The 115,343-nt window shown below is 44.7% G+C and carries 104 protein-coding genes, 1 tRNA gene, 1 other RNA gene, 1 pseudogene and 5 riboswitches (2 of these 112 running past the window's edge); of the genes and pseudogenes, 10 read left to right on the forward strand and 97 right to left on the reverse strand.

What is annotated here, in order from left to right; all coding sequences use genetic code 11:
* Window positions 1-692: the 3' portion of an RNA polymerase sigma factor SigJ gene (sigJ, locus tag V6B33_RS04320; RefSeq protein ID WP_334216521.1), read on the forward strand. Its footprint begins 178 nt before the window's first position; 692 of the gene's 870 nt are visible here — the last part of the coding sequence; its start codon lies off the left edge, out of view; the stop codon is at window positions 690-692.
* 368 nt (window positions 693-1,060) lie between these two features.
* Here the strand turns inward: sigJ and V6B33_RS04325 are convergent, their stop codons facing one another.
* The 8 genes from V6B33_RS04325 to V6B33_RS04360 all read right to left on the reverse strand — a co-directional run bounded on the left by V6B33_RS04325 (window position 1,061) and on the right by V6B33_RS04360 (window position 8,580).
* Window positions 1,061-1,933, reverse strand: coding sequence for an ABC transporter permease subunit (locus V6B33_RS04325; protein WP_334216522.1), 873 nt, complete (start codon window positions 1,931-1,933; stop codon window positions 1,061-1,063).
* Window positions 1,917-2,855, reverse strand: coding sequence for an ABC transporter ATP-binding protein (locus V6B33_RS04330; protein WP_334216523.1), 939 nt, complete (start codon window positions 2,853-2,855; stop codon window positions 1,917-1,919). Before V6B33_RS04330 ends, V6B33_RS04325 begins: the two co-directional genes overlap by 17 nt.
* A gap of 57 nt (window positions 2,856-2,912) precedes the next feature.
* Complete coding sequence (locus V6B33_RS04335) at window positions 2,913-4,046, reverse strand: anti-sigma factor family protein (RefSeq protein ID WP_334216524.1); 1,134 nt, start codon at window positions 4,044-4,046, stop codon at window positions 2,913-2,915.
* Window positions 4,033-4,587, reverse strand: coding sequence for an RNA polymerase sigma factor SigX (locus tag V6B33_RS04340; RefSeq protein ID WP_334216525.1), 555 nt, complete (start codon window positions 4,585-4,587; stop codon window positions 4,033-4,035). The genes V6B33_RS04335 and V6B33_RS04340 overlap by 14 nt, the downstream gene beginning before the upstream one ends.
* Before the next feature lie 606 nt (window positions 4,588-5,193).
* Window positions 5,194-5,955: an isoprenyl transferase gene (locus tag V6B33_RS04345; RefSeq protein WP_334216526.1), complete on the reverse strand. Its 762-nt coding sequence runs from the start codon at window positions 5,953-5,955 to the stop codon at window positions 5,194-5,196.
* An 89-nt stretch (window positions 5,956-6,044) separates the two neighbouring features.
* Entirely contained in the window at window positions 6,045-6,266 is a 222-nt protein-coding gene (locus V6B33_RS04350; protein WP_334216527.1) for a helix-turn-helix domain-containing protein, read from the reverse strand.
* Window positions 6,267-6,276: 10 nt separating this feature from the next.
* Entirely contained in the window at window positions 6,277-6,768 is a 492-nt protein-coding gene (locus V6B33_RS04355) for a DUF2975 domain-containing protein (RefSeq protein WP_334216528.1), read from the reverse strand.
* Window positions 6,769-6,990: 222 nt separating this feature from the next.
* Window positions 6,991-8,580, reverse strand: coding sequence for an FMN-binding glutamate synthase family protein (locus V6B33_RS04360; RefSeq protein WP_334216529.1), 1,590 nt, complete (start codon window positions 8,578-8,580; stop codon window positions 6,991-6,993).
* 337 nt (window positions 8,581-8,917) lie between these two features.
* Between V6B33_RS04360 and V6B33_RS04365 the strand changes: the two genes are divergently transcribed.
* Both V6B33_RS04365 and V6B33_RS04370 read left to right on the forward strand, forming a co-directional pair.
* A complete protein-coding gene (locus tag V6B33_RS04365) occupies window positions 8,918-10,549 on the forward strand; it encodes an acetolactate synthase large subunit (protein WP_334216530.1) in 1,632 nt (543 codons plus the stop codon).
* 13 nt (window positions 10,550-10,562) lie between these two features.
* Entirely contained in the window at window positions 10,563-11,996 is a 1,434-nt protein-coding gene (locus V6B33_RS04370) for an aldehyde dehydrogenase family protein (RefSeq protein WP_334216531.1), read from the forward strand.
* Window positions 11,997-12,087: 91 nt separating this feature from the next.
* Here the strand turns inward: V6B33_RS04370 and V6B33_RS04375 are convergent, their stop codons facing one another.
* A complete protein-coding gene (locus tag V6B33_RS04375) occupies window positions 12,088-12,600 on the reverse strand; it encodes an acyl-CoA thioesterase (protein WP_334216532.1) in 513 nt (170 codons plus the stop codon).
* A 1,113-nt stretch (window positions 12,601-13,713) separates the two neighbouring features.
* On the opposite strand from V6B33_RS04375, the gene V6B33_RS04380 reads away from it, so the two are divergent.
* The 3 genes from V6B33_RS04380 (at window position 13,714) to V6B33_RS04390 (ending at window position 17,840) form a co-directional block, all read left to right on the forward strand.
* Window positions 13,714-14,631, forward strand: a complete 918-nt coding sequence (locus V6B33_RS04380) for a proline dehydrogenase (protein WP_334216533.1) — start codon at window positions 13,714-13,716, stop codon at window positions 14,629-14,631.
* 57 nt (window positions 14,632-14,688) lie between these two features.
* Window positions 14,689-16,320, forward strand: a complete 1,632-nt coding sequence (pruA, locus tag V6B33_RS04385) for an L-glutamate gamma-semialdehyde dehydrogenase (protein ID WP_334216534.1) — start codon at window positions 14,689-14,691, stop codon at window positions 16,318-16,320.
* A 248-nt stretch (window positions 16,321-16,568) separates the two neighbouring features.
* On the forward strand, window positions 16,569-17,840 hold the full coding sequence (locus V6B33_RS04390) for a PucR family transcriptional regulator (RefSeq protein ID WP_334216535.1): 1,272 nt from the start codon (window positions 16,569-16,571) through the stop codon (window positions 17,838-17,840).
* A 1,063-nt stretch (window positions 17,841-18,903) separates the two neighbouring features.
* Here the strand turns inward: V6B33_RS04390 and V6B33_RS04395 are convergent.
* From V6B33_RS04395 to V6B33_RS04490, 20 genes are all read right to left on the reverse strand, one after another.
* Window positions 18,904-19,587, reverse strand: a complete 684-nt coding sequence (locus V6B33_RS04395) for a DUF421 domain-containing protein (protein WP_238020476.1) — start codon at window positions 19,585-19,587, stop codon at window positions 18,904-18,906.
* A gap of 23 nt (window positions 19,588-19,610) precedes the next feature.
* Entirely contained in the window at window positions 19,611-20,189 is a 579-nt protein-coding gene (locus tag V6B33_RS04400) for a CBO0543 family protein (protein WP_334216536.1), read from the reverse strand.
* 176 nt (window positions 20,190-20,365) lie between these two features.
* A complete protein-coding gene (locus tag V6B33_RS04405; protein WP_334216537.1) occupies window positions 20,366-21,859 on the reverse strand; it encodes a phospholipase D-like domain-containing protein in 1,494 nt (497 codons plus the stop codon).
* A gap of 321 nt (window positions 21,860-22,180) precedes the next feature.
* Window positions 22,181-22,528 carry a hypothetical protein gene (locus tag V6B33_RS04410; RefSeq protein WP_334216538.1) on the reverse strand — a complete coding sequence of 116 codons (348 nt, stop codon included), beginning with the start codon at window positions 22,526-22,528 and terminating at the stop codon, window positions 22,181-22,183.
* 593 nt (window positions 22,529-23,121) lie between these two features.
* Window positions 23,122-23,485, reverse strand: a transfer-messenger RNA (tmRNA) gene (gene ssrA / locus V6B33_RS04415).
* Between the two features lie 145 nt (window positions 23,486-23,630).
* A complete protein-coding gene (gene smpB / locus V6B33_RS04420) occupies window positions 23,631-24,101 on the reverse strand; it encodes an SsrA-binding protein SmpB (RefSeq protein WP_334216539.1) in 471 nt (156 codons plus the stop codon).
* A gap of 429 nt (window positions 24,102-24,530) precedes the next feature.
* On the reverse strand, window positions 24,531-26,858 hold the full coding sequence (gene rnr / locus V6B33_RS04425; RefSeq protein ID WP_334216540.1) for a ribonuclease R: 2,328 nt from the start codon (window positions 26,856-26,858) through the stop codon (window positions 24,531-24,533).
* A 27-nt stretch (window positions 26,859-26,885) separates the two neighbouring features.
* Window positions 26,886-27,632: an alpha/beta hydrolase gene (locus tag V6B33_RS04430; RefSeq protein WP_334216541.1), complete on the reverse strand. Its 747-nt coding sequence runs from the start codon at window positions 27,630-27,632 to the stop codon at window positions 26,886-26,888.
* A gap of 337 nt (window positions 27,633-27,969) precedes the next feature.
* Window positions 27,970-28,197 carry a preprotein translocase subunit SecG gene (secG, locus tag V6B33_RS04435; protein ID WP_334216542.1) on the reverse strand — a complete coding sequence of 76 codons (228 nt, stop codon included), beginning with the start codon at window positions 28,195-28,197 and terminating at the stop codon, window positions 27,970-27,972.
* An 867-nt stretch (window positions 28,198-29,064) separates the two neighbouring features.
* Window positions 29,065-30,357, reverse strand: a complete 1,293-nt coding sequence (eno, locus tag V6B33_RS04440; protein ID WP_334216543.1) for a phosphopyruvate hydratase — start codon at window positions 30,355-30,357, stop codon at window positions 29,065-29,067.
* 51 nt (window positions 30,358-30,408) lie between these two features.
* The gene (gene gpmI, locus V6B33_RS04445; RefSeq protein WP_334216544.1) at window positions 30,409-31,941 is read right to left on the reverse strand and encodes a 2,3-bisphosphoglycerate-independent phosphoglycerate mutase; all 1,533 of its coding nucleotides are present in this window, start codon (window positions 31,939-31,941) and stop codon (window positions 30,409-30,411) included.
* Complete coding sequence (gene tpiA, locus V6B33_RS04450) at window positions 31,934-32,695, reverse strand: triose-phosphate isomerase (RefSeq protein ID WP_334216545.1); 762 nt, start codon at window positions 32,693-32,695, stop codon at window positions 31,934-31,936. Before tpiA ends, gpmI begins: the two co-directional genes overlap by 8 nt.
* A 40-nt stretch (window positions 32,696-32,735) precedes the next feature.
* On the reverse strand, window positions 32,736-33,920 hold the full coding sequence (locus V6B33_RS04455) for a phosphoglycerate kinase (RefSeq protein ID WP_334216546.1): 1,185 nt from the start codon (window positions 33,918-33,920) through the stop codon (window positions 32,736-32,738).
* A gap of 174 nt (window positions 33,921-34,094) precedes the next feature.
* Complete coding sequence (gap, locus tag V6B33_RS04460; RefSeq protein ID WP_334216547.1) at window positions 34,095-35,102, reverse strand: type I glyceraldehyde-3-phosphate dehydrogenase; 1,008 nt, start codon at window positions 35,100-35,102, stop codon at window positions 34,095-34,097.
* A gap of 57 nt (window positions 35,103-35,159) precedes the next feature.
* Window positions 35,160-36,182 (reverse strand): sugar-binding transcriptional regulator, encoded by a 1,023-nt coding sequence (locus tag V6B33_RS04465; protein WP_334216548.1) that lies wholly within the window; start codon window positions 36,180-36,182, stop codon window positions 35,160-35,162.
* A gap of 217 nt (window positions 36,183-36,399) precedes the next feature.
* Entirely contained in the window at window positions 36,400-36,645 is a 246-nt protein-coding gene (locus tag V6B33_RS04470; RefSeq protein WP_334216549.1) for a glutaredoxin family protein, read from the reverse strand.
* A 242-nt stretch (window positions 36,646-36,887) separates the two neighbouring features.
* Window positions 36,888-38,210 carry an RNA polymerase factor sigma-54 gene (gene rpoN, locus V6B33_RS04475; protein WP_334216550.1) on the reverse strand — a complete coding sequence of 441 codons (1,323 nt, stop codon included), beginning with the start codon at window positions 38,208-38,210 and terminating at the stop codon, window positions 36,888-36,890.
* Between the two features lie 589 nt (window positions 38,211-38,799).
* On the reverse strand, window positions 38,800-39,879 hold the full coding sequence (locus tag V6B33_RS04480) for a M42 family metallopeptidase (RefSeq protein WP_334216551.1): 1,080 nt from the start codon (window positions 39,877-39,879) through the stop codon (window positions 38,800-38,802).
* Between the two features lie 26 nt (window positions 39,880-39,905).
* A complete protein-coding gene (locus tag V6B33_RS04485) occupies window positions 39,906-41,546 on the reverse strand; it encodes an ABC transporter substrate-binding protein (RefSeq protein ID WP_442915471.1) in 1,641 nt (546 codons plus the stop codon).
* 228 nt (window positions 41,547-41,774) lie between these two features.
* Window positions 41,775-41,846 (reverse strand) — tRNA-Arg (locus tag V6B33_RS04490).
* A 173-nt stretch (window positions 41,847-42,019) separates the two neighbouring features.
* Between V6B33_RS04490 and clpP the strand changes: the two genes are divergently transcribed.
* On the forward strand, window positions 42,020-42,682 hold the full coding sequence (clpP, locus tag V6B33_RS04495) for an ATP-dependent Clp endopeptidase proteolytic subunit ClpP (RefSeq protein WP_334216552.1): 663 nt from the start codon (window positions 42,020-42,022) through the stop codon (window positions 42,680-42,682).
* Window positions 42,683-43,129: 447 nt separating this feature from the next.
* Here the strand turns inward: clpP and V6B33_RS04500 are convergent, their stop codons facing one another.
* The 7 genes from V6B33_RS04500 to V6B33_RS04530 all read right to left on the reverse strand — a co-directional run bounded on the left by V6B33_RS04500 (window position 43,130) and on the right by V6B33_RS04530 (window position 48,547).
* On the reverse strand, window positions 43,130-43,387 hold the full coding sequence (locus V6B33_RS04500; RefSeq protein WP_334216553.1) for an HPr family phosphocarrier protein: 258 nt from the start codon (window positions 43,385-43,387) through the stop codon (window positions 43,130-43,132).
* Between the two features lie 27 nt (window positions 43,388-43,414).
* Window positions 43,415-44,362 carry a DNA-binding protein WhiA gene (whiA, locus tag V6B33_RS04505; protein ID WP_334216554.1) on the reverse strand — a complete coding sequence of 316 codons (948 nt, stop codon included), beginning with the start codon at window positions 44,360-44,362 and terminating at the stop codon, window positions 43,415-43,417.
* A 56-nt stretch (window positions 44,363-44,418) separates the two neighbouring features.
* Window positions 44,419-45,381, reverse strand: a complete 963-nt coding sequence (locus tag V6B33_RS04510) for a gluconeogenesis factor YvcK family protein (RefSeq protein ID WP_334216555.1) — start codon at window positions 45,379-45,381, stop codon at window positions 44,419-44,421.
* A complete protein-coding gene (gene rapZ, locus V6B33_RS04515) occupies window positions 45,378-46,274 on the reverse strand; it encodes an RNase adapter RapZ (protein ID WP_334216556.1) in 897 nt (298 codons plus the stop codon). The genes V6B33_RS04510 and rapZ overlap by 4 nt, the downstream gene beginning before the upstream one ends.
* Before the next feature lie 46 nt (window positions 46,275-46,320).
* Window positions 46,321-46,779 (reverse strand): 8-oxo-dGTP diphosphatase, encoded by a 459-nt coding sequence (locus V6B33_RS04520; protein WP_032086634.1) that lies wholly within the window; start codon window positions 46,777-46,779, stop codon window positions 46,321-46,323.
* Between the two features lie 505 nt (window positions 46,780-47,284).
* On the reverse strand, window positions 47,285-48,001 hold the full coding sequence (locus V6B33_RS04525; RefSeq protein ID WP_334216557.1) for a GDSL-type esterase/lipase family protein: 717 nt from the start codon (window positions 47,999-48,001) through the stop codon (window positions 47,285-47,287).
* Between the two features lie 231 nt (window positions 48,002-48,232).
* Window positions 48,233-48,547 carry a MerR family transcriptional regulator gene (locus V6B33_RS04530; RefSeq protein WP_334216558.1) on the reverse strand — a complete coding sequence of 105 codons (315 nt, stop codon included), beginning with the start codon at window positions 48,545-48,547 and terminating at the stop codon, window positions 48,233-48,235.
* Window positions 48,548-48,718: 171 nt separating this feature from the next.
* Here V6B33_RS04530 and fbpA point away from each other — a divergent pair, with 171 nt between their 5' ends.
* The gene (gene fbpA, locus V6B33_RS04535) at window positions 48,719-48,865 is read left to right on the forward strand and encodes a Fur-regulated basic protein FbpA (protein ID WP_172255006.1); all 147 of its coding nucleotides are present in this window, start codon (window positions 48,719-48,721) and stop codon (window positions 48,863-48,865) included.
* Between the two features lie 41 nt (window positions 48,866-48,906).
* On the opposite strand, the gene trxB is transcribed toward fbpA, so the two are convergent.
* The 35 genes from trxB to V6B33_RS04710 form a co-directional block, all read right to left on the reverse strand.
* Complete coding sequence (gene trxB / locus V6B33_RS04540; RefSeq protein ID WP_334216559.1) at window positions 48,907-49,854, reverse strand: thioredoxin-disulfide reductase; 948 nt, start codon at window positions 49,852-49,854, stop codon at window positions 48,907-48,909.
* Window positions 49,855-49,970: 116 nt separating this feature from the next.
* Complete coding sequence (locus V6B33_RS04545; protein WP_334216560.1) at window positions 49,971-51,479, reverse strand: tetratricopeptide repeat protein; 1,509 nt, start codon at window positions 51,477-51,479, stop codon at window positions 49,971-49,973.
* A gap of 583 nt (window positions 51,480-52,062) precedes the next feature.
* Entirely contained in the window at window positions 52,063-52,695 is a 633-nt protein-coding gene (gene hisIE, locus V6B33_RS04550) for a bifunctional phosphoribosyl-AMP cyclohydrolase/phosphoribosyl-ATP diphosphatase HisIE (RefSeq protein ID WP_334216561.1), read from the reverse strand.
* Window positions 52,692-53,450, reverse strand: a complete 759-nt coding sequence (gene hisF, locus V6B33_RS04555; protein ID WP_334216562.1) for an imidazole glycerol phosphate synthase subunit HisF — start codon at window positions 53,448-53,450, stop codon at window positions 52,692-52,694. The genes hisIE and hisF overlap by 4 nt, the downstream gene beginning before the upstream one ends.
* Window positions 53,444-54,184, reverse strand: coding sequence for a 1-(5-phosphoribosyl)-5-[(5-phosphoribosylamino)methylideneamino]imidazole-4-carboxamide isomerase (gene hisA, locus V6B33_RS04560; protein ID WP_334216563.1), 741 nt, complete (start codon window positions 54,182-54,184; stop codon window positions 53,444-53,446). The genes hisF and hisA overlap by 7 nt, the downstream gene beginning before the upstream one ends.
* Window positions 54,181-54,819: an imidazole glycerol phosphate synthase subunit HisH gene (hisH, locus tag V6B33_RS04565; protein WP_334216564.1), complete on the reverse strand. Its 639-nt coding sequence runs from the start codon at window positions 54,817-54,819 to the stop codon at window positions 54,181-54,183. Before hisH ends, hisA begins: the two co-directional genes overlap by 4 nt.
* 3 nt (window positions 54,820-54,822) lie before the next feature.
* Window positions 54,823-55,410 carry an imidazoleglycerol-phosphate dehydratase HisB gene (hisB, locus tag V6B33_RS04570; protein WP_334216565.1) on the reverse strand — a complete coding sequence of 196 codons (588 nt, stop codon included), beginning with the start codon at window positions 55,408-55,410 and terminating at the stop codon, window positions 54,823-54,825.
* Between the two features lie 42 nt (window positions 55,411-55,452).
* Complete coding sequence (gene hisD / locus V6B33_RS04575) at window positions 55,453-56,727, reverse strand: histidinol dehydrogenase (RefSeq protein WP_334216566.1); 1,275 nt, start codon at window positions 56,725-56,727, stop codon at window positions 55,453-55,455.
* A gap of 50 nt (window positions 56,728-56,777) precedes the next feature.
* Window positions 56,778-57,404, reverse strand: a complete 627-nt coding sequence (gene hisG, locus V6B33_RS04580; protein WP_334216567.1) for an ATP phosphoribosyltransferase — start codon at window positions 57,402-57,404, stop codon at window positions 56,778-56,780.
* The gene (locus V6B33_RS04585; protein WP_334216568.1) at window positions 57,401-58,594 is read right to left on the reverse strand and encodes an ATP phosphoribosyltransferase regulatory subunit; all 1,194 of its coding nucleotides are present in this window, start codon (window positions 58,592-58,594) and stop codon (window positions 57,401-57,403) included. Before V6B33_RS04585 ends, hisG begins: the two co-directional genes overlap by 4 nt.
* Before the next feature lie 660 nt (window positions 58,595-59,254).
* On the reverse strand, window positions 59,255-60,421 hold the full coding sequence (locus V6B33_RS04590) for a MalY/PatB family protein (protein ID WP_334216569.1): 1,167 nt from the start codon (window positions 60,419-60,421) through the stop codon (window positions 59,255-59,257).
* Window positions 60,422-60,547: 126 nt separating this feature from the next.
* Complete coding sequence (locus tag V6B33_RS04595; protein ID WP_334216570.1) at window positions 60,548-61,087, reverse strand: acyltransferase; 540 nt, start codon at window positions 61,085-61,087, stop codon at window positions 60,548-60,550.
* A complete protein-coding gene (ppaX, locus tag V6B33_RS04600) occupies window positions 61,084-61,734 on the reverse strand; it encodes a pyrophosphatase PpaX (RefSeq protein WP_334216571.1) in 651 nt (216 codons plus the stop codon). Before ppaX ends, V6B33_RS04595 begins: the two co-directional genes overlap by 4 nt.
* Complete coding sequence (locus V6B33_RS04605) at window positions 61,706-62,671, reverse strand: nucleoside recognition domain-containing protein (protein WP_334216572.1); 966 nt, start codon at window positions 62,669-62,671, stop codon at window positions 61,706-61,708. The genes ppaX and V6B33_RS04605 overlap by 29 nt, the downstream gene beginning before the upstream one ends.
* A 93-nt stretch (window positions 62,672-62,764) precedes the next feature.
* Window positions 62,765-63,601 (reverse strand): prolipoprotein diacylglyceryl transferase, encoded by an 837-nt coding sequence (gene lgt, locus V6B33_RS04610; protein ID WP_334216573.1) that lies wholly within the window; start codon window positions 63,599-63,601, stop codon window positions 62,765-62,767.
* Window positions 63,602-63,636: 35 nt separating this feature from the next.
* Window positions 63,637-64,572: an HPr(Ser) kinase/phosphatase gene (gene hprK / locus V6B33_RS04615; RefSeq protein WP_334216574.1), complete on the reverse strand. Its 936-nt coding sequence runs from the start codon at window positions 64,570-64,572 to the stop codon at window positions 63,637-63,639.
* Window positions 64,573-65,253: 681 nt separating this feature from the next.
* Window positions 65,254-65,907: an alpha/beta hydrolase gene (locus tag V6B33_RS04620; protein ID WP_334216575.1), complete on the reverse strand. Its 654-nt coding sequence runs from the start codon at window positions 65,905-65,907 to the stop codon at window positions 65,254-65,256.
* Window positions 65,908-65,997: 90 nt separating this feature from the next.
* A complete protein-coding gene (locus V6B33_RS04625; protein ID WP_334216576.1) occupies window positions 65,998-66,354 on the reverse strand; it encodes a phage holin family protein in 357 nt (118 codons plus the stop codon).
* Complete coding sequence (locus V6B33_RS04630) at window positions 66,354-66,557, reverse strand: PspC domain-containing protein (RefSeq protein ID WP_334216577.1); 204 nt, start codon at window positions 66,555-66,557, stop codon at window positions 66,354-66,356. Before V6B33_RS04630 ends, V6B33_RS04625 begins: the two co-directional genes overlap by 1 nt.
* Before the next feature lie 232 nt (window positions 66,558-66,789).
* Window positions 66,790-67,911: a DUF4097 domain-containing protein gene (locus tag V6B33_RS04635; RefSeq protein WP_334216578.1), complete on the reverse strand. Its 1,122-nt coding sequence runs from the start codon at window positions 67,909-67,911 to the stop codon at window positions 66,790-66,792.
* Between the two features lie 29 nt (window positions 67,912-67,940).
* Window positions 67,941-68,255, reverse strand: coding sequence for a DUF4870 domain-containing protein (locus V6B33_RS04640; protein WP_334216579.1), 315 nt, complete (start codon window positions 68,253-68,255; stop codon window positions 67,941-67,943).
* Between the two features lie 217 nt (window positions 68,256-68,472).
* On the reverse strand, window positions 68,473-68,913 hold the full coding sequence (locus V6B33_RS04645) for a hypothetical protein (RefSeq protein ID WP_334216580.1): 441 nt from the start codon (window positions 68,911-68,913) through the stop codon (window positions 68,473-68,475).
* 193 nt (window positions 68,914-69,106) lie between these two features.
* Window positions 69,107-70,309 carry a M20 family metallopeptidase gene (locus V6B33_RS04650; protein ID WP_334216581.1) on the reverse strand — a complete coding sequence of 401 codons (1,203 nt, stop codon included), beginning with the start codon at window positions 70,307-70,309 and terminating at the stop codon, window positions 69,107-69,109.
* A 12-nt stretch (window positions 70,310-70,321) separates the two neighbouring features.
* Window positions 70,322-71,158 carry a MetQ/NlpA family ABC transporter substrate-binding protein gene (locus V6B33_RS04655; protein WP_334216582.1) on the reverse strand — a complete coding sequence of 279 codons (837 nt, stop codon included), beginning with the start codon at window positions 71,156-71,158 and terminating at the stop codon, window positions 70,322-70,324.
* An 11-nt stretch (window positions 71,159-71,169) separates the two neighbouring features.
* Window positions 71,170-71,832, reverse strand: coding sequence for a methionine ABC transporter permease (locus tag V6B33_RS04660; RefSeq protein ID WP_334216583.1), 663 nt, complete (start codon window positions 71,830-71,832; stop codon window positions 71,170-71,172).
* Complete coding sequence (locus V6B33_RS04665; protein ID WP_334216584.1) at window positions 71,822-72,847, reverse strand: methionine ABC transporter ATP-binding protein; 1,026 nt, start codon at window positions 72,845-72,847, stop codon at window positions 71,822-71,824. The genes V6B33_RS04660 and V6B33_RS04665 overlap by 11 nt, the downstream gene beginning before the upstream one ends.
* A gap of 118 nt (window positions 72,848-72,965) precedes the next feature.
* Window positions 72,966-73,071, reverse strand: a riboswitch (SAM riboswitch).
* A 217-nt stretch (window positions 73,072-73,288) separates the two neighbouring features.
* Window positions 73,289-76,162, reverse strand: a complete 2,874-nt coding sequence (uvrA, locus tag V6B33_RS04670) for an excinuclease ABC subunit UvrA (protein WP_334216585.1) — start codon at window positions 76,160-76,162, stop codon at window positions 73,289-73,291.
* Between the two features lie 7 nt (window positions 76,163-76,169).
* Window positions 76,170-78,152, reverse strand: a complete 1,983-nt coding sequence (gene uvrB, locus V6B33_RS04675) for an excinuclease ABC subunit UvrB (protein ID WP_334216586.1) — start codon at window positions 78,150-78,152, stop codon at window positions 76,170-76,172.
* Between the two features lie 759 nt (window positions 78,153-78,911).
* Entirely contained in the window at window positions 78,912-79,145 is a 234-nt protein-coding gene (locus V6B33_RS04680; RefSeq protein WP_334217059.1) for a CsbA family protein, read from the reverse strand.
* A 70-nt stretch (window positions 79,146-79,215) separates the two neighbouring features.
* Window positions 79,216-79,857, reverse strand: coding sequence for an HD domain-containing protein (locus V6B33_RS04685; protein ID WP_334216587.1), 642 nt, complete (start codon window positions 79,855-79,857; stop codon window positions 79,216-79,218).
* 66 nt (window positions 79,858-79,923) lie between these two features.
* On the reverse strand, window positions 79,924-80,679 hold the full coding sequence (locus tag V6B33_RS04690) for an alpha/beta fold hydrolase (protein ID WP_334216588.1): 756 nt from the start codon (window positions 80,677-80,679) through the stop codon (window positions 79,924-79,926).
* Window positions 80,680-80,756: 77 nt separating this feature from the next.
* The gene (locus V6B33_RS04695; RefSeq protein WP_334216589.1) at window positions 80,757-81,929 is read right to left on the reverse strand and encodes a phosphoglycerate dehydrogenase; all 1,173 of its coding nucleotides are present in this window, start codon (window positions 81,927-81,929) and stop codon (window positions 80,757-80,759) included.
* Window positions 81,916-83,013, reverse strand: coding sequence for a 3-phosphoserine/phosphohydroxythreonine transaminase (gene serC / locus V6B33_RS04700; protein ID WP_334216590.1), 1,098 nt, complete (start codon window positions 83,011-83,013; stop codon window positions 81,916-81,918). The genes V6B33_RS04695 and serC overlap by 14 nt, the downstream gene beginning before the upstream one ends.
* Window positions 83,014-83,264: 251 nt before the next feature.
* Window positions 83,265-84,587 (reverse strand): TrkH family potassium uptake protein, encoded by a 1,323-nt coding sequence (locus tag V6B33_RS04705; protein WP_334216591.1) that lies wholly within the window; start codon window positions 84,585-84,587, stop codon window positions 83,265-83,267.
* Window positions 84,588-84,590: 3 nt separating this feature from the next.
* On the reverse strand, window positions 84,591-85,247 hold the full coding sequence (locus V6B33_RS04710) for a potassium channel family protein (protein ID WP_334216592.1): 657 nt from the start codon (window positions 85,245-85,247) through the stop codon (window positions 84,591-84,593).
* 187 nt (window positions 85,248-85,434) lie between these two features.
* A riboswitch (cyclic di-AMP (ydaO/yuaA leader) is annotated at window positions 85,435-85,563 on the reverse strand.
* A gap of 214 nt (window positions 85,564-85,777) precedes the next feature.
* Here V6B33_RS04710 and V6B33_RS04715 point away from each other — a divergent pair.
* Window positions 85,778-86,635 carry a DUF1206 domain-containing protein gene (locus V6B33_RS04715; RefSeq protein WP_334216593.1) on the forward strand — a complete coding sequence of 286 codons (858 nt, stop codon included), beginning with the start codon at window positions 85,778-85,780 and terminating at the stop codon, window positions 86,633-86,635.
* A 132-nt stretch (window positions 86,636-86,767) separates the two neighbouring features.
* Here the strand turns inward: V6B33_RS04715 and V6B33_RS04720 are convergent, their stop codons facing one another.
* The 15 genes from V6B33_RS04720 to V6B33_RS04790 all read right to left on the reverse strand — a co-directional run bounded on the left by V6B33_RS04720 (window position 86,768) and on the right by V6B33_RS04790 (window position 102,096).
* Complete coding sequence (locus V6B33_RS04720; protein WP_334216594.1) at window positions 86,768-87,034, reverse strand: hypothetical protein; 267 nt, start codon at window positions 87,032-87,034, stop codon at window positions 86,768-86,770.
* Complete coding sequence (locus tag V6B33_RS04725) at window positions 87,015-88,049, reverse strand: ABC transporter permease (RefSeq protein ID WP_334216595.1); 1,035 nt, start codon at window positions 88,047-88,049, stop codon at window positions 87,015-87,017. Before V6B33_RS04725 ends, V6B33_RS04720 begins: the two co-directional genes overlap by 20 nt.
* Complete coding sequence (locus V6B33_RS04730) at window positions 88,046-88,918, reverse strand: ABC transporter permease subunit (protein WP_334216596.1); 873 nt, start codon at window positions 88,916-88,918, stop codon at window positions 88,046-88,048. The genes V6B33_RS04725 and V6B33_RS04730 overlap by 4 nt, the downstream gene beginning before the upstream one ends.
* Before the next feature lie 131 nt (window positions 88,919-89,049).
* A complete protein-coding gene (locus V6B33_RS04735; protein WP_334216597.1) occupies window positions 89,050-89,649 on the reverse strand; it encodes a DUF1062 domain-containing protein in 600 nt (199 codons plus the stop codon).
* A gap of 500 nt (window positions 89,650-90,149) precedes the next feature.
* The gene (locus V6B33_RS04740) at window positions 90,150-91,346 is read right to left on the reverse strand and encodes a PDZ domain-containing protein (RefSeq protein WP_334216598.1); all 1,197 of its coding nucleotides are present in this window, start codon (window positions 91,344-91,346) and stop codon (window positions 90,150-90,152) included.
* A gap of 389 nt (window positions 91,347-91,735) precedes the next feature.
* On the reverse strand, window positions 91,736-92,764 hold the full coding sequence (locus V6B33_RS04745; RefSeq protein WP_334216599.1) for an alpha/beta fold hydrolase: 1,029 nt from the start codon (window positions 92,762-92,764) through the stop codon (window positions 91,736-91,738).
* A gap of 13 nt (window positions 92,765-92,777) precedes the next feature.
* A complete protein-coding gene (locus V6B33_RS04750) occupies window positions 92,778-92,990 on the reverse strand; it encodes a hypothetical protein (RefSeq protein ID WP_334216600.1) in 213 nt (70 codons plus the stop codon).
* A 16-nt stretch (window positions 92,991-93,006) separates the two neighbouring features.
* Window positions 93,007-93,768: an SDR family oxidoreductase gene (locus V6B33_RS04755; RefSeq protein ID WP_334216601.1), complete on the reverse strand. Its 762-nt coding sequence runs from the start codon at window positions 93,766-93,768 to the stop codon at window positions 93,007-93,009.
* Between the two features lie 398 nt (window positions 93,769-94,166).
* The gene (locus V6B33_RS04760; RefSeq protein ID WP_334216602.1) at window positions 94,167-95,633 is read right to left on the reverse strand and encodes a S41 family peptidase; all 1,467 of its coding nucleotides are present in this window, start codon (window positions 95,631-95,633) and stop codon (window positions 94,167-94,169) included.
* 260 nt (window positions 95,634-95,893) lie between these two features.
* Window positions 95,894-96,976, reverse strand: a complete 1,083-nt coding sequence (gene metX / locus V6B33_RS04765) for a homoserine O-acetyltransferase MetX (RefSeq protein ID WP_334216603.1) — start codon at window positions 96,974-96,976, stop codon at window positions 95,894-95,896.
* 115 nt (window positions 96,977-97,091) lie between these two features.
* The gene (locus V6B33_RS04770; protein WP_334216604.1) at window positions 97,092-98,387 is read right to left on the reverse strand and encodes an O-acetylhomoserine aminocarboxypropyltransferase/cysteine synthase family protein; all 1,296 of its coding nucleotides are present in this window, start codon (window positions 98,385-98,387) and stop codon (window positions 97,092-97,094) included.
* A 240-nt stretch (window positions 98,388-98,627) separates the two neighbouring features.
* Window positions 98,628-98,751, reverse strand: a riboswitch (SAM riboswitch).
* 86 nt (window positions 98,752-98,837) lie between these two features.
* Window positions 98,838-99,974 carry a trans-sulfuration enzyme family protein gene (locus V6B33_RS04775; protein WP_334216605.1) on the reverse strand — a complete coding sequence of 379 codons (1,137 nt, stop codon included), beginning with the start codon at window positions 99,972-99,974 and terminating at the stop codon, window positions 98,838-98,840.
* Between the two features lie 415 nt (window positions 99,975-100,389).
* Complete coding sequence (locus tag V6B33_RS04780) at window positions 100,390-100,770, reverse strand: DUF302 domain-containing protein (RefSeq protein WP_334216606.1); 381 nt, start codon at window positions 100,768-100,770, stop codon at window positions 100,390-100,392.
* A 122-nt stretch (window positions 100,771-100,892) separates the two neighbouring features.
* A complete protein-coding gene (locus tag V6B33_RS04785; RefSeq protein ID WP_334216607.1) occupies window positions 100,893-101,474 on the reverse strand; it encodes a peroxiredoxin family protein in 582 nt (193 codons plus the stop codon).
* Window positions 101,467-102,096: a hypothetical protein gene (locus V6B33_RS04790; RefSeq protein ID WP_334216608.1), complete on the reverse strand. Its 630-nt coding sequence runs from the start codon at window positions 102,094-102,096 to the stop codon at window positions 101,467-101,469. Before V6B33_RS04790 ends, V6B33_RS04785 begins: the two co-directional genes overlap by 8 nt.
* A gap of 223 nt (window positions 102,097-102,319) precedes the next feature.
* A riboswitch (cyclic di-GMP riboswitch) is annotated at window positions 102,320-102,413 on the forward strand.
* Here V6B33_RS04790 and V6B33_RS04795 point away from each other — a divergent pair.
* Entirely contained in the window at window positions 102,386-102,754 is a 369-nt protein-coding gene (locus V6B33_RS04795) for a hypothetical protein (RefSeq protein WP_334216609.1), read from the forward strand. (Overlaps the previous riboswitch by 28 nt.)
* Before the next feature lie 63 nt (window positions 102,755-102,817).
* Here V6B33_RS04795 and V6B33_RS04800 read toward each other — a convergent pair whose 3' ends face one another.
* From V6B33_RS04800 to V6B33_RS04845, 11 genes and pseudogenes are all read right to left on the reverse strand, one after another.
* A complete protein-coding gene (locus V6B33_RS04800; RefSeq protein ID WP_334216610.1) occupies window positions 102,818-103,090 on the reverse strand; it encodes a hypothetical protein in 273 nt (90 codons plus the stop codon).
* A 141-nt stretch (window positions 103,091-103,231) separates the two neighbouring features.
* Window positions 103,232-103,323, reverse strand: a riboswitch (cyclic di-GMP riboswitch).
* A gap of 291 nt (window positions 103,324-103,614) precedes the next feature.
* A complete protein-coding gene (locus tag V6B33_RS04805; protein ID WP_334216611.1) occupies window positions 103,615-104,946 on the reverse strand; it encodes a murein hydrolase activator EnvC family protein in 1,332 nt (443 codons plus the stop codon).
* A 40-nt stretch (window positions 104,947-104,986) separates the two neighbouring features.
* On the reverse strand, window positions 104,987-105,871 hold the full coding sequence (ftsX, locus tag V6B33_RS04810; RefSeq protein ID WP_334216612.1) for a permease-like cell division protein FtsX: 885 nt from the start codon (window positions 105,869-105,871) through the stop codon (window positions 104,987-104,989).
* The gene (gene ftsE, locus V6B33_RS04815; RefSeq protein WP_334216613.1) at window positions 105,861-106,547 is read right to left on the reverse strand and encodes a cell division ATP-binding protein FtsE; all 687 of its coding nucleotides are present in this window, start codon (window positions 106,545-106,547) and stop codon (window positions 105,861-105,863) included. Before ftsE ends, ftsX begins: the two co-directional genes overlap by 11 nt.
* 533 nt (window positions 106,548-107,080) lie before the next feature.
* Window positions 107,081-107,398 (reverse strand): cytochrome c551, encoded by a 318-nt coding sequence (cccB, locus tag V6B33_RS04820; RefSeq protein ID WP_334216614.1) that lies wholly within the window; start codon window positions 107,396-107,398, stop codon window positions 107,081-107,083.
* Window positions 107,399-107,478: 80 nt separating this feature from the next.
* Complete coding sequence (locus V6B33_RS04825; protein WP_334216615.1) at window positions 107,479-108,351, reverse strand: YitT family protein; 873 nt, start codon at window positions 108,349-108,351, stop codon at window positions 107,479-107,481.
* Window positions 108,352-108,843: 492 nt separating this feature from the next.
* Window positions 108,844-109,945 (reverse strand): peptide chain release factor 2 gene (prfB, locus tag V6B33_RS04830; RefSeq protein ID WP_334216616.1). Its coding sequence is split into 2 segments (ribosomal slippage): window positions 108,844-109,872 and window positions 109,874-109,945, totalling 1,101 coding nucleotides; the frame shifts between segments, so codons are not numbered across the junction.
* Between the two features lie 330 nt (window positions 109,946-110,275).
* Window positions 110,276-112,786: a preprotein translocase subunit SecA gene (gene secA / locus V6B33_RS04835; protein WP_334216617.1), complete on the reverse strand. Its 2,511-nt coding sequence runs from the start codon at window positions 112,784-112,786 to the stop codon at window positions 110,276-110,278.
* A 315-nt stretch (window positions 112,787-113,101) separates the two neighbouring features.
* On the reverse strand, window positions 113,102-114,229 hold the full coding sequence (locus tag V6B33_RS04840) for a YecA family protein (RefSeq protein WP_334216618.1): 1,128 nt from the start codon (window positions 114,227-114,229) through the stop codon (window positions 113,102-113,104).
* A gap of 46 nt (window positions 114,230-114,275) precedes the next feature.
* Window positions 114,276-114,502, reverse strand: a pseudogene (locus tag V6B33_RS22040) (hypothetical protein).
* Window positions 114,503-114,590: 88 nt separating this feature from the next.
* Window positions 114,591-115,343, reverse strand: partial view of a DUF1028 domain-containing protein gene (locus V6B33_RS04845; protein ID WP_334216619.1) — the 3' portion only. It continues 84 nt past the right edge of the window; only the last 753 of its 837 coding nucleotides appear in the window; the start codon falls outside the window, past its right edge; its stop codon occupies window positions 114,591-114,593.

Raw genomic sequence — 115,343 nt, forward strand, 5'->3', positions numbered from 1 at the left:
GTCGTGATTTACAAAAAACAGCTAGCAAGAAGCGAGAACAATATTTTGGAGAATGGCTTCCAGAACCCTTTTCTGATTCTGGAGAAGATACAATTGACTCGGTCATCCGTGACGATGAATTGTCTTATGGGATACTTGTGCTACTTGAAAAGCTAACACCAACGGAACGTGTCGTTTTTGTGCTTCGTGAAGCACTTAGCTTTGAATATTATGAAATAGCAGAACTCATAGAAAAAAGCGCAGCGAATTGCCGCAAATTATTCAGCCGTGCAAATGCAAAGATGGAGATTAATTCTGAAGAGGAGGTTCATTCTGAAGCTGCTTCTCAAGATTTAGTTCATGATTTTATAACAGCACTCAAACAGGGGAATGTGAGTCAGGTCATATCAATGCTTGATCAAAACGTTGTACTTGTCGCAGATGGAGGAGGCAAGGTGTTGGCTGCCGTAAAACCAATTTTAGCACGGGATCGAGTTGTTAAGTTTCTTTTTGGTGGAGTACGTAAAGTGTCCATGATTGATGGAATTTCACATATCGAAATCGGTGAAATTAACGGGCAACCCGCTCTTATTCTTCGTTCAAACGAAGGGATTCACACAGTCGGTATGATTCATGTTGAAAATAACTTGATTCGCAACATATATATTATCCGAAACCCAGACAAGCTGAAACATGTAGGAATATTAGGCTAATCCAATTTCAATATACTTTCAATCCCCCCATGGATAGTAAAAAGCATTTCCAATCTCCAGCCTGGAAATAGAAGAAAAACTTTTAAAAATAATAGAAAACCCCGCCTTCGTGTTATGCAAAGGAGGGGATTGTGTACGGTCTTAGATAGCTTATAGGCTATCTATAAGTCTATAAGCTTTCCATACATCAGAGTGTTGTGATTTAGTTATGTCCCAACCTCGTCTTCTATCCCTACTCTGGCCGTCACGCGGCATTAAAGGTTTTATAAAAAATGAAAGCCAGTACCCTAGCAGACAGACTTCTCCGGCAATAATATCGTTTTACTTGCCAAATAAGACACGTAATAGACAAAAGGGACATTGATTCTTTACACATCTCGTTTCCTAAAGATATAAATGGACACCAGGACGGTAACCACCCCATACAGCAATGCATACCAGACCATCACATTACTGGGACTGGACACACTGGTAAACATCCCGCCTTGCGCTATGGACAAGGGATTGTCCTCTGTTTCAAATAAAAATACGGTCATTTTACGGTACATTGCATCAATTGGAAACACCAGGCTCATGATTATTCCAATGTTGACCAGATTCGACTTCTCAATTATTGATCCAAATTGTTCGATAAAGCCCCCGATAAATGCCGCTCCATATAAGACAATTGAAACAATCCCTGCATTCAAAGTGGTCATTCGCGTACTTAATAATATACCGAATGCTATTAAAACAAACGGCTGAATCGCAAACACGCTTACGGCTTTGATCATCTGTATCGGTTCGATATCGAGCGCCATCCAATCTCCACCAATCCCTTGATGAAGAAAGACGATACTAAAAAACACGCATACCGCATAAGCAATTATAAGAAGAGCCAATCCCACAAACTTTCCAAGTACAAATTGGGCTCTGGATATCGGGCGCATCAGCCATGTATCAATCTGGTGGCTTGACACTTCGCCTGATATTGCACTGACACTGGACAATATCGCAAGCAGAGCTGTAATGAAAGAAGAAAAATAAAGGCCAACTCCCAAGAGCTGTGAAGCGACGAATTGCTGCATGAGAAAAGCTTCTGTTCCTTGAAGAGAATCAGGCCCGACATTTGCTGATTCCTTTGCAGCAAAATGAATAGCAGTACCATAAAGCGCCAAAAAGACGAAAGTCATAATGATCGTAATCAAAAAGATCCGCTTCGATATCATTTCTCTAAAGGTTAATTTACTGATTGTCCACATAAGCGTTCTCCTTCTTCTGATTCACCCAATGCATGAAGACATCCTCCAAGTGCGGTGTGATCGGCTTAACTTCATAGATATCAACCTGATTGGCAGAAAAATAATGGATTATTTCTGATGTATCGCTTTCGCTCTCAAGTTGGAAAAGCCATCTTGTACGTCCTTCTTTCTCTTTCACTTTTTGATGATTCTTCAAAAATGAAGGCAGCGGTACATCTATAGACTGATCTGTTACGACTTCAACTTGTGCATCGGACATCATTAAATCCCGCCATGGTCCTTGTACAACCATCTCTCCTTGATGAACGATCGACACATGATCACATACCGACTCGACTTCATAGAGCAGATGACTGTTTAAAAAAACGGTTTTTCCTTGATCACGAAGGTATAGCATTAGATTTCTTACATCTTTGCGTCCTATCGGGTCAAGTGCTGAAGTGGGCTCATCCAGAAAAACTACTTTGGGATCATTTAGAATCGCACATGCAAGACCAATCCGCTGTGACATTCCCTTTGAAAATCCACTGATCCTTCCGTTTTCCCTTCCCGTCATCCCCACCAATTCCACTACTTCCTCAATTCGTTTTTTTCTTTTGCGAACAGGCAGCCTGCATAGTTCAGCGTGACTTTCTAACAATTGCTTTCCGGTCAGCCAATCGGGGTAGCGGAATAATTCAGGTAAATAGCCGACTTGTTCACGTGACTTTGTTGTTCCGATCGGTTCACCGAGGATATATCCATCTCCGCTTGTCGGGTGCAATAACCCAAGAAGAGTACGGACGAACGTGCTTTTTCCAGAGCCATTTGGACCTAGGAAACCATATACTATCCCCTCACCTACTGATAACGTCACATCCGAGATACCGCCTTTTCCATTGTATGTTTTTGTTAAAGAATTCGTCTGAATAATGCTCATCATCTTCCCTCCACACGATGAAAAATTCAGAGCGCAAGCAAGCGCTCTGAACCTTTTATACTAGTTAATCTGTGTACTTAATTGTTCCAATTCTCCGGTACCCATTTTCCCTTCAGATATGAGTAGATGAATTTCTCCATTTTTCTGCCAGACAACGGTTGATTCCTGCTCGTTTTCGATTACAAACCCCTTTGCCTTATCAACACGAATTTCACTCACCTTAGCTCCTTCTGTTTTCACGAGAGGTATTGGCAAAGTCGTTCCAAAATTCTCAATACCTGCAAGCTGCGTTTTCACATTTTCAGGTAAAAATGGAAGAGAAAGCAGCGTAGCTCTTAACTTCTCGATAGATGCTCCTTCTGGAACTTTGATTTCCGGAGATTTCGTACGCATATAGGTTATGTACTGATTATTAAGCTTGTAGTCTGTTTGAATGGCTTCAAATGTGGAAACAGAAAATGGTTTTTCATCCAGTAATGCCTCAAATTGTTGATCAGAACCTAATTGATTCAATAATTGATTCGCTTTGTCTACATTTAGGGTGAATGTAATGATGTTTGCTGGAATCACTCTTACTTCCTCGACTCCATATTTCCCCAGCTCAGGAACAGAATACCCTGCTTCTTCAGCAAGTTCGAATGTATCAAAGCTCTTGGATTCCCCTGGGGTCTCAGACATTTCCAACTTTCCAATTCCCTTTAGATCTAATGTTCCTGCTTTATTTTCACTAACAAATTTTTCAATCTCCCTGACATCACTTTGCGTAAGCTTCACCATCTCAAATTGATCAACACGGAATAGTGATAAAAATTCACTTGCTTTCACTTGAACTTGAGGTATCGCGAATGAACTAAAAATTGCTGCTGCTGCAACTCCTGAAATCACCAGTCGTTTCGTTTTTGTTTTCAATGTACCCCATCCTTTTCTGGTCTTTGAAGCTTTTGTATTTATCATCTTCTGATTTCCAGCATGTTGAAGATTTCCCTCAAACTTTGCCCATGCCTGATCGGTGTCAACCTTTACTTCCTTCACATATAGGGATTTCTCAGTAAAAGAGTGAAGGCTTTGCAACTCATCAATGTTTTTGCGGCACGTTTGGCACTTTTCCAGGTGCCTCATGATTTGTTTTTTCTCCTCCCGGCTAACTTCTCCGTCTAAATAAGCTTGGAGCATACCCATATCATGACAAGTCATCTTCCTCTCTCCTTTCCTCCATAAAGAATCTTTTAAAGCGTTTCTTCGCTCGAGCTATTAAAGTGCCGATGGATGTTTTCTCCAGACCTTTACTCTTCGCGATTTCCTCATAACTGTATCCCGAAAATTTCATGATCAGAATATCCCGATCTTTTTCAGGTAATTTCATCAATGATCTTTGAACTTCATTGATTTCTTCAAGCTTGATAAATCTATCTTCAACAGTACCAACTGAATGAATTTGAAAGATTTCTTGTTTATCTTTTCGAGCATGATGGCGTTTTTCCGTTCGAATATAGTTATAGGCCGTATTGACAGCAACCTTTGTCAGCCAGCCGGGTATATGGTCAATCGTTTCTCGATCAGTGTGATACAACTTTACAAATACTTCTTGCGCAATATCCTCAGCAATGGATTGTTCTTTCACGATAAGCATAATTTTCCGGACGACATGAGAATAATGCTGTTTAAATAAATCCTGAAACGTTTCTTCTCTTGAAGGATCTTTCTTGTTATCCGGCAAATTTGCCTTCTCCTCCATTATTATTTCCTCCTTTCTGAGAGCCCTCACTATAAGGACACCGGAATATATATTTTTGTGACAGTGTTATCAGAAATTTTTTTGCTTTATCACTTTACCGTCGCATTGAGCCCCTGTTACTGATTCAACTTATATTCATAATACTTGGCTCTTTTCGTAAATATATTGCTTATTAAAAAGGGATTTTTCCTTTTATTTTCTTCGGAACATTTATCCCGTTATGCCCGCAGGAGGTCATACAGATTCTGCTCCGATCAATCATTCGAAAACGAGTCCTGTAAGAACTAATATAATCAACTCTCTTAAAGAAACGAGACAAATACAAATTATTTTATGTTTTGACCAACAATCTACCATACTGGAGAAGGTGACAGATATTCAATTTTCAAAGGTCTGCTTCCGCCGAAAGGGATTTGAGAGCCTCTCTTCTCCCTAAATAATTTTCAATACTCAGAATACTGCAGCTGCATCTTCCTCCTGCTAAAGATTCCGCTTTGTTAATAGAAGAAGCAATACACCTTAGCAATCCCTTCTTTTGTTAATAAAGAGAGTTATAGCTTAATACAATTCCTGTGGTATTGATTGGCCCAACTAATACGTCTCAGCCTAAACACCGCCATATCTCCTTTTTCGCTGCCGGAATTCCTTCAGCGCTTGCAGAAATTCCCTCTCGGAGAAGTCCGGCCATAGTACATCCGTAAACCAGAACTCCGTGTAGGCAAGCTGCCAGAGCAGAAAATTACTCAGACGTTTTTCTCCGCCGGTGCGGATAAGCAGGTCGGGATCTTTCATACCAGTTGTATAGAGATACCCTGAAAAACGCTCTTCATCCAGTTCCTCCAATGATACTTTCCCATTGTTTATATCCGTCAACAGCTCTTTCATGGAATCTAGAATTTCATGTCTGCTTCCATAGTTGAGCGCAATGTTCAGCTGAAGACCGTCATTTTCACGGGTTCTTGCAATGGCATACTTTATGGCTTCACGTGTATGAACAGGAAGGTGTTCAATATCCCCGATTGCCTCAATTCGTACATTATTGGATATAAGGTCTGGCAGATAAATAGAAAGGAATTCCTTAGGAAGTCTCAGTATTGCTTCTATTTCGCCCTTTGGTCGTTTCCAGTTTTCTGTGGAAAAGGTGTACAGTGTCAAGAATTTCACCTTGCATTTGACTGATGCTTTAACAATTTTCACGACGGTGGAAAGCCCTTCTTTGTGCCCTGCTGCTCTGGGCATCCTCCGCTTTTGAGCCCATCTTCCATTTCCATCCATAATGATGGCTATGTGATCCGGTGTATTATCTATAGGATAATGGAAGACTTCTTCCAGGTGTGTGTGCTTAAGAAATGAAATGTTCATAGACATTTTCCGCCTCCCTGCGTGTTGTGGTTCTCTCCCATTCGTACCCATACAGTACAGGACTGAAGATGGGGAACGAAATTGATAACAAATGTTTATTCCTGCTTGTCCTCGTCACTTTGGTATTCCAATATATCTCCGGGCTGACATTCCAAAGCCTTGCAAATGGCTTCTAACGTTGATAATCGAATGGCTTTTGCCTTCCCATTTTTCAATATGGAGAGATTGGCCATTGTGATTCCGACCTTCTCTGAAAGTTCCGTAACACTCATCTTTCTTTTTGCCAGCATCACATCAATATGAATGATAATCGCCAATGTTTTCACCTCAGACCGTTAAATCATTTTCTGATTTGATTTGTATAGCTTGTTGTAAAAGTCTTTTGAGAACCGCAGCAAAGACTGCAACAACCATTGAAGCACCAATGATGACCATGCCGATAACGATGAGACCAGGTGCATCATCCCACTCTGCTATGATATAGACAAAGGGCAGGGACAATACATACAAACCACTGATCGTGATCGCGCTTCTTTTGATATAGCTCAAAGCTGTTACTGATAATTCCGAAAATGCTTGGTTCTTATCTATAAAACTTAGAAGTCTGAATGCCTGATACAGCGCAAAGTAAAATGGTATCGCGGAAACATACATGATTAATAAAATTGAAAATACTATATAAGCCAACTCTGAACCCTTCTTTGCCTTCTCAAATCCTTCATTCGCTACTTCGGGCAATATAAATATACACAGAGCAAGAACCGGAATACCCAGGAAAATTACAGCCATCTTTAAAAAAAATGTTGATCCTCTATTCATATAAAACACTTCACTAATCTTTTGTCATTTTAAAAGTTAACACATTATTTATTGATTTACAATAAATTATTATTAATAAATATTTATTTTTTATCGAAATGTAAATAAAAAAAGTATCCCTCTTTATGGAGGAATACTCTATAAAAATTAATATATATTTGATGTTTTATGCTTTCCCACAAACAAAAGGATTCAGATTGTTTATATAACTGTAGCACCAATTTATCTTTGAACCATTGATTGATAAATATCTTCCAATGACCAAACTTTACCTTTTTCATCCTTAAAAACGACATGCTCACGTTTAAAATGAACCGGAGATTCCAAACCTGCCGCCGCAGCTATCCGAAATAAACCTTTGCGCATAGTAATTAAATAATTAGCTGTACGGTATTTCTTTTCTTCTATCACAAGTCCTTTTTGTAATTCCGGATCTGTTGTTGCTACACCAACTGGACAAGCATTGGATTCACATTTTTGTGCTTGGATACAGCCTACCGTAATCATAAATCCCCTTGCTATATTAATAAGGTCGGCCCCCATTGCTAGTGCAATCGCTATTCGATCTGGTGAAAACAGTTTACCTGAGGCTATTATTTTCACCTGGTCACGGACACCATATTTTATTAAAGCATTATCTAATAAGGGCAAAGCCGATTTGATTGGCAAACCGACACTATCTGCCAATTCTTGATAGGAAGCACCCGTACCACCTTCACCACCGTCAACCGTGATAAAGTCAGGTCCTTTGCCGGTCTCCTTGATAAATTTAGCCAATTCATCTGCTTCATGACTACTTCCAATAACAACTTTCATTCCTACAGGTTTACCCGTTTGTTCACGGATACGTTCGATAAAGTCAAACAAAGATGGAAAGTCACTAAATTCACGAAAACGGTTTGGGCTATCAATAGATTTAAACGGTTCTACCATTCGTATTTTTGCAATTTCCTCAGTTACCTTTTCACCATCAATATGCCCACCACGTGTTTTAGCACCCTGAGCTAGTTTAATTTCAAATGCTTTCACTTGAGGTATTTGACTTTTTTCCTTTAATGCTTCCCAACTAAAATTACCCTTTCGGTCTCTTACCCCAAATAAACCGGGGCCAATTTGCATGATAATATCAACGCCACCTTTTAAATGGTAATCAGAAAGCCCTCCTTCGCCAGTATTCATCCATGTTCCTTTGGCAATCCCTAATCCTTCTGATAGTGCTGTAATAGCATGTTCACCCAGGGAGCCATAACTCATTGCAGACATGCCAATTTGACCTTTTACAATAAAAGGACTCCTGCTTTTCTTTCCAATTACGATTGCATCGTCATCCTCCAGCAAATATACAGGTGATTCATCCTTCTCTAAATATTCCTTTTTCTGTGTAAATAAAGGTTCGTTTATTAAAAGATATCGATTTGTGGTTACTTTCGTTTTCCGATCCATTTTTAACTCTTCCGTTAGCTTTGGAAACATAGAGTTCCTAATATAATATCCTGCTTCATCAAAATCTCTCTGTGAGCCAAAACCGAATACATCACGTTTATACTTTGCCTTTTTTACAATATGTTGATAGTCATTTCGTGAAAAAGGTTTGCCTTCTCGATCGTTGTTAAATAAATACTGACGCAGCTCTGGGCCAATTGTTTCTAAGAAGTATCTGACTCGTCCTATTACTGGGTAATTACGAAGAATTGGGTGCTGCTTTTGCGTTCGGTCAATAAAGAACAAATAAACCCCTATTAATATGAGTACCAGCAGAATGACGGTAAAAAAAACAAAGCCAATGATTGTCAAAACGTTAGCTATATTCAATATGGTTTCCTCCTAGCAAAGAAAGTCTATAAAGGTTTATACAACACTGTTGGTATTGTTTGTAAAAGATGGGTTGACCTCACGTTATATACAGGGCATGCCTGATTTTCTCGACTTCCAAAATATTTGCCAAGTCTACTAACTTTATCAGAAAGGCTATTTTCTTCGCGTACTCTTAAAAACCAATACAGTTAGGATTCTTAAATGTGGGAAAACTATTCATCGTTCCTTTACAAAACCACGAGTTCAATGAAATATTTTCTGAAAAATAGTTTAAAAAATAGATTTGAACAAATAATACAAGGAGCATAGAACTAAACTGCGGAGGGTGTTTAAAATGAGAGTTGCTGAATTACTCGTTAGGTGTCTTGAACATGAGGGAGTTAAATATATATTTGGTGTACCTGGCGAGGAAAACTTGGACATTATGGATGCACTTTTAGATTCGAGTATTGAATTTATCGTAACCAGGCACGAAACTAGTGCGGCGTTTATGGCTGGCACATATGGAAGACTCACAGGTAAACCCGGTGTCTGTTTGGCAACTTTAGGGCCAGGTGCAACAAATCTTTTAACTGGTGTAGCTAATGCCAATATGGACCTCAATCCGCTAATTGCAATCACCGGTCAAGCGGGTTTAGATCGTCAACATAAAATCTCTCATCAATATTATGATTTAGTTTCAATTTATGAACCTGTAACGAAATGGAATGCCCAGATTAAAACGGGTGATATCGTACCCGAAGTAGTTCGTAAAGCCCTTCAAGTGGCTACTCAGGAAAAACCCGGTGCTACTCACATTGATCTACCTGAAGATATTGCAGGTATGGAAATTCAAGCTTTTCCGTTAGAAATCATCAATCACTCTTTATCAGAAGCTGGTGATCATGTTATACAAGAAGGTGCTAAAATCATCGAACAGGCTAAGAATCCACTGATTTTAGCCGGAAATGGGATAACTAGAGGACGTGCTTCCGACAGTTTACTCAACCTTGTTGAAAAAACGAATATTCCTGTAGTCCATTCTTTTATGGGGAAAGGAGCATTATCTTGCAAAAATGAGCTTAGTTTACTCACGGCAGGATTAGGCGGTAAAGATTATATTACTTGTGGATTTAAACAGTCTGATTTAGTGATTGCTATCGGGTTTGATATGGCGGAATATCCTCCAGAAAATTGGAATCCTGACGGCGCCACACCGATTTTGCATATTGATACAGAGGAAGCTGAAACGGATTCAAACTATCCAGTTAAACTAAATGTGATTGGAAGTATAAATGAAAACCTTAAGAAGTTAAACCAATCCCTTTCACCTATCGAAAGAGATAATAATTGGGTGAAGAAAGTGCGCCAAAATGCACTAAATGAATTAGAGCAATTTAAGGATGATGTAAGTTTCCCGATAAAACCACAGAAAATTATTTCAGATTTGCGGTCTGTTTTAAATGATGACGATATTGTTATATCTGATGTTGGCGCTCATAAAATGTGGATGGCTAGAATGTACCATACCTATCAACCAAACACTTGTCTAATATCAAACGGCTTAGCATCAATGGGGGTAGCTGTCCCTGGTGCGATTGCTGCAAAAATGGTACATCCAAATCGTAATGTCGTCGCTGTTTGTGGTGACGGGTCTTTCCAAATGACAGGTGCAGAACTTGAAACAGCTATACGACTAAATCTCCCTATTATTGTTTTATTATGGAGAGACGAAGGCTATGGTTTAATAGAGTGGCATCAGCAAAAAAAGTTTAAGCGTGCATCCCATATTAAATTTGGTAATCCTGATTTTATACAACTGGCACAATCATATGGATTTGAGGCGATGGGAATACAAAAAGGCGAAGATTTAAAATCAACATTAGAAAAGGCAATCGCAATAAATAAACCTGTGTTAATTGATTGTCCGGTTGATTATAGAGAAAACATGAAATTAACTGAAAAATTGGATGATATTCTTTGCTAGTAGGAGGCATAAAATGCGATATGGTTCAATCATAAATGGTCAAGAACGAGATGAAGATCATCGTGATACCCTAGATGTCATAAACCCGTATAATCAAGAAAAAGTAGCAGAACTCGCCCTTGCAAATAGTACGGATCTCGAAGATGCAGTAAATAATAGCTTCGATACCTTTCACTCAACAATGAAAAAATTGCCGGCTCATCAACGCGCAGACATATTACGGAGGGCTGCTGACTTATTAGAAGAAAAGGAGAAAGACTTTGCTGAAACGATCGTAAAAGAAGCCGGAAAACCAATTAAGTACAGTCGAGATGAAATTAAAAGGTCCATCCAGGTCATCCGTTTTGCATCTGAACTTGCCAAGAATATTACAGGTGAAGTCCTCCCAATGGATGCAGCTATTGGCGGGGAAAACCGAATGGGACTTGTTAAACGAATACCATTAGGTGTTATTGGGGCAATTACACCTTTCAACTTTCCACTAAACTTATCTCTCCATAAAATTGCACCAGCCATAGCAGCAGGCAACACGATTGTTTTTAAACCTGCTGAAAAAACACCAGTTTCTGCCTATATGTTAGTGAAATTATTTCAAGAGGCTGGTCTTCCTAATGGTGTTTTAAATTTGGTGTTGGGAACTGGGGAAAAAGTTGGGGAGCCACTTGTCACACATGAAAAAGTGCATAAAATTTCGTTTACAGGTAGTTTACCAGTAGGAAGAAAAATCCGAGAATCTGCAGGATTCAAGAAAGTTACGCTGGAATTAGGTTCGAATTCACCAAACATTTTATTTGAAGATGCTAATATTAAAAGTGCTGTGACTGGTTTAGTGAAAGGAGCCTTTGCCTTTTCAGGACAAGTCTGTATCTCTGCACAAAGAATATTTGTTCATAAGAATATTTATGAGCAATTTCTTGAAGAATTTATTAAGCTAACAAAAGCATTAAAGATTGGGGATCCAAAGGATGAAGAAACAGATATCGGTCCAATGATCAATGAAGAAGCAGCAAAACGTGCCAAACTTTGGATTGATGATGCTGTAGAAAAAGGCGCTAAAATCGAAACGGGTGGTGAACGCTCTGGTACCATACTCACTCCTACAATAATGACAAATGTTGATCGTAATATGAAAATCATTGCTGAGGAAGTATTTGCACCGGTGGTATCAGTTATTCCTTTTGATTGTGAAGATGAGGCTATTGAATTTGCCAATGATTCCATTTACGGTCTGCAGGCAGGTGTTTTTACAAGGGATATTGATCGGGCAATGCGTGTAGCAGACCAATTAGAGATGGGCGGGGTATGGATTAATGAAATCTCTACATACCGTCAAGATAACCACCCATATGGTGGAGTCAAACAAAGTGGAATTGGCAAAGAAGGGATTAAATATGCAATTGAAGATATGACCGAAATGAAATTTATTGGAATAAAATTAAATCCGTAGGATGAAAAGAGTTGTCGTTATTGACAACTCTTTGTTTAGTTGACGGTGCTGACCGTTCTACCCCGGCTACGGTTAGCATATATCTAACGTCCTATTCCCACGCTTTTTTAGTGGTAAAGAAACGGGCTAATTCTTTGCTGGTTCCTCTGTGATGTTTACGTAATACAGCCCTTTCTTTTCCTGATTCATGTAATTTTATTTCTTCTTTGGTCTTGGGAATAACTGCTGGAACTTCAGAGGGTTTACCGTCTTCATCTAGGGCAACAAATGTTAAGAATGCCGTAGCTGCTATTTTTCTATCACCAGTTTTTAAATTCTCTGCAATTATTTTAACAAACACTTCCATAGAGGAAGATCCTGTCCATGTAACAAAAGATTCAAAGTATACAGAGTCATTTTGTGTGATAGGATTTAAAAAATCAACTGAATCTGTAGATGCCGTTACACACTCTTTTCTTGAATGTTTAGCAGCTGAGATGGATGCAATCATATCCACATTACTCATTAATTTGCCGCCGAACAATGTATTGTGGTTATTAACATCGTTGGGGAAAACCCTGCTGGTTCTCACTACCCTTGATTCATTTACATATTTTGATTCCATAAGAAAGCCTCCACTTTCATAACTTTATGATAAGCATTAACAATAAATAAGGTTCACAAACTTAAAATAGTAATTAGCATTGGAATTGCTAGGGAAAGCTAAGATGATTGCTGATTATAGGCTTCCTTAAGGGTTTAGAGATTCAAGAAAACAGTTCATATAAGAGAAGTATTATACTATTACCCTAAAAACTAATATGGAGATTATTGATAAAAAGCGGGATCCAAAGGAAATAGGGTGTTTTGCATGAAACGCAAACCTATATTTAATTATGCGATTTATTTTCTGTACCCATAGGAACAAACGTAGCTATTATTAGAGGTTCTTTGTAAGTGCACAATGTCCACACCTAATTTACTGCCATTCCCTTCGGTCGGTGGGACTTTGATTTGTCTTGCCATCTCATCCCAGAATGACAGTATTGTATGAGCTTCGTGTTCCCCGGGTCGGAGGTTTGCCTCCAGCTTCATTCAGATGCCAGGTACATAAGAAAAATAACGAGGCAGGGACAAAAGTGTTTTAGTCTTAATAAAACCCGAACTGATTTGAACTCTAAGTTCAAATCAGTTCGGGTTTTTCATTAGATTTGTTTAAATGTCGATTTAGTATACAACTTGTTCGAGCGGTTGATTGGAGTGAGACCTGTCCAGCTCCGGCGGCTAGAGGCTCGAGTCATAAGCCAAGCCATCCAAAAAGGCAAAGAGCGCCTTTATTGCTGCCCTGTCTTATGCTTGTCGCCTCTGGGCAAGCCGCCTCCGCTTTTCTAACCGCAGGCTTGACGAGGAGGCTCACGGGCTACCCGCGGAAAGCGAAGTCTTGCACGAAAATCATTAGCGGTATTCAGTGGTCATGCCTGATAATGTTCGCCTTTAGGCAGTTGTTTTTTGTTTTGTCCCAGCCTCGTTGTTTTTCATCTGATTACCTTATGCAATACCTCTTCTTTTTTTTGTGTTTAAACCATAAATCAGCACTGGAATTATTGTGGCTGGAGCACGTTGTTTCGTGACGATCATTATCGATATAATTTCATTAACAAATGAAATAGTTAACAAATTCCTCGTTTATTCACCCTGGTCTGCAGGGAATGAGTCAATATAAGGAGGTGTGGTGATCTTGGAAGCAATAAGCAAGCACTTTTTCTTGTATCTCTCTCACAATAAGGCATTGGATCGAATGGCCAAACGGTGGGGATCAAAATTTGGGGCTAACAAGATTATAGGAGGAGTAACCTTTTCACAAGCAATTCCATTGATTACGCAATTGAACCAGGAGGGATTCCAGGTTACGGTTGATCACCTTGGTGAATTCGTCAATTCCACAGATGTGGCTCGGGAACATGTTCAAGAGTGTATTCAGAATATAAGTGCGATCGCTTATCATCAGCTCGACACTGAAATTTCTGTGAAACTGACATCCTTGGGACTGGATATCAGTCATGACCTTGTCATTGAAAACATGGAATTGATTTTATCCAAGGCAAAGGAAAGTGGAATCACGGTAACTATCGATATGGAAGATTCATCCAGATGCGATGCTATCCTTGAAATTTACAAAACACTTCGTCAGAAGTACGAAAACCTGGGGACGGTGATCCAATCCTATCTGTATCGATCAGAGAAGGATATAGATGATCTCCAGCATTTCGCTCCTTATTTGAGGCTGGTGAAGGGTGCATATAAAGAATCCAGTAAAGTGGCTTTCCCAGAAAAGCAAGCGGTGGACGAGAATCTGAAACACCTCATCAAAAAGCAGCTCTTGAACGGTCATTATACAGCTGTAGCAAGCCATGATGAAGCGATGATCGATTACACCATCGGTTTAGTGGAAGAACACAAAATCCCGGCTGACCGTTTCGAATTTCAAATGCTGTATGGAATGAGGAATCAATTGCAGTCCGATCTAGTGAAAAAAGGTTATACAGTCCGTATTTATCTACCTTACGGGGAGGATTGGTATGGGTATTTCATGAGACGTCTGGCGGAAAGGCCAGCAAATATTGCGTTTGCGTTGAAGGGAATCTTCAGCAAGTAGTTTTTACAATTTTGCAGATAAAAAATTCAGTATATAAACAGGAAGGAATGTGAAAGAATGAGTAACGGAATTTTCAATATCCCAACACCTAAAAATGAGCCTGGTAATACATATGCTCCAGGTACAAAAGAAAGAGAAACATTAAAGGCAGAATTAAAGCGCCAATCGGATACCGTAGTCGATATCCCTGTGATTATCAATGGGGAAAATATTAAGACAGATACAGTGAAGCAAGTGGTTATGCCGCATGATCATCAACATGTTTTGGCAAACTTTTCGCAAGCAGGAGAAAAAGAGCTGCGTGATGCTGTAGAAGCTGCGATGGCTGCCAAAGAATCATGGGCCAATATGCCATGGCAGCACCGTGCATCCATTTTCCTGAAAGCTGCTGATTTAATCTCCGGTCCATACCGTGACGTCATAAATGCGGCTACGATGTTAGGTCAATCGAAAACAGCTTATCAAACTGAAATTGATGCTGCACAAGAATTAGCAGATTTCTTACGTTTTGGCGTTGATTATGCCAATCAGATTTATCAAATGCAGCCGGATAGCATGAAGAATATTTGGAACCGTTTGGAATACCGTCCATTAGATGGTTTCGTATTGGCCATATCTCCATTCAACTTCACAGCAATCGGCGGAAACCTGCCATCTGCTCCAGCTATCATGGGGAACGTAGTCGTTTGGAAACCGGCAACAACTGCTATACTATCAAACTACTACTTTATGCGTATTTTAGAAGAAGCAGGATTGCCAAAAGGCGTAATCAACTTCGTACCTTCCCGTGGTTCACAAGTATCTGAAGTAGTATTAACAGATCCGCGTATGTCCGGATTCCATTTTACTGGATCGACAAGTACGTTCCAAACTATTTGGAAAACAGTAGGAGAAAACATTACAAACTATCAATCATATCCTCGTCTGGTTGGGGAAACTGGTGGAAAAGACTTTGTATTTGCTCACGAAACGGCACAAGCAGACAAAGTAGTAGCTGCCCTTGTCCGCGGAGCGTTTGAATACCAAGGTCAAAAATGTTCAGCAGCCTCCCGTGCATACATCCCAGCAAGCATATGGGAAGAAGTGAAAGCTGGTGTGTTAGAAGAAACGGCTAAGCTTAAAGCAGGGGATATCCGAGACTTTACAAACTTCATGGGTGCGGTCATTGATAAACCGGCTTTTGATTCAATCACAAGCTACATCGACTATGCTGCAGATTCTGAGGAAGCAGAAGTCATTGCCGGTGGCGAGTATGATGATTCTGTCGGCTATTTCGTTCAACCGACAATCATCGTGACTACAAATCCAAACTTTAAAACCATGACAGAAGAAATTTTCGGACCAGTATTAACGATCTATGTATATGAAAACGATCAATTAGAAGATACATTGACTGCAGTAGATACAGCGTCTATGTATGCATTAACAGGCGCGATCTTTGCACAAGATCGTCAAGCTATCATGCACTTGGAACGCCGCTTATCTGGTGCAGCCGGTAACTTCTATATCAACGATAAACCAACCGGTGCCGTGATTAATCAACAGCCATTCGGCGGTTCCCGCGGTTCCGGTACAAATGATAAAGCAGGCTCTGTCTTTAACATGATCCGCTGGACAAGTCCTCGTATCATCAAAGAAAACTTTGCTCCAACTACAGAAATTTCATATCCATTTATGGATGAAGAATAATGTAAAAAGGTTTTCGGTTATCTGCGCCTAAAGGCGAGTTTAATAGTCCGGTACTGATTCCAAAGCCAGTTGCCGGATTACTTGATGCTTCATAAGCAGGCCAAGACCATTTCGGAAAAACTCTTTTGAATGGCAATTTAAGCTTCTAATGATAAAGGCTCTCCCGACAAGGGGGAGCTTTTCACTTTTCATCCAGGAATTTAACGCTATAATAGGGATAATAACTCTCGCGGAAAGGTAAGATTCCTATGGAAGCAATAGACTTGATCCTGCAGGCAGACGACATCCATAAAGCAACGGAATTGATCAGTTCAAAATTAGGCAACCCTGTGATCATTGAAAACAAAAATTTCGAATTGATTTCTTACAGTTCCTCTTTCGATAAATTCGATCAAACACAGCAAAAGACGATTCTCACGAAAAAATGTCCGATCTTCATCATCGATCGACTAAAAAAAGAAGGCATCGTACACCGACTTGAAAGACACTCTGATCCGATCCGGGTTCAACCTATGGAAGAGTTGGGGTTCCACCAACGTGTCGTCATTGCCGCAAAGTACCTTGGGAATACGATGGGATATATTTGGGTCCAGGAATCCAGCCAACTTCTCCAAAGTGAAGAGCTTGCTTTCCTTGAAGAAATCTCCCCTCACCTTGGGAATCTGATCAATGATATTTACGCAAAGGTCAATGTCAAAAAAGGCAAGAAAGAAGAGGTATTGTGGCAGCTCCTTCAGCACGAATATGGAAGTGAAAGTCAACTGCGCCATGATGCCTCCCTGGTCAAGCTTACATTGCCGGAACGGTTCACTGTAGCTGTTTTTTCGATAACATCATCACAATATAAACCAATGCTCGACCATCTTGAAAGGCTGGTCCACGACTCACACTTCCATACAAATATTTATACATTGAAAACGGAATACCAAGTGATCCTCGTTCTCTACGGTAAAGCAGATAAACCGTTTTCTTCGCTGGAATTAGCCAGGGATGTGGTCAGAAAGGTCAAAGAACAAACAGGCGAAGAACACTTTTATAACTTCTTGATCGGGGTGGGAAAGGAATACGCCTCTTTATATCAAATGAGAAAGAGCTTTTTGGAAGCGTCAGAGGTCATTGAGACCGCAAACTTCATCACTCCGCGTCCTGAATCGATGCCGCGGGAATTTGCTCAATTGGGTATTTATCGGTACTTGCCTGCCCTCTATGAAAAAAACACCTCAAAGGATTATTATAGTGATGACTTGTTGTCATTAATCAAGAATGATGTCAAGAAACAGACAAATCTGCTCCGGACACTTGAAGTGTTCTTGGCGAATGACGGAAAGGGTAAACAAACGGCTAATGAATTGTTCATCCATCCGAACACCTTGAATTATCGGATCAAAAAAATACAAGAGCTTACTACGATTGATTTCAATAACTTCAATATGAAAGTATACCTATATACTGAATTACTGTTGTTGAACAATGTTGAAGCATATTATCAGCGTTATAAAGATGCTTTGAAAGGAATTTGATCCCGCAAATAGAGGTTTATGAAAACTTTTGACCCTTGGGACCCGACGTAGATTATACCAGCATAGGATATTTATTGAGACGTTTGAGCCGGGCCCATCCATTGTGGACTGGGCTTTTTCTAAAGGAATAGCTTCTACTTTAAATTAATTTAAGTTGATATACCCCTTTAAATCAAGAAAAAAGAAGTGCCAAAATCAATATGACTTTGCACTTCTTTTGATAAGTTACTTAAGTATTTAATCAAAGATAAGGCTCATTATAAATTATATGAAGAGTTACTTTCTAATACTCTGATTTCCATTAACATTTCCCAAAAAAAAAACGAATGAATGCCTCGGAGTACCAGTTTTTCTTTATTCTTAGGGGTTTCAAATACCAAAGAAAAAACTATCTCTCCCCCAGGTTTTAGATAAATACCATACCAGTCCTTCTTCTCTGTAACTATGGTGTCGGTCGATTGATACACAATTCCTTCTCCATCCAGTATGGTATAACCGCCTAGTTTAATGTTAAATCACATCAAAATTAGGTATAGTATTTAAACAGTGAATAGCCCATATCCTAATGGTTGGGTTTTTGATTCATTATGTGTTTCTTGCTCCATTAAAGCCCCCTTTAATGGAATAAAGGAACTAAAAGTAAGGTCTTAGATTTACCTTTTTCATTTTTCCTTATACTGTACATCTGTTTCTTTTTCTAAGTAATTAGCAATATCTCTAATGTTTTCTTGGTGTTCTTTGTCTCCACTTTTTGGGATATAGAATTTATTCTGAGACTTTCCATTCCCCTCATAAAAAAGAAGATATCTGGAGGTAGAAATTACTTCTAGATTTTTGCCCACCACTATCTTGTGTTGTCCCTTCCCAAATAAAAAGGACATTATGGGGTAGCGTCAGGAAAATGCGGATTTACAACGTTAAGGAAATCAAAATATAAAAAGTCTAATTTCTCGGTGTTATAAGTGAAAAATTAGGCTTTAGTTACTTCATTAAAGCGCCCGATTGTTGAAGACTAAAGTTTATATTCACCAAGAAAATTGATATGCTCTTATCCTAACAAATTTTATTTAGGACTTACATGTATGCCTTCACTCTCTCGCCAATCTGCGTAGAGTATACGATTTACATTATCATATCCATTGGTAGTTAATTGGTTATCTAACCACTGTTGATCAAATCCGAGTTCATGTAAATTATCCCATAAAATTTCCCCATCTATAATTAACGATGTTGGGAGGTCTACTGGACTTTCTGGAAGATTGAGATCTTGCTTGTCTGGTTTTTGATACTTGGATTTTAATAATAAACTTAATTGCCCATTAGCTTCCAATATACCGTATTTGACTTCGCGAACTGAAAAGACATTATTTTGACGGAGTATACTCAATACTTGATTTACATCCAATTTGTTCTTTGTAAGTAACTTTCTGTCCATAACACCATCTCGAATGATTATGTTAGGATTGCCTAATAAGAGAGAACGTGTCGATTTATTTTTTAGAGTCATAAACTCTATTCCCAACATAAGAAACGTCCACAATCCGATGGCATATAAAAAATGAAAAATCCCTACCTTATCTTCATAAATGGTATTTCCTAAAAAATCTCCAAGTACTAACACAAAAACTAAGTGAAACGGGGTTAACTGATAGATGGATGTTCTGCCTGTTATGATAATGATAAAAAATAAAGTGGCAAAACCAACGATGACTTTGATCGTCAGTAAACCAATATTAACTTCTTCCAAAGTTTTTTCCTCCAATTTAAATTTTACTTAGTTGTAAGATCTTGAGGTTTAGATAAAAAGGCTAGTTTTAGTATTAAAGCTCGAGTTACAATTCCAACAATGATGTAATATATGAATGAATATCTGTATCTCCACTCTAAATAATTAACAAGTTTGACCCACTCGCAAAATGGTTCACCTATAAAGGCATATGTTAGTGCCATAATGATCTGGGCTAAAATAAAAGATTTCCATGTTCTAAAATATTGATATAACAACATGTAAGCTACAGGTACCATTGAAAAATCAAAAGGAAAGGCCCGAGGAATAATAGGTAGGAATGCAATGGGGTAATCCCAAAAACTATATTGTGCACCAACTACATCTAATAAGGTTGTTGTCAAGATAATTATGGTACCAAATAACAAAATTTCTAAAATAATGTCTCGTTTAACAAGTTTAGCCCATATAACCCAAGGCACAATAAAAAAAACTACTAGAATCCACCATTCCCAAGTTAAAAACTCATTTTTTAGCCAACCATTTAATTCTAAATGATAGAGCTTATCTTCTAATAAACGTATTTCCTTAAGATTTTCAAATATATTATTTATTGATATCACCCCTATATTTAAATTAAAAGGTAACAGATATTTTTGAATTCAAACTCTTTGAGCTGCCTTTTTAGTATTACCGTTTTTTAGTAATGAATTTCCATCGTAAATAAGAAATATTTTTTAAAACAAAAATTTATTAAATCTAGATTTAAGATAGAACAATAAAAACAGGATACATCAACTTATAATAATGGAGAAAGCAAGCGAGCACCCTGTTCAACAATGCGCTCGGTCAGGGATCGTTGCAACAAGTCTTCAATTCTTAATGGTACAGAATCAGTAAGATCCCTCTCGAACTGCTCTGTGAGTTCCCTTGCCACATCAGCACTGTACACGACTTGACACACCTCATAATTCAGGCGAAAACTTCTCATATCATAGTTTGCTGCGCCTACTTCTGCAATTTCCTCATCAATGATCATCAGTTTCGCATGTAACATTCCTTTACCGTACTGGTAGATTTGGACCCCAGCTTCTATAAGTTCCCCGTAATAGGTACGACTTGCAAAGCCCACGATTTTTTGATCAATATGGCGAGGAACAAGTAATCTTACGCGTACACCACGAGCCACAGCTGTCTTTAATGCCATGATAATATCTGTTTCTGGTACAAAGTAGGGTGTTGTTATATCAATAGTCTTGGTCGCCTGTGTTATACATATAAAGTAAGCTTGACGAATAACTGGGGTAGGAATTCCAGGGTTTCCTTCCAACGTATGGATGTACGCTTTTTGCAATGTCCCGGTCTTTGGGTATATGTCCATCTCTTTACCATCTATGGTGCTCAACTCTGACCCCAATTCGGCTGACCATCTGGAAAGATCTACTCTTCCGATTGGATTGATTTTCGTTACCTCAGATTTTGTTTTCAGATTTGTTTTCGATTTTATCCGTTCCGGCACAGCAATATTCCAATGAACGTCAAAGACAGTCTGCAAATCGACTGATGCTTCTCCTGTTATTTGTAAATGAGTATCCCGCCAGAAGCCAACGTCAGGATTCAATCCTGTATATTCATATCCTACGTTCATGCCACCAGTAAAAGCTTTCTTTCCGTCGACCGTGACAATCTTACAATGATCTCGATAATTCCAATTGGATAAAATCCAGGGAAAGCGTAAAGGAAATATTGTCCGGCATTCTATCCCTGCTTCCACCATCTGAAGGATTTTTTGACGTGGAAATTTTTTACTCCCCCAACCATCTCTAATAAAACGAACCCGCACTCCGTTTACTGCTTTTTCGATCAGCAGTTCTGTGATGCGATTACCTATTTGGTCATTCCGATAGATGTAATATTCCAGTTCAATGGTTTTTTGGGCTTTTTGTAGGGATTCGATGAGTTGTTCATATTTTGCTATTCCATTGTTTAGTACTTGGACTTTGCCGACTTGTAGCCCGCCTACAGTAAAATACCTTAAAGCATCGGCGATTATCGATGCTGAATCACTATATGTATCAGGTAACTTCTCAGACTCATTATGAGAAGAGGTCAATCTTTTACGATGAATAAGCTTGGGATTTGATATGCTAAGATATAGTAAGAAACCAATGACAGGCAAAACAAGGACGATTACTATCCAATTCAAAGCTTTGGCTGGCCGACGAACTTCCCAAATTGCTATGAATAAGATAAAGAACGTATTTAACAGGTATAGAAAAAAAATCCACTCCAACTAAAATTCCTCCTTAGTTTTTCCCTTAGCATGTACAAACTATGTAGCAAGTATACGTTTGGAATACGAGGAATTGTTTAGATTGACCTTTTCTCATGAGACACCTCAAATAATTTTGTAATTAGTTTGTTTTGTCACAGGAAATTTAATGTTGGAGATGTATCGAAAAACAAAAAAGGAGGTTCGTTTTACATTTCTTCCATTTAAACCTAAAATCTTACATTATTCTGCTGTAGCTGACTAAGTATATTCGATGTTAAAAAGACTCCAACAGGGGGGGGGGGCAAGGTACCACTAATTACGGGATATCCGGTAAGAGCTCTATCGGGTTGTAGCAACCCATGTTCCGTATTCGCCTGCTTGTAAAGAAGGAGGTTTCATAATAAGCCTCCCATTTAAAATAAAATGTCGAATTCTAATCTGGGGTTCATCAAATATGGCTAAGTTTCCAGAAAATGTGGCATAAGGTGAATCAAATCTTATTTGTTTGGTGTTTTCATCCCAAGATCCATTAATTGGAATAGGTGTACCACGAAAATTAACCGTACCAATTACCCTGTTATCTGTAATAGAGTTAATGTTGAGTACGCCCCAAACGATTGGTTTACCAGCTATAGCACATACTGATGGGAATGGAATACTAACCATTGTTTGCTGTGCAGTTTGCAATACTAATCTCCCCCTAAATTTAAAGTTTATGTTCTGAAGAATAGAGGATTAGATATCTTATTTACTACCCTATATAAAGGACCAATCCAGTATATGCACCACAAGCTGAATAATCCTTTAGACAATAGAAAAAATAACCTAGTTCCTTCTATTTTTTCATTTCTAATGTTCAGTATAAATAAAGATGTTTACTTTTAACGGTTAGAAGCCTCATCCTTCCGTTGAAAAATGCAGCTCATTCAAAAAATAGTTGTTAACTTTTAAGAAATTACTCGTGATGGAATCAAAAATCACGTGACAAAAAGTTGTTTATTCAACTATATGGCCCTTTAATTCAATATTAGTAAGTATCTTCTAAAGCAGCCATAGGCTGCGCTACAGCTAAATTTTCACCTGTTTTGTCGTTAATGGGAATTGTAATTGTTGTTTTAGAAATAATAAAAGCCATGCTCTTGCTAATTCAAGAGCATGGCTTTCCTATATATAAAATTGAAGCATAAAATTGCCGTAAGTATTTTGAAGCATAAGCCTGCCAAAACGGTAATCTTTTGGTGAAAGTCACACAAAAAAATAAAAACCACCAAATATGTATTTGGTGGAGACGGTGGGAATCGAACCCACGTCCAGAAACATCGCCACTTAAGCGTCTACGAGCGTAGTCGATATATTTGCAAGTTCGCTGCAGCTTCTGCCTATCGACGGGCGTCCGTGCAGCTAGTCTGGTTGGTCTCTTCCTTTGTCCTCAGACGGTGGACTCCGGCGTAGCCTACTAAGAGTGAGTCCCTTACCCTACCACATAGGCGATGGAGGGAGGAACAGCTAAAGCGCTATTACGCTGCTAAAGCTAGGTTATTGTTAGTTTTGCCAGTTATTATTGGCTTTGACGTTTTAACGTAGACGATCCCTACGGCTCGCAACCCAAGCTCGAACTATCCCTGTCGAATCCGTAACGTCCCCATATTAGAAAGGGAAGAACGGGAAGAATAAGTTCAGTTGGTCACTTATTCAATTGTTCTTACAGCCGCTTGATTACCTCGCGACATATATTATTATAACAAATCTATAGCAAAATGCAATTGTAAGATTCCGGAAATCAGTATTCTTACATCCCTTTTTGTCTGTGGGCCAGTTCTCTTTGGATGGATCGGTTTGCTTCTTTGCGCTTCAGGTCTTCACGTTTATCATACTTCTTCTTACCTCTTGCCAGGCCGATCAGAAGCTTTGCTACACCATTTTTGATATAGAGCTTAAGCGGAACGATTGAATAGCCTGCTTCATTGGATTCACCGATTAATTGGCTGATTTGCTTGCGGTGAAGCAGAAGTTTGCGTGTCCTTAATGGTTCATGGTTGTAACGGTTACCCTGTTCGTAGGGGCTGATGTGCATGTTGTGGACGAATACTTCGCCGTTTCGGATGCGTGCGAAAGAATCCTTCAGATTCACTCGTCCGGCACGGATGGCTTTAATTTCGGTTCCTTGCAGCACTAGCCCCGCTTCGTATGTTTCTTCGACTGTATAGTCATGGCGTGCTTTTTTATTTTGGGCAATGAGTTTGCCTTCTCCCTTTGGCATATGATCCCCTCTTTTCTCTTTCTGTCGAGTGTGTTTATTATTATCTCATATTTTGTGGAAAAATTGTATGAAAAGGAAAGGAGCAACGGTGAAAACCATTTGCTCCTGGCTTTATTGATATCGGCTTTGAATACCGCAGTTGATTCCGTGCAAGACTTCACTTTCCGCGGGTGACCTGTGAGCCTCGCAAAACTTCCACGGATTTCACTGTCCAGCTGCAGGGCTTAGAGGCTCATGACATAAGCCAAACCGACCAAGAAGGCAAGGAACGCCTTAATGGCCGATTCGTCTTATGCCACCCGCCTCTTTGCAAAGCCCTTCCGCTTTTCTGATAGGAGTCTTCGTCTTGCACTCCAATCAAAAGCTGGTACCATCTGAAATTATTTTTTCCCTTCTAATTAACACAAAAAACTAAACTAACAAAACAACCTATTTTTTCTTTTTACGTTTGCTTTTTGGGGCGTTTTCGTAGTGTTTTTTGTTTTTGTTTTTCTTTTTGTTGTTTTTTGGAGGACGGGTTGACCATTCTCCGTCTTCTTTTTTGCGGGAGGAGGATTTTCCTTTTCCGCCGTCGGACCGGAATGAACGTACTTCTGTACTGCGTTCCCTGCGATTGCTTTTCATACCGACGATTTCAAAGTCGATGGCGCGTTCGTCTTTGTTGACGCTGACGACGCGGATGGTAATTTCGTCACCGATGCGGAATACGTTTCCTGTCCGCTCACCGATCATGGCCAGATGACGCTCGTCAAATCGGTAATAATCATCGGTCATGTAGCTGACATGGACAAGCCCTTCGATCGTGTTTGGCAGTTCGACAAACATACCGAAGTTTGTGACGGAAGAGATGATCCCGTCATATTCTTCCCCGACCTTGTCTTCCATGTACTCTGCTTTTTTCAGTTCATCCGTTTCGCGTTCTGCATCGACGGCACGGCGTTCACGGCTGGAGGTATGCTGAGCGATGTTGCCCATTTGCGCTCCCCATTTTTCCCGTGTTGACTGGTCGATCTTCCCTTCGATCAGGTACGTCCTGATCAGGCGGTGAACGATTAAATCGGGATAACGCCTGATCGGTGATGTAAAGTGGGTATAGAACTCTGTCGCTAGTCCGAAGTGACCCAGGCTTTCCGGATCGTATTTCGCCTGCTGCATCGAACGGAGCATCATCGTCGATACGACCATTTCTTCCGATTTTCCCTGCACGTCCTCAATGATTTCCTGGAGGGCGCGAGGGTGTACGGAATTGGCAGTCCCTTTCACAATCAAGCCGAAGTTCGTTATGAACTCGAAGAAACGCTGAAGCTTGTCTTCCTTCGGGTCTTCGTGGATTCGGTAAATGAACGGTACTTCCATCCAGTGGAAATGCTCTGCCACCGTTTCGTTGGCAACAAGCATGAATTCCTCGATCAACTTTTCTGCAACGGAGCGTTCACGAAGGACGACATCCGTCGGTTCACCCTCGTCATCGACCAGAACTTTTGCTTCTTTAAAATCAAAGTCGATCGCGCCGCGTTTCATCCGTTTTGTACGGAGGACCTGAGCAAGGTCTTCCATTTGCTCGAACATCGGCACAAGCGGCTCATAATGTTTACGGAGTTCTTCATCTTTATCGACAAGAATTTTATTTACATCTGTGTAAGTCATTCTTTCCGTCGTCTTGATCACGCTTTGGAAGATTTCATGCTTGACGACATCCCCGTCAGGTGAAATTTCCATATCACATGACAGCGTCAGTCGGTCCACCTGGGGATTCAAGGAACAGATCCCATTCGACAAACGGTGTGGGATCATCGGGATCACCCGGTCGACCAGGTATACACTCGTCCCTCTGTCAAAAGCTTCCTCGTCAATCGGTGAGCTTTCTTTTACGTAATATGTCACGTCGGCGATATGTACACCCAGCTTGTAGTTGCCGTTGTCTAGCTTAGTCACCGTTACCGCATCATCGAGGTCTTTTGCATCGGCTCCATCTATCGTGACGATGGTCTGGCCGCGAAGATCCTTTCGGTTCGGGATCTCCGATTCGTCGATCGTATCCGGAACATTATTGGCTTGTTCCATCACTTCTTCAGGAAATTCGACCGTGATTCCGTGTTTATGGATGATTGACAGGATATCGACACCGGGATCATTTTTATGACCAAGGATTTCAATAACTTCTCCTTCTGCACTCTTTCGTCCTTCGGGATATGCGGTCAGTTTTACCACGACCTTATGCCCTTCGATCGCTCCCTTTTGGGCAGACTTCAGGATGAAGATGTCACTTGCAAATTTCTTATCATCCGGAATCACAAAGCCGAAATGCTTGCTTTGCGTAAACGTTCCGACCATCTGATCGACTCCGCGTTCCACGATGCGGACGACCGTTCCTTCCCGTCTGGAACCGGAACTGTTCGAGGAAACACGGACGAGTACGATATCCCCGTGCATCGCATTATTCGTTTCATTCGGAGGGATGAAGATATCATCCATACCTGATTCTTCAGGTATGACGAAAGCAAATCCTTTCGCATGGGCGGATACCTTTCCTCTTACTAGATTCATTTTTTCCGGCAGGCCGTACCTGTTGCTCCGGGTCCTTACCACAATACCCTTTTCCTCCATGACGACAAGCGCTTTTACGAAATCCTTGAAGTTTGTCGAGCCTTCGATCCCGAATGCTTCTTCAAGCTCCTGTACCGTAAGCGGCTTATAGGCCTCTTCTTTCATGTAGGATAGGAGTTTATCCACATGCTCTTTAATATGTTCGTCCATGACAATCCCTCCTGATCATGCTATTCATTAAACAGTCCAATCCAATTTCTCCAGGAAATCAAATACATCTTCATGAAGCTGTTCCTTTTCCTTATCAAGTGTAATCACATGACCGGATTCTTCATACCATTTCAGGTCCTTATCGTCTGATTCGATATTGTCGTAAATGATATTGGCAGAATCGGTATTGATCATATGATCATTTCTTGCCTGTACGACAAAAGTCGGCGAGTAGATCATGTCGACATTTTCGCGTACATCTGCAATAAGTTCCTGAAGAGCTTTCAATGTGTTCATTGGTGTCTTCTTGAACTCTTCCATTTCCTTTTCAATTTGATCTTCCTGTTTTCCTTCAAATTTCTTAAATTCACGGGCGTAGTCCACGACCCCTTTATACATGACTTCTTCACTTTTTATATACATAGGCGCACACATTGGTACAATACCCTTTACAGGTACAGTGTAACCCAATTTCAGGGAAAATACCCCACCTAATGAAAGTCCGGCAACGGCAATTTCCTCATAGCCTTTATCTTTCAGATGCTGGTATCCATTTATGACATCCTGCCACCAATCCTCCGGCCCTGTATGCACCAATTCTTCAGGCGGTACTCCATGTCCTTTATAATGAGGTGCATGCGAGGAATAGCCTTTCTTCTCCAAGTAACGGCCGAGCATCCTGACATCTGCTGAATTCCCTGTGAACCCGTGCAGCAATAGAACGGCTCTCGGCCCGGCTTCGAATGTAAATGGTTTTGGTAAAACGGTCTTCATTTATATGAACTCCTTTTCTTTGAATTTTAAACAAACGTTTGATTAAGTTTGCTTACGCCTTGGGGCTGCTGACTTAATCGGTTTAAACAGTTGTTTAACTGGATTGTGTATGTAATGGGATTTTAGTTGAAATTCTTAAACAAACGTTTGATTAACACCAGTGAACCCTTGATGCGCATGGGCTCGTGATGTTAAACAATCGTTTAAACGGTTTACTCTCTATTTTTAGCAAAAATTGTTGTTACAATCCAATATTTCGCTTGGTAATTTGGAAGGGATTTGCGAATCGATTTATAAAAATAAAAAAACCTGACCTTATTAGAGATCAGGTTTTGTATTATAAAGCTACGATTGCAGTTGTTAGAACAAAGAATAATACAGCCAGCACGATTGTGATCCGGTGTAATACCAAGTCGATACCGCGTGCTTTCTGTTTCCCGAATAGCTGTTCTGCACCACCAGAGATGGCCCCTGAAAGTCCAGCACTCTTACCTGATTGAAGTAAAACAATGGCGATAAGTGCGATTGAATCAATGATAAGTAAAGTGACTAATAAAGTGTGCATGAGTCCCACCTCCTGATACGAACATTACAACATTATTAGTTTACCATAGGGCGTTGGCGCGGACAAGGTAATATTCGCATAATTGTGGAAAGTGTTGGGGATTGTACTGATTGGCGATGGAATGGGGTTTAAAATTGAGATGGTGTAGGAATTGGATGGGTATTCCGGTTGGGATTTTTGTGTTGAAGTCAGCATAAAACGAAATAATTCAGCATATATCGTAAAAAGTCAGCATAAAATGGATTTTTTCAGCATAAATCCAAATAATTCAGCATAAACCATGAAAAGTCAGCATAAATCTTTTGGACCTCATTCATATACTTATAGGGGTTTACACTTGAACACGCTCACGGATCACGATGAAAACCGACTCACATTAGTAATTGGACAGCTGAAACGGACAAGCAATGGGTTTAAGGTGGGTTGGACGGTGTTGAAGGAATGGTGGAATGACTAATTATAATCATTCTAATTGGCAAGAAAAAACGAAAAGTGGCTTGAATATCAGGATATTTGCTTGCTTATTTATAAAGTGGCATGAATATTTGAATTTCGGCTTGAAAAATGAAAAAGTGGCACGATTCCCGCTTCCAATGAGAATTTCATTACTTCCAGACACCTGCTCTTCTTCCCAATCAGAATTTAAAAGATAAATTTCTCTTTTTTAGCTGAAAATCTGATTTAGCGGAGGAAATTGATCTGAATATTGAATTTGACCCCGCTTATGAATTTCCGCAAATTTGACCGAGCGCTCAGTCACCGCGAACCCTACTCAACAAACGAATATTCAAGACAATGATACCCGCACACCAATAAAAACAGCCCCGTCACCGACGGGGCTGCCTCCTTTCACTAATCACACATCAATTAGCGGTTAACGTTATAGAATGTTTTCACACCAAGGTATTGTGCAGTGTGTGCCAATTGGTCTTCGATGCGAAGTAATTGGTTGTATTTCGCTACACGGTCTGTACGTGATGGTGCACCTGTTTTGATTTGGCCGGCGTTTGTCGCCACCGCGATGTCAGCGATTGTGCTGTCTTCTGTTTCACCTGAACGGTGAGAGATGACTGCTGTGTAGCCAGCGCGCTTCGCCATTTCGATTGCGTCGAATGTTTCTGTAAGCGTACCGATTTGGTTCACTTTGATCAGGATGGAGTTACCGATACCCTGCTCGATCCCTTGTGCAAGCTTCGTTGTGTTTGTTACGAATAAATCGTCTCCAACAAGCTGAACTTTGTTTCCGATGCGGTCAGTAAGAAGTTTGAAACCTTCCCAGTCGTTTTCGTCAAGTCCATCTTCGATTGAGATGATTGGGTACTTGTCGCACATTTCAGCATACCAGTCAACCATTTCAGCTGATGTACGAACAACGCCTTCACCAGAAAGGTGGTATTTACCGTCATCTTTGTTGTAGATCTCAGAAGCGGCTACATCCATTGCAAGAAGGATTTCTTCTCCAGGCTTGTAACCTGCTTTTTCGATTGCTTCAATGATTGTAGAAAGTGCTTCTTCGTTTGACTTAAGGTTAGGGGCGAATCCGCCTTCGTCACCTACAGCGGTGTTGTAGCCTTTAGACTTTAGAACTGATTTCAGGCTGTGGAAGATTTCCGCGCCCATGCGAAGTCCTTCTTTGAAAGTAGGGGCTCCTACCGGCATGATCATGAATTCCTGGATGTCCACGTTATTGTCAGCGTGCTCTCCGCCGTTGACGATGTTCATCATTGGAACTGGAAGCTGCTTGGAGTTGAATCCGCCAAGGTATTGGTATAATTCCACTCCGAAGAAGTCAGCTGCTGCACGAGCGACAGCCATGGATACACCAAGGATTGCGTTCGCACCCAATTTGCCTTTGTTTTCTGTACCGTCAAGTGCGATCATTGCCTGGTCGATTGCTACTTGCTCTGTTACGTCGAAGCCAATGATTTCTTCTGCGATTTCGTTGTTCACGTTATCGACTGCTTTTTCTACCCCTTTACCAAGGTAGCGGTCTTTGTCACCGTCGCGAAGTTCTACTGCTTCGTACTCACCTGTGGATGCTCCGGATGGAACAAGTGCGCGTCCGAAAGCGCCTGATTGAGTGTAAACTTCTACTTCGATTGTTGGGTTACCGCGTGAGTCCAATACTTCGCGAGCATATACGTCTGTAATGAATGGCATAAAAATAACTCTCCTTTATTAGTAGGTTTTTTGTTTAAAAACGAGCGTTTGTTATTTAATCAGTGATTTCCCCGTCATTTCTTTCGGTTGATCTACGTTTAACAGTTCAAGCATGGTCGGTGCAAGGTCTCCAAGCTTACCGCCGTCACGGAGTTCGATTCCTTCTTTTGTTACGATGACCGGAACCGGGTTCGTGGTGTGGGCGGTCATTGGTGTGCCTTCTTCAGTGAGCACTTCATCGGCGTTGCCGTGATCAGCTGTGATGATGGCGGTGCCGCCTTTTTTCTCGATGAGGTCGATGATTTTGCCGAGGCATTCATCAACTGTTTCGACTGCTTTGATGGTTGGTTCAAGCATCCCTGAGTGGCCGACCATGTCAGGGTTGGCGAAGTTCAGGATGATAGCGTCCTGCTGATCTGCTTCGATCTCGGCAAGTAGCGCATCCGTTACTTCATACGCACTCATCTCCGGCTGCAGGTCATATGTTGCCACTTTAGGAGAATTGATCAGGATCCGCTTTTCTCCCGGAAATTCATTTTCACGGCCGCCGCTCATGAAGAACGTGACGTGAGGGTATTTTTCCGTTTCGGCAATGCGGAGCTGCTTCAATCCGTTTTGAGACAGGACTTCACCAAGTGTGTTATCCAGGTTCGTCGGCTTGAAGGCAACGAAGCCGTCAACCGTTTCACTGAACTTCGTCAAGCAGACGAAGTGAAGGTGTTTCGGATGCTTTTCACCGCGGACGAAATAACGGAAGTCTTCGTTCGTGAATGTATTCGAGATCTGGATGGCACGGTCTGGACGGAAGTTGTAGAAAATAACGGCATCTTCGTCCTTGATCGTTCCAACCGGTTCTCCATTTTCTTTGGTGATGACAGAAGGAATGACGAACTCGTCGTAGATTCCTTGTTCATATGAATCTTCAATCAACTGCATCGGGTCGGTATACGTTGGTCCTTCCCCGTACACCATGGCACGGTAAGACTTCTCTACACGTTCCCAGCGCTTATCGCGGTCCATTGAATAATAACGTCCGGAAATCGTGGCGAATTGCCCGATGCCGATTTCCTTCATTTTCGCTTCGGCTTCTTCAATGAATTTTGGTGCTGTCTGCGGTCCGACGTCACGTCCATCAAGGAAAGCATGAACGTATACATTTTTCACGTCTTCTTGAGCAGCCAAGCCCAGGAGTGCGTATAAGTGTTCAATGTGACTGTGAACCCCGCCGTCTGAAAGAAGACCGAAGATGTGAAGGTCTGTCCCTTTTTCTTTTGCATGGTTGATGGCATCAAGGAAGGTGGCATTCGTTTCGAATTTACCTTCGCGGATCGCCATGTTTACGCGGGTCAGACTTTGGTAGACGATGCGGCCGGCACCGATGTTCAGGTGCCCCACTTCGGAGTTGCCCATTTGACCTTCCGGAAGGCCTACCGCTTCGCCGCTTGCTGTTAATTGGTTATGCGGGTACTTGTTCCACAGGCGGTCAAAGTTCGGTTTGTTCGCCTGTGCAACAGCGTTCCCCTCTTTTGTATTACGACATGCAAAACCATCTAAGATGATTAACGCCACTGGTGACTTACTCATGAGAACCTGCCTCCAGTAGTTGCAGGAACGATTGAGGTTCCAGGCTTGCGCCGCCTACCAGAGCACCATCGATATCGGATTGAGCCATGTATTCCTTGATGTTGTTCGGTTTTACACTGCCGCCGTATTGTACGCGTACAGAGTCGGCAGCACTTTGTGAGAATTCACTTGCGACTACTTGACGGATGTGGGCACACACTTCGTTGGCGTCTTCTGCAGTGGAAGATTTGCCTGTTCCGATTGCCCAGATTGGTTCGTAAGCGATGACCGTCTGCTTCACTTGATCTTCAGTCAGACCGGTAAGAGCCTGTTTCACTTGAGATCCCACAAGGTCTTTCGTTTCGTTATTTTCACGCTGTTCCAATGATTCACCTACACACACGATCGGAGTCAGGTTGTGCTTGAAAGCAGCCAATGTTTTTTTGTTAACAGAATCATCCGTTTCATTGAACATTTCACGACGTTCGGAGTGACCGATGATCACATATTTAACACCTAAGTCAGCCAGTGCAGCAGGACTTACTTCTCCTGTGAATGCTCCGCTTTCTTCGAAGTGCATCGTTTGCGCACCGATTTCAACTTTTGTATCTTTCGTCTGTTCAACAAGGTTTTCAAGGAATAGGGCAGGTGCACAGATGACAGAGTCAATTTTGTCTGTGTCAGGTACTAATCCCTTGACTTCTTCTGTAAAAGTTTTCGCTTCTGATGCCGTTTTGTGCATTTTCCAGTTACCTGCAATAATAGGCTTACGCATAACGTTCATCCTTTCTCAGCTAAGTTGGTTTTGTGCTGAATTACTTGTCGTTAAGGGCCACAACACCTGGAAGTTCTTTGCCTTCCATGAACTCAAGTGATGCGCCTCCGCCTGTGGAGATATGACTCATCTTTTCAGCGTAGCCGAACTTCTCGACTGCTGCTGCAGAGTCACCGCCGCCGATAACAGAATATGTATCTGTCGCATCGGCCAACGCCTCAGCTACGGCTTTCGTTCCGTTTGCAAATGTGTCCAATTCGAATACACCCATAGGTCCGTTCCAGATGACAAGCTTGCTGTCCTTGATTGTCGCCTGGAATAGTTCCCTTGTCTTAGGACCGATATCAAGTGCTTCCCAATCAGATGGAATAGAGTCAATCTCTACTTCTTTCGTATTTGCGTCGTTTGAGAAGTCATCAGCAACGACTACATCGACAGGCATAAGGAAGTTAACGCCTTTATCTTCAGCTTTCTTCATGAATTGCTTCGCTAAGTCAATTTTATCTTCTTCTAAAAGGGATTTCCCAACCTCATGGCCCTGTGCTTTCACAAATGTGTAAGCAAGTCCGCCTCCGATGATCAAGTTGTCCACTTTATCTAATAGGTTATCGATGACACCGATTTTATCCTTTACTTTCGCTCCACCGATGATCGCTGTGAATGGACGTTCCGGAGTAGATAATGCTTTGCCCAATACTTCAAGCTCTTTCTCCATTAGAAGCCCGGCTACAGCCGGCAGATGTTTTGCCACGCCTTCTGTTGAAGCGTGCGCACGGTGAGCTGCACCGAATGCATCGTTTACATATAAATCTGCAAGTGCTGCGAATTCCTTCGCAAGTTCAGGATCATTATTCGTTTCACCTGCATAGAAACGCACGTTTTCAAGAACCAGTACATCTCCGTCAGCCATTTCGCTGATTTTCGATTGTACACCATCTCCATACGCTTCGTCTGCCTTTGCAACGTTCTTGCCAAGCAGCTTCGAAAGTCGTTCCGCAACAGGAGTCAAACGAAGTTCTTCTACCACTTCACCCTTAGGTCGTCCCAAGTGACTCGCCAGGATGACTTTGGCACCGCCTTCTACTAAGTACTTAATTGTTGGAAGTGCAGCTTGGATACGGGTTTCATCAGTGATTTTGCCTTCGGACATCGGTACGTTGAAGTCCACACGGCAAAATACGCGTTTCCCTTTCACATCAACATCTTTGATTGATTTCTTATTCATCGTAAAAGGCCTCCTTTAGTGTTTCTCTTCTATTGAAAAGAAATGCAAGTATAGAATGAGAAAAGGGAGTGGGGAATCTTCCCCGCTCCCCTTCATCCCTTTTCATTATAGATGGTGGGACAGAAATTATCCATCCTCACCATATTTATAATGTAATTTTACGTTAATGCCGGATTAAAGACCTTTAGAAGCGATGTAATCAACAAGGTCAACGACACGGTTTGAGTATCCGCTCTCGTTGTCATACCAAGAGATGACTTTTACCATGTTGTCTTCCATTACCATAGTTGATAATGCATCGATTGTTGAAGAAGCAGGGCTTCCGTTGTAGTCAGTTGATACTAAAGGCTCTTCGCTGTAAGCAAGAACTCCTTTAAGATCACCTTCAGCAGCTTCTTTGAATGCAGCGTTGACTTCTTCAGCTGTAACATTCTTATCCAGTTCAGCAACCAGGTCAACCAGTGAAACGTTTGGAGTTGGAACACGTACTGCCCCACCGTTCAATTTACCTTTTAATTCAGGAAGCACTAGTGATACAGCTTTTGCAGCACCCGTAGTTGTCGGGATGATGTTTTCAGCTGCCGCACGAGCACGACGGTAATCTTTGTGTGGCAGGTCCAGGATCTGCTGATCATTTGTGTATGAGTGGATGGTTGTCATCATTCCACGCTTGATGCCGAATTTGTCGTTAAGAACTTTTGCGAATGGCGCTAAGCAGTTTGTTGTACAAGATGCGTTAGAGATAACGTTGTGGTTATCTGCATCGTATTTATCTTCGTTAACACCCATAACGACTGTAATATCTTCATCACTTGCTGGAGCAGAGATGATTACTTTCTTTGCACCGGCTTCGATATGTTTAGCTGCGTCCGCACGCTTTGTGAAACGGCCAGTGGATTCTACTACCACTTCTACGCCAAGGTCTCCCCAGCCAAGTTGAGCAGGGTCGCGCTCTGCTAATACTTTTACCTTTTTATCGCCGATGATAAGAGTGTCACCGTCTACAGATACTTTCTCTTCAAGTGTTCCGTGAACCGTGTCATATTGTAAAAGGTGAGCAAGCATGTTTGCATCAGTTAAGTCATTAACTGCCACTACCTCTACGTTGTCGTTTTTAAGTGCTGCACGGAATACGTTACGTCCGATACGTCCAAATCCGTTAATACCAATTTTCGTTGCCATAATACTATTTCCTCCTTTAGTGTGTGTAAGGATGATTTTTTATATTTCAAAAGGCCTTCAGCCTTTTAAAAGCTCTTTCGCTGCTCCTTCATCAGTGATCAAGATCGTCGAAGAGGGAGCACTTTTCAAGTAAGCCCGGATCGCTTTCGCCTTCGAGCTGCCGCCAGCAACGGCAAAGACATGGTTGATGTCTTTCAGGTCTTCAAGCTGGAGTCCAATGGTCGGCACTTTATGTACCACTTCCCCCGACTCATTGAAGTAATAACCGAATGCTTCACCGACAGCATTTCCTGCAGTGATCTTTTCAAAATCTGCCGGAGGCGTCTTCCGTCTTTCTGCCATTGTAATAGCATCTCCAATACCATGAAGAACCATGTTGGCCGACTTGATTAAATTTAAGACCTCTTTAATCATCGGTTCCGTTAAAAAGGACTTGTAAACTTCTTTACTCACCTGATCGGGAACATACAACACGCGATGGCGCATGCCTGTATGCTCTGCCATCTTCGCGCAAATCGTGTTGGCCTGGTTCTTTACATCTTCCCCGATACCGCCCCGTGCAGGAACAAACAACGTGTCGGATCCTGAAAAGTCGGGTGTCAGCATTTCTGCGACAGCCGCCATGGTCGAACCGCCAGTCACAGCGATGATATTATTTCCCTCAAGGCGCTGTTTCATACTAAAAGCTGATGCACGCCCCAATTCTTCTTTTACCCAAGGTGACTCATCACTATTCCCAGGAACGATGACAATTTCATTAAGATTGAGTAAAGACTGTAACTTCTCCTCCATCTGATTGATTCCTGAAATCTCTCTCATCATGTTTTCGATCCTATCCAGCAGCTTCATGCCATCTTCTGTCATGATCATCCCGGACGTCTTGATCGAAATGAGATCCTGATTCTTAAGGAATTCTACTTCACTTCTCAGCACCCGTTCTGTCAGTCCGAGGTTCTGTGCAAGACTCCTGCGGCCGACCGGCTGTAAGAATTGAATCGAACGGAGAATTTGATGCCTCTTATGCATAACTTCAAGCAGGTCTGGTAATAATCGCTTTTGTATATCAATAATGGATTCCATCGGTAAAAGCTCCTTACATGGAAGTGAGTGACTGCCTCTTTAGTTGTATTTCCACAAGTATCCAGCCTGTAAACGTGGCTTTCAACAGCTGTAGAATTACATCGTTGGACTTGATTGGTCCCACATAGACATATTATGTCCCACTACCTCCAAAAAAAATTCATCCCTGCTTTCATCGTTCATTCTATCAGTATGGAAATCGGAATTCAACTAGAAACTACTGAGTTTTTTCATGTAAACGCTTGCTGAGTGTAAAATAGTCGATTTGCCCGTACTGGATGATTTCTCCTTCGTACTCCACCACCGGGATCATCAACCCGAAACGCTCCGTCAACTCATCACTTTCGTCGATATCCTTTTCGACGATGTCGAATTTCAGGTCGTCCTGAACAAGTTTCAAGTTGATTTTGGCATCGGTGCATAGGTGGCATTGGTTTCTAGTGTAGAAGATGACTTGGTTCATTGACTGGTCCTCCGTTGGTTGAATGTGTTGTTGGTTTGGCTGCGGTAGATGGGTTGGGTGTACCTGGTACAAATTGAGTGGTTTATACCTGGTACGTTTCCGGTCTGCTGTACCTGGTACAAATTGTGTTTATTGTACCAGGTACAATCGGGATTGTTTGTACCTGGTACAACTGATACTACTATATATGATGGCGGGACCGGAATGGTATGGGCATACAACCATCCGGAGAAATTTGCTTGTCATTCATACCGTTTCCTCATCGTCGACGACGAAATCCCGAGTTGATCGCGGTATTTGGCTATCGTCCGGCGCGAAACGTCGAATCCTTTATCAATCAGCATGTTGACGATTTTCTGATCAGAAAGTGGTTTCTTCTTATCTTCTTCGTCCACTAGACGCTGGATTTCATTTTTGATCGATGTGGACGAAGCCGCTCCGCCATCTTCTGCATTGACCGATTTTATCGCCGCACTGAAGAAATATTTCATTTCAAAGATGCCGTAGGGTGTCTGCATATACTTCCCCTTCACGGCACGGCTGATCGTTGATTCATGAACACCCGCTTCTTCAGCCACTTCTTTTAACGTCAGGGGCTGTACGGTAGCGGGACCCGTCAGGAAGAAAGACCTCTGCTTCTCAACGATCAACTTCCCTACTTTCAAAATCGTCTGCTTGCGCTGCTTCAGGCTCTGAAGCAGCCACTGAAATTCCTGCTCCTTTTCCCGCAGGTAGCTTCCAACTTCCTTATCGGGATGATGCTCTAGAAAATCTTTGTATTCATCATTATACATCACGTTAACGGTCGTTCCGTCAAATAAGGAGACCGCCACTTCGTTTTCACCCATTACGTTCACCATCAGCTCAGGGACGATGTAATGAGCGGGGCCGTCACTGTATCCGGCGCCTGGACGGGGATGACAGCATTGAATGAGATCTGCCGCTTTCTGGATGTCCGTTAGATCAACGTTCATTTCTTTCGCGATCCCCTTCCACTTTTTCGCGGCAAAATCTTCGAAATGCTCATCGATGATCGAAAGTGCCAAAACCGAAGCAGACTTGCGTCGTAATTGAAGTGAGAGGCACTCCTGCAGGGAACGCGCTCCAATCCCTGCTGGTTCTAATTCATGCAGTTTGGTAATATAGCGTTCCATTTGAGAAATCTGCAGCTTGTTCCGGGTCATGAAGTCTTCCGGCTCTATGCGCAAATAACCGTTCTCATCCAAGTTGTTAAACAGGTCCTTCATGACTTTCAAATCTACTGAAGAAAGCGATTTCAAATCTAATTGAAGAAAAAGATGTTCCGCCATCGTTTTTTTTGAGACTGATAGAAACTCTGTAAAATCATGCATTTCCTTCTTTTTATAGTGATAAGACTCTCCCCGATCGGGAGCATCCTGTATGGGGTCTTCTAGTTGTATGAGGGGGTTCTCCAATGCTTTCGATTCAAGGAAAGCATTCAGTTCCACCGCAGAATATTGGAGGATGGTGATGGCCTGTGATAGCTGTTGTGTCATTTGAAGTTTCATTTGCTGCTTCTGCCATAATCCTGTGTTCAAATTCATCCTTCTAACCTCCTCCCTTCATTTTACATGAAATAGGGGGTTTCGTTAATGGGAATTGTTTGGAAGATGGGGTGTTTACAATATTCTATGAATATAGTAGATGGACGATACCTTTAAATATAGAGGCTGGGACAAATCCAAAATACAACTACCAAAAGTCGAACATTAACAGTAATGACTACTGAATACCGCTAATGATTTCCGTGCAAGACTTCGCTTTCCGCGGGTAGCCCGTGAGCCTCCTCGTCGCGTCCTGCGGGGTCTCACATAAGCTACTTTTCCCGCAGGAGTCTTCGTCTTGCACTCCAATCAACCGCTGGAACAAGTTGGAAACTAATTGGTCATTTGATCAAAGCTAATAGAAACCCGAACTTACCTTGAACTTAGAATTCAATTTTCCCGGCTTTTATTTATACTAAAACACTTTTTTCCCAGCCTCTTTATCAATGATTTTATTAAAAATGATAAAACTGTATTTTAAATTCGAACTGTGATTTTAACCTTCCATCTTTTCAATGAAACTACCACTTGTCGTAAATAGCAGTTATCTACCGGACATTGCAAGACCATAGTGAAAGGTTCCTTCTTATTAAAAGGTATCTACAAAGCTCTTACCAGCTATTTTATTAGCAGTATAGGTAAACTCTTTTATTAACTTCAGGCTGTTTTCCATGTCCAATAGATCTACAATTTCTACAGGGCTGTGCGTGTAGCGAGAGGGGATGGAAACAACACCGGTAGAAACTCCTGTTGAAGTCATATGGATTGCGCCTCCATCTGTTCCGATTCCCATAAATACTTCTAGTTGATAGGGGATGCTTGCTTGCACTGCTGAATTCTTTAGATGCTCTGTCACTATCGGATGCGAAATAAGGGATTTATCTGCAATTTTAATACAAGGGCCATCTCCCAGTACTCTCGTTCCTGTCATCAATACATCATACGTATCACTTGTTGGTGTAGTATCAATAGCGATAGCGTAATCTGGCTTAATAGATGGAGTCAAAATAGATGCTCCCCGCAACCCGACTTCTTCTTGAACAGTAAAAGCACAATATATATCACCGTGTTCACGTTCAGAACTCTTTATATCCTGTAAAAACTTGATTAATAATGCACTGCCTGCACGATCATCAAGTGCTTTTCCTACTACCCTTGGCTGTTTATCACTGCCGATCAATTTCAGTTCTGATCCATAGGAGATTGGCTGACCGACCTCAATCCCCATTTCTTTCGCATCTTCTGCCGAACCAGCTCCGATATCAATATAGAGCTCTCTATGCGAATCAAACCTTTTTGGATCATCCCATTTTACATAGTGAGTGGATAATGTTCCAATGACACCTTGTAAATAGCCTTTTCTTGATTTAACAACAACAGGCTGAGCAAGAAGAATTCGATCATCGAAACCGCCAACTTTTTCAAAACGCAGCGTTCCATTTGGCTCGATTTTTTTTACGATAAAACCAATTTCATCTGAATGAGCAGCAAATAAAATAGAAGGATAATCAATGTTTGTTGCTGCCACTTTAGCAATCACATTGCCTAAAGAATCTACATGGTATTCATCAGCATGATCCTTTATTTGTTCTATAATAAAGCGCTGTACGTCTTGTTCGAACCCACTTGGTCCAACTTTCCCACATAATTCTTTTAATAGTTGATACATTCCTCATTCCCTCCAAAGCTAAAAAACTATTTGTTTGTTAAATATATATCTGTAAGTAAGTCATTACTCATTGGATGAGGTTTGTACCCTTCCACATAATCAGCTTGGGCAAGAGGGGTTGTCGTATAAGAAAGCATTGTCCAAGGTGCATCATTTTGGAATACCTCCTGAGCCTCTTTATAAAGTTCAATACGTTTCTCTTTGTCTAGTGTTTCACGTGCTTCTGTAATTAGTTGAGTGAATTTGTCACTCTTATAGAACGCACGATTATTAGCAGGTTTTTCTGCGTTTGTTTTGCTGAGATTAGGATATAAGAAATTGTCAGGATCAGCCATAACTCCAGTCCAGCCGAAAAGTGCCATATCATGCTCACCCGCACTTGTTCTCTCAAGATATGTTGCCCATTCGTATGTAGCGATTTCAGCTTCAATCCCAACCTTCGCTAAATCAGATTGAATGCTTTCAGCAATTTTCATGGGCTGCGGAAGATAAGGTCTTGGGTTACTCATCGTAAATAACTTTGTTTTAAAACCATCTTCAAATCCTGCTTCAGCTAGTAATTTCTTTGCTTCTTCTACATTGTATTCATACTCTTTTAATCCTTCATGATACCCCCATAATGATGGTGGCAAAGGACTTGTAGCTACATCGGCTAAACCATTATAAAAGGCATCTATTATTTCCTTTTTATTTATGGCCATATTAATCGCCTTTCTTACTTTCGGATTGTTAAACGGTTCCTTTTCCATATTGAACGCCATATACCCGATGTTAAAGCTGGGACGTTTAAGTAATTCGAGTCCATCTGTTGATTCCACCGTCGTCGTATCAATAGGGTTCAATCCATCTAAAATATCTATTTCACCACTTTGCAGAGCTGCCAGTCTAGAGGAGTTTTCCGGTATTACCTGGAATACCACTTGATCTAAATACGGTTTTCCTTCCATCCAGTATTCAGGATTTTTCGCCAGAGTGATAGAATTGTTTCGTGTCCATTCTTTAAACGTAAAAGGTCCTGTGCCGACTGGATGTTCATTTATTTTATCTCCGTATTTTTTAATAGCGGCAGGGCTTGCAATTCCAAACATAGAAATAGCTAAGTAACTGAGAAATGGTGCAGTCTTTCTTTTGAGTTTAATTTCCAATGTGTATTCATCATTAGCTTTCACATATTCAATAAGATGGTTCTCATCCCCTTTAAAACCTCCATACAAGAATGGATAATAAACAAAATCCCCTTTATGGTAAGGATTATTAGGGTCCATCCACCGTTCAAAGTTAAATACAACTGCCTCGGCGTTAAAATCTGTTCCATCATGAAACTTCACACCTTCCCGAAGCGAGAATGTCCAAGTTAATCCATCTTTACTAGTTTTGTAGTCTGTTGCCAGTTTTGGTTGAAGTTCAAGGTTATGGTCATATTCAAATAAAGTTTCAAAAATATTGTGTGTTACCCTGATAGACTCCCCATCTGTTACGTTAATAGGATCGAGACTGATGGAGTCTGCTCCTCTGCCAAATATAAGCGTTCCGCCTTGCTTCTCATCCTCTGAAAGATTCTTTTCACTTTCCGTACTGCTGTTTGATTGGCTTCCGCCTGAACAAGCAGAGAGAAATAACATGAATGCGAGTAATAAGTAAAATGTAACTTTAATATGCCGCTTCACCGCTTTACCCCCTTAAAATAGTATAAAGACTATTATATGCGAAAATTGTCTGAATTTAAATACTATTTTGTAATTTTATGGTGGTTTTTGTAAAATAGAAGAAAGCCGTTTCTGTTTTCCGTAAGTGTTCCTGTTACAAATTGATCAAGCGGTGACCAGAAGTGTTTCATTTGTTTTAAAGACAAAAAAAGTACCGCCGCGTTATAAAAACGCGGCGGTACTTTGGTACGCCCTCGGAGGGAATCGAACCCCCATTTTAAGAACCGGAATCTTACGTGCTATCCGTTGCACCACGAGGGCATGAATAGGTTACTGAAAAACTATCGTACGAAAGTATATTATAAGATACTTTTTTCATGAATGCAATACGTTTTCACTGTTTAAAAAAGGAATGGATGGGTATGATGTAGAAAGGATTACATAGTGTAAGAATCACTGATGCGTTAAGTTTGACCTTTATTGACCAACAGTGTATGATTACAGTACAAAGTGAATATGTATATAAAAAGAAAAAATGCGTATCTAAGGAGGAACGAAGGATGAACTTAATTCCTACAGTTATTGAACAAACAAACCGCGGTGAACGTGCTTACGACATTTATTCACGTCTGTTGAAAGACCGTGTCATCATGCTCGGAAGCGGCATCGACGATAATGTGGCGAACTCTATTGTAGCACAACTTCTATTCTTGGAGTCCGAAAACCCTGAGAAAGATATTTCAATCTATATCAATTCCCCTGGCGGAAGCATCACTGCCGGAATGGCAATCTACGATACAATCCAGTACATTAAGCCGGATGTACAAACGATCTGTATCGGTATGGCAGCTTCAATGGGTGCATTCCTTCTTGCAGCGGGTGCTAAAGGCAAACGTCTTGCACTTCCAAATGCTGAAGTAATGATTCACCAGCCGCTTGGCGGAGCACAAGGTCAGGCGACGGAAATCGAAATCGCTGCGAAGCGCATTCTTTTCCTCCGCGAGAAACTGAACCAAATCCTGTCAGACCGCACTGGCCAGCCGCTTGAAGTGATCTCAAAAGATACAGACCGCGACAATTTCATGACTGCTGAACGCGCTCTTGAATACGGACTGATCGACCGCATCATCACACGCAATGAAATGGATAACAAATAAGACTCTTTTTTAGAGAAACTGCCCCGTCGGCTTTGGCCGGCGGGGTTTTTGTTTTGGATTTGGCGAGGATGAATGAAAGTGGATGTGGGTTTGGCAATGGGTTTGTCGATTTAAGTCGAATAACCGGCAGTTCGATCATATATTCTAGAATTCGATCATATATCCAGGATTTCGATCATAAATTGGAAATTTCGATCATAAGCCGTTAGAATCCGCTCATAAACCCGCTGTCATATAAATTCATATGCTGATTACCGTCCACAAACTTAGGAAATGTACAACTCGTTCAACTATCCAATACTCTTCGAAAACCACAAACTCTTCAAAAAAACAACTTTCTTCGAGCTCACAATGCTCATAACAAATAGAAACCATCCATTTCGAATGCCGCGCACCAAATTAAAAAAGCCAACAACCATAAAGGCTGTTGACTTTGTGATGTTGATCTTACCCTTCTCTGCCCACAAACTTTTCAAGTGCAGTGATGGCTTCGTCTTCGTCGCTGCCGTCCGCTGCCAGGGTGATTTCAGAACCTGTGCTGATCGCCAGGCTCATGAGTCCCATGATGCTTTTGGCATTTACTTTCTTGCCGTCTTTCTCCAAAAAGATTTCGGATGAGAAGCGGTTTGCTTCCTGGACGAAAAGGGCTGCCGGACGTGCTTGAAGACCCGTTTTCAATTTAACCTCGACTTGTTTTTCTACCATTTCATTTCTCCCCTTTGTTCGTTCTGATTATTTGATCAGTCTCTCTCCTGCTCTGATTTTCTCAGCAATCTGATCGATTTTCCGTAAGCGGTGGTTTATTCCGGATTTACTGATCGTACCGCCCGAAACCATTTCCCCCAGTTCTTTCAGCGTGACGTCCTGATAGGTCACTCTCAGCTCTGCGATTTCACGCAATTTATCAGGGAGCACTTGCAGACCGACGTGCTTTTCGATAAATTTGATGTTTTCGACCTGCCTTAAGGCAGCCCCTATGGTTTTATTCAAGTTGGCCGTTTCACAATTGACGAGACGGTTCACTGAGTTGCGCATATCCCTGACAATCCGCACATCCTCGAATCGAAGGAGTGAATTATGCGCCCCGACGATGTTGAGGAATTCGGTAATTTTCTCAGCCTCTTTCAAATAGGTGATGAATCCTTTCTTGCGCTCGAGCGTCTTGCTGTTCAAGCCGAAGGTGTTCATCAGTTCCGACAATGCTTCGTTGTGTTCGGCATACAGAGAGAAAATTTCAAGATGGTAGGAAGAGGTTTCCGGGTTGTTCACCGATCCCCCTGCCAGAAAAGCTCCTCTTAAGTAGGATCGTCTGCAGCACTTCTTTTTAATGAGAGCCTCAGAAATATTATGGATGAACGTAAATCCTTCACCAAGGATTTTCAGGTCCTCAAGAATCATTTTCGTATCTTCTTTTATCCTCACGATGTAGACGTTGTTTTTCTTCAGACGCATTTTCTTCCGCACTAAAAGCTCTACTGGGGTGTCGTATCCCTTTTTGATCAATGTATAGATCCTTCTAGCAATCGCGGCATTTTCCGTTTGAATATTCACGACTAGCATCTGGTTGGAAAAGGAGAGTGAGCCATTCATCCGGATGAGGGCTGATAATTCAGCATTGGCACAACAATCCTTGATTTCAATATTGGTTAGTTCCTTTTTTGTTTCTGACGCAAACGACATCCCCATCACCTCCTAGCAAACGCTTGCACAATCTTTTACAAATGAAATTTTCTCTGTCATTTTCTGGATGATTCCATATAGGAATGGATGATTGTGGCTACTTTTTCTGTATTATGACGTACTAGTCCATTATTATATGAAAGAATATCATGGGCGAGAACCTCAAATCCCATGGAATTCAAACGATCGATATCAAAGTGTACGGGGCTCGCCTGTTCTTTATCATACCGTGCCTGCACTTCATCCGGAACCTGCTTGTTATTAACAAGGATCGCATCGATACATGAGCTGTCCATATGTTTACTCAGGGCATCCACATGATCGCCTGCCGTATATTCAAGTGTCTCCCCAGCCTGGGTCATGATGTTGCAGATATACAGCTTCTTTGCCTTTGACCTGCAGACCGCTTCCCCGATACCAGGCACAAGGAGATTCGGAATGATGCTTGTGTAAAGACTTCCCGGCCCCATCACAATCAAGTCAGCTTCTTTGATGACACGCAGCGTTTCTGCGAGCGGTTTGATATGATCCGGTTTTAGAAAGACACGCTTGATCTTTTTACCGGCCTTTGGGATGGTCGATTCACCGGTCACGATTGTGCCGTCTTCCATCTCTGCATTCAAGGTGACACTTTGATTTGCAGACGGCAGGACTTTGCCCTTCACATTCAGCACCCGGCTCATCTCCTGGATCGCATGAACAAAGTCTCCGGTGATCGAAGCGAGCGCGGCCAGGATCAGGTTCCCCAGAGCATGACCAGAAAGCTCGTTCTCGGTTTCGAACCGGTGCTGAAACATCTGCTCCACTAGCGGCTCTACCTCTGAAAGGGCGGCCAGCACATTCCGGATGTCCCCCGGCGGAGGTATATCCAGTGAATCACGGAGACGTCCGGAACTTCCGCCGTCATCCGCAACCGTCACGATCGCCGAAATATCGACGGGATGACGCTTCAGTCCGCGCAGAAGGACAGGCAGACCTGTGCCCCCTCCGATGACGACAACCTTTGGCAATGTGGTCATGGTGTCTGGACAGCCTTTCTCTTTTCGATATCACGGTGAGAAATCTTAGTCTGATAATCATCTTTGAAATGGTTGCCGATGTGTTCCGCAAGCGCCACCGATCGATGCTGCCCGCCTGTACAGCCGATCGCCACTACGAGCTGGCTCTTCCCTTCACGCTTGTAGTGAGGAAGCATGAATGAAAGCAAATCGGTCACTTTCTCAAGAAACTTGTTGGTTTCATTCCATTTCAGCACATAGGTCGAGACTTCTTCATCAAGCCCGGTTTTCGGACGCATATGATCGATATAATGAGGATTCGGCAGGAATCTCACATCGAATACGAGATCTGCATCGATCGGGATTCCATGCTTGAATCCGAATGAAATGACATTTACCGTAAAGATCGATTTCTTGTTCACAGAAAACTCTGTGAGGATCTTTTCACGCAATTCCCTCGGTTTCATTTTCGAGGTGGTATAAATCAATTGTGCGCGGCCCTTCAGTTCTTCCAGCAGTTCCCGTTCCTGTTTGATCCCTTCAAGCGGAAGGCCTGATGGAGCAAGTGGATGGGAACGGCGTGTTTCCTTGTAGCGTCTGACAAGCGATGAATCATCCGCGTCAAGATAGAGAATCTGCGGAGTCACCCACGATGTTTCCGCCAGTTCATCAAGCGCCTTGAAGAGATGATCAAAGAATTCCCTTCCGCGCAGGTCCATCACAAGCGCGACTTTATCCATTTTATTGCCAGACTCTTTCATCAGTTCGAGAAATTTAGGCAGAAGAGTCGGCGGCAAATTATCTACGCAGAAAAAACCTAAATCCTCAAAGCTTTGAATGGCGACTGTCTTTCCGGCCCCGCTCATTCCTGTTATGATCACTAATTGTACGTCATTCGTAGAACCTGTACTCATACTCTTCCCCCGCTTTTATATTGAAATGGTATTCATTTATATGTTTCTAGCTCGGATCTAAACGGTAAGATAGCAGCTTGAAATCCGGTGTATACGTAAATGTTCCGTAGATGGTTTTCTTTCCGTGCAGGAGATAATCGAGAATATGATAGTCTCCCTCAGCCATCGGCAGATCCTTGATATCTTCAAACTTGTGCCATTTGATCTTACCTTCTTCCGATTCCTGCAGGTTGACACCGTCTGCTTCGGTTGCAAAAAAGGAAAACATCATCCACTCCGAGACCACTTTTTCCCCATCTTTGATGATGAACGTAAATACACCTTTCAAGTCGGGATTCTTTAAATAAATCCCTGTTTCTTCGCGATATTCACGGATGACAGCATCGCGGATCGATTCACCTGGCTCCATCTTGCCGCCCGGTGCCACCCACCAATTCCGGCGCGGCTTTTGGAGAAGGAGTACTTTGTCTCCGTCCAGATATAAGCAATTTGTGACACGCTGCACGTCCTTCACCTCAAGTTCTGTTCTAAAGGACAACTTCAGAGTCCCTTCTGATTCCTTATATTATACTATGATTGCAGGCAAGCCACAATGTCTCCGCCTGCCCGTGTAAATTTGTCGATTCATCTTTAATAAAAATGGACACGCTTCTCCATATTTCGAGTAGTACAGCCCCCCTCCGTGTCACTATAACAGAAAAAAAGGCAAAAAAAATAGACACAGGCGAGTCCTGTGTCGTCTACGGGATTTATTACTAAAAAGGGGGTCAATTTCTTACTTTCTATATTACCCGATAATTGTTTCACTAGTGTTACAACAGATTTAAAACGGTATTACGGAATTGTTAAATTTGACGAATTTTTATTAACTCCGCTCGGATTTTGGGGTTATTTGTATATCTACCTGGTGAATGAACATTCATTTTATTGTATGGTTATTCCGAGACAGGATTCCTGAACGTCTGCATTTCTGATCGAAAACTTCTCCTGCGGTTTAGTAAACATGTCCCCTAGAAATTGTACTCCTTCATGATCTGGTCGGCCATGAGTTCATACCCTTTGCCATTTGGATGGAGAGAATCGTGAAAATATTTCTGCTTGTCCTTTCCTTTGAATAATGGATTGGATGAAACATACTTCACTTTTCCATGTTTCTTCACTTCCTGGACGATGGTTTGATTCCACTCATCGACATATGCCTCGATCTTATCGCTGTTTTTGTCAGGATAAGGATTATAAAGCCCGATCACAAGGATTTCTGCGTCCTCATTCGTCTTCTCCAGGGTATCCAGGATGAAATTCAAGTTATCCACGTATTCTTTTTTGGCTTCCATGATTTTCTCGTGATGGAGGGGAACAAAGTCTCCACCATTGCTTTTAATGAGATCATTGGTCCCGATATTGACAATGAATACATCCGCTTCCGATAAATCTTCGGTCACACTCGGTTTCATCAGCTGCTTTTGAAGTCCTGATGATTTCTGGCCGGGGATCCCGAGGTTCTGAAACTGATAGCTCTCCTTCGTGTTCTTCTCGTTCACCTTTTCTTCCAGCCGGCCGATATAGCCTGTATCTTTATCATCCCCATATCCATATGTCAGAGAATCTCCGAGGGCGATGACTCTCTTCTTCGATTCCGACTTGCTTTCTTCAGCGAAATAACTGAAATAAATGACGGGAATAAGTGCAAGTACCATGATTGGTATAATGATTTTCCATTTTGACATTGAGGATCATACCTTCCGATTAGACTGTGATGAAGTTCATGATGAAGTTATTCCCTTTTGGGGGGATTGTAATCCTGTATATTTTTGGTACTTATACCGTGCCTGTGTGCTGGCGATACTTTTATTGCAGGAATAAAGTTTGGCATCCTCCCCCTTCCGCTGAGCCAATTGTTTATATAACAATTAAAAAGACAAACTCCCCTATTAGAGTTTGCCTTTTCGCGGAATCCATCAGTTTTTCTGGATTCCAAACCGTGCATTTATTTGGCCCCTGATCATTTTTTGTTTAGCTTCTTTTCTCTCTTTTTTGGTCAGTTCGTACTTGATTTCTTTGGTTGTGACGCCTTCTTCTCTATGGTCCGCAATCTCCATCAACCGTTCTACGTCGTTGAAAGAGTATTTCCGGTATCCCCTGTTGGTCCGTTCCGGGAAAATGAGATTCTTTTCTTCGTAGTACCTGATTTTTCTTTCAGTCAGGCCAGTCAATTCACTGACTACGCCGATTGAGATCACTTTTTTATCCTTATAGGAAGATTCCTGTCCCACTCTACCCTCCTCCTCTTAGGCTCATTATACATGGGCATGATGGAAAATCGGTGACTTGTGTAAGAAAGTCTGACAAACAACATTTCATTTGGAAGGAAAGCTGACAAAGTTGAGGAACCCAGTTCGCTACCGTTTTAAAATAAATGTAAGCTAATGTAAGGAGTGAATGCTATGCCGTTTTTAAGAGATGCCGTTCAAAAGCAGCGAGAGCATTTTATTCGTCTTTTAGTAAAGAGTGGAGTGGCGGAAGGACCGGATTTGGAAAAATGGACGCTCACCGAATTGGTTGCCTTGTATGACAAGCATCACCGGAAATGACGTAAAAAAGCCTTGGGATCAAGGTCCCAAGGCTTTATCTATTAACCGTTTTTGACTTTTTCTTTCAATTCTTCTACATAATGCTGGGCTGCCTGGGCTGCGATGCTTCCGTCGCCTGTCGCTGTAACGATTTGACGGAGTTCTTTCTCGCGCACATCTCCAGCTGCGAAAATTCCAGGGACTTTCGTTTCCATTTGTTCGTTGGTAACTATATAACCCATATCATTGGTGATGCCAAGGTTGTGGAACGGCTTCGTCAACGGAATCATTCCGATATAAATGAAGACACCATCTGCCTGGAATTCTGTTTCTTCGCCGTTTGCAGTGGAAACCAGCGTCACACTTCCAACCTTGCCGTCCTTGTCATTGATTTCTTTGATCGTGTGATTCCAGATGAAATCAACTTTTTCGTTATCAAAAGCACGCTGCTGAAGGATCTTCTGGGCACGGAGCTTATCGCGGCGGTGGACGATCGTCACTTTATTGGCGAATCTCGTCAGGTAAACACCCTCTTCTACTGCAGAGTCTCCTCCGCCGACGACCACAAGGTCTTTCCCTTTGAAGAACGCGCCATCACAGACTGCACAATAGGATACGCCGCGGCCGCCAAGTTCTTTTTCACCAGGTACGCCGATTTTCTTGTATTCGGCACCGGTTGAAAGGATGATTGCACGTGCTTTGTATTCCTTTGATCCCGCTTTGACAAGCTTGTAATCGCCTTCGTCGACGATTTCCTTGATGTCTCCGTATGCGTATTCCGCACCGAATTTCTTCGCGTGATCGAACATTTTATTCGACAGGTCCGGACCAAGGATATGGTCGAAGCCAGGATAGTTTTCCACTTCTTCCGTGTTAGCCATCTGTCCGCCCGGCACACCTCTTTCAAGCATCAGAGTTGAAAGACTGGCACGGGACGTATATACAGCCGCTGTCATTCCTGCAGGACCTGCACCGGCAATGATCACATCATAGATTTTTTCTTCTGACATACTGAAATTCTCCTTCCAAAAAACGTTCTTTAAGCATCATTTTTATATTCCCTATATAGTATTCACTTTCTATCACTATCCTATAAAAAAGAGGGTTGTATCGTCCAAAAATATGCTCATGGAAGGTAGCTTTCCACCACGGAAATATATTTAGTCAACGTGCTTGCAGACACATTGTAGGAATCGCACACTTGTCTCTTCGTCACTTTTTCGTTGCGAAGATGCTTCCACACATACTCGGCAGCGGCTGCAAATGCCTTTGTATTCTTGAATGTTTCCCGCTCTTTAAGACCGCGGTACGCAATCGTGAACCATGTTAAGAACAGGCCGGAATCGACGCTTGAAATTGGATGATGGGATTCATACAGGTGAAGCGCGACCTCATGCATATTCTTGATCTCCTGGTTCACTTTCATCGAGCTTTTGCCGTTGGTGTTCAATACATGTGCCAGGTACACTTTTTCCACGATTGAAAGCTCCTCCACCTCGCAGAAATCCGCATGCGTCAACACGGCTTTCTGATGTTCCGAAACGGATGTGAGGAACAGTCCGAACAGCTTTTCTTCCGTATATTCACTCTGCATTTTCTTCAAGATCGACGTGACGTGATTCTCAAATCCGTCAGTCTGCTTGTCATTCCAAGGCTCGCTTCCCTCTTTTTCGGGATTCAGTTCGATCACTTTTTTCCAGGCATTGCGGGCCGTCTGCTCACGGCCGGTTTCATACGCTGAGTGGGACAGCCAGTAGTAATAGCTCGCGTCACCTTCAAAGCCGATTTTTTGCAGCGACTTCAGCCACTCATACGCTTTCTGTGAATAACCGATCAATGCAAATGTCGCACCAAGCTTGAACCGGTGCTCATGCAATAACGGACGCACCTTTTCAAGACCCGTGATCAGTTCTTTCAGTTCATCATTTCTTTTTTGGTAAAAATAAAAAACAGCCGTGTTGCAAAGCGCATGAAGGTTTCCCGGGTTCTTCTCCAGCACCTCTTCAAGGGTGGCAGACGCTTGATCCACTTCACCCAGGTAGAAATAGGCAAGCGCCAGATTATTATAAGCCGACCAGAACTCCGGATACTCCCCGATCACTTTCTTCAGCGTTTCAACGGCTTTTTGAAAATGACCGGATTCCAGCAAGTCCTTCGCCTTCTCCTGCTGCATGATCAAATCATCATGTTCATATAAGTCTTCAACCGTCAGATCGGAATCCAGTTCCAATAATTCAAGCAGATCTTCGGCATCCTCAACAAACTCGCCATATTCTTCTTTGTCGAGATACATGCTCACATGATCATATGCTTCCTTGAACAATCCTAAATGTGCATAATTATTGGCCAGGAAGTAGTGGCATTCCGTCATATGAGGATCCAGGTTCTTAATGATTTCATGAAGCAATTCATTTGCACGCTTGAACTCGCCAAGCTCTGTATAGACAATCGACAACTGACACGCAATCATCGGCTCGAGTGGTTCCAATTGAAACGCTCTATTCAAATATTTTAACGATCGCTTAAGCTCGCGGCGCTGATAAGCTTTCATGCCCTTTGTGTAATAATACTCACCCGTCGGGACAAATGACAGCACCTTCGCTTGCTCACTTCTTAATTTTGACTCTTTTCTCATCAAAGTCCTCCGAAACGTTCATAGTATAACTAAGCTCTTTTTCGCCACAATCTCGTTGAAGGTGGCTGCTGAAAGAGCACGATGTACGTATTTCATTTAATAATCTTCATCACAATATATAATGAATAACCTATAACTAAGATAGTATAACACACAACAAAGTTGTACTAAACTACCATATTTTGATGGCGTGGGTTCGGGATTGGGAGTATTGGAGTGGTTTGTTGGATTAGGTGGTGTGAGTGGGGGGGAAGATTTTTCGACAAGTTGCTCAATTAATCGAATTCTGGCGCAATTATTAGGGAAGTGGAGCAATTATTTGGAATCAGGCGCAATTATTTAAAATCCAGCGCAATTATCTGGATTCCGGCGCATTTAATGGAAAAACGACGCAATTCTCTATTCTAAGCGTGAATGACATCCCCACCCGCAGGCTGCCCACGCTTATAGTAACCCCTTTCCTGACAAAACTGGGTCAGAAACCGGCCATTTCTGTTCTTACTTACCGAATAAAGGAGAAAATGTCCCCATTAACACATCGAAGGACGGGCCTTAGCTAACGAAAGACCCGTCCCTCCTACTTTTATTTATTATGACGCTCTACCAGAACCCCGAGCACTTCCTCCAAAGGCAGCTCCTGTTCACGAAGCAGCACAAGGACGTGGTAGAAGAGATCCGCCACTTCCCATTTCAGTTCTTCGCCGTCCCGGTTTTTCGCAGCAATGATGACTTCGGATGCCTCTTCGCCCACTTTTTTGAGGATCTTGTCGACTCCTTCTTCGAACAGGTAGGTCGTGTAGGCTCCTTCCGGACGTTCTTTTTCCCGGTCGGCGATGAGTGCTTCCAGTGTCAGTAGGATGTTTTCTTCAGAAGGTGAGGTGCTGTCTCCGTAAACCTTCTCATGGAAACAACTTTCCTCGCCTTTGTGGCAGGCAGGACCTTTCTTATCTACAAGGACGAGCAGCGCATCCTTATCGCAATCCCAGACAATACTCTTGACCGTCTGCGTGTTACCGCTCGTCCCGCCTTTATGCCAGAGTTCCCGGCGCGAGCGGGAGTAGAACCATGTTTCACCCGTTTCAAGAGTCCGCGCAAGCGATGTTTCATTCATATAGGCCAGGGTCAGGACGTCCTTTGTTTCTGCATCCTGGATGATTGCCGGCACGAGGCCGTTTTCATCGTATTTTACTTCTGCGGTCCAATCATACGTTGTCATCTAACATGCACCTCCTGCTCTCTCAGATAACTCTTCACTTCTTCTACGCTTGTTTCTTTATAGTGGAAAATGGAGGCGGCCAGAGCTGCATCCGCTTTTCCGTCCGTAAATACTTCTTTAAAATGCTCTGCGTTTCCGGCTCCGCCCGAGGCGATGACCGGAATGGATACGGCTTCGCTGACAGTACGGGTCAGCGCGACATTGAAGCCTTTTTTCCCGCCGTCACTGTCCATCGAGGTAAGCAGGATCTCTCCGGCACCAAGGAATTCCACCTGTTTCGCCCACTGAACTGCATCGAGGTCGCGAAGCTTGCGGCCGCCGTGGGTGTACACCTTCCAGCTGCCGCTTTCTTCATCGTACTTGGCATCAATCGCCACGACGATACATTGTGAGCCGAAGTACTGTGCGCCTTCCCGCACCAGTTCAGGACGCAGGACTGCTGCCGTATTCAGGGAAACCTTGTCGGCACCTGCCCTCAGGATTGCTTTCATATCTTCAACGGCATTGATCCCGCCGCCGACTGTAAATGGGATGGCTAGTTCTGCCGCGACGTGCCGGACGACTTCGACCATTGTCTTCCGCCCTTCATGGGAAGCAGATATATCTAAAAAGACCAGCTCATCTGCTCCCTGCCCGTCATACACTTTCGCAAGTTCGACCGGGTCTCCGGCATCCCTCAGCTCGACGAATTGAATGCCTTTCACGACACGGCCGTCTTTTACATCCAGACAGGGAATGATCCGTTTTGTCAGCATGATCCCTTCACCTCTTTTAACGCCTCTGCCACGGTGAATTTCCCGGTGTAAAGAGACTTTCCACAAATCGCACCCGAAACTCCCTGGTCATGGTGATTTTTCAGGGCAGCCAGGTCTTCCAATGAACTCACGCCTCCGGAGGCGATCACTGATTTACCGGTTTCCCTTGCAAGCTTGACGACCGCTTCGACGTTCGGTCCGGAAAGCATGCCGTCAGTGGCGATATCGGTGAAAATGAACGTTTCTGCTCCGGCCGCGGCCAGCTCTTTTCCGAGGTCGACAGCCTTCAACGAAGACGTCTCGATCCAGCCGTGTGTGGCCACATAGCCATCTTTGGCGTCAAGACCGATGGCGATTTTGTCACCGCCGTATGCACCAAGCCATTCTTTCACCAATTCCGTGTTGGAGACGGCAAGGCTTCCGATGATGACGCGGTCAACTCCTCGGCTAAGATAATGCTCGATATCTTCTGCAGAGCGGATGCCACCGCCGATTTGGACTTTGGCATTCAATTTTTCTGCAACCTCGATTACGAATTCTTCATTGATCCTCGAGCCTTCCTTCGCTCCGTCGAGATCGACCATATGAATCCATTCCGCGCCTTCATCCGCGAACTTCTTTGCCATACCAAATGGAGAATCGCCGTATACCGTCTCCTGATTGTAGTCTCCTTGAATCAATCGTACACATTTTCCTCCGCGCATATCGATGGCGGGATAGATGGTAAAACTCATAATACCGCCTCCGATTCTTTCACCCGTTTTGTGAAGTTTTCCAGCAGCTGCATGCCCAACTGTCCGCTCTTTTCAGGGTGGAACTGCATGCCGTAAATATTTTCCTTGCTTACGACCGCCGGGATTTCAACGCCGGCATAATCCGCGGTTGCTGTCAGGACATCCTCCGAACCATTCACATAATAAGAATGGACGAAATAGACGTAGCCTTCCGCCAATCCATCCAGCAGGCGGGATTTTTTTTGAAAAGAAAGGTGATTCCAGCCCATGTGAGGGACCTTGTACCGGTTTCCTGCACGGTCTTGTTTCGGGATATGGATGACTTCCCCGGGCAGCAACCCGAGGCCAAGTGTAGAGCCGTTTTCTTCACTCTCTTCAAAAAGGAGCTGCATGCCGAGGCAGATGCCGAGAAGCGGTTTTCCGGTATCCGCAAAGCGCAGGATGGTATCTTTCAGGTGAGTCGATTCCAACAGTTTCATAGCGTCTTTGAAGGCACCGACCCCCGGTAAGATCAACCCGTCTGCTGACAGCAGCGTCTCGCGGTCGTCACTGATGAAGTAAGGGACCTTCAGCCGTTCGAGCGCTTTGCTGACGCTGAACAGGTTTCCCATTCCGTAATCTGCGATGCCGATCATGATCTACAACATCCCCTTTGTGGATGGAATCCCTTTGACCCGCGGGTCGATGGTCGTCGCTTCGTCGAGTGCACGGCCGAGGGCCTTGAAGATCGCTTCGATGATGTGATGCGTATTGTGTCCGTAATGAACGATGACATGCAGGTTCATCCTTGCTTCAAGCGCGAGCTTCCAGAGGAATTCGTGCACGTTTTCCGTATCGAATGTACCGACCTTCCCGCTTGGCAGATCCGCTCGGAATTCAAGGTGGGGACGGTTGCTCAGGTCGACTGCGACGGTTGCCAGCGCCTCATCCATCGGCACCATCGCCGAGCCGTAGCGCTTGATCCCTTTCTTGTCGCCAAGAGCCTGAACGAGTGCCTGCCCGAGGCAGATCCCGATATCCTCCGTCGTGTGGTGGTCATCCACCTCCGTATCACCATTTGCTACAATTCTGCAGTCAAACTGTCCATGCTTCGTGAACAAGTCCAGCATATGACTCATGAACGAAACACCCGTCTCAATCTCCGAATTTCCCTCCCCGTCAATTCCAAAACTCAAACGGATATCCGTCTCATTCGTCTTTCTCACAATCTCCGCACTTCTCTCCATCGTTGCTTCACTCCTTTAAAATACCTGGGGACGGACGTTCAATCAGTCCCTCTTTTTAAATCGTATTTCGACTGCACGCGCGTGTGCTTCAAGTCCTTCGAGCCGCGCCAGTGCCGCTATTTTGTCCCCATTCTCCTTCAGCGCTTTTTCGCTGTAGGAAATGATGCTTGATTTCTTCATGAATTCATCGACGTTCAACGGACTTGAGAACCGTGCCGTCCCATTTGTCGGCAGCACATGATTCGGTCCCGCGAAATAGTCGCCGACAGGTTCCGAGCTGTACCGGCCAAGGAAAATCGCTCCGGCGTGGCGGATCCCCGCCATTGTCTCGAACGGATCTGCCGTCAGGATTTCCAGATGCTCCGGTGCCAGCTGATTCACAAGCTCCACCCCTTTTTCCAAGGTGGCAGTGACATAGATCGCGCCAAAATCACTGATCGACCGGCGGGCAATGTCTTCGCGTGGAAGGGTCGAAAGTTGCCGCTCCACTTCCTGTACAACACGTTCGGCAAGATTTTCACAAGTGGTAACGAGAACCGCGGAAGCCCGTGGATCGTGTTCCGCCTGCGATAACAGGTCTGCCGCGATTTCGTCCGCATGCTGATCACCGTCCGCCAGTACGACGATTTCACTCGGTCCTGCAATCATATCGATATCCACGTCACCGAATACTTCGCGTTTCGCAAGTGCAACATATATGTTCCCTGGTCCAGTTATCTTATCGACCACGGAAATCGTTTCGGTCCCGTATGCCAACGCAGCTACTGCCTGGGCTCCCCCGACTTTGTAGATGTCCTCCACTCCGGCGATTTTTGCCGCGACGAGTACGCCCGCGGACAGAGTTCCGTCTTTACCCGGCGGAGAAACCATGGTAATCCGTCCGACGCCGGCCACTTTTGCCGGCATCACATTCATCAATACGGAAGATGGGTAAGCTGCCGTCCCGCCTGGTACGTACACCCCGACCGAGTCAAGCGGTGTCAGCTTCTGACCGAGCATCGTCCCGTCCGCCCGGGTGGTGAACCACGATGATTGCTTTTGCTGTTCATGAAACGTGCGGATATTATCTGCCGCTTCCTGGATCACGTTGATCATGGCGGTGTCCATTGCAGCAAATGCATCGGCGATTTCCACTTCGGTTACTTTGAATTCTGCCAGTGATACACCATCGAATTTCTCTGTGTATTCTTTCAGCGCAGCGTCTCCTTTTTCACGGACAGATGAGATGATTTCCTGCACGGCTCTCCGCTGCTCCTCGGTTCCGGCGTCGACTGAGCGCTTAATCGACGCTCCTTCGACCTCTCTGATAATCTTCATTCATACCGCCTGCCTTTTTAAAAAATAGATCCCATGGCCACCAATGCCCCTCACCCTTCGATGATCCGTGTCAGCCTGGCAACCAGGTCCTCGATTTTTTCATCCTTCATCCGGTAACTGACCGGGTTGGCGATCAATCTCGATGTGATATCCACGATCGTTTCATATTCGACGAGTCCGTTTTCCTTCAGTGTTCTTCCGGTTGAAACGATGTCTACGATTCTGTCGGCAAGGCCGATCAGCGGGGCAAGCTCGATGGAACCGTTGAGCTTGATGATTTCCACCTGTTCCCCCTGCTCACGGAAATAGGAAGAGGCGACGTTCGGATATTTGGTCGCGATTTTCGGAGCGACATCACTCATTTTTGTCCCGGGAAGTCCGGCGACGGCCAGATAGCAGCCGCTGATTTTCAAATCAAGCAGCTCGTACACGTTCCGTTCTTCTTCAAGCATCACGTCTTTCCCGGCTATCCCCAAATCCGCAACACCGTGTTCGACATATGTCGGGACATCCATCGGTTTTGCTAAAATAAATCGAAGATCCTCCTGCGGCACCTCGATGATCAGTTTTCTTGATTCATCAAATTCCGGGGGCAGATCATAATCGGCTTTCCTTAACAGTTCGACCGCTTCTTCAAAAATCCTGCCCTTCGGCATCGCAATTGTTAAGCCGCTCATCGGTTGTCACCACCATTCCCGTTCCGCTCCTGTCCAACAACGAAATGTACATTGCTGAATCCTTTTGTGAATTCATCCACGTCACCGACACCTTTCCAGTTCTGCAGGACGACTCCTTTTCCCTCGCTTCTGAGTTCAGACGCGAGTGCGATCGCTTCTTTTCTGCGTTCGTCACTGAACAGCACGCACTCCCCGCTTGATGAGGTTAGTTCGATTTGCATGGCTTCGAGTACATAGTCAAGGCGCATTCCGAAACCGGTCGCCCCCGAATGTTTGCCGAACTTCTCAAGCAGTTTGTCGTAGCGGCCGCCATTTCCGATCGCGAATCCGACATTTTCGCCGTACACTTCGAACAGAATGCCTGAGTAGTAGCTCATATGACTGACGAGGCTGAGATCGAATTTAATATATTTTTCGACTCCGTAGTCCTGTAGAATGTTCCACAATTCCTTGAGTTGTTCGAGGGCGTGAAGACCTTTTTCACCTTCTAACAGGGAGTGGGCTTCTCCGAATACGTGGTCCGACCCCCGCAGTGTCAGAAATCTGCACAACCGTTGTTTATCTATCGACGAAAGCGTCAGTTCATTGACATGCTGACGATAGCCGACGTAGTTCTTTTCATAAAGGAATCGTCTCAGTGTATCTGCCCGTTCTTCTGTCCCGACGATTTGCGTGAACAGCTCTTGTACAAATCCGATATGCCCGATCGAAATCTTAAAGTGTTCGAGTCCCGCTTCTTTTAGGACGGACACCATCAGGGCAATCACCTCGGCATCCGCACTCACGGAATCATCCCCGATGCATTCTATGCCGACCTGTTCGAATTCCGCCGGCCGGCCGCCTTCCCGCTGCTGTGCGCGAAAAACGCTGTCGGAGTAGGCAAGTCTGAGCGGCGCCCGGTCCTTCAATAGTTTTGATGCGGCTATCCGTGCGATCGGTGCCGTCATATCCGGTCTCAATACAAGCGTGTGTCCCTGCTGATCAAGCAGTTTGAAGAGCTGCCGGTCGAGGATGGCGGAAGCGTCCCCCACCGTTTCGTAATACTCGAGCGACGGTGTCTCGATGAATTTATACCCCCAGCGCTTCATTGCATCTTCCATTTTCCTTTTCGTCTGATCTTTTATCTCATATAAATCAGGAAATGTATCTCTCATTCCCAATGGCTTCTCGAACATGAATAGCTTTGTCATAAGAACCACCTTTGGCAAATTAAATATTGAGTTATTGTCCCCTATCACAAGGGCTATTACTAATAGTTGATTATTCCGAAATCCTTTAGTTCGCTAATGTGCTAATAAAATAAAGTTATTAGTAGTGTAGCTTTTCTTCTTTTATTCGTCAACCGTTGTGCGGGGATTTTTTTGGGGGATGGAGGTGGTCGAGAGAACATACGGCTGGTGGTAAAGTTTACAGGGAAGCAGTGTTCAGAGGTTTTGATATAAGTGTACTTGTCTGAGGTTTTTCGACAAAGTGGCGCAATTAATGAAATTCTTGCGCAATAAACCCAAACGAAGCGCAATTATCTGGATTCCGGCGCAATAAATTTTTTTCTCGCGCAATTCCTGTAAATCCGGCTCAATTATCAATAAAAGCTGCGCAATACGTTCATTTCCACCCAAGCAATACCTGCTCACAACCCATTTAGAGCACACTTCCAGAATGAAAATGAGACTCGTTTGTCATTTTTGAAACCGTAAGTGAGCGCAATAAGTCAATTTTCATAATTAACTGCCCTTTCTTTATTAAAAACAAAAAAGACAAAAACAGATCTTTGCAATCTATCTTTGTCTTTTCCCCTATTCTTTCATTTTCAATCCGCTTCTCATCTGGCGGCATGGTAATACCTTGTATTATCGATTTAGCCGATGCTCCAATACAGCATGATTCATCCTTCTCAACGCCATATCAATCCGTTCTTTCGGACAGGCAATGTTCATCCGGACGAAGGATCGGCCGCATTCGCCGAATTTGAAGCCTTCGTCGAATTTGACCCGGGCTTTTTCCAGGAAGAATGTACAAAGTTCTTCACCCGACATCCCCAGTTCACTGCAATCGATCCAGATCAGATGCGTTGCCTGTGGTTGAATGGCTTTCAGTTCTGGAAGATGCTGTTCTAAATAATTGGTGACGACCTTCTTATTTTCTTCAAGGACCATCAGCAGTTCGTTTAACCACGGTTCACCTTCTTCGTATGCTGCAATCGTTCCTTCAATCCCGAACACATTCGGTCTCATCAGGCCAAAGCCTGTCAGTTTCGCATTATATTTTTCCCTCAGTTCCTTGTTGGGAATGAGGAGAATGGAGGTTTGCAGGCCTGCGATATTAAAGGTTTTGCTTGGTGCTGCACAGAGGATGCTATTCTGTGACAAGCTTGCATCTGCTTTGTAAAGAGGCATATGCCCATGCCCTTTGTAGACCAGGTCACCATGCATCTCATCGGATATGATCCACAGGTCATTCCGTTTGGCGATCTCTCCGATTCTCTTAAGTTCTTCTTGCGACCACACTCTCCCAACCGGGTTGTGCGGACTGCAGAGAATGAGGATTTTCGTATTAGGCTGACTAGCCTTTTTTTCTAAATCGTCAAAATCTATCTTGTAAAATCCTTCTTCGTAAAGCAGTGTATTCCTGATGACGGAACATCCGTGATTCTCGATCGTACTGTAGAAAGGATAATAAACGGGGTCCTGGATGATGACACCGTCGCCCGGTTCGGTCAGTACGGACAGTAATACGTTTATTCCCGGTATGATTCCGGGGCTGAAGCAGATCCAATCTTTTTCGATCTCCATCTCGAAGCGCTTTTTCCACCAGGAAACGATCGATTCAAAATAGCGGTCGCTGAACGTCGTATATCCATAGATCCCATGCTGCGCTTTTTGATTGAGTGCCTCGACAATTGCCGGCGATACCTGAAAATCCATGTCTGCTATACACATCGGTATGACATCCTCTTCAGGAAACGACCATTTGACGGAGTGTGTGTTTGTTCTCTCGATGCAATCATTCCAATTCATATCCCATGCCCCCTGTTTGTCTCTATTCTTACTTTATAACAGATTGGAGGCGTAAAAAATAGCTAATTTCTATAAAAAGCACCAAAACAAAAAGGCAGAGACAGATTACCGTCTTTGCCTTCCTGTTCAGTCTTCTCTTTTCAACCCGTAGATTTCGTCTTTCTGCCAGCGTTCGGCAAGTTGTTCTTTGGTGTAGATGACACGCATGGGGTTTCCGCCGACGAAGGCTCCGGGTGGTACGTCTTTGTGGACGAGGGTGCCGGCTGAAACGATGGCCCCGTCCCCGATGCTGACGCCCGGCAAAATGGTCGTGTTCGCTCCGATCATGACTTCCGAGCCGATGTTGACGTCACCGAGACGGTACTCCTTGATCAGATACTCGTGTGCGAGGATCGTCGTGTTGTAGCCGATGACGGTGTTCCTGCCGACGGAAATCTTTTCAGGGAACATGACGTCGAGCATGACCATGAGGGCGAAGGATGTCTGGTCGCCGATGTTCATTCTCAGAAACGTCTTGTACAGCCAGTTTTTCATTCCGAGGAACGGAGTGTAACGGGCTGCCTGGATAACGATGAAGTTCTTCACGACTTTGATGAATGGCACGGTTTTATAGACATGCCAGAGTGAATTGCCTCCTGTTACCGGGTAGCGTGTCGTTTTTCTCATGCGGTCGGTACTCCGACCACCTCGAGTAAATCAGGCATTGTTTCAAGCATGAACTCCGGTTCGTATTGTGCAAGATGCTCTCGGCCTTTGGCACTCCAGGCGACTCCTGCCGAGAGGACGCCTGCATTTTTTCCGGCTAAAATGTCATGGTGATTGTCTCCGACCATGATTGCTTCCTGAGGAGACGAGCCCAATTCTTTCAGTGCTTTTTCGATCGGTTCTGGATGAGGTTTCGCGTTCTCCACTTCATCAAGGGTGATCACCACGTCAAAAAATGGACGGAGCTTCATCAGATCCAAGCCCTTCAATACGACATTTCGCACTTTCGTCGATACGATTGCCAGCTTATAACCTTGTTTATACAACGTTTCAACGGTTTCATAGACGCCTTCAAACTCGGTTACCAGCTCATCGTGATGTTCCTGGTTGTATGCACGGTAGTGGGCACACATTTCATCGACTTTTGCCGGGTTCAAGCCGCCGAATGATTCCTCGAGTGGAGGACCCATGAAGGGAAGCACGTCGATTTCTTTGTATTGATCCGGATAGTAGTGATTCAAGGTGTGAAGGAAGGAAGAGATAATCAGATCATTTGTATTGATCAGTGTTCCATCCAGGTCAAATAATACTGTTGTAATTTTGCTCATAATGTTTCTTCCTTTCTTTTTTTGCATCTGTTCGGTTCCAAATATACGCTACGATCATCGTCAATACGATCGCGGTGACAAGACGGATAATCAAGAGCGGCAGGACAGGGATACCAAGCGGGATGAAGATCAGCGTATCCTCGACCACTGCGTGGCAGGAGACAAGGAAGATGAAGGCAATCGTGACGTCCTTCTTGCTTACCCCGTCTTCTTTCACCGCCTGGATCATAACGCCCGCTCCATAGGCAAGGCCGATCACAAGGCCCGCCACCATCGTGGTCGACGTGTTGGCATTCATTCCGAGTGCCCGTGTCGCAGGTGCCAGCCATCGCGAAAAGACTTCCATCCATCCTAAATCCTTCATGATCTGGATGATGATCATGAGCGGGATGACGATCAATGCAAGCTGCAGCACACCGTAGCCGGCTTTTTCCAAGCCGAGTAACAGGATTTGCCCCCAGCCTTCAGGTTCTGCCTGCTGCGGGGGCATCATGCCGTATTTCGCCGTCTCGGATCCGCCGCTCCACATGAGGTTGATGATGAGCGCGGAGATGAGGGCCAACCCGACCCTGACCGTGACGATCAGCCAGATTTTCACGCCGACCTTTGCAGCCACCGTCGATTCAATCAGCAGATTATGGGAGAAAGACAGCATCACCGCTATGATGAAGACTTCTTTAACCGTCAAATCCAGTGACAGGATCCCCGCTATACCCGCATACAGATTCAGGAAATTTCCGAGGACAAGGGGAATGGCTGCATCACCCGAGAGGCCGATCATTTTCATGAAGGGCGATATTTTTTCCATCACCCAGGGCAGGACGGGCGTGTATTGCAGTACGAATACAATCAGTGTAATGGGAAAAATCACTTTCCCGAGGGACCATGTTGTCTTTAATCCTGTCAGTCCGCCATTTTTAATTGACGATATCCACATTCTCTCTTCTCCCCTTATTTTTTCTGTTAACGCCGGCTGAAAAGCGCGTGTTCGCTCCACCAGGTTATGGCAGATTTTTTATTTCAATGGTTTTTACACATTCACTTCTTCATTGCTTTTATCGTGATAGGCATGACGTGCCATGCCGGATTTCCTTCTATAAATGATGAGCGCTGCCGCCGCAATAACGAGAACGATTGAAATGACCTGTGCGATCCGTAACATTTCCGTAAGCATCAGGCTGTCCGTTCTCATTCCTTCTACGAAGAAGCGGCCGATCGAGTACCAGATAACATAGGAAAGGAATAATTCCCCGCGGCGGAGGTTCACTTTTCTTCGTAAAACGAGAAGAAGGATGAATCCCGCGATGTTCCATAATGATTCATACAGGAACGTCGGGTGGTAATAGGTCCCGTTTATGTACATCTGATCAATGATGAACCGAGGCAGATGAAGATTCTCCAGGAAGGCACGCGTGACTTCGCCTCCATGGGCTTCCTGGTTCATGAAGTTGCCCCAGCGGCCGATAGCCTGCCCAAGGATGATGCTCGGCGCCGCAATGTCAGCCAGCTTCCAGAAGGAAATCCCTTTGATTTTCGCAAAAACAAGAGCAGTGATCACGGATCCGATCAAGGCTCCATGTATCGCGATCCCGCCATTCCATACTTTGATGATATCCCCGGGATTCTGGGAATAGTAATCCCATTCGAAAATGACATAGTATGCCCTTGCAGACAGAATGGCGATCGGGATCGCCCAAACAAGTAAATCGACAAACGTATCAGGGTGCAGCCCGAGACGTTTGCTTTCTGATATCGCTAAATATAATCCGAGTGCAATTCCAAGTCCGATGATGACACCGTACCAGTGTACCTGCAGGGGTCCAAGCTGGAATGCGATCGGATCGATGGGTGTGATCGATTGATTCATTGTTTAGCTCCTTTGTTCATATTGGTGTGTTTCTATTAGATATCCTCGTTCACGCCGTCTTCTATGACTTCAGAGAGGCGGTTCGTGAACTGCTCGGCTGCATTCACACCCATCCGCTTCAGACGGAAGTTCATTGCGGCCACTTCAATGATGACCGCTAAATTCCGGCCCGGACGAACAGGTACTGTATATTTTGTAATCTCCGTATCAATGATTTTCATTTTCTCTTCTTCGAGGCCAAGACGATCATATTGTTTCTTCTGATCCCAAAGTTCAAGATTGATGCAGAGGGTGATGCGTTTATAGTTACGCACCGCACCGGCACCGAAGAGGGTCATGACATTGATGATGCCAAGTCCGCGGATTTCCAGTAAATGCTCGATCAAATCAGGTGAGGTCCCGATCAGGGTATCCATATCTTCCTGACGGATCTCAACGCAGTCATCCGCTACAAGGCGATGTCCCCGTTTCACCAGTTCGAGGGCTGTTTCACTTTTCCCGACTCCGCTCTTACCTGTGATCAGCACCCCGACCCCATAAATGTCGACGAGTACACCATGCACCGCTGTCGTCGGAGCAAGCTTGCTTTCGAGATAGTTGGTCAATCTCGAGGAAAAACGGGTGGTTTTCATGGACGAACGCATCACCGGCACGGATGTGCGGTCTGCCGCTTCCACAAGTTCATCCGGAATCTCCAGGTCGCGGGAAATGATGATGCCCGGTGTGATGTCCGTGCACAACGCTTCCATCCGCCTCTTTCGTTCTGATTCATCCAGGAGTTCCAGAAATGAAAGCTCGGTCTTCCCGAGCAGCTGGATCCGCTCTGCAGGATAATAGTTAAAGTAGCCGGCCATCTCGAGCCCGGGACGTGATATATCACTTGTGGTGATCGGTCTATGTAATCCTTCTTCTCCGCCGACAAGTTCCAAGTTGAATTTCTCTACTAGATCTTTCGTTCGAACCTTTGCCAAAGCAAGCTCCTCCTTCGATTCCCAGGACATTTCGTTCGCCCTTCGAATCTTTTCTACTCTTTCCTATTTTAGCAATTATGCGCAAAAGCGCAAGAGTGCCGACTGTGATGCACCGATTGTCGGGCCTTTAGTTTGGTGAAGCCACCCTGGCAATTTTGATGTTGCTAAAGAAAGAAGCGCAGTCCGGGGACTACGGGGAAGAATCTGCCAAAATAAGGGAAGAAGTTTCTCTTATTGAGGAAATAGCAAGAAATATAGGGTAAATAGAGGAAAACATTTCCTCTATTTACTCCAAAAGCATGAAAACGGACCATTTTACCTTCCTTAACGGAAATAACTTCCCTTATATCCCTAAACCTAGCCTTATTCTGCAAGATAACGGAAATAACTTCCCTTATTAAAACAATCAGAGGTTCCTCATAATTAAGGATAAAAAATATGTCTCTTCATTTATCTACTTCTCAAAAATCAACACCCAACCCCTGCTAGTTAAATCATTTGTAACAAACCAATGGGTATAACAGGTAGCATGCGAATTTTCATGCTGACAAAAACTTATGGCCCCATGTAAAAAGTGGTCGAAATCCAAACCCTATATATCAAAAAAAGAAGCAGTCTAATTCAGTTACGAATAAGACTGCTAATTGGTTGTATTCGAAATCCGTACCCATTTTCAGGGGACTACGCTTCTTTTATGAATGTTTCAATCGCGGTCATGATGCCTTTGTGGAGGTCCATGGAATTCAATACGTGAAAATCCTGTTCCAGACTGTGATTCGCCCCGGGGATCAGGTGAAGCTGAAGGTGAGGATTTGAGGATAGTTTCGTAAATCTTTCTTCGACGTAATGATGATCGCTGTCCCCTAAGAAACAAATCCCTGAGTGCCGGCTCTCCTTCAGCGTCTCATAAACGATTTCCTCTTTTAATAGAGGAGTCAGCCAAATGATTTTAGCATCTTTGAATTCTTTCCTGGAAAGTTCACCGCTCAAGGGGATGGTCCCAATGGACTTAGCTGCAAGATAATAAGCATCATAGGATGTGCCTTCCAGCACTTCATCGATGACTTTTTTGGAGTCGGTCATCATTGCCTCATCGAACTCCGAATCTGTTAAATCGTTATATTCCTTCGAGCTGTATTGATAATTAATATGCAGTACAGCGATGTTTTCATGTAAAAAGATACCTGTCGGATAATGCATGAGCGGCCCTTGCACCGTGTAGCCTTGCCCCGGGAACATGATGGCCAGTCCCTTTGGATGATCCGTTGTGCTTAACAGGGTGTACGGGACCTCCAATCCTTTATATCCCTCAATAGATGATGATGTTATATTCATCTGTGATTCCTCCTCTTTTCCAACTATTTCTAGCTAAGGAGGTGGAAATCCTTTTTACAAAAGAAAAACCCCGGCCAGAGTGACCGGAGCTTATCTTTCTTTTTTCGGTTTGAACACAGTGTTTTGGATAACCAGATTGGCAAGAGCAAGAATGATCGATGCAAGAAAAGCCATTCCGAAACCTGATAATTCAAAGGCATCCCCCATGATTCCGTCCGTCAGAAGCAGGGTGACTGCGTTGATGACGAACAGAAACAATCCCAGTGTCAGGATGGTCACCGGCAGGGTCAGGATGATGAGGATCGGCCGGATCAACCCGTTCAGGATCGATAAGATGAAGCTTGCGATAACAGCCGCCCCGAAACTGGATACATTGAACCCATCAAAAAAACCTGCCAATGCCACAAAAATCACTGCGTTGATTAATATACCAACAATCCATCTCATTATCTGATGGCTTCCTCCTCATTCGGCAGCACAAAGGCCATTAAGCCGTAAACGACGACCAGCGGAAAGAATCCTGTCGGAATCAATAATATGATGAAGATCACTCGCAGAATGGTCGCATCAATACCTGTAAATCGGGATAATCCGCCGATCACTCCGGCTAATTTTCGATTGGACCTTGAGCGCGCTAATTGTCTTTTCATAGAAAAACCCTTCTTTCTCATCTTATGCGTTGTCCTTCTTAACATTCTTCCCCCCGTCCTTTTTTATGAGGAAAGAATCGCAAAAAGATGAAGCTTGGGCAAAGGTGTCCGGTACTGATCGCAGACCGGTCCTTTCCACCATGGATATACATGCACATCTTTTTAGTAAGGACAACGTTCGTATAGTACATTTATTCCCCTCTGCACCACACTTAAACGATAAAGGCATTTCTTATACGTTATCCGCTTTCCTGTCTTCCGTCTTCTTAATAAGGACAGAACCCGTCTTCGTTTCCGCAAACAGATGAAGCTTTTCTTCGGCATCAGTTTTCCGGTTGAAGCGAATATGCTTTTGAACGACATCATTCTTTTCTTCGACGACGTCGATGCCTTCAAGCTCCATCTTGAATCCTCCGAAGTTGGATTTCGCTTCCCCCGAAATGTTGATGCGGGACGGTACATAGATATCGACACTTCCCGTTACCGTTTTGGCATGCAGCGTGTCGGCTTTGTCTCCGGTCAGGACGCAGACGATGTTCCCGTTCAGCGATTGTGCATCTGTATACTGGATATCGCCTTCGACCTGAACCTTCCCATTGATCGATTCAGCTTCGATTTTTTCAGCTTTGGCGTTCTCAACCGTGATTGCTCCGTTCGATGTCTCCACTTCTGCTTTCTTGCTGGTCAAATGGTCGATCTGGATTTTCCCGTTGGCTGATTTCGCCCGGAAGTAGTCGGCCTCGATATGATCAGCCTTCAGACCGCCGTTGAACAGCCGCACGGAAATCTTCTCATACTGATGCTTCGGTATATATAACTTCGAATCCACCTTCATCCACTTCAGCTGGGTGGAGAAATAGAGTGTTTCTTCATCAACCGCAAACGAGGTGTTCTCCATGAATTGCTTGCGCGCTTCTTCACGGTCTTCCGTGCGGTACACTTTCGCCTGGCACTCGACCCTTACTTCTTCACCATCCCATGGAATAAGTTCCACTTTCCCGTTTGCCACATCCACATCCACCTTTTTGAAGGCCGTGTCAGGCTGCTGGAAAACGTGTGATACTTCGACTGACTGGTTCCACTGGAAATCGAAGTCGAAGTTCTTTATTTTAGAAAAAGCGGTATTCATGAAATCCAGGAGTTTATCCTTTGTTTTATCTGTTTTATAGCCATGGCTTCTGTCGCCTTTTTTCTCTTCTTGAAAAATGGATACGAATTCATCAAGGAAATCCTTTTCTTTTCCCTTTGATGGTTCAGTTTTCTTGTCAAGTGCTTCCAGGAGTGTCAATGCTTCCTGTGCAGTGAGCGTCCCTTTTTCCACCATATCAAGAATTCGTTTGCGTTCTTCATTCATAACGTTTCATCCCCTTATCAATTTGTTCATTACAGAAGTACTTTGATTCCTTTGTAGACGTTCCAAATGACGATGATGATATTGATCAATATAAACAGGCCGACCGTCACCAGTAAAAAGATCGGAAGTCCTGAGCCTGTTGCAAAAATTCCTATATCCAAAAAGATTCCTGCGAACAGGAACGGAATCGCGATGATCGGTATGATGTGAGAAAGCAGTGCCGCTTTGGCATCTTTCTTTACATGCGGGTTCTCTGCTACGAAATAAACGATGATTGGAAAGATAAATCCTGCAAAAAATATACTAAAATAGCAAAGCGCTGATAATACCTTGTTGGTCTCCATCTTCATCATCTCCTTTACTATTATTTACGATACGTTTCCCAAAAGGTTTCATTCTCAAAAAATTCCTTCTATGATCATTTTCTCACAGGACATCTTTTGTTTTACTCCATCTTAGGTCTGAGTTTTAGTGGGTTCGGGGGCGTGTTTTAGACGATGGTACGATGATAAAAATAAAAAAAGTTACATTCCGACTGTTGAAATGTAACTTTTTTTGATGCTATTCACCCTGCTGCTCTTCCATCTTTATCTCCTTCAAGTGAGCTTCTGCTTCTTCGATCGATTTGAAATTATTGACATCAGTCACTTCCACTCCATCTGTTTCGACTGCTACAAATCCATCGGAAGACTGAAGTATGTGAGCTTTTATTTCTTTGTTGTCTCTCACATTATATTTCTTCAAAAGTGCTGTCTTGCCTTTTTCCTCCATCGCTGTAAGTTCTGCAGCATAAGAATCAATGCTCATACCTGCTTGAATCCGCTCTTCTAACTTTTTACTTGTGAGCAGATCTTCTCCCACATCATCCTTTTCCTCTGCTTTTTCCGGCTCTTCAGTGGTTTCAGTGGCATTCTCTTCCTGTGGCTCGTCGCTTTCTGAACCGCACGCCGCAAGTAAGGGAAATGAGAAAAGAAGAATGCCGATAACAAGTAATTTCCTCATAAAATACTCCTTTCTTTTATTCACGAAATACTTCTCATATATTATTTATCCTGCTGTATTTCTGTTAAACATGATAGATAGGGAACATCCCTCGTTGGAGGGGATAATTACAGCAGACAAATAGATCAGTAGATATACTGCAATAAAAAAGCCTGCAGACAACGTTCCATCTGCAAGCTTTCATATTTATTGTCTATTGCCCCTGCCGGTCTTTGAACTCCTGCCGGATCTCCCCCAAAAGTGCTGAATCTGTCAAAAGTTCATATCCCGTCAACGCGAGTGCCTTCGCTCCTGTCAGCAGCGCCCGGTCACCCTCGGGGGACTTGGCGGCTTCCCTGAATTCGTTGGTATGGACGACGAGTGATTCGGGGCCGATTTTAATGTATGGGTGGATGGTCGGGACCAGCCGGCTGACGTTTCCGGCGTCTGAAGAACCGAGTCCTTTGCGTTCGGTTTCATCAAAAAACTCTCCAAGTGACTCGATCGATTGCTGGAACACTTTATCAAAACGGCGGTTCAGCTGGAAATGATCGACTTCGTTTTGTATTTTGATGATGTTGACTTCTGTACCGGTGGCAAGAGCCGCTCCTTCAGCGACGGCTTTTACTTTTTTCGTGACTTCATTGCATGCTTCCCGCGTGGCTGCCCGGATATAGAAACGGGCTTTCGCATAGTCGGGGACGATGTTTGGTGCGTCTCCCCCATGGGTGATGACCCCGTGAATCCTTACGTCATCGGTCACGTGCTGGCGGAGGGCGTTGATGCCGTTGAACAGCTGAATGACCCCATCGAGGGCATTGATGCCGTCTTCGGGAGACGCTGCTGCATGGGCGGAGCGTCCTTTAAATTCAAAGTCCAGTGGATCGACTGCAAGCGTCTTCCCTGTCAGCGTTGTCCGGTTGTATGGATGTACCATCAGGCAGGCATCCACACCATGGAACAAGCCGGCATTCACAAAACTTCCTTTCGCACTGCCGTTCGGTCCCCCTTCTTCCGCGGGGGTGCCGAATACGACGACTTCACCGCCTGTTTCTTCAAGAGCGGATGCGAGGGAGATGGCCGCTCCGCAGCTTGCCGTCCCGATGATGTTATGACCGCATGCATGCCCGAGTCCCGGAAGTGCGTCATATTCAGCCAGGTATCCAATGACCGGTCCTTCTTTCCCTGAAGATTTCCGGGCGATGAATGCTGTTTCATGTCCCGCCACTCCCCGTTCGATTGAGAATCCGTGCGCTGCCAGCAGGGTGGTGAGCGTTTCTGAAGCAAAGAATTCTTCATTTCCGATTTCCGGTTTGTCGTGGATTTGATGGCTGATTGATACGAGTTTTACAGCCAGTTGATCCACTGCTGAGACGATGTTCTTTTTACGATCGGCGACTGCGGTTGTCTGACTCATATCTTTTCCCTCCTAATGTAATTCACTGACCGGCACAAATGTCGGAATCAGGGAATCTTTATATGTTTCTTTGATGTGTTCTGCTACGTCATCTTCCTGATAAAGCTCGACGATTTTTTTATACGTTTTGTTGTCTTTGTCTTTTTCCTGTGCGGCGATGATATTGATGAACGGCTTTGATTCTGCGCCTTCGATGTAGATGCTGTCCTCAACCGGCACAAATCCTGCTTCCACCGCCACACCGTTATTAATGATGGATGCCGCTACATCCGGCAGTACCCTTGGTGTTTGTGCAGCGACTACCTGTGTGAACTCCAGATTCTTTGGATTTTCTTTGATTGCTTCCAATCCCTGTGACTGATCAAACCCTTCTTCAAGCTTGATCAAACCTGCTTCCTCCAACAGAAGCAGGGCGCGTCCCAGGTTTGTCGCTTCTTGCGGCACCGCCACTTTACTGCCTTCAGGGATGTCTTCCACCGATTTATATTTTTCGGAGTAGATTCCCATTGGTGCGATGATTGTCGTCCCGATCGGTACGAGGTCCAGATTATGTTCTTTTACAAAAGAGTCAAAGTACGAAATCGTCTGGAACGCATTCAGGTCGATATCCCCGTCTGCCAATGCCTGATTCGGTCTTACATAATCGGCAAACTCGACAATCTCGATTTCAATGCCTTCTTTGGCAGCTTTTTCTTTCATATAGTCCCAAATCGGTACGCCCGATCCGTTCACACCGACTTTTACCACTTTTTTATCTGCTGAACCGGAGGCACTGTCTCCCGAGCATCCGCTCAAAACGAGGGTGAATAATAATATGGCGATACTGGCTAAACTGATTGATTTTTTCATGATATTCTCTCCTATCTTCTTCTGATGACTTTCGATAATGTATTTCCCGCGGTCTGAAGACCTTGGACCATCACGATTAGTATAATGACGGTCACGATCATGACGGATGTTTCAAATCTCTGATAGCCATATGCGATGGCGAGGTCGCCGAGTCCTCCGCCGCCGACTGCCCCGGCCATGGCCGACGCCCCGACCAGCCCGATGGTCGCAATCGTGATATTGAGGACCAGTGTACTCAGGGCTTCCGGAATGAGGATCCCGAAGATGATCTGCCAAGGACCTGCACCCATGGATTCCGCTGCTTCTATCACGCCCGGCTCCACTTCTAGGAGCGAGCTCTCTACTAGTCTGGCAATATACGGTGCCGCAAACACGACAAGGGGGACAACCGCCGCAGCCGTTCCGATCGAGGTTCCCACTACCAATCTTGTAAATGGGATGATCGCCACCATCAAGATGATGAACGGAACCGAACGGAACACGTTGATGATGCTGCTCAGCACGGAGAAAATCGCTTTATTCTCAAGTAAATGACCCTTCCTGGTGACGACGACGATGATGCCGAGCGGAAGCCCGATCAATGTGGCAAATAACAATGAGAACGAGACCATCGCCACTGTATCCCACGTAGCTTCAATGATTCTCGGCCAAAATAACTCCCAATTAACTTGCACGTTTCTCCACCTCACTCACGAATAGCCGCTTCTGCCAATACTGTAAAATCTCTTCCGTTTCCTTCTCACTTCCAATGATCTGTACGATGAGATTCCCAAACGGCTTCCCTTGAAGCTCTGTGATCTGCCCGAATAATACATTGATGTGGGCACTGAAAGCTTTTGCCGTTTCGGATAAAATCGGTACGCCGGTAGAATCTCCTTTGAAAATCAAGCGGCAAATGCGCCCTTGTTTACTGTCATTCAATTTATCGAGTACCGACGCCGGCAGCTGATCGTTCATGACGCTCTTCACGAAATTTCTCGTCGTTGGGGTCTGAGGATTGGAAAAGATATCGAAGACGCTTCCTTCCTCGACGATTTCCCCATTCTCCATCACCGCCACTTTGTCACAGATTTCGCGGATCACCTGCATTTCATGGGTGATCATCACAATCGTGATGCCGTACTCTTTGTTGATACGTTTCAGCAGGTTCAGGATCGATTCCGTCGTTTGCGGATCGAGGGCTGATGTCGCCTCGTCACAAAGCAGGATTGAAGGGGATGTTGCCAATGCCCTTGCAATACCCACCCTTTGCTTCTGTCCGCCAGACAGTTCATCAGGATAGTGCTTCGCTTTGTCTTCAAGCCCGACAAATGCCAATAATTCTTGTACTCTCTGATTGATTTTTTCCTTCGGCCATTTTGCCAGTTTCAGAGGATAGGCGATATTCCCCGAAACGGTCCGGGACTGAAACAGATTAAAATGCTGAAAGATCATCCCGATCCGGTGGCGTTCTTTCCTGAGATCGGCCGCCGACTGCTCTTTTAGGCTGCGGTCTTCGATCAAAACATCTCCGGAGGTCGGCTTTTCCAAATGATTGAGGCAGCGGACGAGTGTGCTTTTCCCGGCGCCGCTGAATCCGATGACCCCATATATTTCTCCCTTTTCCACCTGGAAGGATACATCCTTCAACGCAGTGAACGGTCCATCCTTCGTTTCAAATACTTTCGTAACATTCTGAACTCTGATCATACAGGTGTTGCTCCTCTCTCTATGAATCTTCTTGATGCCGGCAGGTAAGGACATGGATGAAAATAAAAAGTGCCCCCCTTCATAAGAAGAGAGGCACAAATATGTATATGTCCCGCTCTTCTCATCTTTCAAGTCACGTGACTTGATGGAATTGGCACGGTATTCATAAAGAACCCGTTGCCGAGGTATCGCAGGGCCAGTCCCTCCACCTCTCTGGATAAGAAGATATCGCTTTATTAAATTAAAATAGTGCTGTAATTAAGTATTATGGTAATGGTAAAAGATTCTGGTTGAATTGTCAATCATGAATTTGAAGATTGTTGACTTTTCATTCCGCTGTTGATTTCCGTGCAAGACTTCGCTATGCGGGTAGTTGGTGAATTCTTAATAAAAGCAAAAAAAGAGCAGGAGGGAATTCTCCAGCTCTACATTGATTATTTATTAACTCGTTACTTCTTCCTTCTCACGGATCTTCTTTTTCATCCGGTCGCGGTCACGTTCAAGGATCGGCTTCAGGTACTTACCTGTGTAAGATCCTTTGGCTTCTGCCACTTTTTCAGGGGTTCCGCTGGCGATGATGGTACCGCCCTTGTCTCCTCCTTCAGGACCAAGGTCGACAATATAGTCAGCCGCTTTGATGACGTCCAGATTGTGTTCGATGACAAGCACCGTATCCCCGTTTTCAACCAGGCGCTGAAGGACGACAAGGAGTCTTGCGATGTCATCGACATGAAGACCGGTTGTCGGCTCATCCAGGATATAGAGTGAACGGCCCGTTGAACGGCGATGCAGCTCGGATGCCAGCTTGACACGCTGTGCTTCCCCTCCGGAAAGGGTCGTCGCCGGCTGGCCAAGTGTGATATATCCCAGCCCGACATCAAAGATCGTTTGCAGCTTGCGTTTGATTTTCGGGATGTTTTCGAAGAACTTCACCGCATCTTCGACTGTCATTTCGAGGACGTCTGCAATATTCCTGTCCTTGTATTTAACTTCAAGCGTTTCACGGTTGTATCGTTTACCATGGCAAACTTCACATGGGACATACACATCCGGAAGAAAGTGCATTTCGATCTTGATGATCCCGTCACCGCGGCAGGCTTCGCATCTTCCGCCTTTTACATTGAAGCTGAAGCGTCCTTTTTTATATCCGCGCACTTTGGCTTCATTGGTTGTCGCGAAGACATCACGGATATCATCGAATACACCTGTATAGGTGGCAGGATTCGATCTCGGGGTGCGTCCGATCGGCGACTGATCGATATCGATGACTTTGTCGAGATGGTCGATCCCTTTCACTTCTTTGTGCTCACCTGGTTTGGTTTTGGCATTATGAAGCTTCTGCGCCAGGGATTTGTGAAGAATCTCATTGATCAGTGTACTTTTCCCGGAACCGGAAACGCCTGTGACCGCCGTAAAGACGCCGAGAGGAAACTTCGCCTTCACGTTGTTCAAGTTATTTTCCTTTGCGCCGACAATTTCAAGATATCTTCCATCCGGCTTCCGTCTTTCCTGAGGGAGAGGGATGAATCTCTTTCCGGATAAATATTGACCTGTTAAGGATTTATTGTCACCCATGACTTCTTCAGGTGTTCCTGCAGAGATGACTTCGCCACCGTGCACTCCTGCACCAGGACCGATATCAATCAGATAATCGGCAGCAAGCATCGTATCCTCGTCATGTTCGACGACAATCAATGTGTTGCCGATATCACGCATATTTTTGAGTGTATCGATCAAGCGGTCATTGTCCCGCTGATGCAGCCCGATGGATGGCTCATCGAGAATATACAGGACCCCCGTCAGGCGAGACCCGATCTGGGTTGCCAGACGGATACGCTGTGCTTCCCCTCCTGAAAGGGTTCCGGCGGCACGGCTTAACGTCAGATAATCAAGGCCTACGTTCACAAGGAAACCGAGACGTTCGCGGATTTCCCTCAGAATCAGCCTTGCAATTTTCATATCTTTTTCGGAAAGTTCAAGCTGAGCAAAGAAATTGTCTGCTTCCTCAATCGAGAATGCAGTCACCTCCCCGACGTGAAGGGAATCCACCTTCACCGCCAGACTTTCTTCCTTCAGGCGGTGGCCGTTACAAGTTGGACAGTCCTGCTGTGCCATATACTTCTCCATCTGCTCCCGGATATAGTCAGAGCTTGTTTCGCGGTATCGGCGCTCTATATTTCTCATGACCCCTTCAAAACGAAGATAATTTTCACGCACCTGACCGAAGTCGTTTTCGTAACGGAAATAGATCTCATCTTTGCCGGAGCCTTTTAGGATTTTATCCATCTTATCTTTCGGAATATCCTTGACCGGTACGTCCATCGGGATGCTGTAGTGGTTACAGACCGCTTTCAGCAGGGACGGGTAGTATTGTGAACTGGTCGGCTCCCATGGGGCGATCGCGTGCTCATTAAGGGAACGGTCCCAGTTCGGGATGACCAGGTCTTTGTCCACTTCAAGCTTCGTCCCCAGCCCGTCACAGCTTGGACATGCCCCGAAAGGACTGTTGAAGGAAAACATTCTCGGCTCAAGTTCAGTAATCGAAAATCCGCAATAAGGACAGGCATGATGCTCACTGAACAAGAGCTCTTCCTCCCCGATCACATCGATGACGACCTGGCCTTCAGCCAGACGGAGAGCCGTTTCCAATGAATCGGATAAGCGCGCCGCCACACCGTCTTTCACGACGATCCGGTCAATGATGACTTCGATCGTATGCTTTTTATTCTTTTCAAGAGTGATTTCCTCGCTGAGATCCTGGACTTCCCCGTTCACGCGGACACGGACGAACCCTTGCTTCTTGATTTCTTCAAGCGTCTTGGCATGGGTGCCTTTGCGTCCGGAAACAACAGGCGCAAGCACCTGGAGCTTTGTTCGCTCAGGGTATTCAAGGATTCTGTCGACCATCTGCTCGATTGTCTGGGAAGAAATTTCAATGCCGTGATTCGGACAGATCGGTTTCCCGACACGGGCAAATAACAGCCGGAGATAATCATAAATTTCAGTGACCGTTCCAACTGTCGACCGCGGGTTTTTACTTGTCGTTTTCTGGTCGATCGAAATGGCCGGTGACAATCCTTCAATTGAATCGACATCCGGTTTATCCATCTGCCCGAGGAATTGACGTGCATAAGCAGAAAGCGACTCGACGTAGCGTCTCTGTCCTTCTGCATAGATCGTATCGAATGCCAGCGACGATTTACCCGACCCGGATAAACCGGTCAGGACGACCAGCTTATCCCTCGGGATTTTGATATCTATATTTTTTAAATTATGAGCTCTGGCTCCTTGTACGATAATTTGGTCTTTGGCCATTCCTGTTTCATCCTTCCGCCTTTAGCTCAAGAATGGTGTCGCGAAGCTGGGCTGCACGTTCAAAGTCGAGCGCCTTGGCCGCTTCTTTCATTTCCACTTCTAAGCTAGCAATAAGTTTTTGTCTCTCCGGTTTGGACATATTTGAAACCTTTGTCTCTTTCCCCTCATAAACCCCTGCATCTTCTGCGGCATGAGTCGCACGGATGACATCCCTGATTTCTTTCTGGATCGTCATCGGAGTAATGCCGTGTTTCTCGTTGTGCTCTTCCTGTTTTTCACGACGACGCTTCGTTTCGTCGATCGCTTTCTGCATGGAATCGGTCATTTTATCTGCATACATGATGACCTTGCCGTTCGAGTTACGGGCGGCACGGCCAATCGTCTGGATGAGGGAACGTTCGGAACGCAGGAATCCTTCTTTGTCTGCATCGAGAATCGATACAAGCGACACTTCAGGAATATCAAGACCTTCACGGAGCAGGTTGATTCCGACAAGGACATCATATTTCCCGAGGCGGAGATCACGGATGATCTCGATTCGCTCGAGCGTCTTGATCTCAGAGTGCAGGTATTGTACCTTGATGCCGATCTCTTTAAGATAAGCAGAAAGATCCTCTGACATTTTCTTCGTCAACGTCGTGATGAGCACACGCTCATTCTTCTCGATCCGCTCATTGATTTCACCGAGAAGATCATCAATCTGACCTTCAATAGGACGGACTTCGATGACGGGATCCAAAAGACCTGTCGGACGGATGATCTGTTCGATCATTTCAGGGCTGTGTTCGAGTTCGTATGGTCCCGGTGTCGCTGAAACGTAAAGCAGCTGCTGTACTTTCTCCTCAAATTCCTGAAAACGCAGCGGCCGGTTGTCCATTGCTGAAGGCAGACGGAAACCATGGTCGACCAACACCTTTTTACGTGCCTGGTCACCGTTGAACATCCCCCTGATCTGGGGAAGGGTCACATGGGATTCATCGACGACGATCATGAAATCATCGGGAAAATAATCGAGCAATGTATAAGGTGTGGAACCGGAAGGTCGCAGCGTCAGGTGGCGGGAATAGTTTTCAATCCCGGAACAGAAGCCCATTTCACGCATCATCTCAAGGTCATAGCGCGTTCTCTGTTCGAGGCGCTGTGCCTCGAGGAGCTTCCCATCTTCCTTCATGACCGCTAACTGCTCTTCCAATTCCTTTTCAATATTTTTGATTGCGACCTGCATCTTTTCTTCACGTGTTACGAAGTGGGATGCCGGGAAGATGGCGACATGATCACGGTCACCCATGATTTCGCCGGTCAGTGCATCGACCTCGCGGATGCGGTCGATTTCATCCCCGAAGAACTCCACGCGCATACAGTGTTCATCACGGGAAGCCGGGAAGATCTCGACAACATCGCCGCGGACACGGAACGTTCCACGCTTGAAATCGATATCGTTCCGTTCGTATTGGATATCCACAAGCTTTCTCAGGAGCTGATTTCTTTCAATCTCCATCCCTGTTCGCAGGGAAAGGACAAGCTCACGGTATTCTTCCGGGTTACCCAACCCGTATATGCAGGAGACGGAAGCGATGATGATGACATCTCTCCGCTCGAATAACGCCGAGGTAGCCGAATGGCGGAGTTTATCGATTTCATCATTGATGCTCGCGTCTTTTTCTATAAATGTATCGGTTTGAGGAACATATGCCTCGGGCTGATAATAATCGTAGTAGCTGACGAAATATTCGACGGCATTATCAGGGAAAAAATCCTTGAACTCGCTGTAGAGCTGTCCGGCAAGTGTCTTATTGTGGGCAATGATCAATGTCGGTTTCTCCACTTTCTGAATCACGTTGGAAACGGTAAAGGTCTTACCGGTGCCCGTCGCCCCGAGGAGCGTCTGATGACGTTTCCCTTCATTAACTCCCTGAACCAATCTGTCAATCGCCTTGGGCTGATCGCCCTCCGGCTTGTATTTGGACTTTAACTGAAATTGTTCCTTCACCGTGAAACCTCCTATATATAAAGGATCCGTACCTTGTTATTTACCTATTTATTCACATAATAAACACAGTCCATTCATCTATACACATTCTACCACATTTCATACAGGAATAACCAACAAAAAGCGAACAAAAGTTCGTTTATTTTTTGAAGTTGCTTTGGAGGGAGAAGGAAGGGATTTTAATAAATTGGGTGAAGATGAATTGGCCGGGAGTAATGGGGATTTTTGGAGGGAAATCCGCTGAGTAGACAAGGTATTTGGGTGATTTGCGTTAAAAATTGGTTTGAAATTGAACGAATCCATCCATTCTCAGCTGGAATGCGGGGTAGTTATTCATGACGGCGACTGTAATTGCGCCGGTTTCCCAATAATTGCGTCACAATAAAAATAATTGCGCCGGATTCCTTATAATTGCGCTGCTTTCAGATTTATTGCGCGGGAATCTCATTAATTGAGCTTCTTGTCGAAAAATCTTCACCCAAGCCCCGCTCCCCTCCATCCTTCCCCACCACCAAACCGCTGAAACGGACTTTCTGAACAAATATACACACAGCTTGTGAATAAGTCTGTGCATAACCTTCGAATAACTGTGGAAAATAACGAAATTTACCCACAACTGAGTGGATATAATGTGAATAACTTTAATCAATCCGACTCACCCTGTGTATAACTCAATAAAATCTTCACTTATTCACAAACCCCACCACGTTATCCACAATCCACAAGAAAAAAACCTGAGCACCGTTGTTATCACAGTGTTCAGGCGTTTTCTTTTGCTTTCATCATCATTTGATTGCTGTACCAGAATCCGACGGTCAGTGACGCGGCATCGACCACGATCAGCCACCAGGAATCTGTATATCCTTTATAAACGGATGCAGCAATCAGGGCTACGGTAAGGATGAGTCCGACGTAATGATTGTATGTGACTCTGGTAAACAGAACAACCAGCAAACCCGGCAGAAAGATTCCTAGAATGATTTTAGACACGATTCACTCTCCTCGATTGAAGGGAATACCCATATTTTAACGAATATGCTTCGTATAGGAAAGGATTTTCTTCTTATTCGCCCCCTGCGCGGATCAATCGTTCGGTGCGTTCTTTTAATTCACTGTGAGGGATGAACTTCTCGGAAAGCATGTCGGGGAGTATATATTCGAGGAAGTATTGGACACAGTCCAATTCTTTGAACTTCACGATTGTGGATAAAGCCCCTTGATAGATTTCCATGAATAGCGGCTCGGGATTTCCTTTCTGGATTTCTCCGAACGATTCATATAAGAGGTCGATTTTGTCTGCGACAGAAAGGATTTTTCCTTCCAGGGAAGCGTCTTTTCCTTCTTTGAACCTCCCTCTGTATACCTCCTGAAATTGCGATGGAAATTCTGTAGAGATGAATTTCTTCACCATCTCATCCTCGACCTGGCTGAATAAGTCGCGAAGTTCCTCAGATGCATATTTTACAGGTGTCTTGATGTCACCTGTGAACAGTTCGGCATAGTCATGATTGAGTGCTTTTTCATAAAGGGATTTCCAGTCGACTTCTTGTCCATTCTGTTCCTCGACGGTGCCCAGGAATTGCGCAATCTTGGTCACTTTGAATGAATGGCTGGCGACATTATGTTCGTGATATTTGAATCGCCCCGGACAGCGGACGAGCGTCTCGAGGTCCGAAAGGCTTTTGAAATAATGATGAATGCCCATAGTATTCTCCTCTCTTGGTTGTGGTCCCGGGATGTACTTTACCCTATTCTCTTTAAAAGAAACAACTCAGTTCCCCGCTTCGCCCAGCAGGATGGCATTGAGCGCATCATGGTAAAGGGTCGGAATTTGGTGGGAGGCACCGGGTATGATATATACTTTTTTAGGATGACAATCTTTGTAGCACTCCAGTTGATCATTTACCCAATCTGATTTTTCCCCATAAATTAAGAGAAGCGGCAGTTTGCACTCTTTCATTTCTTCAATGCCGTCATATTGAAGGGACTGTTTGTAAAAATGGTACCAGATTTCCGGATTCGCTTTGTTCATATGAAGGATGAGTTGTTTCCGTTCTTCCTTACTTTTTGTATGAGCCTTGGAAATGATTTTCGCGAGACGGACGGGATGATTCCGTACCATTTTCATTCCGATCAAGTGCATCAGCTTCAGCTTCCTGTGTATTACTTTCGGATAAGCTCCGATCAGGATGAGTGACGTTACCTTATCTTTGTATGCAGCGGCAAATCGTTGTGCCACAACTCCCCCTGCCGAATAACCGATGAGGATGCAAGTGGAAATCTTTAAGTGATCGAGAATGAAGTTGATTTCTTCCGCATATGAGTCGATGCTGACGAATGTCTTCAGGGACGGTGAATCCCCATGTCCCGACAGGTCAGGGATGATCAGCCGGAATTGTTTGGCAAGGGTATGCTGTTTGGAGAATACAACTCGCCCCATCCCCGGTGGATGAAGAAATACAAGCGGTGTCCCCTTTCCTATATCATCGAAAAATAAAGTGGAACCCTGATAGGATACGCTTGGCATAGATGAAAACCTCCCTTAATCCAAGTTAGTGTCTATTACACATTCTTCTCGGGTTAAGGGAGTTCTAGTCATAGTATTTAGATGAGTCGAACCGATACGACGCCTTCAATCGACTTCAGCTTGGTTTTCACATCGTTTTGTTCTTCTTCTGTCAGTTTTTGGTCAAGGTCGATCATCGTGTAGGCCCATGTGTTTTTACTTCGGTTGATCATGTCGGCGATGTTGACCGCGTAGCCGGATAGAGTCGTGGTGATGCTGCCGACCATGTTCGGGATATTTTGGTGCATCACGGTCACCCGCATATTCCCGCTGTAAGGGAGTTCCACGTCCGGCAGGTTGACGGCATGCTTGATGTTCCCGGTCTCCAGATACGTTTTCAGCTGCTGTGTCGCCATGACGGCGCAGTTTTCTTCCGATTCGATGGTTGAAGCCCCAAGGTGTGGGACCGGTACGACATTGTCCTGCTTCAATACGAATTCATTCGGGAAATCGGTGACGTATTTTCTAACGGTGCCGGCTTTCAATGCTTCTCCAAGCGCATGTTCATCCACAAGCTCCCCTCTGGAGAAATTCAGGAGGGTGATGCCTTTTTTCATACGCTGAAAGCTTTCATTGTTCACAAAATGCTTCGTTTGACCGGTAAGCGGGATGTGGAAGGTGATAAAGTCGCATTGCGCCCATACGTCTTCAATATTATGCGCGCGTTTCACATCTTGTGATAGTCTCCAGGCGGCATCGACTGAAATGAATGGATCGTAGGCGACGACGTCCATGCCGAGTGCCAGGGCATCGTTCGCAACGAGGACTCCGATTGCACCCAGCCCTACAACTCCGAGCTTTTTCCCTTTGATTTCACTTCCGACGAACTCCTTCTTTTTTGCCTCAACGACAGTCGATACATCTTCCTCGTTGTAAAGCGTTTTTGCCCAGCCCACCGCTGAATAAAGATTTCGGGAAGAAGCAATCAGATTCGCCAGGACAAGTTCTTTGACGGCGTTGGCGTTTGCACCTGGCGTGTTGAATACGACGATCCCCTTATCGGTGCAGGCATCCACCGGAATATTATTGACCCCCGCCCCGGCACGGGCTATCGCTTTTAAAGACGGAGGAAAAGTGAAGTCATGAAGATTCTTCGAACGCACAAGGAGCCCGTCCGGATCTCCTTCCCCGTTCAGGTGGTAATTGATGTCGTCCTCGATTAATGATAACCCGCTCTTTGATATCGCATTGTACGTATTAATTGACAGCATGATGATCCTCCTTCACTTCGTTCTTTTCAAAGTTCTTCATGAAATTGACTAGCGCCTGCACCCCTTCGACCGGCATTGCGTTGTAAAGGCTCGCCCGCATTCCTCCCACTGACCGGTGGCCTTTCAGAAACTCGAAGCCGGCTTCCTTTGCTTCATTTAAAAACCTGGCGTTTACTTCATCGCTGCCTGCCGTAAATGGAATGTTCATCAGTGAACGATTTGCCTCAGAGACAGTGTTGTGAAATAACCCGGATTGATCGATACAGGAGTACAGGAGTTGTGCTTTTTCCTGATTACATTCTTCCATCCCCTCTACTCCGCCGTTTTCCTTCACCCATTCAAGCACAAGTTTCAATACATAAATGGAAAAGGTAGGCGGTGTGTTAAAGAGTGAGCCGTGTTTGACATACGTTTCATAATTCAGGAGCGCCGGACAATATTCCGGTGTATTCCCGACCAGATCTTTGCGGATGATGGCAACAGTGACCCCTGAAGGACCGAGATTCTTCTGGGCTCCTGCGTAAATAAGACCGAATCTAGAAACATCGATTTTCTCTGAAAGAATATGAGATGACATATCTGCGATCAGCGGGACATCCCCCGTATCCGGATATTCATTAAATCGAGTTCCTTCTATCGTATTATTCGATGTGATATGTACGTAACGGCTGCTTTCCGAAAAACCCTTAGCCCGATAAGCAGGGATGGCTGTTTGAGCATCCGGCGTGTGCGTCCGTACTTCCCCGACTTTATCCGCTTCTTTCACCGCTTTTTTTGACCAGCTGCCCGTCACGATATACTCGGCCGTTTCATGGGGTCCGAGGAGATTCAGCGGAATCATGGAAAATTGAAGGGATGCCCCTCCCTGCATAAACAATACGTGATAATTTTCCGGAATCGACAGCAATTCCCTCAGCAGCGCTTCCGCTCCATCGATGATCTTCTGGAACGGGGCAGACCGATGGCTGAGCTCCATCACAGACATACCGGTACCTTCGTAATCCAGCAGTTCACGCTGCACCTTTTCAAGCACAGGGCTAGGCAGCACAGCTGGTCCTGCCGAGAAATTATAAACAGTTTTCATGAACAACACCACCTGTAAAAAGTTCAGAATTTTTCCACATTATATTGAACAGATTCCCTTCCGTCAATCCCACTCACCCGACGTGTAAACGCTTAAATACCCCTCTTTTTGTCCATTTGCATACCCATTGTATCGTTATTGTGAATTTTGAGAATAAATGGACGGGGGTGCGCGTCAAAGTCTTTATGACAGCGATGATCAAAACATAAATAAAACCTGTGCCGGTTTGGAGGCACAGGTTTTATTTGAGTTTATCCTGTCAATATATCTTCCTTCGGATAACGGATTTTCTCTTTATCCGGTTTTGACAGTGAAAACGCAAGGGTAAGCGGACCAAGTTTGCCGATGAACATGACGATAATGATGACGCTCTTCCCTATATCTGTGAGAGAACCGGTGATGCCCATGGAAAGGCCGACGGTTCCGAACGCTGAGACGATTTCAAAGAGGATCGGCAGGAATTTCGCTCCTTTTTCGGAGATGTTCATGATGAATAAAGCAGTAAACACCAGAAATACACTCATCATGGAAACAGCCAATGCCTTGAAAATATGAAATTCGCTGATCGTCCGGCGAAACAGGCGGATTTCACGTTTTTCTTTCAGGAATGCAAATACACTCAGTGATATGACCACGAATGTTGTCAACTTGATGCCTCCGCCTGTGGATGCACTTCCTGCCCCAATGAACATGAGCAGGATCGTCAATAAAATAGAATCCCGCTCCATACTCGCGTAATCAAGCGAATTGAACCCCGCTGTACGCGGAGTCACTGCAGAGAAGTATGCTGCCTGCAGCTTATCGAAAAGGGGCATATTCGCGAGTGTATGGGGGTTGTCGAATTCTAAAATAAAAAGGATGATCATGGCTGCTGTATTGATGATCAACGTTCCCCACAACATGATTTTCGTATGAAGCGACAGCTTCCTTAAGGACCTTGTCTTATAAAGATCAACGAGAACTGTGAATCCGATCCCCCCGATAATGAATAAGCACGAGATGACAAGATTCACTGTCGGATTATTCACATACCCCATCAGGCTGTCTTGCCAGATGGAAAAACCTGCGTTATTAAATGCCGAAATCGAATGAAATAAACTGACATACAGACCTTTGCCCCACCCATATTCCGGCACCCACTCGGTCGCGAGCAGCACGACGGCGGCAGCTTCCACAGTAAAAGAAAAAATAAATAAATATTTTACGAGTTTAATGACGCCTCCGACAGATGATTGATTTAATGCCTGCTGAATCAAGAGCCGCTCCTTGAACCCGATCTTCTTCCCGATCATCATAAAAATCAGGACAGCGAAGGACATGATTCCCAGACCGCCGATTTGGATAAGCAACATGATGACGATTTCGCCAAACAGTGTGAACACACTGCCTGTATCCACGACGATCAAACCTGTGACAGTCATCGCCGATACCGACGTGAATAAAGCGTCCAACATCGTGATGCCGTCCACTGTGGCAAATGGCAGCTTTAAAAGAAGCATCCCGAGCGTACTGAAAAAGATAAACGTGACCACCAGCAGCTGAGGCGGACTCCATTGAATGACTTTCCTTTTCATACTTTATACCCCTTCTTTTTCAAAGCGATTAATATCGCGATTATGACCGATCACAATCAGAAGGTCCTCCTTTTGAATGACTTCATCAGCAGCCGGAGACACAATGACTTCCTCGCCGCGGTGAATGGCAATGATATTGCAGCCGTACCTGGCGCGTACATCTAATTCAATCAAATTCTTCCCGGCCACTTTCTTCGTAGCCAGCACCTCGACGATACTGTGTTCCTTCGATACCTCTATATAATCGATGATTTTTTCAGACGTGATATGATGTGCGATTCTTCTTGCCATGTCACGTTCAGGATGGATGACTTTATCCGCGCCGATTTTGTCCAGCACCTTCTGATGATACGTATTGGATGCTTTGACCCACACTTCTTTGACCCCGATTTCCTTTAATTGCAGCGTCGTCAGGATGCTCGCCTCTACATTTTCCCCAAACGACACGATGACATGATCAAAGTTCCGCAAACCGAGTGATTTCAGCACCGATTCATCCATCGCATTCGCCTGCACCGCATGTGTCGCGATATCCTGGAACTTTTGGACGACATCATGGTGGATATCGATGGCAAGCACCTCGACATTAAGATGTGCAAGCTCCTGCACAAGATTCCCTCCAAATCGGCCCAACCCGATGACTGCAAATTGTTTCTTCATGATGTACCCTCCAAAACCTTTTTATTAGCTTAACCATTTGGCGCTGTTAAACACCGTCTCTAATTCCTTCCACAGGAATCTGCTTCTTGAATTCCAATCAATAGCTGCATTAGCAGCCTTACAAAAAAACAACACAAAAAGACCACAAGGAATACACCCTGCGGTCATCGATTTTTGATCACAAGTATCATCCTCTCCCATTACGCTTACGAGGTTAGCTGACGGATTCGGGCGATGGAAGTAGCCCTACCTGATAAAAGGATTCACCCCTGGAACTCGGGTCCCCCGTTTCAAAAGAATTAAGCGATAAAGAATATAAATGGCCGTTTCCAAAAGTTTTCTGCTTTCGGAAAGAGCCTCGATGATAGATATCATACTCCTCTCCTGCATCATTGTAAATATGTTTTTTGTAAAAATTCCTTCTCCATAATTGGAGATATTTTTCATACCGCGGAAGGTTTCCATTTTATTTTTATGGGGAAAACCCTACATAAGTAACACGAACGAAGTACCAGAAAGGACGAATGAAAATGGCTGATTTCTCAACAATTTCCACAAAAGTCACAAGCAGTAAAAATTCACCCTCATCCCAGGATATCAAACCCTGGATCAGAGGATTTGCACGTGTTGGATATATAGCAAGAGGAAGCGTCTATTTGATGATCGGTGCCCTTGCGCTGATGGCCGCATTCGGAGCGGGCGGCAGTATGTCCGACTCAAGCGGAGCATTCAGTGCAGTGGCACAGGCGCCGTTTGGGGAAGTACTGTTATGGATCGTCGGCTTCGGGATCATCGGCATCGTCATGTGGAGTTTCATCGAAGCAATCAAAGACCCCGGACATTCAGACAGCCTCATGAAATCAGCTTTCAGGAGGCTCACCCATATCATCAGCGGGATCATTTATGGTGCACTTTCCTACAATGCCTTCATGATCGCGATGCATGCGAAAAGCGGGTCAGGCTCCGGATCCAAACAATCGTTATCGGCAAAACTGCTGACCCAGCCTTTCGGTCAATGGATCATCGGCATCGTCGGCGCCATCATCATCGGGTTCGCCCTTTACGAAATCTACAGTGCATTTGCAGGAAACTACACGAAAGATTTCAAGCGTCATGAAATGTCCGATAAGGAATGGGAATTGGGCAAGAAAACAGGAAAAGTGGGATTAGTCTCCCGTGGATTCGTCTTCCTGCTTGTCGGATATTTCTTCATTCAAACAGCCATAACCGCAGACCCCGATAAAACAAAGGGACTCGACGGCGCCCTTTCAAAAATCGCACAACAACCTTATGGCCAGTGGATCCTGGCAGTCGTAGCGGTTGGGTTGTTCCTGTACGGGGTGTATCAGATCCTGAAGGGGAAGAACCGGCATTTGAGTATGTATTGATAAGCAGTATAACTAAAGACCGCCTTGGCGATTTTTGCGGGCGGTCTTTTTTGTTGCTGGGGTTATTTGGGTTACCTTTTTTGGTGTAGCTTTTATGTGTACCTGGTACAACAGTGGTGTTTTGTACCTGGTTCATTTGCGGTTGATTGTACCTGGTACAGGCGAGTCCATTTGTACCTGGTACATATCCTTTGAATTGTACCAGGTACAGCTGAGCTGCAGTGCCTGGCGAAGTATCCGGTGCCAGGCACAATCTTGCCTTCTTGTGCCAGGCACAAATTGATGGTTTTGTTCCTGGCACAATTCCGTCTTTTTGTTCCAGGCACATTCAGAACGATCTGTGCCTGGCACCACGATTACAAGTAGATGGAAAACTCCATCATCCTCCCATCGAATCATCCTTGTGCATCACCCGCTCAAAGTCTTTCCCGCGCACCACGTACTTCTCTTCTTTCACAGATCCCTTGTATTTCTCCTTGAACTTCTTATAATAATACGAATGCCCGGAAGTTACCCGGACGTATCCTTCCATCATCAGGGCGACTGCGAACATTGCGCTCGCAAAGAACAGGATCGGGGTGAGCGGTACCCATGGTGCACCTTGAAGATAGCGGAAGGAGTCGCCGATCAGTCCCGACCATTCATTGGTCGAGGACTGCGGCGGGTCGGGAACAAAAGAATAATCAACGTCCGTTCCTCCGACAAAGAGTTTCAGCAACCCTAGATGGATGAAGATGATCAGCGTCTGCATGATCTGCTGTCCGAAAAGGACGACCAGCTTGTCTTTTAACGAAGGAATGATATGTTTTACGATGATCCGGAGCTTGCTCGCCCCCAATACTTTTGCGCTTAGAATGAACTCTTCCTTGTATATCATCGAGACCTCATTTCCAAGCAGCGAAGAAAGAATCGGCACGATGAGAAGTGTCAGCACCAGGATTTCAATCATGATTCGTTCTGTCATCGTTGTAGGAAATCCGTTGAATGGCTCCCATAATACAGGATGAAGCAGGAAATAAGCCAGGATGGATAACGGGATGTAGTGAAACGAATCTATTGTACCGTTGATTGATTTTTTGAATCTTTGCAAATAGGTTCCGAGTACCAGCGCAGCCGGCAGTGAGATGGCGACTCTCAAAAAAGCGATGATGAAGGAAATGATCAGCGTGTACTTCGCCCCGATCAGAATTTTCCCGAGCATATCAAGTCCGATCGGATCGGTGCCGAACGGAAAATTCCATTTTGGCGAAATAGGAGCCGACTCGACCGGGAAACCATTTTCAGAAATAAAATAGAGTCTCCTGACTTCATCATCCCACAGAATGGTGTACAGAAAGCTTGCCAAAGTCAGCAGCAACAAATACAGAAAGCCGGTCAGGAATAATGGATTTCTCCAGACACTGCGTCTCATCATAGCTCCTCCCCTCTGTTGGCTTTACGTGAAAGGATGTACTCCCCGAGGTTATAAAACAGAAACAGCGGGATGAAGATGCTGAGCAGTGCAAGGGTAAATAATTTTGGCTGCAGTGTGGACATGAGAAATCTGGTAATGCCCGGAATATTGAACAGCAGCTCGACGACAAACAAGTTCGAAAGCATGAACCAGACTGTTTTCTTCGATTGAAAAAACACAGAAATAACGGCATTTCTCAGGATATGTACGATCAAGATGAAAAAGCGGCCAAACCCGATCGACTTCGCGAGCAGGACGTAATCCTTCTTCTCTTCTTTCTCGAAAGTCAAAATCGTCAGGCGGTACAATTGGATGGCCGGCAGGATTGCCAGAACAAGTATGGGAAGGAGATACACCTTCTCTTCATAGGTTGCCGCGATTCCGACAATGATCATGCCTGTATGTTTGTAGTAATAGAGAAGCACAAGTTGAAGCAGCAGGATAATGAGGAGATCCGGCAGCGTTTCCAACAGATAGAAACCGAATTTAATAGAATTTCTGATTTTTTCGGTGAACATCATGGTGAAGATCGTAAGAAGTACCGCCATCAGCATGGCGAGAAAGAATGAAGAAAACAAGACCGTCAGCGAATACTGGATCGGATCCCAGAGATAAGGAAATAAATCGCGTTCCTTTTGGCCTCCGATGACTTTGTATGTCAAACCTGACGGGTGTAAAATGGCGTCTATGATCTTACCGATCGTTGCCCAATATTGAGCAAAGCGCCATTCATTATTTGCGAGTCCCGAAACTAAAACGGGCAATCCGCCCATCAGGAGTATCCCGATGATGGAGAGAATGAACGTCTTCAAGATTTGCAGAATCTTCATGCAGAGCCTCCCGCTAAGTGGAATAATAAGGAATAGTTAAATTATACCAAATCCAAAGGCGATTGCACGAAAAAATAGAGCATAAAACCATTTTAGGTTTCATGCTCTTTTAGGAATGGACTACCTATTCCCTAAAATAAAGTTGAGACAACATCCTTATGCCAATTACCTTTGACTGTAACTTGTAAATTATCTAAAAATTTGTCTTTCATATTAACATCTGGGTTCAGCAATAACATTTCTGTCTCTGCCATTGTATTTACTTTGGATCTGGAAACATTCAATATGTTTGCTAATAATCTATCTATCCTAAGACCAAAATCATATTTACAGCAAATTCTGATTGTCAGTTCATTAGAATCTGAATCTGACTTTTCCTTTTTCACCTCATACTTTATATCTTTATTCACCGCATCACATAGTTTTCGCAGTTTGTTGATTTGAAAAGCATAATACCAAATTGTCTCTTTATCATTATTCATAAACTTTTGATGTAGTACCGGATCGATTCGACTGACGTTTACTCTTGATAGAATAGGACAATTCCAAGTAGCATCACAGTGTATACACTTATAAATGAGCCAAATATCAACCATTTTCTGATTTGCATTCACCCTGAATTTCTCACTGCAAAAGTATTCAGTGCTTCTCTTACAATTCCTGCAACTTCGTATTACGTTAGGTGTTTCCTGTGCAATAATCTCATACGTAACCACATTATTTAAATTCATAACCCGCTCCCCCATTTATCAAGGGGAACGCCAATAATAGCTGAATGGAGAATGATTTTCCATAAAAAAAGCAGAATACCATATAGGTATCCCGCTTGGAATAAACTCAACAGATTATCCCGCGTTCCCTGTAATGGTTAAAAATAGGCACACTTCTCCCGTCGTTGAACAATACTGTTCAAAAAAGAATTGTACTATTTAATTACTTAACCATTACAAGTAAGTTGGCAAAACCAATTCCACCTTCCATGTTTCTCCTATTCAGAATTATACAATAATTGTTTTCATTGTCAATACCTGCTGCCAAATGTTCAGGTTACTTTCCCGGGGTGGAGCGGGCAAAAATCAGGGTTTGAATGTCTAATCTGCCCATATTTTAACTAAACAAAAAGACCCTTCGAAAAAGTCACTTGAAGGGTCTCGAAATGTTAATTCCGTTAAATAATGAAGTTTATTCCTGGGAACGAAGAACAGATTCCGGCTATTAATGAAAAATTATATTAAGACACGTGATGCCTGTCCCACCCTGAATCCTGATCTGCAAACAGGATTCCGAGTTCGTGGTGGTCCCCTTCATACAGGGCACCTTGTGTAAATCGATTTTCCCCGTTCGTACCGAGAACCTCAAGTTTGCAGTATGCTCCGTTCTTCTGAAGGGTTTCATAGAAGTCCCGTTCTGTATTGACTTCTTCTCCATTCACTTTCAAAATGATCTCCCCTACCTGCAGGGATAATTTTTCAGCAGGTGAACTTGGGAGGATTCCCAGTATCATGACGCCTCTAGACTGGCGTTTATAAAAATAGGGCTTCGAATCCTCGGACGAGCGGTGACGGTATGCAATCCAGGCACGGCCAAGAATGGCGATGACTCCGGCACCGATCGAAAACATCGGAGCCCAGAAGCCGGTGACAGCAAGCGTCAGCACGAATGCGCCCAACCAGAATACGCGGGACCCCGTCTGCTTGATCGCGATTTCCGGCAGGCTGCTTTTGACAAGCTGCTGAAATCCGAGCAGGAACGGGACACCGAGCAGCGAATAGCTTTCCGTACCAAGCGTGAACACTGGCCACCAGTCGAATGGCAGCGTCAATTCACCCGCCGGGATCAACACGAACATCGGCACCAGCCAAAGCTTCTTGCTTTGATGAACCCCGACCTTCAAGCCTCGCTCACTTTTAATCAGCCTTGGAGAAGTATGCTTCCATCCGTTCAGTTTGATGAGTATGCCCTCGATTAAGGTCAGCACTCCTGCAAGAACCATGATCGAACTGAGCAGCCCAAGATTCAATCCTTCCAAATAGCTATGTACGTATGGAACTTCCCACTCGAAATAACGGACTGTCACGAGAAGGAAATAAGCAAAGCCGGTTGTGATGGCAGCTGACACCAGATGGAAATTACTTGTGAGTGCAAATAAAACACTCAATGCCCCTGCGAGCGTGAGCGCAATCACCGGAACCACCAGCCCTGCCCCAACCGTTACAAGGGAAAACAACAAACCAACCCCTATACCATACGAAAAAAGGACCCGCATATCATGATAACCATCCAACAGTCGTGTATGAAAATCCCTTCGTTCCCTTTTCACACGATAATAACCTGTCAATATGGCCAAAAGCACCGACAAAAACAATACCGGGTGCAGAATAAACTTACCTAAAGCTTTCAAGACGTCCAGTAACCAAAGCTCGACCAATGAAACGTCACCTCCTCTTTTAAATTGTTATCTATTATTTTATCAAAATCCACATCTAAAACCTATTGCAATTTTTTTCTGATTCTATTACATTTGAAAGTTATCGTTTATACAGAGAGGAAATGAACGTGGAAATCACCTGTAGAAATGTCACTGGTCTGCAATACTTCGACAGCATCCCCGATATTTTCCCGGGAAATGATGTCGGAATTTCTCCTATTCTAAAGAAAAAAGCCAAGAATGGGAGGGAGTCTCCTCTTTCTCAGCTAATCAGGTCAATGAAAATAGCGATTCCAGAAGTTTTTGAACACCACAAACGCAAATCCCAGATAATCGAATGGGAAATCATCCTGAATGTCACTCTCTAAATAATACATGGCTCGCCTCCTTTATGAGCGTTCATTCAGCCATTCTTTCAAGGCTTGGGGGACGCTGTTTTTTATCAAGCTAGCATGCCCGCCTTCCACCACTTCCAAATGTTTGTCGAGGCTGGAAACGATTTTCAGCAGCGGGGAAGAAATGTCGGCAGGAACCATATGATCGTATTGGGATGAAATCATGAATATATTCGACGAGATATTTTTCAAGTCAATCCGTTTCCCTCCCAGTTCAAAGCCGCCGTTCACCAACACGTTCCTCTTTACGAATAACTCTAGTAAATCCAATGCAAATGCACCTGTCATCGGTATATGATCATTGGTCCATTGGTTGAAACGATACCAATAGTATGTGTGTTCAGAATCGTAAGATTTCGTCAACAGAGAGAGATAAGGTGATAAGTAGATCGGTGAAGTCAACAGGCGCATCCCAGCTTTCACCAGCACACTTGGGATCGTTCCCATGCTTTCGATCAGCGGTTTAACATCCAACTCCCCATTTTTCATAGCTTTGATCCATTCGCTTAATTCCGGAATGGTTTGAAAGTCGATCGGTGTGACGAAGAGCAGGAGATTTTTTACAATGTCCGCCCGCAAAGAGGCATACATGGCTGCGAGCGTGCCACCGAGACAGAAGCCGGCAAGCGAAAGCTGAGCTTGTCCGCTATGCTGGATCGTCTGTTGGATGGCACCGTCAATATACTCAAACAGATAGTTCTCTAGACCGATGGAGCGATCCTCCAAAGAGGGCTCTCCGAATTCATAGAGATAGACATCGTAGCCTTCCTTTAGAAACTGTCCTATCATGCTGTATTCCTTCGTCAAATCAAGAATGCCCGGTTTGTTTATATGTGAATACAGAAGGAACAGAGGAATCCGGCCGTTCGGCTCCCCGGGCGGATAATGCCAGAGCGTGCTGCTTCCCTTCTTCCAAATAGCCTCCCGCGGGTAATTCGGTTTCCATTCTTCATTCATCATGATCGTTTTAATAAACCCTATCCAGCGTTCCAATTCTTTGTTATATTCCAGATTATCTTCCATAGCTTCACCTCCCTCATATGACGTTTTCGATCAAGGTCCTTTGATTGAGAAATTTCAAAAACATCAGCACGTGACCCAGGATTTCGATAATCCCCATGATCGATTCCATTAATTCTTTAAAAGCAGTCACATATTCTCTCTGATTGATTTCTGCTTTGATTGCCTGATTGATTTCCAACTCTGCCTTCGTCCCTGCACGCTTTATTTCTCTATACCATTCATCCATTTTACAAATCTCCTTTTTATGCCATTGCGGATATCCCGCCGTCCACGATTAAAATGTGGCCATTCACATACTGAGAAGCAGACGAGGAAAGAAAAACCGCAATCCCTTTCAAATCTTCCCCTTCTCCGAATCGATTCGCAGGAATCTTCTGCATGATTGCTGCCCCCTGCTGTTCAAAAAGCTGCTTCGTGATTTTAGTAGGAAAGAATCCCGGTGCAATCGCGTTCACCTGAATATTATGCCGGGCGAGTTTTACGGCAAGGTCCTTCGTTAACGTAATGACCGCTCCTTTACTCGCGTTGTAAGGAACCGTATCCATCAATCGGGGATCCGTCCCTCCAAACCCGGTCACCGAAGCGATATTGATGATCTTTCCGGTTTGCTGCCTGATCATGACCTTCGCTACTTCCTGCGAAAACATGAAAGTCCCCTTCACATTCACTTCCATGACCTTGTCCCACTTATCGGGAGGCACATCTACAAACGGTCCCGCCCATGAAGTGCCGCTATTATTGATTAAAATATCAATCCTGCCAAACTCTCTCACCGTCTCTTCCACTACGTTGACCACATCTTCTTTATTCGTGACGTCACAAGCTAAAGCGAGAGACCTCACCCCCAGCTCCAGCAGTGAATCCCTCACTTCCTCACATGCTGAAAGATTTCTCGAGCAAACGACAACATGAGCACCAGCTTCACCCAGCGCAAGCGCCATCACTTTCCCGAGACCCCGTCCGCCGCCGGTCACAATCGCCACTTTCTCTCTTATATCAAACACGATATTCTCCTCCTTTCTATTAAATATGTCTCACTTTATATAATAGATTTTGCTGGAAAAACAGTGCATGAATTCAGGGGAAATAGTAGAATTGATTGATTTGCCTGTGGGGGTGAATGCGGTGGATTGTGAGGGGATGGTGCCTGGCTTGGTTTGGTGGTTTTGAGCCTGGCTCGTTTGTGCCGGTTTGAGCCTGGCTCGATGCGCGGGTTGGTGCCTGGCACAATCTAAAGGATTTGTACCAGGCACCATTAGCCGACTTTGTACCTGGTACAATAACCGGTTTGTGTACCAGGTACACTAAACTCACTATGTACCAGGTACACTCTAATGCCTCACTCCAATCTCCCCCAAAAGAAACAGACCGCCTCCTGTATAGGAAGCGGTCTTGATTCTGGTTACTCGGTTTGAGCCCCGGCCTTTGCAATGCGGTTTACGTATTCGATTGCGGATTGGAGCTGGAGGTCGTTCTTTTCGTTTTGGACTTGCTGGTAGATTTCGGCCTGCAGGTGTTCGGCTGTTTTTGCATCGATGACCCCGTTTGCGTCGAGACCTTGCTGGATTTGGAATTCTTTGACGGCCTGTTCTGTTTTCTTGCTGTAATAGCCGTCTGAACGGTCGAGCATGAATCCGAGGCCTTTCAGCATTTCCTGTGCGTTTTTCACTTGGTCGTTATTCATTTCCGGCTTTAGCGGCTTGTCGAGTTGAAGAGGATGGGCGTAATAGTAGGCCGGTTGTTTGACCGGGATATCCGGCATGATCCCCTTCTTGTGAATCCAGTTCCCGTTCGGGGTGAGCCACTTGTACATGGTCAGCTTGATGTTGCTGCCGTCACCCATCGGAACGGCTTGCTGGACCGTGCCTTTTCCGAAGCTCTTCGTACCGATCAGCGGGTATCCTTCCGTTTCCTTCAGTGCCCCGGCGAGGATTTCTGATGCCGATGCGCTGCCCTCGTCGATCAGGACGACAACCGGATAGGCTTTTTTCTTTTTGTTGCTGGAGAAGGATTTCATGACTTCCCCGCTGCGTTCCTGGATCTGGATGTAAGGCTTCTTGCCTGTTACAAACTCCTGAAGGATCTGTTCGACGCTAGACAGCAGACCGCCCGGGTTGCCGCGGACATCGATCACGAGTCCTTTCACGTTTTTCTTTTCAAGTTCTGCCAGCTGCTTTTTAAAATCGACTGCGGTATTTTCAGAGAATGTGGTGATCTGGATATATCCGGCGGTGACCCCGTTCACTTTTTTCACATCCGAATGGACAGTTTCGACCGGTATATCGTCCCTTTTGACGGCGACTTCAATCGGATCCGACACGCCTTCCCTCAGCACTTCCAGTTTCACTTTGGTGCCCTTTTTTCCTCTTATCTTAAGAGTGGCTTCATACAGATCCAGGCCGTCGATGCTGCTGCCGTCGATTTTGACGATGCGGTCATTCGGTTTCAGACCTGCTTCTTCTGCAGGCGAATTTTTAAAAGGGGCAACGATGACCAGTTTCCCGTCCATCATCGTGACTTCTGCCCCGATTCCTTCAAAGGAAGAATCGAGCGCGTCATTAAACTGTGATGCTGTTTCGGCGTTCATATAGACCGAGTAGGGATCGTTCAAGGTCTTCAGCATCCCTTGTATCGCGCCCTCCACAAGCTCCCCTTTGTTTACATCCTGAAAAAATTTCTCACTGATCAAATCATACGCCACTTCTACTTTATGAAGCTTGTCATTTACTTCGCCTTTGCCGCTGAACTCTGTTAGCCCGTCCCCTGAATCGGTAAAATCAAACAGGGTGACCCCTCCGTACATTCCGCCTGCCCCGATCAGCATGCTGATCACAATTGCAATGATAAGCTTTCTGCCTCTCAACTCCATTTTTCCCCCTCCAACTTGTTGTCATGACTGATAAGAAAAGTGCCGGCTGCCATCGGTTGAAGATTGATTGTCCATTTCCGGATCATTCAGCAGTACTGCTTGTCTCCTTTTTTCACCAAAGTATGGCTCAGCAGCCGGACACTACGAAAAGCGCTGCGATTCTTATCCAAAGAAAAAGACACCACACAAAAACGCGCTGTAGGCGGTGCGATGTCTTTGCTTATTTAACTATATGTTGGAGGGGGACGGGTTATGATACTTTAGCCGTTCACAACGCGATTGGGTTGAAATTGTTTCAGATGGGAGGAAATCATGCTCCCCCATTTCTCGAATTCCACCAGAAAACCGTCATGGCCAAACGCAGTGGAGACAAAATAATGCCTTCCTGACCGAACCTGATGTGTGAAGCTTTCGAGATATTCGGGAGAGTAAATCAAATCACCTTCGTAGCTGACCGTGATCAGTTCAGTTGGATAATTTCCCGCTATGTCATCAAGCGTGCATCCGCGGTTCCTGCTCAAGTCATGCGAATTCATGGCTTTCAGGAGTGTCAGGTAACTGTTCGGATCGAAACGCTTTGCAAGCTTCTTTCCCTGGTAATTCAAATAACTTTCAACTTTAAAAGAAGACTGTGTTTCTTCACGCTTGAAGCGGTCGTCAAAAAGACGTGGTGTCCTGTACGTGACCATCCCGGCCATTCTCGCAATCTCCAACCCTTTCAGGACCGCGCCTGGCAGGTAATGACCGTGTTGAAAATCGGGATCCGATTCGATCGCCTGGATGCCGATATGATTAAATGCCAGCCCGTAGTCGCTGAGAGCTGGTGTGACGGCAAGCGCGAATACTTTGTCGACGAAGGATGGGTACATCATGCCCCACTCCAATGCCTGCATTCCGCCCAAAGAACCGCCGACCACTGCATGAAGATGAGCGATCGACAGTTCTTTCAGAGCAAGATATTGAGCGTTGACCATGTCTCTTACGGTGACGTCCGGAAATTGTCGGCCAAATGGTTTCCCTGTTGCGGGGTTGATGGATGCCGGACCGGTGCTGCCGTCGTTGCCGCCCAGCACGTTAAAAGAAAGAATTGTGTACTCGTCAGTATCCAAGTACGAATGGGGACCTATGAGGCCGTCCCACCACCCTTTGCAGTCCGGCGTCCCTTTTACAAGGTGATTGCCAGTGAGTGCGTGACAGATAAGGATGACCGGTCCTTCCGTCCTGCCGAGCCTTTCATACACAAGCTCCACCTGTTCAAGCGTGCTGCCGCATTCCAAGGTCAGGGATGGGATCGTAATGGAGTTCACTTCATATTGTGTGTTACTGGTGTGCGGGTTCTCCATTCCGTCGCCTCCTTTTTTGGTGAGTGATTGGGGGGGAAGAGGGTCAGATTGAGCTGTCCGCCCCCCATTGTTCTATTTTTTATTTTCAAATGCGTGGCCATTGAAATCGCCCGGATTATACCGGTGATGCAGCCAGTGCCGCTTCGATCGCGTGATCCAGGTCTTCCAACAGGTCTTTAGCCGACTCCAATCCGACCGATAAGCGTACCAATTCTTCCGTAACACCGGTTGAACGCAGTTCCTGATCATTCAATTGCTGATGGGTTGTCGAAGCAGGATGGATGATGAGTGACTTTGCATCCCCCACGTTTGCCACATGTGACCAGAGGGTGATGTTGTCCACGACTTTGCGTCCGGAATCCCTTCCGCCTTTGATGCCGAAGACGACGATCGAGCCTGCTCCTTTTGGCAGATATTTTTGAGCCAGTGCATGTGACGGATGCTGTTCGAGACCTGGATAGGACACCCACGCCACACCGCTGTGCTGATTGAGGTGCTCAGCGATTTTCAATGCGTTTTCCGTGTGTCTTTCGATTCGCAGGTGCAGCGTTTCAAGCCCCTGCAGGAGCAGGAACGCGTTTTGCGGGCTTAAGCACGCCCCGAAGTCACGCAGCAGCTGGACCCTTAATTTTGTAATGAAAGCTGCTTCGCCGACATCGATTCCAAAGCGGATTCCATTGTAGCTTGGATCTTCTTCTACAAAGCCCGGGAATTTCTTGTTATTCCAGTCAAACTTGCCGCCGTCGACCACGAGTCCGCCGATCGCTGTACCGTGGCCGCCAATCCATTTCGTGGCGGAATGGATGACAATGTCCGCTCCCCATTCAATCGGCTTGGTGAGATACGGAGTGGCGAATGTGTTATCGATGATCAGTGGAATTTCGTTGTCATGCGCCACTTTCGCAACAGCTTCAATGTCAAGAACGTGAAGGCTCGGATTTCCGATCGTTTCGGCAAAAACAGCCTTCGTTTTCGGCGTGATCGCGTTCCGGAAGTTCTCCGGATCGGTCGGGTCGACGAAGTGCACCTTGATGCCGTACTTCGGAAGCGTCGTGGAGAAGAGGTTGTATGTTCCGCCGTATAGATTCGTAGCAGCGACGATTTCATCCCCTGCTCCAGCGATATTCAAGATGGACAACGAAATCGCAGCCATCCCGGAAGAAACACCGAGAGCGCCGATCCCGCCTTCCAGCAGGGCAATCCGCTTTTCAAGAACATCGACCGTCGGATTCATGATACGGGAGTAAATATTCCCCTCCTCTTCAAGACCGAATAATTTCGCAGCGTGTTCGCTGTTATCAAATACATATGAAGTCGTCTGGTAAATCGGCACCGCACGTGAACCTGTTGATGGATCGGGCTCCTGGCCCCCGTGAAGTAATACCGTTTCTACATCGAATGATTTTGTCATAATGAATTCCTCCTGGCAATTTGGTTTGTTGGTTTTCCATTGACTTTTTGCGTAGTAATGTTTTGAATGCTTGCAGATTGGCGGTTTCGGGTTTGGATTCATCAGACTTGCGAAATGGTGAGTAGTGAGTAGCGAGCTGCCTTCACCGACCCGGCAATCATTCTAGGAATTTTTTAAGAGAAGAGGAAAAATCAAAAACCCCCTTCCTAAGAAGAGGGTCTAATTTAATAGGCGGTCCTCCTCTTATCTTTCAGACAAATGTCTGCAGGAATTAGCACCTTTTCATGCAGTCGCAGAACTTCCTGCGAGCATGAAGGTTGCCGGGCTTCATCGGGCCTAGTCCCTCCGCCTCTCTGGATAAGAGCGATTAAGTTGTCAATAAGTAGTGCGTTGAAATGAATTATAAAGGCATCTTCACTCAACGTCAAGAGTGTTTTCTGATTTTTTTAATTATTTTATACATTTTGTGATTGCTTCGTTGAATTGGGTGACGATGTCCTCTGCGTCTTCGATTCCTAAAGATATTCGCACGACATATGTGTTTATGCCCAATTTTTCCTGTGCTTCTCTCGGCAGTGCCCGATGTGAAGTGCCGAGCGGATAGGAGACGGTCGTTTCCACTCCTGCAAGGGTCGGCACGATTTTGATCCAGCCGAGAGATTTGAAGAATGTACTGATATCGCATGATGCATCTAGCTCGATGGTCACGATCGCTCCGTTACCTTTTTCAGAAAGATCATGCGGGTAATATACATGTTTTACGTGTTGATTCGTTCTTAAGTTTTCACTGAGCTGGCCGGCGTTATGGGCCTGCGCACCCATGCGGAGGCCAAGTGTTTTTGCCCCTCTTGCAGTCAGCCATGCTTCAAATGGACTTAGATTGGAGCCCATGTTGACTACTTTTTCCCTTGCTTTTTTTACGAGGTCTTCTTTCCCGGTCACGACGCCTGCCGTGATGTCGCTGTGTCCACCGATATATTTGGTGGCACTGTGAGCAACGAGATCGACTCCTTCAAGATAAGGCTGTCGCAAGTATGGAGTAGCGAATGTGTTATCGATGATCGTTTTGAGCTGATGTTTTTCGGCAAGCTCCACCAACTGTGGGATGTCTTCCACCCTCATGAATGGATTGGTGACTGTTTCGCTGTAAAGCAGTTTAGTATGAGGTGTGATGGCGTGTTCAATTTCTTCACGGTTGGTGAAGTCGACGAAAGTTGTCGTGATTCCGAACCCCTTCAACTCTTCCTTCAGCATATGGAAGGTGCCTCCATACAGGTCCTCAGCTGCTACGATGTGGTCGCCGGATTTCACAACCGCAAGTACAGCAGCCAGAATCGCCGACAAGCCTGAAGATGTCGCAACCCCGGCAGACGCGCCTTCAAGTGCAGCTACCATCTGACCTAGTTCGTCCGTGTTCGGATTCCCCGTCCGCGTGTAGAGGTAAGGTGATTTTCCTTCATAGAAACCTTCAAGCTCTTCCAGTGATTGAAATGAAAAAGCGGAAGTCTGGTAGATCGGGGTCGTCTTGCTGCGGATATCCCCGGTTCCTTTTAACTGGCTATGTACGACTTTTGTTGTGAACTTCATGATTGTCATCCTTCCTCTTAGATCAATTGGCTTTAGAAGAGTGTATCATATTCAGAAGATTGTGAGGAAGAGAAATGTTTCGGTTGTCGGATTATTTTTTTGGAGGATGTGGTTGTAGGCTTGGAGATTTTTCGACAAGTTGCGCAATTATCTGGAATCCGGCGCAATAAATTCATATGCGGCTCAAATATTGTGGAAGGGGAGCAATTATCTAGTAACCAGAGCAATTATTGAAAAAGTGGCACAATTATCCTGTAAAGCAGCGCAATTCTTAATCTCAGCCGTACAATTTCACTGTTTAATTTCATGCCGAATACTTATTTATCCTAATCTTACAGAGAAAAATGATAGAATCATGTCAATTTCAAAACAAAAAACCTGCCGCAATTTCCACAGCAGGTTCCTCGCCCATCATCTACACTCGTTCCAAACAACCGATCAAGCGATTTTCAATATTGAGCGCGAGCGTTTTCAGTTCATCATGATCGACGAGCTCGATCAGTTTGCTTGGTTTGGCCATGCCCACTTTCGTCTTGCCGTTTTCTGTGTAGACGGTCACCTTACACGGCAGGAAGTAGCTAACCAGCATGCTCTGTTCGAGGACTTTTTTCGCTTCATGGGGATTGCACACTTCCAGAACGAGCACTTCTTCATCGAATTCCAGGCCTTTGTCTTTAAGTTTCCCGGCAAGATCCAGATTCCATAGAACACCAAAGCTTTCTTCTTTCAGAGCAGCCTCCACCTTCTCCGCTGCTTCCTTTACATTCATCGAAACTTCCTTTGTGTAATGAAACATCCAGTACTCCTCCTTCATTTTCTCTCACATCATAGTGTCTTCAACAATAATATTCCCATACTATTAATATACCTCGTGGAGTATCATTTAAACGTCAAGGGTGAGGGTCGGGCTTTCACGCCTCAGTCCATTCCTTCGACCATTTCATCCATCATGTCTTCGTTCATGGGACCGACGATTTTATGCCTGATTTGACCATTAGTGTCGATCATGTAGGTGGTCGGAATCGTGAAGGCGCGGTATTCTTCGCCGATTTCACCGTCTTCGTCCAGCGGGATTGGGAAGGTCAGTTCGTAGCCGTCAACGAATTCTTGGACGGCGTCTTTTCCTTCGTCCATGCTTGTCAGGTTCACCGCCAGGATTTCGACATTTTCTTTGTCTGCATTTTTTTCGTAGTATTTTTGCATATGCGGCATTTCCGCTTTACAAGGCGGGCACCATGTCGCCCAGAAGTTCAGGATCACTTTTTGACCTTCGTAATCGGAAAGCTTCACTTTTTCACCTGCCAGCGTCGTGAGTTCAAAGTCCGGTGCACTGTCGCCTTTTGCCAGACCTCTCCCGGCATTCGACAGGTCCATTGACTCCTCTGCAAGCTGTGCCGCTTCTTCCCTTTCTTTTTTTTCCTGCTGATCCTGGAAGACGTTCACTAGGAAGATTCCGATCAGGAGAGCCACGACGGCCAATGCGAAATTACGTTTATTCACTGGTGTTTCCTCCCTGTACTATGATATTGCGCCCGCGGAGTAAAAATAGCAGGACGATGGCTAAAATGATGTACGTCAGTAGTGTCATATCTATTTGGAATCCTCCGAAGGAATTCATCAGAAATTGGATCATTGTAAAAATTGTGAGAAGCTGGATCGACCATACGTTTTTTCCTTCAGTGCCCAATTTTTTCAGCAAAAAGAGAAGCAGGACACTGTTAAAAATCAGTTGTAAGCTACCTGCAATGTAAGCCCCGTGCAGAAGATCGAACACACCTTCATAGACAAGGGCGGTCATGATCCAAGCAGTCAATACATGATATGGATTTTCTTTTTTAATCAAAGTATATACCAAGGCCGCCACGATTCCCATCCAATACCCTGCGGCTCCGCCATGAAAATAGAGAATTGTGATCGGATGCTTGATCACGGTGCCAAAGTCAACGACGATGACACTCAATTTCCAGGTCAGTATAAAGATGAAAATGGAGTTCGAATACCAGTCGCCTGCTTTCTTATTCCAGAAAAAGAGAAACAAGAACGTGATGAGGAAGGCGGATGTGATTGCTGCCCACGAGCCTGGAAATGTGAAGGCGCCGATGTTATACCATTGGTTGTTCATTGTGATTCCCCCGTTTTATTAACATGGGTTTTCTCTCATTTATAAAACTTCACGATACCCTGTTATGTATTTCAGTATGCCCCTTTTCATTGAACCAATCAAGCACAATGACTCGCACACATAATCAGGCATATAGAACTACTACTTTCTCTTTATTTACGGTTAACAGTATAACGGGACTGGCCGATAATAATGATAAGGTGGATTCTTTTTGACAGGGTTCTGTTGAAAAAGGCAAACTTCCTGAAAGGGGAGGACGCAAAGCTTCGGGTCTAAGGCGGATGGTAGAGTGACGCTAGGATGGCCGGGCCGCCAACAAAAGGATAAAGGGGAAATCGGGATGACATTTGAAGAGCTCCAAACGATTAAACGTCATATAAGCCGTTTGAATGCGTTGCTTGAATTGCGGGGAGATGAACCAAAATATGCAGGAGAATATATCCAGCTTATTCGTTCTTTCTTGCGCATTCAGCCTAAAGAGGCATACTTGCCCATGATGGAAGTGATGACGGTGATCAAATATCAAAAGCCTGCTATCTTTCAATTATTAAAGCACCGCGGTCAACGGGATCAACATTTTGAGTTTCTCACAAACATTACAATGGATATCCGGACAGCTGAAAAGAATCTCGAACAGTGGCTTTCCAAGTCCGCATGACGTTTGATACCCACATGACCACAAAAAAACCGGCTGTCAATATAAGCAGACATCCGGTTTTTGTTATATGATGGCTCTTTTGTCTGAATCAGCTTTCTGTGAACCTCTTAACGCTTCTAAAATAAGGAGCAGATAGAATCCAGTGTTGCCGCCTCTCCGATCGATCAGCTTGATATCGTCCACGATTCGCTTCACTTCTTCATAGCCAATCCTGCTCAATACCATGTCGCTTAATTCCTCTGCCGAATAGGAGTCGTACTTTTTTAAAGAGGAACGATTTCTCCTGCAAAAACTTCTTAACTGCCTTCTGACATCAGATTCATTTGCTTGCTCCATCTTCAAGTCTCCTTTCCTGAATCACTCGTAATCAATGACTTTGAGTCAAATCTAATCCAATAAAACAGCCCGCCAAAAAGAATGGCGGGCTATAAATGAAGCTGACAATTTTCGACAACGTTCATTTAAGTTCCAATCCTTTTCGGTAACCCGGCGGTCATAGTTTTTTCATAAAAAACGTTAGATCCGTGGCTTTGCGTCCTAATCTTTCAATTAGTTTGCCATTATCGAAGGTTGTTATATAGTTCAAATGATATAGTTCGTTTGACTCCACTAATACTATAGTACCAATTACAAATATGAATGAAAAGTGTTTTTTAGCTAAAAATCTTTCTTTTTCGACATTTGTCTTCATTATACATTATTACGTATGTTTTGTAAGGAGCAGGAAGTATTCTTTTATGAATATTCTTGATAGGCATAGAACTTTAACAAATTCATAAGTGACTTCAACTTATTACTCTTTTATCCAAAAAAATCCTGCCATAAACGTATGGCAGGATTTTTATATGACTACTATTCTATTAGAAGTTGATATAACGACGCGGATTTACAGAGTTTGATTTCGATGCATTCCAAGAACCTGCGTGAAGTTCGAAGTGTAAATGCTGACCGAATGAATACCCTGTGTTCCCCATGTATCCGATACGCTGACCCTTGTCTACAGGCGTTCCAGTACCCACTAATGAAGAAGACATATGGGCATAGACTGTAGTGAAGGTTTTACCATTGATTGAGTGTGTGATGTACACAACGTTTCCGTAGCTTGAGCTGTAGTGGCTCTTGATGACATAGCCATCTGCCGCTGCAACGATCGGTACGCTTCCACCTGCCGCAATATCTGTTCCATAGTGATAACGAGATTCACCGTTTAGCACATCCCAACCGTATTCGGTCGTGATTGAACCTGATGCAGGTCTTGTCCAAGTTCCTGAACTTACCGGTGTGGTCACTGCAGCAGATGCTGATGCAGAACCGCCGCTGCTTGAAGCGGATGCTTGTTTTGCAGCCGCCGCCGCAGCTTCAGCCTGTCTCTTCTTCTCAAGTTCACGCTGACGTGCAAGTTCTGCTAAGCGTGCTTGCTCAGCCTGGATTTCTCCGCCGATTTGCTGTTCCATTTTCGCCAATTCACTTGATTCTTTTTCAAGATTCACTTTTTCTTTTTCAAGGGAAGCCTGCTGTTTTTCAAGCTGCTTGAACAATTCAGCTTTTTGAGCTTTTTCACTGTTCAGGTCTTTCTTCAGTGTTTCCAGACTTGCTTTATCATTTTCCAACTGTGCCAGTTTGCTTTCTACTTCTTCTTTCTTTTTCTCTAACTTTTCCTGGTCTCTCTTTTGTTCATCCATGATCTTTTTATCTGCACTGACGATCGTATTGACTGCAGTCATCCGGTTGATGAAATCACCGAAGCTGTCCGCACCAAGAAGCACGTCAAGATAGTTTGCTGAGCCGCCTTTTTCCTGAATCGCACGAGCACGTTCTTTTAAAAGTTCATTACGCTCTTTGATCTTGTCTTCCAGTTCTTTGATTTCCACTTTAAGCTTCTCGATTTCAGCTGTTGTTTGTTCAATTTCTTTTGCTTTTTCTGCTATTTTGCTTTCTGTGTCTCTTATCTTTGCATCAAATTCTGCAATCTTCGCTTTAATATCCTGCTGTTTATTGATGTTGGCATTGATTTCTGATTTTTTCTCATTGATCTCACCGTTGATTTGATCTTTCTTAGAGGATACCTCATCCTGTTTCTTCTTCAGATCGTCTACTGAGGAGTGAGCGCTAGCTGGATTCGCTAACGTTGGCAAACTCCCGATTGTTAATGCTGCTGCGATTGCTATTGACATAAAATACTTCTTGTTCAAGCGGCATGCTCCTTTCAGCTTCTATCAACCTATCAATTTTTTATACTCTTAAGAATTTACGTACAGACATGAAGCTTCCCCAAGCCCCGATCAAGCATCCCATTAATAGGATCAAACCGTTTACCTGATAGATAAATGGGGTAAAGTCCAGCATCTGGATAAAATGGTTTTGAAGTTTTGGTTTTATAAATCCATAAGCATAGTAATAACCAGTTGTAACAAGAGCGATCGGGATAATAGAACCTAAAACACCGAGCCATAGTCCTTCCAGGACGAACGGCCAACGTACAAACCAGTTGGTTGCACCCACGAGTTTCATTATCTCGATTTCCCTTCTTCTAGCGACAATTGTTATCTTAATCGTATTGGAGATAAGGAACATTGCCGTGAACAATAGTCCGATGATCAGGACCAGTCCGACGTTTCGACTCATTTCCAGGATATTGAATAACTTTTCAATCTTCGCTTCACCGTACATTGCTTCGTTGACATGTTCATACTTGTTGATTTGTCCAGCAATTTTTCCGGTATCACGGGGATCTTTCGCTTTTACAATAAATACATCATATAATGGGTTATCCTGCTCAAATAATCTGAAATCGTCACCGAGATCCTTTACAAGGTTCTGGAGTTCTTCTTCTTTGGAAGAATAATCGACGGATTCGACTCCATTTATCTTCTCTATCTTATCTCCAACGGCTTTAGCTTCTTCCTGCTTCGTGCCGATTTCCATCAGTACGCGGATTTCGACATCTTTCTCTATATCGGTTGCAACCTTGTTCATGTTTAGCATCAGAACGATGAAAACACCAACAAGTAATAATGTGACGGTTACTGCACTGACTGATGCGAATGTCATCCAGCCGTTACGGCCGATGCTCTTGAAACTTTCCCTAACGTGACGGGCATACGTCCTAGCCTTCATAACCGTAATCACCTCGCTGTTCGTCCCGGACAATCCGGCCATTCTCGATGGCGATTACCCGATGCTTGATTGTATTTACGATTTCCCGGTTATGTGTAGCCATGATCACTGTGGTGCCGCGGTTTGCGATTTCCTCAAGGATGTTCATGATATCCCAAGATGTTTCGGGATCCAGATTCCCTGTAGGCTCGTCCGCAATCACCAGCTTCGGTGTATTGACGATTGAACGTGCAATCGACACACGCTGCTGCTCCCCGCCTGATAATTCATTCGGAAGCATCCTTGCTTTATGCTTAAGTCCCACCAGTTCCAATACATCCATGACTCTCTTCTTGATCTGCTTCGGATGCTCTTCGATTACTTCGAGTGCAAACGCAACATTTTCATAGATCGTCAGGGAAGGAAGCAGTTTGAAATCCTGGAAGACCACTCCTATATTCCTGCGTAAATGAGGTACTCTGCTAGTCTTTATCTTTGCCAGATTTATACCATTCACGATGATATCACCTTTGGAAGGTTTCACTTCGCGGTACATCATCTTGATGAATGTAGTCTTTCCGGCGCCACTTGGACCCACGACATAAACAAACTCGCCTTGCTTAATGTGGACGTTAAACCCATTTGCAGCCATAACACCATTGTTATACTGCTTATAGACGTCTTTCATTTCTATCATTATTTAATCACCTAATTTGTAGTATGTAGTTCCCCTCTTGGCTGTTTCAACTATGAGTGTGACTAAAATTCTGCCGCCTCTGCCAAATTAGACATAAATTGGTGAAATTGCTCGAATTTCGCTCACGAAAATATTATAACATCACTTCTTACGATGTTAAGGAAAAAAATTATTACAGTTTCATTGCAAAAACTCAGATTTTGAGAAATATTTACCTTTTTTATTGACAAAAATACCTAAAATTCGAGTTTTAACTAGTTATTTTTAACTATTAACAGGTACTAACAACAAGTGCAAAAGGTATATGGGTCTTCACTTTAAAACCTTTACTTGAAGGAGTCCGCTGCTCTCTTTTAAGAAATTGAAACGATTAATTTGTTTGTCATATAGATTTAAAGAAGGGGATGAAATTTGTGTGGATATTTGAGAGGAATAATCATAATTGGGTGGTTGATTACAGGTAGATTAACAGTGGGGGTTCATTTTCAAATAAAAAAGAAGAATCCTGCCACCAGGATTCTTCTAATTCACTCTTATTTTTTATTCGCCAGCCATTCAGCAACTGCTTCTGCTTCCTCGCCTTTTACAAGACCTTTTGGCATTTGACCTTTACCATTTTCGAGGACTTCAAGAATCTGATCTTTGTCTAAACGGGATCCAACGTCTTTAAGTGCCGGTCCCATGCCGCCTTCAAGGTTGCCGCCGTGACAGCTGGTACATTTGTTATTAACAATCTTCTCTGCATCAACGCCGCCTGAGCTCGTTTCCTTGCTGTCTCCGCCATCGTCTCCGCCGCAGGCTGCAAGTACTAATGAAGTTCCTAAAAGAATACCTAAAAGCATTTTCTTCATGTTTTCTCCTCCTAGGAAAAAATTTAAGAGCAAGATATGACTGTGGTGAAATCTTTCTCCTATAGATAATTATACCAAGCTTATACCCGTTTGAAACCTTCGCCCAACACCTCTGAAGCGTCCATTGTGACGACAAATGCAGATGCATCAATGCTTTTAACCAGTTGTTTCAGTTTTGTGAATTCGGTCTGATCGACGACGACCATCAGGATCGGACGCTCGTCATCGGTGAAACCGCCGTATGCAGATAGTTTTGTCACACCGCGGTCAATTTTATTCAGAATTCCTTCACGAATCTCTTCCTGGCGGTTGGTAATAATGAGTGCCATCTTGGACCGGCTGACCCCGACCTGCACAAGGTCGATCGTTTTACTCGTTACGTACAGCCCGATGAGTGCATACAACCCCCGTTCAATATCAAAGACGATGGCTGCTGACAGCACGATCATCCCGTCAATCATCGCCACGCATGTCCCAAGAGAAAAACCTGTGAACTTATTGACAATCTGCGCGGCAAGGTCCGTACCGCCCGTGGAGGCTTTACCGCGGAATACGATACCCAATCCGATCCCTACTCCGATTCCCCCGAACAAGGCTCCAAGCAGCGGGTCCTCCGTCCACGGCTCCCAATCTTCGGTCAAAAAAACTACCAACGGCAGAAAAATCGTCCCGATTGCTGTTTTCACACCAAATTGCAGACCCAGGAAAATGAGTCCCGCAATGAATAAGGGAATGTTAAATGCCCACTGAACAAATGCAGGCTTCCAATCAAACAGACCCTTTAATATAGTAGAAATCCCGCTTACTCCCCCCGAGGCAACCTCATTCGGAAGTAAAAACACATTGAACGCTATCGCCACAAATGCTGAACCGATCACCACAAACAAATACTCCAAAAACTTCTCTTTCCGGGGATTAAATGACTGATCCCGACGTCTTTGCTTCAAACCCATTTCCGTACGACTCCTTCTGCGATGTATTGATAGTATGAGTACAAGTTGTGCAAATCATCCATTCTCTGCACACAGGTGTGTGTATGACAAGTGTGCATTCGCACGTTAATTAGATGAGGAATGGAACTTGGCTCTTACTGATATTTTTTAGTTAGTTATTGATCTTGTGATGCCATTCCGGGGCTTTTCAGTGCTCCCGGCATGCTCTGTTATAACCTTTGAGAGTATAGCATGGGTGTTGAAAGGTGTAAATGACAGTTCAGTGACGTGGTGAAGTGTTAGAGAGGTGGGGTGGTGGGTGGTGGATGGCGGGGTGCCTGGCTCAGTTGAGGTGGTTTGAGCCTGGCTCAGATTACCGGATTTGAGCCAGGCTCGTTTACTTTGATCTGTGCCTGGTACAAATCAGGGTGTTTATGCCTGGCACCACTAAAACATGAAGGTACACTAATAAAAAAGCTGAACCTCCCGACGTGGAAGGTTCAGCTTTTTAAATTACTTTATTTTAGAACGAAGGTACGCATTGATGAACGGGTCGATATCGCCGTCCATTACGCCCTGTACGTTGCCTGATTCTGTGTTGGTTCTGTGGTCCTTGACCATGGAGTAAGGGTGGAAGACGTAGGAACGGATCTGGCTTCCCCATCCGATTTCTTTTTGCTCGCCGCGGATTTCGGCCATTTCCTGTTCCTGTTCTTCGATCCGCCTTTGATAGAGTTTGGCTTTCAGCATTTTCATGGCAGATTCACGGTTCTTGATCTGAGAACGCTCTGACTGGCAAGTTACGACGACGTTCGTCGGAATATGTGTGATCCGGACAGCGGAGTCAGTCGTATTGATGTGCTGACCACCAGCGCCGCTTGCACGGTACGTATCGATTTTAAGGTCTTCTGTGCGGATTTCGATTTCAATTTCTTCATTGAATTCCGGCATCACTTCGCATGATACGAATGAAGTATGACGGCGGCCGGAAGAGTCAAACGGTGAAATACGGACAAGGCGGTGAACACCTTTTTCCGCTTTCAAATAGCCGTATGCGTTGTGACCTTTGATCGCAAGTGTGACACTTTTAATTCCCGCTTCGTCCCCGGGAAGATAATCGAGCGTCTCGACTTTGAATCCTTTTTTCTCACCCCAGCGAGTGTACATTCGGAGCAGCATAGAACCCCAGTCCTGGGACTCGGTTCCGCCTGCACCCGGGTGGAGTTCAAGGATTGCATTGTTTTTGTCGTACTCTTCGCTGAGTAAAAGCTGAAGTTCATAGTCGTTCAGGCGCTTCATCAGGTCATCAAGCTCTTGTTCAAGATCCTGCTGGAGGTCCTCGTCCGGCTCTTCTTTTACAAGTTCGAGCGTCAATTCCAGGTTCTCCTGGGTTTCAAGCATTGCTTTGTAATCATTTACAAGGCTTTTAAGTCCGTTTCCTTCATTAATAAGTCCCTGTGCTTTTTGCTGGTCATCCCAGAAATCGGGCTGAACCATGAGTTCATCAAGTTCCTGAATCCGTGCCTCTTTGTTTTCTAAGTCAAAGAGACCCCCTGAAGTCCGCTAAAGTTTTAGCTGATTTTTCCAACTCTGATCTGATTTCTGCTAGTTCCATGATTGGTCACCTCTGTAGTTATTTGGGTTGTTATTTTATTTTTATTGTAGAGTGGTGAATTTGGTTTGTACCTGGTACGTTTTGGATTTGTTGTACCTGGTACAAAATGCATTAATTGTACCTGGTACACGCCATGCTGATTTTGAGTCTGGATCAGATTCCAAAGTCTGTGCAAGGCACAATCCACTCGATTTGTGCCTTGCACCGAGACGGGTTTTTGTTCCAGGCACCAAAACCTCAGCATCAGCCTTCGCAAACCGCTCCCCCACTAAAAACGGAAAAGTACCTGGTACTGTATGAAGTACCAGGTATCATCTTCCGGTCAAGCTTTTATCCGATTCTGCCGTGGCAGTGTTTGTATTTTTTGCCGCTGCCGCATGGGCAGGGGTCGTTGCGTCCGACGTCTTCTTGTTTGCGGACCGGTTTTTTCTTGGCTTTACCGCCTTCTTCTTTCGGGTTGACGGCTTGGCCTTTGGCTACTTCCTGGCGCTGAAGGTTGCTTCTGATTTCGGCTTTCATGACGTATTTGGCTGCGTCTTCTTCGATGGCCAAAATCATGCTTTCGAACATGCCGAAGCCTTCATGCTGATATTCGCGAAGCGGGTCGTTCTGTCCGTATGCACGCAGGTGGATACCTTGACGGAGCTGTTCCATCGCATCGATGTGGTCGATCCATTTCGTATCGACGGCGCGAAGGAGAATGACCTTCTCGAATTCACGCATTTGTTCAGCGCTCATCTCTTCTTCTTTTTCATCATAGCGATGTTTCACGTCTTCATAGATCAGATCGGTGATTTCATCTGCTTCTTTGCCTCTAAGGTCGTCAACCGTGATATCCCCTTCAGGAAGAAGATTCGCGTTCACGTAATCGACCAGACCTTGAAGATTCCAGCTGTCGATTTCCTCATCGGCTGTATGAGCGGCAACCTGGCGTTCGATGACGGATTTGATCATGCCCTCCACGATTTCGCGAAGGTTCTCTGATTCAATGACATCATAACGCTGCTTGTAAATGATTTCGCGCTGCTGACGAAGGACATCGTCATATTGAAGAAGCTGCTTACGGGCGTCGAAGTTGTTTCCTTCCACTCGTTTCTGCGCAGATTCAACGGCACGGCTGACCATTTTACTTTGAATCGGCTGTGTGTCATCCATTCCGAGTCGGGACATCATCGCCTTCATATTGTCTGAACCGAAACGGCGCATCAATTCATCTTCCATTGAAAGGTAGAATTGCGTCACACCAGGGTCCCCTTGACGTCCGGAACGTCCGCGGAGCTGGTTATCGATACGGCGTGATTCATGGCGCTCGGTACCGATGACGGCAAGACCGCCGAGATCCAGTACGCCTTCACCAAGCTTGATGTCCGTACCACGGCCGGCCATATTCGTCGCGATCGTCACGGCGCCTCTTTGGCCCGCTTCTAAAATGATTTCGGCTTCACGGCCATGGTTTTTCGCGTTCAATACGTTATGGCGCACGCCTTTTTTCGTTAAAAGTGTCGAAATCAATTCTGACGTTTCAACCGCCACCGTCCCGACAAGGACCGGTTGTCCTTTTTCATAACGTTCCTTGATATCCTCGACGACGGCCAGGAATTTCCCTTCCATCGAAGCATAGATCAAATCGGCACGGTCATCACGGACGATCGGTTTGTTCGTCGGGATGACGATGACGCTCATGTTGTAGATGTTGCGGAATTCCTCTTCTTCCGTCTTCGCCGTACCGGTCATCCCGGATAGCTTTTCGTACATACGGAAGTAGTTCTGGAATGTGATCGTGGCCATCGTCATGCTTTCGTTCTGGATTTCGAGTCCCTCTTTCGCCTCGATGGACTGGTGAAGACCGTCACTGTAGCGGCGGCCTTTCATCAGGCGGCCGGTGAAGGAGTCAACGATGACGATTTCGCCTTCCTGTACCACGTAATCTACGTCGCGGTGCATACTCACGTGAGCTTTCAGCGCCTGGTTGATATGGTGGTTAAGGGTTACATGTGAGATATCGAAGAGGTTATCGATATGGAAGGCCTTCTCCACTTTTGTGATACCTTCTTCCGTCAATTGAACCCCTTTTGTTTTTTCATCATATGTGAAGTCTTCGTCTTTTTTCAGGGTACGGACGGCCGCATTCGCCTGGATATAAAGCTGCGGCGTACGTTGTGCGTTACCGGAAATGATCAATGGGGTACGTGCTTCATCAATTAAAATTGAGTCAACTTCATCGATCACGGCGAAATGAAGCGGGCGCTGCACCATCTGGTCTTTGTACAGAACCATGTTGTCACGAAGATAATCGAATCCGAATTCGTTGTTCGTTCCATATGTGATATCCGCTTGATATGCTTCACGCTTTTCATCTTTCGACATCGAGTTAAGGTTCAGACCGACTGTCAGACCAAGGAAATTGTAAAGCTGCCCCATTTCCTCAGCATCACGGCTGGCAAGGTATTCATTGACCGTTACGACGTGAACGCCTTTGCCGGTGATCGCATTAAGATAAACCGGCATCGTTGACGTCAGGGTTTTACCTTCACCGGTTTTCATTTCGGAAATGTTCCCGCCGTGAAGGGATGCTCCCCCCATCAGCTGGACGCGGTACGGATATTGACCTAAAACACGGCGAGCCGATTCCCGCACAACCGCAAACGCTTCGACCATCATATCCTCCAGGTCCTCGCCTTTTTGATAGCGCTCTTTAAATCGCTCCGTTCTCTCACGGATTTCATCATCCGTCAGACGCTCCATCTCCGGAGCCATTTCTTCTATTTGATCGGCTATTTTCTCTAGCCTCTTCAATTCCCGTTTATTAGCATCGAACACTTTGTTTAAAATCCCAAGCATGTATAACGCTCCTTTATCTGTATAAGTAAGAGCCAAACAACACTTACCACTATAACGAAAGTAAATGAGAATTCGATGAGAAAACCTTAGCTTCCATTTCCCGCTGAATCATCTCTACTACACATTCGCTAAAAGCCCTATAAATCCTGCTACTAAATACATTACATCCCTATTAATTCTACCACTATCCCACCCCTCTTACAACTTAAGGCAGTGGGGAGTGCTTTCACGAATTACCTGGCGCATTTGGTATGCAAAATAAATATGGCCCTCCCCCCATTGCATAGACAATGGGGGGAGGGCCATAAATTATGTTTATTTAGTTAGCAGTTCGCAGACTGTGTCCCCATAGCTTTCCCAGATCTGTTTACTTCTTCTGGAGATGCTGTTGGCGGATACGTCGAAGTATTCGGCCAGTTCTCTTTGGACATGGCGGATGCTGATTTCGTCGATGTTTTTGGCCATGTCGACGAGTGCACCTGAATAGATTTTCGGGTTGCGGATCGTCGGGCGTTCTGTGTAGAAGTATTTTTCCAGTACTGCCACGAGCAGATCGCTTTCATCCTTGTCTTCGCCTTTTTCTTTTAAAAACGTTTGCAGAGACGTGATGGCTTCCATGTATTCAGGAGTCTTCCAGATTTCCACTCCTTCGATCGTGTCAGCCTGCTCACTTGAATCTTCAGAAGTTACTGCCGCTTCGATTTCCGTCCCAATTGCATCGACAGCTGCCTTCTTACCGGATTTTTTCTTTTCCGCACTGTATAAAACAAACCCGACATCGGCAAGCATCATATATTGATCAGCCAAATACTCCTGCAGGTTCTGAAATTCTCCCTGTTCAAACCGGATCTTTACCAATTCCATCGCTGCTTTTTCGATCGATGGGTAGATGAAGTACTGGGCGAATGGCAGGTACTTGTCACCGTTCGGCAGCAGCAGTGCCAGGAAGAAGCTCTTCTCTTCCAGCTTCCCGAAACTCTCTTTTACGACTAATTTTTCACCGGTCATGATTTCCTCTACATGAAGGGTGCTGTCATCCACTTTTTCGACTGTACCAGCTGTTACACGCAAGTTTCTCCAAGATTCCAACACGGCAGCCGTCTGCGGCCGGGTCACCGTATGTACCGTCTTATCGATGAAGCGGTCGATCAATCGCACACCGTCTGCAGCTTTCTGCGTCGAACCGAACCAGCTGACGAACGCCATCTCATAAATATCCGGATCTGCTTTCATCAAATCCATCTTCTTCAGGTATTCATGATAGGCTTCTTCCATCTTCGGATCCTGCGCCGTAGCGATGAAATCATACAGCTGCGCCTGCAGCACATCCAGTTCCTGGTTCACCAGCGTATCTATATTCACAATGTTCTCTTTTTCACAGCATTTCTTATATTTCTTACCGCTCCCGCAAGGACACGGTTCATTTCTTCCGACTGTACTCATGGTTGTTCTTACCTCCGAATTCTTGAGTCCCGTTCACAAATGTTCATTATATAACATTTTGGTGATTGGTTAAACCGTTTTGGGGTTTGTAAAAACAACCAGCGGAAATGGAATAGCCTTTTACTACATAACGCACCTTGAATGCCGCTTTTGATTTCCGTGCAAGACTTCGCTTTCCGCGGGCGGTTGGTGACCTCCTCGTCGCATGCGCTCCTGTGGGGTCTCACCTAACTCGCTTTTCCCGCAGGAGTCTTCGTCTTGCACTACAATCAAAAGCTGGTGACGGTTATTACTATTTTCACATCCCATATAAAAGAGCCATTTTCAAATCTCTTCCCCTTGAAAATGGCTCTCTATCATTCTATCTTCCCTGCTTCTTCATATAATCCAGCACATCCAGATCAATATAATTTTCATCCTGCTCGCGCATTTCGAAGTTTTCGGTGTGGAGGTAGTCTCTGAGTGCCTGGTGAAGTGACTTTTTATCATTCGTGTATCCAAGACGGCTCAATTCTTTCTCCAGGTCATCACTGATCTCGCCTTCTACTAATACGACTCTTCCAGGGGCTGATTCTTTAAAATAAAGCTGGTGCATCAAATAGATTCTCTTCAACTCTTTGATGGGTGAAGGATGGTCGTCAACCCGCAGGTCGATGTAGCGGTCATTGAAGCCTCCGTAGCCACCGTTTTCTTTTACCACCAGAAGGGCGGCTGACTGCATGCCGCGGGAGTCGCCTCCTGCTTCCTGGCCGGCATCAAGTGCGTGGAGCAGGCGTTCTGCCAGACTTCCATTTGCAGATTCAAAGGTTTCCGCCATGGCTTTGACCGTATGTTCATCTACTAAAATATTCCCCTGTGCAGCAAAATGCATTCCAGTGGCACCGCCTGCCCAGTCATAACACCCTTCTCCGGTAAACGTGGCGGCGTGGCCCCAGGCATCGATCAATCCGACCTGTCTGAGATGGCGCTCTGGATCATCTTTCGTGATGATATCCAAAGCTTCTTCTGCCATCTTGCCTTCTTCCATCAGTTGGAGTGCCTGCGGTCCGTAAGCGGTATTGGCATAAGACTGGGTTGCCACCGCACCGACTCCCGCTTTTGCAAACGGCACGAC

Source organism: Mangrovibacillus sp. Mu-81 (assembly GCF_036867415.1).
Lineage (GTDB): Bacteria > Bacillota > Bacilli > Bacillales > Bacillaceae_B > Rossellomorea.

What these genes read in the sequence shown, in the direction of transcription:
- V6B33_RS04325 (WP_334216522.1), bottom strand. Translation starts at nt 1,933, where the DNA reads ATGTGGACAATCAGTAAATTAACCTTTAGAGAAATGATATCGAAGCGG.
- V6B33_RS04330 (WP_334216523.1), bottom strand. Translation starts at nt 2,855, where the DNA reads ATGATGAGCATTATTCAGACGAATTCTTTAACAAAAACATACAATGGA.
- V6B33_RS04335 (WP_334216524.1), bottom strand. Translation starts at nt 4,046, where the DNA reads ATGACTTGTCATGATATGGGTATGCTCCAAGCTTATTTAGACGGAGAA.
- V6B33_RS04340 (WP_334216525.1), bottom strand. Translation starts at nt 4,587, where the DNA reads ATGGAGGAGAAGGCAAATTTGCCGGATAACAAGAAAGATCCTTCAAGA.
- V6B33_RS04345 (WP_334216526.1), bottom strand. Translation starts at nt 5,955, where the DNA reads ATGTCTATGAACATTTCATTTCTTAAGCACACACACCTGGAAGAAGTC.
- V6B33_RS04355 (WP_334216528.1), bottom strand. Translation starts at nt 6,768, where the DNA reads ATGAATAGAGGATCAACATTTTTTTTAAAGATGGCTGTAATTTTCCTG.
- V6B33_RS04365 (WP_334216530.1), top strand. Translation starts at nt 8,918, where the DNA reads ATGAGAGTTGCTGAATTACTCGTTAGGTGTCTTGAACATGAGGGAGTT.
- V6B33_RS04370 (WP_334216531.1), top strand. Translation starts at nt 10,563, where the DNA reads ATGCGATATGGTTCAATCATAAATGGTCAAGAACGAGATGAAGATCAT.
- V6B33_RS04375 (WP_334216532.1), bottom strand. Translation starts at nt 12,600, where the DNA reads ATGGAATCAAAATATGTAAATGAATCAAGGGTAGTGAGAACCAGCAGG.
- pruA (WP_334216534.1), top strand. Translation starts at nt 14,689, where the DNA reads ATGAGTAACGGAATTTTCAATATCCCAACACCTAAAAATGAGCCTGGT.
- V6B33_RS04390 (WP_334216535.1), top strand. Translation starts at nt 16,569, where the DNA reads ATGGAAGCAATAGACTTGATCCTGCAGGCAGACGACATCCATAAAGCA.
- smpB (WP_334216539.1), bottom strand. Translation starts at nt 24,101, where the DNA reads ATGCCAAAGGGAGAAGGCAAACTCATTGCCCAAAATAAAAAAGCACGC.
- rnr (WP_334216540.1), bottom strand. Translation starts at nt 26,858, where the DNA reads ATGGACGAACATATTAAAGAGCATGTGGATAAACTCCTATCCTACATG.
- V6B33_RS04430 (WP_334216541.1), bottom strand. Translation starts at nt 27,632, where the DNA reads ATGAAGACCGTTTTACCAAAACCATTTACATTCGAAGCCGGGCCGAGA.
- secG (WP_334216542.1), bottom strand. Translation starts at nt 28,197, where the DNA reads ATGCACACTTTATTAGTCACTTTACTTATCATTGATTCAATCGCACTT.
- eno (WP_334216543.1), bottom strand. Translation starts at nt 30,357, where the DNA reads ATGCCATTCATTACAGACGTATATGCTCGCGAAGTATTGGACTCACGC.
- gpmI (WP_334216544.1), bottom strand. Translation starts at nt 31,941, where the DNA reads ATGAGTAAGTCACCAGTGGCGTTAATCATCTTAGATGGTTTTGCATGT.
- tpiA (WP_334216545.1), bottom strand. Translation starts at nt 32,695, where the DNA reads ATGCGTAAGCCTATTATTGCAGGTAACTGGAAAATGCACAAAACGGCA.
- V6B33_RS04455 (WP_334216546.1), bottom strand. Translation starts at nt 33,920, where the DNA reads ATGAATAAGAAATCAATCAAAGATGTTGATGTGAAAGGGAAACGCGTA.
- gap (WP_334216547.1), bottom strand. Translation starts at nt 35,102, where the DNA reads ATGGCAACGAAAATTGGTATTAACGGATTTGGACGTATCGGACGTAAC.
- V6B33_RS04465 (WP_334216548.1), bottom strand. Translation starts at nt 36,182, where the DNA reads ATGGAATCCATTATTGATATACAAAAGCGATTATTACCAGACCTGCTT.
- V6B33_RS04470 (WP_334216549.1), bottom strand. Translation starts at nt 36,645, where the DNA reads ATGAACCAAGTCATCTTCTACACTAGAAACCAATGCCACCTATGCACC.
- rpoN (WP_334216550.1), bottom strand. Translation starts at nt 38,210, where the DNA reads ATGAATTTGAACACAGGATTATGGCAGAAGCAGCAAATGAAACTTCAA.
- V6B33_RS04480 (WP_334216551.1), bottom strand. Translation starts at nt 39,879, where the DNA reads ATGTATCAACTATTAAAAGAATTATGTGGGAAAGTTGGACCAAGTGGG.
- clpP (WP_334216552.1), top strand. Translation starts at nt 42,020, where the DNA reads ATGATTACAGTACAAAGTGAATATGTATATAAAAAGAAAAAATGCGTA.
- V6B33_RS04500 (WP_334216553.1), bottom strand. Translation starts at nt 43,387, where the DNA reads ATGGTAGAAAAACAAGTCGAGGTTAAATTGAAAACGGGTCTTCAAGCA.
- whiA (WP_334216554.1), bottom strand. Translation starts at nt 44,362, where the DNA reads ATGTCGTTTGCGTCAGAAACAAAAAAGGAACTAACCAATATTGAAATC.
- V6B33_RS04510 (WP_334216555.1), bottom strand. Translation starts at nt 45,381, where the DNA reads ATGACCACATTGCCAAAGGTTGTCGTCATCGGAGGGGGCACAGGTCTG.
- rapZ (WP_334216556.1), bottom strand. Translation starts at nt 46,274, where the DNA reads ATGAGTACAGGTTCTACGAATGACGTACAATTAGTGATCATAACAGGA.
- V6B33_RS04525 (WP_334216557.1), bottom strand. Translation starts at nt 48,001, where the DNA reads ATGTCAAAATGGAAAATCATTATACCAATCATGGTACTTGCACTTATT.
- fbpA (WP_172255006.1), top strand. Translation starts at nt 48,719, where the DNA reads ATGCCGTTTTTAAGAGATGCCGTTCAAAAGCAGCGAGAGCATTTTATT.
- trxB (WP_334216559.1), bottom strand. Translation starts at nt 49,854, where the DNA reads ATGTCAGAAGAAAAAATCTATGATGTGATCATTGCCGGTGCAGGTCCT.
- V6B33_RS04545 (WP_334216560.1), bottom strand. Translation starts at nt 51,479, where the DNA reads ATGAGAAAAGAGTCAAAATTAAGAAGTGAGCAAGCGAAGGTGCTGTCA.
- hisIE (WP_334216561.1), bottom strand. Translation starts at nt 52,695, where the DNA reads ATGACAACGTATGATTGGACCGCAGAAGTAAAATACGATGAAAACGGC.
- hisF (WP_334216562.1), bottom strand. Translation starts at nt 53,450, where the DNA reads ATGCTGACAAAACGGATCATTCCCTGTCTGGATGTAAAAGACGGCCGT.
- hisA (WP_334216563.1), bottom strand. Translation starts at nt 54,184, where the DNA reads ATGAGTTTTACCATCTATCCCGCCATCGATATGCGCGGAGGAAAATGT.
- hisH (WP_334216564.1), bottom strand. Translation starts at nt 54,819, where the DNA reads ATGATCGGCATCGCAGATTACGGAATGGGAAACCTGTTCAGCGTCAGC.
- hisB (WP_334216565.1), bottom strand. Translation starts at nt 55,410, where the DNA reads ATGGAGAGAAGTGCGGAGATTGTGAGAAAGACGAATGAGACGGATATC.
- hisD (WP_334216566.1), bottom strand. Translation starts at nt 56,727, where the DNA reads ATGAAGATTATCAGAGAGGTCGAAGGAGCGTCGATTAAGCGCTCAGTC.
- hisG (WP_334216567.1), bottom strand. Translation starts at nt 57,404, where the DNA reads ATGAGCGGCTTAACAATTGCGATGCCGAAGGGCAGGATTTTTGAAGAA.
- V6B33_RS04585 (WP_334216568.1), bottom strand. Translation starts at nt 58,594, where the DNA reads ATGACAAAGCTATTCATGTTCGAGAAGCCATTGGGAATGAGAGATACA.
- V6B33_RS04590 (WP_334216569.1), bottom strand. Translation starts at nt 60,421, where the DNA reads ATGAATTGGAATGATTGCATCGAGAGAACAAACACACACTCCGTCAAA.
- V6B33_RS04595 (WP_334216570.1), bottom strand. Translation starts at nt 61,087, where the DNA reads ATGAGAAAAACGACACGCTACCCGGTAACAGGAGGCAATTCACTCTGG.
- ppaX (WP_334216571.1), bottom strand. Translation starts at nt 61,734, where the DNA reads ATGAGCAAAATTACAACAGTATTATTTGACCTGGATGGAACACTGATC.
- V6B33_RS04605 (WP_334216572.1), bottom strand. Translation starts at nt 62,671, where the DNA reads ATGTGGATATCGTCAATTAAAAATGGCGGACTGACAGGATTAAAGACA.
- lgt (WP_334216573.1), bottom strand. Translation starts at nt 63,601, where the DNA reads ATGAATCAATCGATCACACCCATCGATCCGATCGCATTCCAGCTTGGA.
- V6B33_RS04620 (WP_334216575.1), bottom strand. Translation starts at nt 65,907, where the DNA reads ATGAATATAACATCATCATCTATTGAGGGATATAAAGGATTGGAGGTC.
- V6B33_RS04625 (WP_334216576.1), bottom strand. Translation starts at nt 66,354, where the DNA reads ATGAGATGGATTGTTGGTATATTAATCAACGCAGTGATTTTTGTGGCA.
- V6B33_RS04630 (WP_334216577.1), bottom strand. Translation starts at nt 66,557, where the DNA reads ATGAAAAGACAATTAGCGCGCTCAAGGTCCAATCGAAAATTAGCCGGA.
- V6B33_RS04635 (WP_334216578.1), bottom strand. Translation starts at nt 67,911, where the DNA reads ATGAATGAAGAACGCAAACGAATTCTTGATATGGTGGAAAAAGGGACG.
- V6B33_RS04640 (WP_334216579.1), bottom strand. Translation starts at nt 68,255, where the DNA reads ATGGAGACCAACAAGGTATTATCAGCGCTTTGCTATTTTAGTATATTT.
- V6B33_RS04645 (WP_334216580.1), bottom strand. Translation starts at nt 68,913, where the DNA reads ATGAGGAAATTACTTGTTATCGGCATTCTTCTTTTCTCATTTCCCTTA.
- V6B33_RS04650 (WP_334216581.1), bottom strand. Translation starts at nt 70,309, where the DNA reads ATGAGTCAGACAACCGCAGTCGCCGATCGTAAAAAGAACATCGTCTCA.
- V6B33_RS04655 (WP_334216582.1), bottom strand. Translation starts at nt 71,158, where the DNA reads ATGAAAAAATCAATCAGTTTAGCCAGTATCGCCATATTATTATTCACC.
- V6B33_RS04665 (WP_334216584.1), bottom strand. Translation starts at nt 72,847, where the DNA reads ATGATCAGAGTTCAGAATGTTACGAAAGTATTTGAAACGAAGGATGGA.
- uvrA (WP_334216585.1), bottom strand. Translation starts at nt 76,162, where the DNA reads ATGGCCAAAGACCAAATTATCGTACAAGGAGCCAGAGCTCATAATTTA.
- V6B33_RS04685 (WP_334216587.1), bottom strand. Translation starts at nt 79,857, where the DNA reads ATGGGCATTCATCATTATTTCAAAAGCCTTTCGGACCTCGAGACGCTC.
- V6B33_RS04690 (WP_334216588.1), bottom strand. Translation starts at nt 80,679, where the DNA reads ATGCCAAGCGTATCCTATCAGGGTTCCACTTTATTTTTCGATGATATA.
- V6B33_RS04695 (WP_334216589.1), bottom strand. Translation starts at nt 81,929, where the DNA reads ATGCTGTCAATTAATACGTACAATGCGATATCAAAGAGCGGGTTATCA.
- serC (WP_334216590.1), bottom strand. Translation starts at nt 83,013, where the DNA reads ATGAAAACTGTTTATAATTTCTCGGCAGGACCAGCTGTGCTGCCTAGC.
- V6B33_RS04705 (WP_334216591.1), bottom strand. Translation starts at nt 84,587, where the DNA reads ATGAAAAGGAAAGTCATTCAATGGAGTCCGCCTCAGCTGCTGGTGGTC.
- V6B33_RS04710 (WP_334216592.1), bottom strand. Translation starts at nt 85,247, where the DNA reads ATGAAGAAACAATTTGCAGTCATCGGGTTGGGCCGATTTGGAGGGAAT.
- V6B33_RS04715 (WP_334216593.1), top strand. Translation starts at nt 85,778, where the DNA reads ATGGCTGATTTCTCAACAATTTCCACAAAAGTCACAAGCAGTAAAAAT.
- V6B33_RS04720 (WP_334216594.1), bottom strand. Translation starts at nt 87,034, where the DNA reads ATGATTCGATGGGAGGATGATGGAGTTTTCCATCTACTTGTAATCGTG.
- V6B33_RS04725 (WP_334216595.1), bottom strand. Translation starts at nt 88,049, where the DNA reads ATGATGAGACGCAGTGTCTGGAGAAATCCATTATTCCTGACCGGCTTT.
- V6B33_RS04730 (WP_334216596.1), bottom strand. Translation starts at nt 88,918, where the DNA reads ATGAAGATTCTGCAAATCTTGAAGACGTTCATTCTCTCCATCATCGGG.
- V6B33_RS04735 (WP_334216597.1), bottom strand. Translation starts at nt 89,649, where the DNA reads ATGAATTTAAATAATGTGGTTACGTATGAGATTATTGCACAGGAAACA.
- V6B33_RS04745 (WP_334216599.1), bottom strand. Translation starts at nt 92,764, where the DNA reads ATGGAAGATAATCTGGAATATAACAAAGAATTGGAACGCTGGATAGGG.
- V6B33_RS04750 (WP_334216600.1), bottom strand. Translation starts at nt 92,990, where the DNA reads ATGGATGAATGGTATAGAGAAATAAAGCGTGCAGGGACGAAGGCAGAG.
- V6B33_RS04760 (WP_334216602.1), bottom strand. Translation starts at nt 95,633, where the DNA reads ATGGAGTTGAGAGGCAGAAAGCTTATCATTGCAATTGTGATCAGCATG.
- metX (WP_334216603.1), bottom strand. Translation starts at nt 96,976, where the DNA reads ATGGAGAACCCGCACACCAGTAACACACAATATGAAGTGAACTCCATT.
- V6B33_RS04770 (WP_334216604.1), bottom strand. Translation starts at nt 98,387, where the DNA reads ATGACAAAATCATTCGATGTAGAAACGGTATTACTTCACGGGGGCCAG.
- V6B33_RS04775 (WP_334216605.1), bottom strand. Translation starts at nt 99,974, where the DNA reads ATGAAGTTCACAACAAAAGTCGTACATAGCCAGTTAAAAGGAACCGGG.
- V6B33_RS04780 (WP_334216606.1), bottom strand. Translation starts at nt 100,770, where the DNA reads ATGTTTCATTACACAAAGGAAGTTTCGATGAATGTAAAGGAAGCAGCG.
- V6B33_RS04790 (WP_334216608.1), bottom strand. Translation starts at nt 102,096, where the DNA reads ATGAACAACCAATGGTATAACATCGGCGCCTTCACATTTCCAGGCTCG.
- V6B33_RS04800 (WP_334216610.1), bottom strand. Translation starts at nt 103,090, where the DNA reads ATGGAGCAAGCAAATGAATCTGATGTCAGAAGGCAGTTAAGAAGTTTT.
- ftsX (WP_334216612.1), bottom strand. Translation starts at nt 105,871, where the DNA reads ATGAAGGCTAGGACGTATGCCCGTCACGTTAGGGAAAGTTTCAAGAGC.
- ftsE (WP_334216613.1), bottom strand. Translation starts at nt 106,547, where the DNA reads ATGATAGAAATGAAAGACGTCTATAAGCAGTATAACAATGGTGTTATG.
- cccB (WP_334216614.1), bottom strand. Translation starts at nt 107,398, where the DNA reads ATGAAGAAAATGCTTTTAGGTATTCTTTTAGGAACTTCATTAGTACTT.
- V6B33_RS04825 (WP_334216615.1), bottom strand. Translation starts at nt 108,351, where the DNA reads ATGGGTTTGAAGCAAAGACGTCGGGATCAGTCATTTAATCCCCGGAAA.
- secA (WP_334216617.1), bottom strand. Translation starts at nt 112,786, where the DNA reads ATGCTTGGGATTTTAAACAAAGTGTTCGATGCTAATAAACGGGAATTG.
- V6B33_RS04840 (WP_334216618.1), bottom strand. Translation starts at nt 114,229, where the DNA reads ATGAGTACAGTCGGAAGAAATGAACCGTGTCCTTGCGGGAGCGGTAAG.